This is a genomic window from Wolbachia endosymbiont of Brugia pahangi (assembly GCF_012030695.1).
Lineage (GTDB): Bacteria > Pseudomonadota > Alphaproteobacteria > Rickettsiales > Anaplasmataceae > Wolbachia.
On sequence record NZ_CP050521.1, the window covers coordinates 865,072 to 980,414 of the forward strand.

Annotated in this window: 104 protein-coding genes, 3 tRNA genes and 5 pseudogenes (2 of these 112 only partly in view); 57 read left to right on the top strand and 55 right to left on the bottom strand. The window is 33.9% G+C overall.

Annotated features, from left to right (window positions below; all coding sequences use genetic code 11):
• Positions 1-579: the 3' end of a DNA polymerase I gene (gene polA, locus WBP_RS04285; RefSeq protein ID WP_167896163.1), read on the top strand. 1,971 nt of this gene lie to the left of the window's left edge; only the last 579 of its 2,550 coding nucleotides appear in the window; the start codon falls outside the window, past its left edge; it ends in the stop codon at positions 577-579.
• A 599-nt stretch (positions 580-1,178) separates the two neighbouring features.
• Entirely contained in the window at positions 1,179-2,258 is a 1,080-nt protein-coding gene (locus tag WBP_RS04290) for a V-type ATPase 116kDa subunit family protein (protein ID WP_167896164.1), read from the top strand.
• Here the strand turns inward: WBP_RS04290 and tldD are convergent.
• On the bottom strand, positions 2,253-3,680 hold the full coding sequence (gene tldD / locus WBP_RS04295; RefSeq protein WP_167896165.1) for a metalloprotease TldD: 1,428 nt from the start codon (positions 3,678-3,680) through the stop codon (positions 2,253-2,255). The two genes, WBP_RS04290 and tldD, sit on opposite strands and share 6 nt — an antisense overlap.
• Before the next feature lie 62 nt (positions 3,681-3,742).
• On the opposite strand from tldD, the gene WBP_RS04300 reads away from it, so the two are divergent.
• From WBP_RS04300 to WBP_RS05275, 3 genes are all read left to right on the top strand, one after another.
• Positions 3,743-3,827 (top strand) — tRNA-Leu (locus WBP_RS04300).
• Between the two features lie 70 nt (positions 3,828-3,897).
• Positions 3,898-4,155, top strand: a complete 258-nt coding sequence (locus tag WBP_RS06335; RefSeq protein WP_369799964.1) for a hypothetical protein — start codon at positions 3,898-3,900, stop codon at positions 4,153-4,155.
• 585 nt (positions 4,156-4,740) lie between these two features.
• On the top strand, positions 4,741-4,917 hold the full coding sequence (locus WBP_RS05275; protein ID WP_218938832.1) for a hypothetical protein: 177 nt from the start codon (positions 4,741-4,743) through the stop codon (positions 4,915-4,917).
• Positions 4,918-5,136: 219 nt separating this feature from the next.
• Here the strand turns inward: WBP_RS05275 and WBP_RS04310 are convergent, their stop codons facing one another.
• Positions 5,137-5,328, bottom strand: coding sequence for a hypothetical protein (locus WBP_RS04310; protein ID WP_218938833.1), 192 nt, complete (start codon positions 5,326-5,328; stop codon positions 5,137-5,139).
• Between the two features lie 35 nt (positions 5,329-5,363).
• Entirely contained in the window at positions 5,364-5,621 is a 258-nt protein-coding gene (locus tag WBP_RS04315; protein ID WP_167896167.1) for a cation:dicarboxylate symporter family transporter, read from the bottom strand.
• 888 nt (positions 5,622-6,509) lie between these two features.
• Here WBP_RS04315 and WBP_RS04320 point away from each other — a divergent pair.
• The 8 genes and pseudogenes from WBP_RS04320 (at position 6,510) to WBP_RS04355 (ending at position 14,219) form a co-directional block, all read left to right on the top strand.
• Positions 6,510-7,217, top strand: coding sequence for a uroporphyrinogen-III synthase (locus WBP_RS04320; RefSeq protein ID WP_011256925.1), 708 nt, complete (start codon positions 6,510-6,512; stop codon positions 7,215-7,217).
• On the top strand, positions 7,217-7,999 hold the full coding sequence (locus WBP_RS04325) for an exodeoxyribonuclease III (protein WP_167896168.1): 783 nt from the start codon (positions 7,217-7,219) through the stop codon (positions 7,997-7,999). Before WBP_RS04320 ends, WBP_RS04325 begins: the two co-directional genes overlap by 1 nt.
• Positions 8,000-8,602: 603 nt before the next feature.
• Positions 8,603-9,676, top strand: a complete 1,074-nt coding sequence (locus WBP_RS04330) for an AI-2E family transporter (protein ID WP_167896169.1) — start codon at positions 8,603-8,605, stop codon at positions 9,674-9,676.
• A gap of 122 nt (positions 9,677-9,798) precedes the next feature.
• The gene (locus WBP_RS04335; protein WP_011256928.1) at positions 9,799-10,434 is read left to right on the top strand and encodes a DnaA ATPase domain-containing protein; all 636 of its coding nucleotides are present in this window, start codon (positions 9,799-9,801) and stop codon (positions 10,432-10,434) included.
• Positions 10,435-10,805: 371 nt separating this feature from the next.
• On the top strand, positions 10,806-11,792 hold the full coding sequence (locus WBP_RS04340; RefSeq protein ID WP_167896170.1) for a tyrosine-type recombinase/integrase: 987 nt from the start codon (positions 10,806-10,808) through the stop codon (positions 11,790-11,792).
• Between the two features lie 64 nt (positions 11,793-11,856).
• Positions 11,857-12,586 (top strand): annotated as a pseudogene (locus WBP_RS04345) (lysophospholipid acyltransferase family protein).
• A gap of 47 nt (positions 12,587-12,633) precedes the next feature.
• Entirely contained in the window at positions 12,634-12,903 is a 270-nt protein-coding gene (gene rpsT, locus WBP_RS04350; RefSeq protein WP_167896172.1) for a 30S ribosomal protein S20, read from the top strand.
• Positions 12,904-12,968: 65 nt separating this feature from the next.
• Positions 12,969-14,219: a citrate synthase gene (locus WBP_RS04355; RefSeq protein ID WP_167896173.1), complete on the top strand. Its 1,251-nt coding sequence runs from the start codon at positions 12,969-12,971 to the stop codon at positions 14,217-14,219.
• Between the two features lie 810 nt (positions 14,220-15,029).
• Here the strand turns inward: WBP_RS04355 and WBP_RS04360 are convergent.
• Both WBP_RS04360 and WBP_RS04365 read right to left on the bottom strand, forming a co-directional pair.
• Positions 15,030-15,968 carry an FKBP-type peptidyl-prolyl cis-trans isomerase gene (locus WBP_RS04360; protein WP_167896174.1) on the bottom strand — a complete coding sequence of 313 codons (939 nt, stop codon included), beginning with the start codon at positions 15,966-15,968 and terminating at the stop codon, positions 15,030-15,032.
• Positions 15,961-16,878 (bottom strand): polyprenyl synthetase family protein, encoded by a 918-nt coding sequence (locus WBP_RS04365; protein WP_167896175.1) that lies wholly within the window; start codon positions 16,876-16,878, stop codon positions 15,961-15,963. Before WBP_RS04365 ends, WBP_RS04360 begins: the two co-directional genes overlap by 8 nt.
• Positions 16,879-17,028: 150 nt before the next feature.
• Here WBP_RS04365 and acpP point away from each other — a divergent pair, with 150 nt between their 5' ends.
• The 4 genes from acpP to thyX all read left to right on the top strand — a co-directional run bounded on the left by acpP (position 17,029) and on the right by thyX (position 20,824).
• On the top strand, positions 17,029-17,295 hold the full coding sequence (acpP, locus tag WBP_RS04370) for an acyl carrier protein (RefSeq protein WP_011256935.1): 267 nt from the start codon (positions 17,029-17,031) through the stop codon (positions 17,293-17,295).
• 6 nt (positions 17,296-17,301) lie between these two features.
• Positions 17,302-18,570 carry a beta-ketoacyl-ACP synthase II gene (fabF, locus tag WBP_RS04375; RefSeq protein ID WP_011256936.1) on the top strand — a complete coding sequence of 423 codons (1,269 nt, stop codon included), beginning with the start codon at positions 17,302-17,304 and terminating at the stop codon, positions 18,568-18,570.
• A 97-nt stretch (positions 18,571-18,667) separates the two neighbouring features.
• Positions 18,668-19,945, top strand: coding sequence for a UDP-N-acetylglucosamine 1-carboxyvinyltransferase (gene murA, locus WBP_RS04380; protein ID WP_167896176.1), 1,278 nt, complete (start codon positions 18,668-18,670; stop codon positions 19,943-19,945).
• A 9-nt stretch (positions 19,946-19,954) separates the two neighbouring features.
• The gene (gene thyX, locus WBP_RS04385) at positions 19,955-20,824 is read left to right on the top strand and encodes an FAD-dependent thymidylate synthase (RefSeq protein WP_167896177.1); all 870 of its coding nucleotides are present in this window, start codon (positions 19,955-19,957) and stop codon (positions 20,822-20,824) included.
• A 66-nt stretch (positions 20,825-20,890) separates the two neighbouring features.
• Here the strand turns inward: thyX and WBP_RS04390 are convergent, their stop codons facing one another.
• Together WBP_RS04390 and WBP_RS06065 are read right to left on the bottom strand one after the other, a co-directional pair.
• The gene (locus tag WBP_RS04390; RefSeq protein WP_167896178.1) at positions 20,891-22,981 is read right to left on the bottom strand and encodes a collagenase; all 2,091 of its coding nucleotides are present in this window, start codon (positions 22,979-22,981) and stop codon (positions 20,891-20,893) included.
• Between the two features lie 489 nt (positions 22,982-23,470).
• Positions 23,471-23,605 carry a hypothetical protein gene (locus WBP_RS06065; RefSeq protein WP_256366187.1) on the bottom strand — a complete coding sequence of 45 codons (135 nt, stop codon included), beginning with the start codon at positions 23,603-23,605 and terminating at the stop codon, positions 23,471-23,473.
• Between the two features lie 5 nt (positions 23,606-23,610).
• On the opposite strand from WBP_RS06065, the gene WBP_RS04395 reads away from it, so the two are divergent.
• Both WBP_RS04395 and WBP_RS04400 read left to right on the top strand, forming a co-directional pair.
• A complete protein-coding gene (locus WBP_RS04395) occupies positions 23,611-23,814 on the top strand; it encodes a hypothetical protein (RefSeq protein WP_167896179.1) in 204 nt (67 codons plus the stop codon).
• A 498-nt stretch (positions 23,815-24,312) separates the two neighbouring features.
• On the top strand, positions 24,313-24,597 hold the full coding sequence (locus WBP_RS04400) for a hypothetical protein (protein WP_167896180.1): 285 nt from the start codon (positions 24,313-24,315) through the stop codon (positions 24,595-24,597).
• Between the two features lie 493 nt (positions 24,598-25,090).
• On the opposite strand, the gene WBP_RS04405 is transcribed toward WBP_RS04400, so the two are convergent.
• Positions 25,091-25,252, bottom strand: coding sequence for a hypothetical protein (locus WBP_RS04405; protein ID WP_167896181.1), 162 nt, complete (start codon positions 25,250-25,252; stop codon positions 25,091-25,093).
• Between the two features lie 242 nt (positions 25,253-25,494).
• Positions 25,495-25,659, bottom strand: a complete 165-nt coding sequence (locus tag WBP_RS04410; RefSeq protein ID WP_158676309.1) for a hypothetical protein — start codon at positions 25,657-25,659, stop codon at positions 25,495-25,497.
• A gap of 183 nt (positions 25,660-25,842) precedes the next feature.
• On the opposite strand from WBP_RS04410, the gene priA reads away from it, so the two are divergent.
• Both priA and recR read left to right on the top strand, forming a co-directional pair.
• On the top strand, positions 25,843-28,221 hold the full coding sequence (priA, locus tag WBP_RS04415; RefSeq protein WP_167896182.1) for a replication restart helicase PriA: 2,379 nt from the start codon (positions 25,843-25,845) through the stop codon (positions 28,219-28,221).
• Positions 28,222-28,797: 576 nt separating this feature from the next.
• Positions 28,798-29,397 (top strand): recombination mediator RecR, encoded by a 600-nt coding sequence (gene recR / locus WBP_RS04420; protein WP_179958991.1) that lies wholly within the window; start codon positions 28,798-28,800, stop codon positions 29,395-29,397.
• 1,298 nt (positions 29,398-30,695) lie between these two features.
• Here recR and WBP_RS04430 read toward each other — a convergent pair.
• Positions 30,696-30,860, bottom strand: a complete 165-nt coding sequence (locus tag WBP_RS04430) for a hypothetical protein (protein WP_158676310.1) — start codon at positions 30,858-30,860, stop codon at positions 30,696-30,698.
• Positions 30,861-31,364: 504 nt separating this feature from the next.
• Positions 31,365-32,636, bottom strand: a complete 1,272-nt coding sequence (locus WBP_RS04440; RefSeq protein ID WP_167896184.1) for a pyruvate dehydrogenase complex dihydrolipoamide acetyltransferase — start codon at positions 32,634-32,636, stop codon at positions 31,365-31,367.
• Positions 32,637-32,856: 220 nt separating this feature from the next.
• On the opposite strand from WBP_RS04440, the gene WBP_RS06340 reads away from it, so the two are divergent.
• Positions 32,857-32,976, top strand: a complete 120-nt coding sequence (locus WBP_RS06340) for an SH3 domain-containing protein (RefSeq protein ID WP_369799965.1) — start codon at positions 32,857-32,859, stop codon at positions 32,974-32,976.
• Here WBP_RS06340 and WBP_RS04450 read toward each other — a convergent pair.
• The 7 genes from WBP_RS04450 to WBP_RS04480 all read right to left on the bottom strand — a co-directional run bounded on the left by WBP_RS04450 (position 32,926) and on the right by WBP_RS04480 (position 42,193).
• On the bottom strand, positions 32,926-33,474 hold the full coding sequence (locus WBP_RS04450) for a WBM0748 family T4SS-associated protein (protein WP_246165929.1): 549 nt from the start codon (positions 33,472-33,474) through the stop codon (positions 32,926-32,928). The two genes, WBP_RS06340 and WBP_RS04450, sit on opposite strands and share 51 nt — an antisense overlap.
• Before the next feature lie 154 nt (positions 33,475-33,628).
• Positions 33,629-36,424 (bottom strand): hypothetical protein, encoded by a 2,796-nt coding sequence (locus WBP_RS04455; RefSeq protein WP_167896185.1) that lies wholly within the window; start codon positions 36,422-36,424, stop codon positions 33,629-33,631.
• Entirely contained in the window at positions 36,405-38,759 is a 2,355-nt protein-coding gene (locus WBP_RS04460) for a VirB4 family type IV secretion/conjugal transfer ATPase (protein WP_167896186.1), read from the bottom strand. The genes WBP_RS04455 and WBP_RS04460 overlap by 20 nt, the downstream gene beginning before the upstream one ends.
• Before the next feature lie 31 nt (positions 38,760-38,790).
• Complete coding sequence (locus tag WBP_RS04465) at positions 38,791-39,168, bottom strand: hypothetical protein (protein WP_167896187.1); 378 nt, start codon at positions 39,166-39,168, stop codon at positions 38,791-38,793.
• A gap of 110 nt (positions 39,169-39,278) precedes the next feature.
• The gene (locus WBP_RS04470; protein ID WP_167896188.1) at positions 39,279-40,514 is read right to left on the bottom strand and encodes a hypothetical protein; all 1,236 of its coding nucleotides are present in this window, start codon (positions 40,512-40,514) and stop codon (positions 39,279-39,281) included.
• 111 nt (positions 40,515-40,625) lie between these two features.
• Positions 40,626-41,666, bottom strand: coding sequence for an NAD(P)H-dependent flavin oxidoreductase (locus tag WBP_RS04475; RefSeq protein WP_167896189.1), 1,041 nt, complete (start codon positions 41,664-41,666; stop codon positions 40,626-40,628).
• Positions 41,667-41,671: 5 nt separating this feature from the next.
• Positions 41,672-42,193: a cytochrome b gene (locus WBP_RS04480; RefSeq protein WP_167896190.1), complete on the bottom strand. Its 522-nt coding sequence runs from the start codon at positions 42,191-42,193 to the stop codon at positions 41,672-41,674.
• A 1,349-nt stretch (positions 42,194-43,542) separates the two neighbouring features.
• Between WBP_RS04480 and WBP_RS05880 the strand changes: the two genes are divergently transcribed.
• Positions 43,543-43,755 (top strand): hypothetical protein, encoded by a 213-nt coding sequence (locus tag WBP_RS05880; protein WP_225416120.1) that lies wholly within the window; start codon positions 43,543-43,545, stop codon positions 43,753-43,755.
• Between the two features lie 180 nt (positions 43,756-43,935).
• Positions 43,936-44,106, top strand: a complete 171-nt coding sequence (locus WBP_RS05885) for a hypothetical protein (protein ID WP_246165931.1) — start codon at positions 43,936-43,938, stop codon at positions 44,104-44,106.
• A gap of 77 nt (positions 44,107-44,183) precedes the next feature.
• Here the strand turns inward: WBP_RS05885 and ftsY are convergent, their stop codons facing one another.
• A complete protein-coding gene (ftsY, locus tag WBP_RS04490; protein WP_041571510.1) occupies positions 44,184-45,095 on the bottom strand; it encodes a signal recognition particle-docking protein FtsY in 912 nt (303 codons plus the stop codon).
• Positions 45,096-45,273: 178 nt separating this feature from the next.
• On the opposite strand from ftsY, the gene iscU reads away from it, so the two are divergent.
• The 4 genes from iscU to hscA are packed head-to-tail and all read left to right on the top strand — an operon-like array spanning position 45,274 to position 48,260.
• On the top strand, positions 45,274-45,666 hold the full coding sequence (gene iscU, locus WBP_RS04495) for a Fe-S cluster assembly scaffold IscU (RefSeq protein WP_011256953.1): 393 nt from the start codon (positions 45,274-45,276) through the stop codon (positions 45,664-45,666).
• A gap of 6 nt (positions 45,667-45,672) precedes the next feature.
• The gene (locus WBP_RS04500) at positions 45,673-46,077 is read left to right on the top strand and encodes a HesB/IscA family protein (RefSeq protein WP_011256954.1); all 405 of its coding nucleotides are present in this window, start codon (positions 45,673-45,675) and stop codon (positions 46,075-46,077) included.
• Positions 46,070-46,525: an iron-sulfur cluster co-chaperone HscB C-terminal domain-containing protein gene (locus WBP_RS04505; RefSeq protein WP_011256955.1), complete on the top strand. Its 456-nt coding sequence runs from the start codon at positions 46,070-46,072 to the stop codon at positions 46,523-46,525. Before WBP_RS04500 ends, WBP_RS04505 begins: the two co-directional genes overlap by 8 nt.
• A complete protein-coding gene (gene hscA, locus WBP_RS04510; protein WP_167896191.1) occupies positions 46,503-48,260 on the top strand; it encodes a Fe-S protein assembly chaperone HscA in 1,758 nt (585 codons plus the stop codon). Before WBP_RS04505 ends, hscA begins: the two co-directional genes overlap by 23 nt.
• Positions 48,261-48,262: 2 nt before the next feature.
• Here the strand turns inward: hscA and lepB are convergent, their stop codons facing one another.
• Positions 48,263-49,009 carry a signal peptidase I gene (gene lepB / locus WBP_RS04515; RefSeq protein WP_167896192.1) on the bottom strand — a complete coding sequence of 249 codons (747 nt, stop codon included), beginning with the start codon at positions 49,007-49,009 and terminating at the stop codon, positions 48,263-48,265.
• A 446-nt stretch (positions 49,010-49,455) separates the two neighbouring features.
• Between lepB and WBP_RS04520 the strand changes: the two genes are divergently transcribed.
• Positions 49,456-50,385 carry an AEC family transporter gene (locus tag WBP_RS04520; RefSeq protein WP_011256959.1) on the top strand — a complete coding sequence of 310 codons (930 nt, stop codon included), beginning with the start codon at positions 49,456-49,458 and terminating at the stop codon, positions 50,383-50,385.
• A gap of 64 nt (positions 50,386-50,449) precedes the next feature.
• Here WBP_RS04520 and gatA read toward each other — a convergent pair whose 3' ends face one another.
• The gene (gene gatA / locus WBP_RS04525; protein ID WP_167896193.1) at positions 50,450-51,919 is read right to left on the bottom strand and encodes an Asp-tRNA(Asn)/Glu-tRNA(Gln) amidotransferase subunit GatA; all 1,470 of its coding nucleotides are present in this window, start codon (positions 51,917-51,919) and stop codon (positions 50,450-50,452) included.
• A 651-nt stretch (positions 51,920-52,570) separates the two neighbouring features.
• The gene (gyrB, locus tag WBP_RS04530) at positions 52,571-54,949 is read right to left on the bottom strand and encodes a DNA topoisomerase (ATP-hydrolyzing) subunit B (protein WP_167896194.1); all 2,379 of its coding nucleotides are present in this window, start codon (positions 54,947-54,949) and stop codon (positions 52,571-52,573) included.
• A gap of 788 nt (positions 54,950-55,737) precedes the next feature.
• Here gyrB and WBP_RS04535 point away from each other — a divergent pair.
• Positions 55,738-55,810: transfer RNA gene (locus tag WBP_RS04535), tRNA-Ala, on the top strand.
• A gap of 260 nt (positions 55,811-56,070) precedes the next feature.
• Positions 56,071-56,292: a hypothetical protein gene (locus tag WBP_RS04540; protein ID WP_167896195.1), complete on the top strand. Its 222-nt coding sequence runs from the start codon at positions 56,071-56,073 to the stop codon at positions 56,290-56,292.
• A 200-nt stretch (positions 56,293-56,492) separates the two neighbouring features.
• Here the strand turns inward: WBP_RS04540 and WBP_RS04545 are convergent, their stop codons facing one another.
• A complete protein-coding gene (locus WBP_RS04545; protein ID WP_167896196.1) occupies positions 56,493-56,723 on the bottom strand; it encodes a hypothetical protein in 231 nt (76 codons plus the stop codon).
• Positions 56,724-57,038: 315 nt separating this feature from the next.
• On the opposite strand from WBP_RS04545, the gene WBP_RS04550 reads away from it, so the two are divergent.
• From WBP_RS04550 to WBP_RS04560, 3 genes are all read left to right on the top strand, one after another.
• The gene (locus WBP_RS04550; RefSeq protein WP_011256261.1) at positions 57,039-58,691 is read left to right on the top strand and encodes a 30S ribosomal protein S1; all 1,653 of its coding nucleotides are present in this window, start codon (positions 57,039-57,041) and stop codon (positions 58,689-58,691) included.
• Between the two features lie 23 nt (positions 58,692-58,714).
• Positions 58,715-58,993, top strand: coding sequence for an HU family DNA-binding protein (locus WBP_RS04555; protein WP_011256260.1), 279 nt, complete (start codon positions 58,715-58,717; stop codon positions 58,991-58,993).
• Positions 58,994-59,065: 72 nt separating this feature from the next.
• On the top strand, positions 59,066-59,383 hold the full coding sequence (locus WBP_RS04560; protein ID WP_167896197.1) for a cell division protein ZapA: 318 nt from the start codon (positions 59,066-59,068) through the stop codon (positions 59,381-59,383).
• Here the strand turns inward: WBP_RS04560 and WBP_RS04565 are convergent.
• A complete protein-coding gene (locus WBP_RS04565) occupies positions 59,361-59,636 on the bottom strand; it encodes an FAD assembly factor SdhE (protein WP_167896198.1) in 276 nt (91 codons plus the stop codon). The two genes, WBP_RS04560 and WBP_RS04565, sit on opposite strands and share 23 nt — an antisense overlap.
• Before the next feature lie 102 nt (positions 59,637-59,738).
• Between WBP_RS04565 and rseP the strand changes: the two genes are divergently transcribed.
• The 6 genes from rseP to WBP_RS06070 all read left to right on the top strand — a co-directional run bounded on the left by rseP (position 59,739) and on the right by WBP_RS06070 (position 67,860).
• On the top strand, positions 59,739-60,863 hold the full coding sequence (gene rseP, locus WBP_RS04570) for an RIP metalloprotease RseP (RefSeq protein ID WP_011256257.1): 1,125 nt from the start codon (positions 59,739-59,741) through the stop codon (positions 60,861-60,863).
• A 7-nt stretch (positions 60,864-60,870) separates the two neighbouring features.
• A complete protein-coding gene (gene bamA / locus WBP_RS04575; RefSeq protein ID WP_167896199.1) occupies positions 60,871-63,207 on the top strand; it encodes an outer membrane protein assembly factor BamA in 2,337 nt (778 codons plus the stop codon).
• Positions 63,208-63,768: an OmpH family outer membrane protein gene (locus WBP_RS04580; protein ID WP_011256255.1), complete on the top strand. Its 561-nt coding sequence runs from the start codon at positions 63,208-63,210 to the stop codon at positions 63,766-63,768. It begins immediately after the preceding gene.
• A gap of 17 nt (positions 63,769-63,785) precedes the next feature.
• Complete coding sequence (gene fabZ / locus WBP_RS04585) at positions 63,786-64,226, top strand: 3-hydroxyacyl-ACP dehydratase FabZ (protein WP_167896200.1); 441 nt, start codon at positions 63,786-63,788, stop codon at positions 64,224-64,226.
• Between the two features lie 45 nt (positions 64,227-64,271).
• A complete protein-coding gene (locus tag WBP_RS04590; protein WP_167896201.1) occupies positions 64,272-67,589 on the top strand; it encodes an FAD-dependent oxidoreductase in 3,318 nt (1,105 codons plus the stop codon).
• 145 nt (positions 67,590-67,734) lie between these two features.
• The gene (locus tag WBP_RS06070; RefSeq protein ID WP_255324092.1) at positions 67,735-67,860 is read left to right on the top strand and encodes a hypothetical protein; all 126 of its coding nucleotides are present in this window, start codon (positions 67,735-67,737) and stop codon (positions 67,858-67,860) included.
• A gap of 1,971 nt (positions 67,861-69,831) precedes the next feature.
• Here WBP_RS06070 and odhB read toward each other — a convergent pair.
• On the bottom strand, positions 69,832-70,992 hold the full coding sequence (gene odhB, locus WBP_RS04600; RefSeq protein ID WP_167896202.1) for a 2-oxoglutarate dehydrogenase complex dihydrolipoyllysine-residue succinyltransferase: 1,161 nt from the start codon (positions 70,990-70,992) through the stop codon (positions 69,832-69,834).
• 94 nt (positions 70,993-71,086) lie between these two features.
• Positions 71,087-71,793, bottom strand: a pseudogene (locus WBP_RS06350) (class II aldolase/adducin family protein).
• Positions 71,794-72,069: 276 nt separating this feature from the next.
• Between WBP_RS06350 and WBP_RS04610 the strand changes: the two are divergent.
• Positions 72,070-72,690 carry an AAA family ATPase gene (locus tag WBP_RS04610; protein WP_041571534.1) on the top strand — a complete coding sequence of 207 codons (621 nt, stop codon included), beginning with the start codon at positions 72,070-72,072 and terminating at the stop codon, positions 72,688-72,690.
• Position 72,691: 1 nt separating this feature from the next.
• Here WBP_RS04610 and tsaB read toward each other — a convergent pair whose 3' ends face one another.
• The 5 genes and pseudogenes from tsaB to ftsA all read right to left on the bottom strand — a co-directional run bounded on the left by tsaB (position 72,692) and on the right by ftsA (position 78,071).
• Complete coding sequence (tsaB, locus tag WBP_RS04615; RefSeq protein WP_167896203.1) at positions 72,692-73,306, bottom strand: tRNA (adenosine(37)-N6)-threonylcarbamoyltransferase complex dimerization subunit type 1 TsaB; 615 nt, start codon at positions 73,304-73,306, stop codon at positions 72,692-72,694.
• A gap of 575 nt (positions 73,307-73,881) precedes the next feature.
• Positions 73,882-74,214, bottom strand: coding sequence for a hypothetical protein (locus tag WBP_RS05905; protein ID WP_246165939.1), 333 nt, complete (start codon positions 74,212-74,214; stop codon positions 73,882-73,884).
• 285 nt (positions 74,215-74,499) lie between these two features.
• A pseudogene (locus WBP_RS06355) lies at positions 74,500-75,036 on the bottom strand (phage terminase large subunit); the annotation flags it as partial.
• A 648-nt stretch (positions 75,037-75,684) separates the two neighbouring features.
• Positions 75,685-76,457: pseudogene (gene map, locus WBP_RS04630) on the bottom strand (type I methionyl aminopeptidase).
• 375 nt (positions 76,458-76,832) lie between these two features.
• Positions 76,833-78,071, bottom strand: coding sequence for a cell division protein FtsA (gene ftsA, locus WBP_RS04635; RefSeq protein ID WP_167896204.1), 1,239 nt, complete (start codon positions 78,069-78,071; stop codon positions 76,833-76,835).
• 135 nt (positions 78,072-78,206) lie between these two features.
• On the opposite strand from ftsA, the gene def reads away from it, so the two are divergent.
• Both def and WBP_RS04645 read left to right on the top strand, forming a co-directional pair.
• A complete protein-coding gene (def, locus tag WBP_RS04640; RefSeq protein WP_011256315.1) occupies positions 78,207-78,746 on the top strand; it encodes a peptide deformylase in 540 nt (179 codons plus the stop codon).
• Positions 78,736-79,536 (top strand): uracil-DNA glycosylase, encoded by an 801-nt coding sequence (locus WBP_RS04645; protein ID WP_167896205.1) that lies wholly within the window; start codon positions 78,736-78,738, stop codon positions 79,534-79,536. Before def ends, WBP_RS04645 begins: the two co-directional genes overlap by 11 nt.
• A 1,345-nt stretch (positions 79,537-80,881) precedes the next feature.
• Here the strand turns inward: WBP_RS04645 and WBP_RS05910 are convergent.
• Together WBP_RS05910 and WBP_RS04655 are read right to left on the bottom strand one after the other, a co-directional pair.
• Positions 80,882-81,079 carry a hypothetical protein gene (locus WBP_RS05910; protein ID WP_246165941.1) on the bottom strand — a complete coding sequence of 66 codons (198 nt, stop codon included), beginning with the start codon at positions 81,077-81,079 and terminating at the stop codon, positions 80,882-80,884.
• Between the two features lie 673 nt (positions 81,080-81,752).
• The gene (locus tag WBP_RS04655; RefSeq protein ID WP_167896206.1) at positions 81,753-82,460 is read right to left on the bottom strand and encodes a septal ring lytic transglycosylase RlpA family protein; all 708 of its coding nucleotides are present in this window, start codon (positions 82,458-82,460) and stop codon (positions 81,753-81,755) included.
• A gap of 26 nt (positions 82,461-82,486) precedes the next feature.
• On the opposite strand from WBP_RS04655, the gene murC reads away from it, so the two are divergent.
• From murC to obgE, 3 genes are read left to right on the top strand one after another with little or no spacing between them, the layout of a single operon-like run.
• Positions 82,487-84,079: a UDP-N-acetylmuramate--L-alanine ligase gene (murC, locus tag WBP_RS04660; RefSeq protein WP_167896335.1), complete on the top strand. Its 1,593-nt coding sequence runs from the start codon at positions 82,487-82,489 to the stop codon at positions 84,077-84,079.
• A gap of 1 nt (position 84,080) precedes the next feature.
• Positions 84,081-85,358 (top strand): phosphopyruvate hydratase, encoded by a 1,278-nt coding sequence (eno, locus tag WBP_RS04665; RefSeq protein WP_167896207.1) that lies wholly within the window; start codon positions 84,081-84,083, stop codon positions 85,356-85,358.
• Complete coding sequence (gene obgE, locus WBP_RS04670; RefSeq protein WP_167896208.1) at positions 85,346-86,368, top strand: GTPase ObgE; 1,023 nt, start codon at positions 85,346-85,348, stop codon at positions 86,366-86,368. Before eno ends, obgE begins: the two co-directional genes overlap by 13 nt.
• A 94-nt stretch (positions 86,369-86,462) precedes the next feature.
• Here obgE and WBP_RS04675 read toward each other — a convergent pair whose 3' ends face one another.
• Together WBP_RS04675 and murJ are read right to left on the bottom strand one after the other, a co-directional pair.
• On the bottom strand, positions 86,463-89,033 hold the full coding sequence (locus tag WBP_RS04675; RefSeq protein WP_167896209.1) for an AsmA-like C-terminal region-containing protein: 2,571 nt from the start codon (positions 89,031-89,033) through the stop codon (positions 86,463-86,465).
• Positions 89,030-90,523 (bottom strand): murein biosynthesis integral membrane protein MurJ, encoded by a 1,494-nt coding sequence (gene murJ / locus WBP_RS04680; RefSeq protein WP_167896210.1) that lies wholly within the window; start codon positions 90,521-90,523, stop codon positions 89,030-89,032. Before murJ ends, WBP_RS04675 begins: the two co-directional genes overlap by 4 nt.
• Positions 90,524-91,393: 870 nt before the next feature.
• Between murJ and WBP_RS04685 the strand changes: the two genes are divergently transcribed.
• A tRNA-His gene (locus tag WBP_RS04685) sits at positions 91,394-91,466 on the top strand.
• A gap of 183 nt (positions 91,467-91,649) precedes the next feature.
• Here the strand turns inward: WBP_RS04685 and WBP_RS05915 are convergent.
• The 3 genes from WBP_RS05915 to WBP_RS06075 all read right to left on the bottom strand — a co-directional run bounded on the left by WBP_RS05915 (position 91,650) and on the right by WBP_RS06075 (position 93,456).
• Positions 91,650-91,964, bottom strand: coding sequence for a hypothetical protein (locus tag WBP_RS05915; protein WP_246165947.1), 315 nt, complete (start codon positions 91,962-91,964; stop codon positions 91,650-91,652).
• Positions 91,965-92,268: 304 nt separating this feature from the next.
• Positions 92,269-92,796 (bottom strand): c-type cytochrome, encoded by a 528-nt coding sequence (locus tag WBP_RS04695; RefSeq protein WP_167896211.1) that lies wholly within the window; start codon positions 92,794-92,796, stop codon positions 92,269-92,271.
• A gap of 534 nt (positions 92,797-93,330) precedes the next feature.
• Entirely contained in the window at positions 93,331-93,456 is a 126-nt protein-coding gene (locus WBP_RS06075; RefSeq protein ID WP_255324094.1) for a hypothetical protein, read from the bottom strand.
• A 160-nt stretch (positions 93,457-93,616) separates the two neighbouring features.
• On the opposite strand from WBP_RS06075, the gene recJ reads away from it, so the two are divergent.
• Positions 93,617-95,356 (top strand): single-stranded-DNA-specific exonuclease RecJ, encoded by a 1,740-nt coding sequence (gene recJ, locus WBP_RS04700; protein WP_167896336.1) that lies wholly within the window; start codon positions 93,617-93,619, stop codon positions 95,354-95,356.
• Positions 95,357-95,366: 10 nt separating this feature from the next.
• Here the strand turns inward: recJ and WBP_RS04705 are convergent, their stop codons facing one another.
• The 9 genes from WBP_RS04705 to WBP_RS04730 form a co-directional block, all read right to left on the bottom strand.
• Positions 95,367-96,539, bottom strand: coding sequence for an NADH-quinone oxidoreductase subunit D (locus WBP_RS04705; protein WP_011256326.1), 1,173 nt, complete (start codon positions 96,537-96,539; stop codon positions 95,367-95,369).
• Between the two features lie 1,138 nt (positions 96,540-97,677).
• A complete protein-coding gene (locus WBP_RS05920) occupies positions 97,678-97,827 on the bottom strand; it encodes a hypothetical protein (RefSeq protein WP_225416138.1) in 150 nt (49 codons plus the stop codon).
• Positions 97,828-97,910: 83 nt separating this feature from the next.
• Positions 97,911-98,390 carry a hypothetical protein gene (locus WBP_RS05925; RefSeq protein ID WP_246165949.1) on the bottom strand — a complete coding sequence of 160 codons (480 nt, stop codon included), beginning with the start codon at positions 98,388-98,390 and terminating at the stop codon, positions 97,911-97,913.
• A 342-nt stretch (positions 98,391-98,732) separates the two neighbouring features.
• Positions 98,733-98,957, bottom strand: a complete 225-nt coding sequence (locus tag WBP_RS04715; protein WP_167896212.1) for a hypothetical protein — start codon at positions 98,955-98,957, stop codon at positions 98,733-98,735.
• Positions 98,958-99,032: 75 nt separating this feature from the next.
• On the bottom strand, positions 99,033-99,179 hold the full coding sequence (locus tag WBP_RS05930) for a hypothetical protein (protein ID WP_246165952.1): 147 nt from the start codon (positions 99,177-99,179) through the stop codon (positions 99,033-99,035).
• 284 nt (positions 99,180-99,463) lie between these two features.
• Positions 99,464-99,568 carry a hypothetical protein gene (locus tag WBP_RS05935; RefSeq protein WP_369799991.1) on the bottom strand — a complete coding sequence of 35 codons (105 nt, stop codon included), beginning with the start codon at positions 99,566-99,568 and terminating at the stop codon, positions 99,464-99,466.
• Between the two features lie 18 nt (positions 99,569-99,586).
• Positions 99,587-99,841, bottom strand: a complete 255-nt coding sequence (locus WBP_RS05940; RefSeq protein WP_246165954.1) for an ankyrin repeat domain-containing protein — start codon at positions 99,839-99,841, stop codon at positions 99,587-99,589.
• Positions 99,842-100,247: 406 nt separating this feature from the next.
• On the bottom strand, positions 100,248-100,796 hold the full coding sequence (gene pth, locus WBP_RS04725; protein WP_167896213.1) for an aminoacyl-tRNA hydrolase: 549 nt from the start codon (positions 100,794-100,796) through the stop codon (positions 100,248-100,250).
• The gene (locus WBP_RS04730; RefSeq protein WP_167896214.1) at positions 100,796-101,410 is read right to left on the bottom strand and encodes a 50S ribosomal protein L25/general stress protein Ctc; all 615 of its coding nucleotides are present in this window, start codon (positions 101,408-101,410) and stop codon (positions 100,796-100,798) included. Before WBP_RS04730 ends, pth begins: the two co-directional genes overlap by 1 nt.
• 140 nt (positions 101,411-101,550) lie before the next feature.
• Here WBP_RS04730 and WBP_RS04735 point away from each other — a divergent pair, with 140 nt between their 5' ends.
• The 3 genes from WBP_RS04735 to WBP_RS04745 all read left to right on the top strand — a co-directional run bounded on the left by WBP_RS04735 (position 101,551) and on the right by WBP_RS04745 (position 103,173).
• A complete protein-coding gene (locus WBP_RS04735; protein ID WP_167896215.1) occupies positions 101,551-101,796 on the top strand; it encodes a hypothetical protein in 246 nt (81 codons plus the stop codon).
• A gap of 228 nt (positions 101,797-102,024) precedes the next feature.
• The gene (locus WBP_RS04740) at positions 102,025-102,222 is read left to right on the top strand and encodes a hypothetical protein (protein WP_011256292.1); all 198 of its coding nucleotides are present in this window, start codon (positions 102,025-102,027) and stop codon (positions 102,220-102,222) included.
• A gap of 489 nt (positions 102,223-102,711) precedes the next feature.
• The gene (locus WBP_RS04745; RefSeq protein WP_167896216.1) at positions 102,712-103,173 is read left to right on the top strand and encodes a hypothetical protein; all 462 of its coding nucleotides are present in this window, start codon (positions 102,712-102,714) and stop codon (positions 103,171-103,173) included.
• Between the two features lie 767 nt (positions 103,174-103,940).
• Here WBP_RS04745 and WBP_RS04750 read toward each other — a convergent pair.
• The 3 genes and pseudogenes from WBP_RS04750 to pheS form a co-directional block, all read right to left on the bottom strand.
• Positions 103,941-105,169: pseudogene (locus tag WBP_RS04750) on the bottom strand (IS256 family transposase).
• An 82-nt stretch (positions 105,170-105,251) separates the two neighbouring features.
• Entirely contained in the window at positions 105,252-106,472 is a 1,221-nt protein-coding gene (locus WBP_RS04755) for an NTP transferase domain-containing protein (protein ID WP_246165957.1), read from the bottom strand.
• An 18-nt stretch (positions 106,473-106,490) separates the two neighbouring features.
• Complete coding sequence (pheS, locus tag WBP_RS04760) at positions 106,491-107,534, bottom strand: phenylalanine--tRNA ligase subunit alpha (RefSeq protein ID WP_167896218.1); 1,044 nt, start codon at positions 107,532-107,534, stop codon at positions 106,491-106,493.
• 144 nt (positions 107,535-107,678) lie between these two features.
• Between pheS and WBP_RS05945 the strand changes: the two genes are divergently transcribed.
• From WBP_RS05945 to WBP_RS04775, 4 genes are all read left to right on the top strand, one after another.
• Positions 107,679-107,852, top strand: coding sequence for a hypothetical protein (locus WBP_RS05945; protein WP_246165960.1), 174 nt, complete (start codon positions 107,679-107,681; stop codon positions 107,850-107,852).
• Between the two features lie 1,058 nt (positions 107,853-108,910).
• Entirely contained in the window at positions 108,911-109,342 is a 432-nt protein-coding gene (locus WBP_RS05950) for a hypothetical protein (protein ID WP_246165963.1), read from the top strand.
• A 15-nt stretch (positions 109,343-109,357) separates the two neighbouring features.
• Positions 109,358-109,954, top strand: coding sequence for a riboflavin synthase (locus WBP_RS04770; protein WP_167896219.1), 597 nt, complete (start codon positions 109,358-109,360; stop codon positions 109,952-109,954).
• 56 nt (positions 109,955-110,010) lie between these two features.
• On the top strand, positions 110,011-110,601 hold the full coding sequence (locus tag WBP_RS04775; RefSeq protein ID WP_167896220.1) for a CvpA family protein: 591 nt from the start codon (positions 110,011-110,013) through the stop codon (positions 110,599-110,601).
• A gap of 244 nt (positions 110,602-110,845) precedes the next feature.
• Here WBP_RS04775 and WBP_RS04780 read toward each other — a convergent pair whose 3' ends face one another.
• Complete coding sequence (locus WBP_RS04780) at positions 110,846-110,995, bottom strand: hypothetical protein (protein ID WP_167896221.1); 150 nt, start codon at positions 110,993-110,995, stop codon at positions 110,846-110,848.
• A gap of 562 nt (positions 110,996-111,557) precedes the next feature.
• A complete protein-coding gene (locus WBP_RS04785; RefSeq protein ID WP_167896222.1) occupies positions 111,558-111,758 on the bottom strand; it encodes a hypothetical protein in 201 nt (66 codons plus the stop codon).
• A gap of 529 nt (positions 111,759-112,287) precedes the next feature.
• Between WBP_RS04785 and smpB the strand changes: the two genes are divergently transcribed.
• Both smpB and lgt read left to right on the top strand, forming a co-directional pair.
• Positions 112,288-112,737 (top strand): SsrA-binding protein SmpB, encoded by a 450-nt coding sequence (smpB, locus tag WBP_RS04790; protein ID WP_167896223.1) that lies wholly within the window; start codon positions 112,288-112,290, stop codon positions 112,735-112,737.
• Positions 112,738-112,743: 6 nt separating this feature from the next.
• Positions 112,744-113,535, top strand: coding sequence for a prolipoprotein diacylglyceryl transferase (gene lgt / locus WBP_RS04795; RefSeq protein ID WP_167896224.1), 792 nt, complete (start codon positions 112,744-112,746; stop codon positions 113,533-113,535).
• Between the two features lie 22 nt (positions 113,536-113,557).
• Here the strand turns inward: lgt and WBP_RS04800 are convergent, their stop codons facing one another.
• From WBP_RS04800 to WBP_RS04810, 3 genes are all read right to left on the bottom strand, one after another.
• Entirely contained in the window at positions 113,558-113,935 is a 378-nt protein-coding gene (locus tag WBP_RS04800; protein ID WP_011256280.1) for a holo-[acyl-carrier-protein] synthase, read from the bottom strand.
• Positions 113,932-115,209, bottom strand: a complete 1,278-nt coding sequence (gene proS / locus WBP_RS04805) for a proline--tRNA ligase (RefSeq protein ID WP_167896225.1) — start codon at positions 115,207-115,209, stop codon at positions 113,932-113,934. The genes WBP_RS04800 and proS overlap by 4 nt, the downstream gene beginning before the upstream one ends.
• A 98-nt stretch (positions 115,210-115,307) precedes the next feature.
• Positions 115,308-115,343, bottom strand: the 3' end of a protein-coding gene (locus tag WBP_RS04810; RefSeq protein ID WP_167896226.1) for a WH2 domain-containing protein. Its footprint extends 1,143 nt past the window's final position; the window shows 36 of its 1,179 coding nt (coding positions 1,144-1,179); the start codon falls outside the window, past its right edge — the gene reads right to left on this strand; its stop codon occupies positions 115,308-115,310.

Genomic DNA, 115,343 nt, shown 5'->3' on the forward strand with positions numbered 1-115,343 from the left:
ACTGCAGGGCAAGTCTTTGGAGTGCAAAAAGATATGGAGGTCGATGAACAATTAAGGCGCAAAGCAAAATCTATTAACTTTGGAATCATGTACGGAATTAGCCAGTTTGGCCTTGCAAAACGGCTTGGAATTACCATTGAGGAAGCTGCTGAATACATTAATTACTACTTTTCCTGTTATCCAGAAATAAAGGTCTATATGGAAAAAGTAGTGTCTACCGCGAGACAGCATGGTTATGTAGAAACTTTGTTTGGCAGAAGATGCTTTGTAAAAGACATAAATAACACAATTCCTTATCTAAGACAATTTGCGGAAAGAGCGGCAATAAATGCACCACTACAAGGAACTGCCGCTGATATAATAAAACGTGCGATGATTCAGCTTTTCGATCAGTTAAAAGCGGGCAAAATAATCCTCCAAGTTCATGATGAGCTACTAGTTGAAGTAGAGAACGAAAAAGTACAAGAAACGGCAAAACTTATGAAGGATGTAATGGAAAATATAGTGAAAATTTCTATACCACTTGAAGTAGAGGTAAAAATTAGTGATAACTGGGGAACAACTACACAAACATTGTGATTTGAGAGATCGGTAGGTGTTATTCAAGCAGCTCATTATATAGAAATGCAAAAAATTACTTGACACACTTTATCAGCTTTCTTATCCCGGTAGTGGAGCTATTTTATATAACTTCCCAATCTGTGCAGATTAAAATGACAAGAAGGTCTTGTATTTGGCGTACTACTGTTTAATTTTTCACACTATGTGCACCATATGTCTTTATAAAATTTCTGGTTCTTACTTATACAAGCCGAAACGCACTTATGAAGCATCTAAGGCATTATCCAACGTCAAATTTTTAAAATTAAAGAGTTAGCAACTAGCTACTCCGTTTTTTTGCCTTTCTATTTAGTAAATTCATTAATATTTATAGCTACCGTCATCCTGCCGCTTGCTAGCTGGATCTAGAGATACCGCAAATGAATCGTGGTATTATAAACTGCACCTAGCGTCACACACTGGAATGACACCATCTTGGTGAACTAAAATTTATAACGTTCGTACAGTTGTGCAACTGGGCTTAAATTTTCCTAATTATGATTTAAACACTACAAGCTTCTAGAGTACAAACCACTTGAAATAATATAAAAAATATACTACAATTAAGTATAGTAAATGTGAGTAAGTCAGTTATGACAAAAATATCAACTCCACAAATAAAGAATCTGGAATCTTCAAAGCCATCTACTCATGAGGCTAACAAAGATGAGAAAATCTTTGAAAAAGAGAAGCATCAGTTAATCTATCGTGCTTTCCTAGATACTTTAGAGAATCCGGAGAAGCAAACACAACAGGAGATAAATAAAATACAAGAGAAGCTGCAAGAAAAACTCTCAGAACAGGAAATACAAAAATTACGGTGTGAGCAGCAGTCACTAGAGGAACTGTTAAACCAACTAAAGAATGGAGATGAAAAGAAGATTTTTACTTTTGTACTTAAGAATAGTGGAAAGATATTCAACGATGTTAGTCCAAAAATAAAACCACTCAGTGAAGAGGATTTTTCCCAGTTTTTACTTTCTGTATTTAAAGAAATTAGAGGAAAAAAATTAGCTAGTGAAGAGAATTTAAAGAACGGTGAAATAGAAAAAGTCGTAGCTAAGTGTGTCAGTAAAGAAGCTTGGCATCAGTTTACTGACTTTACTAAACACCAGATACCTGGTAGAAGATTGTTAAAAAAAATACCAGGCTTTGGAAAAGTTTTAAGTGTTGAAAAAAAAGAAGATGAACCAATGCTTAGTGATAAAGAAATGGTGATAACATTCTTACGTAAATCTTTACTACCTATTATTGCTTTAACAGCTACAATATTATTTATCGGCTCAACTTCATTATTCAGTATTCCCTCTTTTGTAACAATAGGGCTTGCTGTTTTTTGTTTTGCTACTGCTGAATATAGTGCGATAAAAAGCCTCTTTTCAAATAATAAACCAGGTACTTTATACAACCCTCATCCACAAGAAGAAGAAAAGAAAAAAGAACAATGGAATAAGAAATTTCTTGATGGCATTAATAAAATTTTAGAACCCCAAGGTAAGGGAGCTGAAAAGAGTGAGCAATCTGCTGTAACAACTGAAGAGCAATCTATTCAAGAAAAAGTGAAAGAAAATGCACCATTTACTAAACTGAAAGGAACTACTATAAATCAACAAAGTAAAGACCAAAGTTCTCAGAATGTGAATGTTCCTAGCTTATAACTCAGTTCCACCTATTGTGATCGAATCAACTTTGAGTGTTGGTTGACCAACACCAACAGGTACATTCTGCCCACCCTTGGAGCATGTGCCAACACCTGGATCCAACTTTAAGTCATTTCCAATCATGGACACTTTTTTCAGCACTGTAGGACCGTCACCAATGAGCGTTGCTCCTTTAACTGGCTGCGCAATTTTGCCATTTTCTATTAAATAAGCTTCTGAAGATGAGAAAACAAACTTCCCTGACGTTATATCAACCTGCCCACCACCAAAATTTACTGCATACAGACCTTTCTTCACGCTAGATATTATTTCTTCTGGCGTATACTTTCCTGGCAACATATAGGTATTTGTCATGCGTGGCATAGTAACTTCTTTATAATTCTCCCTTCTACCATTACCAGTTGGATTTACACCCATGAGTTTAGCATTCATATGATCATGTATATATCCTTTGAGGATCCCACCCTCTATTAATACATTATAACCAGGCAGAGTACCTTCATCATCTATGCTAATAGAACCACGTAAATTAGGTAAGGTTCCATCATCAACTATAGTGACACCACTAGCTGCCACTTGTTTGCCTATAGAATGCGAAAATGCTGAGACTCCTTTGCGATTAAAATCGCCTTCAAGGCCATGACCTACAGCTTCATGTAACAATATTCCTGGCCAGCCTGGACCGAGAACAACCGTCATCTCTCCAGCTGGAGTTGGAATTGCCTCAAGATTTATTAACGCTTGTTCTAACGCTTGGTTTGCAACTCTTTTCCACCCTTTCTCGGAAATAAACTTACTATAAGAATCTCGTCCTCCGTGCCCTGCAGAACCCCTCTCAATTCGGCCATTTTTCTCTACAATGACTAGCACATTAAAATGCACTAGAGGCCTGACGTCGCTTAATCTGTGATCACCCTTTATTATTTGTATAACCTGCCATTCTCCACTTAGGGTTATTTTTACTTGCTTCACGCAGTTATCTTTGGATCTTACATACTCATTAACCTCATTAAGCAGCTTAATCTTTAAATTCAGATCTATTTCATTTATGGGGTTAATTCTCAAGTATAGTTTTTTTGTCCCTTCGTTTAAGTTTATTGAATTTGTTTTATTTAAAGACACCGAACTTTTAACAATAGAAGCAGCATTACTAATTTCTTTTTCACTAATCTCAGAAGAACAAACAAAAGACGTACTATCCTTACAAAAGGATCTTAAACCAAACCCTCTTCTGGTATTCAAATCCATGTGTTTTAATATGTTATTATCAAAAACCAAAGACTCTGACTGGCAAAATTCTAAAAATAGCTCACCACCATCACTATTGTTCAAAGCGTTATTGACTATTTTATATATATTATTAATATTAACATTATTCTGAGCAAAAAATATTTGATCTAGGTTTATATTATCTAGCATTACCTTTGAACTAAAAATTATTTAAGTATATTATTTAATTTTAATATAGCAAACTACAAAAAGCCCGGGTGGCGGAATTGGTAGACGCGCTAGCTTCAGGTGCTAGTAACTTTTCAAGTTGTGGAAGTTCAAGTCTTCTCTCGGGCACCCTTAGTCTCCATATTATTTTTTGAATGAATTAATGTTATAATATAACATATTAATTACGCTTAAATTTATGAGTGGTGAGGAAGAGAAGCTTGCTTACAGAAAGAAAATACGAACTTATTCAAAACGCTTAGTTATTATACTATCCACTACCTTTTTCATTGGATATATAGCGGCACCAGTCTTTAGTATTCCTATCTTAAGTTTATATTTTAGTATTGCTAACACTATATCAAGTGCACTCTCATTTGCCTTAAATATATGGTCATTAAACGACCATTTTCAAAAGCAGGACCTTAATAAGCAATCTGGTGTAAAAAATATTTAGGAACAAAAGAAACTAACAAAGATCCGCCTTGATATTACATCTAATATTTTATTTCTAATAGGGAAAATTATACATATACTGCCTCTCAAATCTTCTATTATCCCTTTTGTTTCCACTACCTTTTTCATTTTAGAATATGTTATTATGCAGCCAAATAGTTCTGGCTATAGTTAGTGAGCCACAAGTAGAAAAGGGGCCTGAAAAACAATATTTAGTAGGTAATGCTGCACAGCAGCCTAAATGCTAACAAATTAACCTATTTGATTTATATAGGAATATTAGTTGTTATATTAATAATTTAACAATAAAGGAAGTTAATACCATGGTAGATTTTATAAGTTTTTCCAACTACTATTCAGATTTTTCTGGCGAAAATACTAGTTATACAGTACATGAGCTTAACGAGAAAATCAAGAGCTTACAGACTATAGTACACATATAGTTAAACACAACGAACCAAGTTTTCCTGGCAATTATTCAAATTTTTTTGAGAAAAGCACCAGTTATATAGTGTCTAAGCCCAATGAAAATAATTAAGGACCTACAAGTGATTTATATACGGTAGTTAAGCACAGTGAAAATGATTTGATACTGAAGAATACATCAGAAACACAATTTGGCACTATGGACAGAGACATAATGCTCAACTTAAAATCCTCACTAATGAAAGAGTGGATGGAAGTAAGTAACATAGACGGGTTGTATATAAGTAGCTGTTATGAGATTGAAAAGGTAAATTTGCCTCGGATGAAAAATAATTAGCATTTGTATTCAAGACACTTTTACCTGAATATAGTTCACAAGAATACAAAGTAATTAAAATTAAAAATTTTTAAGCTTACTGGTAAATAGGAGTATTTAGTACTCCTATTTCAATAAGCAAATTTGCAACATACTTTGTTTATTCAATTAATAACAAGTTGGTATAAAGCATATTTTTAAGGCGGTCGACAATGAAAGTAGCATTCAGACAAATAATATTTACTTTAAAGCTACTTGTTTCCCTTTTACAAAAAATTTCTTGTGAAATTTAGCGAATATAATCACCAATGCACTATCTGCAGTAACGTTTGCACTAGCAATAACTGGATTAAGAATCACGCAAATTGCAGTTATTAATGACAACATAATCGGAAAAAACCTCAAATATCCCTCAATAATTCCTAGAATCACAATTATATCACTTCCTGGTCCCACAGTAGTAAATTTCAGTAAAAGAAAATATAACTAAGAAATATACAATGTTCCAATATTGTTAACGATTGAGTACCAAATGACTCTATAATTACCAAAGCTAGAATAATAACACAGAAACAATTGCCAACGGAATTGGTACTTGTAATTATAGGAACCATGGAATCCACTATATTACGTTTTTTTACATTTTTTCTACCTCCCTCTAAAGTAACAGGTATTGTAGCACCACTAGACAATGTTGCAATTGCTGTTACTAGTGCAGTTAGCATATTTTCATGCTACCTAGCTAATCCCTTATTCTAAAGAAATTTACAACTCTATATAACAATACAACACAAATATAGATAATAATTATCATAATAATAAAGATTGCAATACAACTCTTAAAAAGAGTTAATAATATTTCATCATGCTGCAATTTTAAGAAAAACCTAATATTAATATAGATAAAATAGGAATTAATGCTCTCTTGAGAAGAAAGAATTCATATCTACTAATTCTTTAGTGATAATATCACTCTTTTATGGAATAATTTTATGTACAGTTATCTCAGCAATAAACTCAAGTAAATAGAGCCTAAAAATTTGAGATTAATGTTGGCAATTTAGATTTCCATGAACTGCTTAGCACATTTTGCGGCAGTTCTACACTACAATTAATATGAAATTTTGTATAATAATATAGCCTGTAAGGTAACCAATAAGGCTTGAAAACAAATTTGATAAGAAAATTGCTGCCAATAGTAATATCACGAGCTTAATTGCTGCGTTTTTAGGTTATTAACGCTATTGAATATAAAAGAAAAGATAATAAAAGACATTTTAAAGCTTAAAATTTCTTTAATATTTAAGCTCACCAAGTATAAAAAAAATCTTTACATTAACAGGAACTAAATTTCCAAATAAAAGTGAAGAAATAAAAACAATGAGCAGCAGTAGCAACATATCTAGCGTAACAAATCGATAAAGGCTAGCCTACTTTAAATCTTCATAAATAAGAATGAACATCTGTCTTCTTGCAAAATTTCTGTAAGGCTTAATTACAAAACTTTAATGAAGTCCAGCATTAGTAACAGGAAATATAATCTGTTTAAAAATTTTTATTCAGTAATTTATTTATCAAAGGTATTATTTTTACCTATAGTAAAGTAGATTAGAATGAAGTCTATCTTATTAACAAGGCCTTTATCAGATTCACTAAATACAAGAAGCACGCTAAAGAAATATGGGTATAAAGTATATATAGAACCAGCATTCACAATAAAGCATCTGCAGCCTGACATATCTGCATATAAATTTGATGTGGTAATATCCACAAGCAAGAACAGCGTGAAAGCATTTAGCCAAATATGCAGGGTAGATGATCTTCCAATCATTACAGTTGGTAATTCGACTATGCAAACTGCAAAGGATTCAGGGTTTTCTGATATTATATCAGCAGACAGCAATGTTGAAGGGCTGATATCGTTCGTAAAAAATTACTACTCAAGAGCAGTAAAGTTCTTATATATAAGGGGACAAGAAGTATCATGTGACTTGAAAAAGAGATTATCTGAAGAAGGTTTTAACGTAAGAGAAGTTATACTCTATAAGACAATTATTAAAAGGGGACTAACTAATAGGTGTAAAAATTTACTGTTAGGTGGTAGAATTAATAGTGTTGCTTTTTTCTCCTCACAGACAGCAAGAATATTCTGTTCTTTAGTTCTAAAAAGTGGTTTATCTAATGTAATGGATAATATAACTGCATATGCTATGAGTAAAAATATTGTTGACAGCTTAAAGCCAATCAAATGGAAAAAAATTATAACATCGAGACTGCCTACTCAAGAGAATTTAATTGACATAATTAATAAGGATTGCTGATGCTAAAAATTGCAACTTGGAATGTAAATTCTATACGCAAGAGGGTTGACCAGCTCTGTAGTTTTATAGTCGATGATCAGATAGATATAATTTTACTGCAAGAGATAAAATGTACGGAAGAGCAATTTCCTTATGTAGAAATAGAGAAGTTGGGATATGAATGCATTGTTTATGGGCAAGTCGCAAGAAACGGCGTTTGCGTTCTATCTAAGCATCCGATACTAGAGAAATTTAAAATTGACATTGTAGAAGGTTATCAGGAAGCTCGCTACATAGAGTGCTTAATAAAACACAATAATCAAAAGATGAGAGTAGTTAGCATATACGTTCCAAATGGTCAAAGCCTGGGCTCTCATGTATTTGAATATAAACTCAAGTTTCTTGATAACCTATATGAAAGAATGGATAATTTGCTAAAGAATGAGGAGTTAATTGTTATAGCTGGCGATTATAACGTTGCACCAGATGAAATTGACGTCTTTGATCCAACTTTATTGAATGGCCAAGTGTGTTTTCATATAAAAGAACGTGAGAAGTTAAAAGCAATCTTGAACCTTGGATTTAAAGATGCATTTAGAATGTCTCATCCAAACTTACAACAGTTTAGCTGGTGGCACTATCAAGGTAATTCATTAAGAAATAATCAAGGAATGCGAATAGATCATATGCTGTTATCACCACAAGCAGTTGATAAGTTGGGAATATGCTACATAGACGACAGGCTGCGCAAGCTGGAAAATCCATCTGATCATACACCTATTGTGTCCATTATGGAGTGGTAATTTCCCTTGAAGAGTAAAAGGCAAGACTTAATCTGACAGACAAGGTATAGCAGAATATAATCTCAGAATACATTATTTCCGGTACTCTTATAAGTTTTTTGCCATTAGACAACAGATTCTAGTGCCACATGCTACCATTTATTGTGTGAATTATCTTACAAAGTAAATGCTCGTACAGTTGTGTGCTAACTACTTGGCTTAATGGACTTTAAACTGCAACTAATCTTTAGCCTTAAATATTTAAAAATTTATTAATGAGAAAAAAGGCAAAAGAAATCCCATGTTAGATAGCCTTCACTCTCTAATCCTGCGATATACTGTCTTAAACGCTTTATAAGCGAACTTCAGCTTATATAGGTAAAAACCTAGAAATGTTGTAAAGACATAAAGTACATATAGTGTAAAAAATAAAACATAAGACACCAACTACGTGATACTTCGTCATTTAATCTGCACAGATTGAAGATAACTGAATACCTTCAGTGCTACGGAGGCTTGAAAAAGCTTGTCAAGTGATTTTTCCGTTTCTATGCACTACTATGCCTCTATAATACAAGCAAAATAAACTGTGTATTTTTTCAATAAATTGACTATGCTAAAGGCATGCAAAAACGTCATATAACCATTTATCTTATACCACTTCTCATAATGAGCATATTATTCTTAGTACGCCCTATGGTTTTTCCGTGTTTAACGTCTATCGTCGTTGCGTATCTATTTAATCCGCTAGTAATAAAGTTTGAAAAGTATGGAATACCAAGGCTTTATTCTGTAATTTTCATAATATTTCTCCTGCTGATGGTTCTTATACTAGCTGTCACATTTGTTTTACCTATTATATATGTTGAAATTATCTCAATATTAAATTTTTTAATAAGTAAAGTATCCTCATTAAATCCTAAAGTTATCCAACCCGTACTAGAACTTCTTAATATAAAGATTGACAATGATTTGTTTGACCACCTATCTAAAAATTTAGCAGAAAATTACAGTGATTATGTATCTTATTTCATAAATGCTTTTAATATTGCCAGTAACTTTATAACCCAGATGCTAAGTTCGAGCTTCAGCTTAATCCACATAGTATCACTAGTAGTGATCACTCCGGTAATGTTCTTCTATATATTGCGCGATTGGCCTCTCATTGTAGAAAAAGTTAATAAATTAATTCCTATTCCTTATAGAAAAAAAGCTGTAGATTACTTTTCAAAAGTGGATTTTATTATGTCTAATTACTTGAAAGGGCAGGCAAATGTGTGCATTGTTATGACAACTTTTTATTCTATAGGCCTTAGTATAATTGGATTGAAACATTCTATTGCTATTGGAATTTTATCAGGGACACTAACATTTATACCTTATATAGGACCATCATTATATACTATTATTGGATTTTTGAGCGCCGCTACTCAATTTAGTGGGTGGTTTGAAAGTATTGCTATACTACTATTATTTGGTATCGGGCAGTTAATAGATACAAATATACTAGCTCCTTTATTAGTAGGAAAAAAGGTTCATATACATCCAGCTATAATCATTATCGGAATTACCATATGTGCTTCATATTTGGGACTTATAGGAATATTACTTTTTGTTCCAATAATAGCAATATTTAATGTATCAGTAGGATGTGCAATCGACCAATATCTTAAAAGTGAGTTTTATAAAAGCGGCTAACAGATTTTTCATACAACCAACTCATGATAAGGAGAAATGAACCATAGAATATCTGGGGTACCTGAAAAAGGCGAGCAAATTTTGACACAAAGGTTACTAATCAGAGACACAAGATATTTAACATGCAACTGAATCTATTTAACAATAATCAGGTTGATTATAGTCGGCAAAATTACATCATTTTAGATGAGAATAAGCATATATATAATGCAGTAATTAATGATTTATCCTGGAAGTACCTGTTTCTCTTTGGACCTAAAGGCTCTGGTAAAACTCACCTTGCTCACATTTGGCAGTCAATAAACAATGCAATTTTTATCAATGTGAACAACTTTATAAGTGAGATTAGATATAGCAACGCTTTTATTTTAGAAGATGTACAAGATATTCAAGATGAAGCAACGCTATTACACTGTTACAACTATATGAAAGAAAATAACAAGAGGTTGCTAATTACTTCCTCAACTTCACCAAAAAGACTTAATTTTAAATTGAAAGATTTAAGCTCCCGCATATTATCAACTATTAGCGCAAAAATTCCATCTGCAAGCGAGGAATTATTACGAATTATGTTAATAAAACGATTTTCAGACAAACAGTTGAAAGTTGATCTGAAAGTGATTAATTATATTTTAGCAAGAATAGAGCGTTCTTTTTGTAGCATTAATAGAATTATAGAGAAAATAGATAATGGATCTATGGGATCAAATGTTACCATTCCTTTTGTCAGCACCTTATTAAAAAGGGATACTACATAATTCCTTTTTTTTGCAAAGCATTCTTTGCATATACCAAAAATTTATTAACATCTGTGACACTGACATCATTAAAATCTCCGCTTATTTATGCCAAGAGTATAAGAATATTATATTATAATAAGTATGGACAGATATGATTAGGAGGCAGCATATTATAGTAGGACTCACTTTGTTAAGATGTTTTCTGCAGATTTGATGTTATAATTTAATCATGGTAAGAGCAAGATCGAATCTAAAAAAAAGGCTAAGACGAAGGTTTATTATGCTTATCCTATTGGCAAATACTTTATTTATTTCGTATTTTTTAATAAGGAATGCGGGCAACATTTCCAATCAAATAATAGTAAAAGAAATAAATATAGGAGCTGACAATGAAAGATAAGCAGTTACATAATAAAAAAGAAAATCTTTACATCACATATTACATAGATGCTTTAGTGTCAGAAAGGTCCGCTACACAAAATACTTTAGAAAGTTATCGTTCAGATTTACATCAACTTGAAGATTTTCTGCTGAAAAGTGGTACTACTTTGGTTGGTGCAAGCAAAACTAATATTAAAGATTATGTGAAGTCTCTATGCACACAAAAAAAATACAAAAATAGTTCTATATCAAGAAAAATATCTGCCATGAAAAATTTTTATAAGTGCCTATTTAACGATGGAATAATAGATTCTAACCCAGCTCCAGCTAACGATGACGAATTAAAAAATCCAAAGGTTTTTCGTCCTTTGCCTAAGTATCTAAGCGTTAAAGAAATGCTTTTGCTGATAGATACAGTTAGAAAATCAGCAAACGAACCGAACAAAGAGATAAATAGTAGAAGGTTATGCGCTATTTTAGACATCCTCTACTCTTCTGGCATGCGTATCTCTGAATTAATTAGCATGAAATTATGCGAAGTGTCACATTTATTAAACAGTAGTGACAAAGAATGTTATATAATAATAAAAGGAAAAAGCAGTAAAGAAAGGCAAATCCTCTTTAATGAGCAAGCATTGCAGAGCCTTAGAAATTACTTGTTAGCCCGCGATAATCTGATTTCCGATAGAAAGGAATCTGATTGGTTGTTTCCAGGTAACAAACCTAATAAGCCAATTACAAGACAGAGAATCGGTCAGTTGGTTAAGGAATTAGCGAAAAAATGCAATATTGATGAAAATAAAATCTCCCCACATGTGATTAGACACTCCTTTGCCACTCATCTACTAGATAGTGGAGCAAGCATTATGCTGATACAGAAAATTCTTGGACATACTAACCTTTCTACAACACAAATATACACTCATATTGCTAATAAAAAATTAAAGGATAAATTAGCTAATTCACATCCTATCACTCAGATAATCAATAGTTAAACTTGTTGTTTTTAATTTATAGTAAAGTTAAATTCAAATAAAGTTCATTTGGGAACAGGCTTTTGTGATTTCAAGTTTATTGTTTAACTTCTTTCTTATACTATGGGAAATGCTCTATACTTTGATTGCTCTTCCTGTAATTCTCTTTCCTACACGGGTGATAACTATTTTTCTTGCCTGCTCAGTAAGGGTTGTATTGCTTATGCTTCGTTTACTATGTGAAATTGAATACGAAGTTAGGGGAATGGAAAATATTCCAAAATATCCCTTTGTAATTGCCTCTAAACACCAATCTCCACTTGAAACATTTATCTTTATACTTTTATTTAGAAATGCAGTTTTTATTTTAAAACGCGAACTGAAGTGGATTCCTTTCATTGGCTTGCATCTCATAGCGCTTAGAATGATTTTTATTAACCGTTCAAATGGCATCAATGCCATGCGCCATATTATCAAGCTAGCAAGAATGCGTATAGCAGAAAACAGAAGTATAATAATATTTCCTGAAGGTACCAGAACAGCTGCAAAGCAAAAAACAAAATATCAACCAGGTATTGCTGCTTTGTATAGTGTATTATCTGTTCCTGTATTACCAGTCGCTTTAAATACAGGTTTGTTTTGGCCAAAGAGCATACTTTCTATGAGAAGGAATCCCGGAAAGGCAGTAATAGAGATATTGCCTCCAATATATCATGGGTTAAACAAAAATGAGTTCTTGAAAAATTTAGAAAAAACTATTGAAGAGAGAAGTAACAAACTAACTGCAGAGAAAAACTAGTATTGCAAACCAGTAAGAAGATTTTATAATGAAAGAAGAGTATAGTGTTTTAGGTATTGGTATATGGTAAATCATAAGAATGCTAAGAAAATGATAAAGGCAATAGCAAAGCGCACTTTAATAAATAAAATGCGCAAAAGTAAAACTCGCACTGCTATTAGAAAATTGGTTGATATAATTAAGTCTGGCAATAAAGAAAATGTCACTCCAGCGTTTCGAAGCGCTGAGTCTAATTTACACAAGTGTGTTAGTAAAGGTGTTATCCATAAAAATACTGCTGCACGTAAAATAAGTCGCTTGAATGCAAAAGTAAAAGCATTGATGACTGCTTAATGTGATTAATGCAAAGTTAACCGTTTAATTTGTATGCTTCACACAAAACTCAAGTAGCTTAAACGATGAATAAAAAAGCGTTATTGGAACTAAGCAATGGATTAAAAATTGAGTTACCCGTATTAAGCGGAACAATGGGTTATGATGTATTAAATATTAAAGATTTATATAAGGTCACAGGGTTACTCACCTACGACCCAGGGTTTGTTTCCACGGCTTCATGTTCTTCCGCAATTACATTCATTGATGGAGATGAAGGAGTTCTTAGATATAGAGGACATGATATAGCTGATTTAGCACAAAGCAATGATTTTACTGCTGTAATTTATTTACTACTCTATGGTAAATTACCTAATCTAGAGCAACACAAAAAATTTTTCCTAAAAATACAAGAATTATCTAAAGTACCAGAGCAGGTTGTAAATGTAATAAAAGCATTTCCAAAGACTGCTCACCCTATGTCAATTTTGATTGCGTGTTTTGCAACTTTGTCAGCACTTTACCATGAGAGATATGGTAACAATGTCAGTAATGAAAACCTAGATTTTGGAATCTCTGCAATAGCGCAGGTTCCTGCAATTATTGCAATGGTTTATAGACATACCAATGACCAGGAATTCATAGATACTGACAATGAATTGAACTATAGTAAAAGCTTCTTAAGGATGATGTTTGGTAATGCTCTTGATAACGATAAAAGCACCCTTTTTGCAAAGGCCTTGGACAAAATATTTACTCTTCATGCTGACCATGAGCAGAATGCGTCAACAGCAGCTGTCAGGGTGGTAGGATCGGCTGGTTCTAATTTATTTGCATGCCTTTCTGCAGGGGTTGCTACACTCTGGGGACCTGTGCATGGCGGAGCTAACGAGTCAGTTATAAATATGTTAAAGGAGATAGAACAAAGCGGAAATGTAGACAAATTTATTGAAAAAGCTAAAGATGATAAAGACCCGTTTAAACTGATGGGATTTGGACATCGTGTTTATAAAAATTACGATCCACGCGCACGCATATTAAAAGATGCTTGTGATGAGATTTTAAACAAACTAGAACAAAATAGTAAACTGCTCAAAATTGCAAAAGAACTTGAAAAAATAGCTTTAAAAGACGAGTATTTTGTTGTGCGTAAGTTATACCCAAATGTTGATTTCTATTCAGGTATAATAATGAATGCTATCAATATTCCTCCAAGTATGTTTACACCTATTTTTGCGCTTGCAAGGACTACTGGTTGGGTTACTCAGTGGTATGAAATGATAAATGATAAAGAAACTAAGATTTGCAGACCAAGGCAGCTTTATGTTGGTAAATAGAGCCTTTATTTGCAGTAGTGGTATAGCAGAAAAAACTTTAAGTAAGCACAATTATAAAATTAAAGTAGATTAAACGTAGCTATAGAATGACAGAAACGGTGTTTGTAAATAAACATAAAGCCCATTTTACAGGCCTTAAGAACCCTTATATGGGGATGTTTTAGACCTAAAATTTATCCTTAATCTTTATTTAAGTGACAAAAGCACATTATTAAACTAGGTGTGTTATGTTTAATTTTTCTTATATAGACACTCCATGTCTTTATAAATTTTTATCTACGTTAGCTGAATCTCGCTTATTAGGTAATGTAATAAGCGCCAAGTTTTTGAGAGAACAGTAAACAACTCACATTGCATTGTTCTTTATTTAAGAATTAGTTCAAAAATCAACTAACCTTCTTTTTTTTATAAAGAAATTATTTGAAAAACTTCTGCATTACCCTTATCGTGACGTTATGGATATTTATAATTCCAAGGTTGACTACTTACCAAGCATATAAGACATTAATGTCAAGTTCCTACAAGAGATATCACTAAGGTTTCTTTTGCTTTTTTTCCTGCTTGATGAGTTCCTTAAACATTTACAGCTAAAGCGATTTAAGAGAGAGATCACTCAAATCTGAGATCCAGAAAAAAGTAGGGTTCACTTCAGTGCGTAACGCTGGAGTCTAAAAAAACCTGGATCACAGTGTCACAAACTTGGATGACAGAAGAAGGAAGTATTGGCATGAAAGCCACCTGGTAGACTCAAACCACAACACTTGTGTAGCCGTATTAGTAAATTTAAAATTTTAGCTATATCCTTAACTATTACTCAACAGTAGAGTAATGTGCTGCTATTTCTTGCTTGTCATCCAAGCTTAAGCTAATTATCGAAACACTTTCTTCGTCAAAATCTATATTTTCAATTAACATATCATCAGTAACGTTCAAAAGTTCCGGCGGAGAAATAATAGTTCTATTATTACCCTCTTTCATTCCTATAACCCCAAGCTCCATAGCAAGAGGTACTTTTTTATTGCCAACCTTAAATTGCACTGTTTGATTCTTGATTATATATTCACCATCATGCCCCATTAAGCTATATTTAACTGATACCCTGTCACCGCACTTTACTTGTTTTCCAGTCTTGTTAATTAATTCGTTAAAAATCATCATACTATTCACTGAGTCAGGATATTTATCTTTTACTTCGATTAATTTAATATAATAAGAATTAAAATTCACTTCATTCTTATTAGCAATATTATTTATCGTAACTACACGCTCTCCACCTTCTTTCATACCTATTACCCCTAAACCTACCTCTCTTTGGTTATCTTGACCTATTACCAAAGTAACATCAGAAGTTTGTTTTGGAAGTGGCAGCGGTGTTGCTAAATTATCAGATATTTTATACATTTGTAATACGACTTCCTGACCGCAGAAAGCTCTACTGCCACTGCCTTCTATAATTTCATAAAAATTTATTGAACCTTTTTCTACTTTTTGTTGTATTATTTCTTTCAAATACTCTATCAGCCCATGCTTTTCAATATAGCGATCAAGCGCTGATTCAAGTATTGGCTTCACCAGATAATATGCTATCGTCTGTACCCAACTACTATGCGCAGCATTTATCTCATAAAGCTTGTCCTTCCTCTCTGGTTTACCTTTATTTATACAAACAACAACAAACACAAATACAGAAGCTAAAGTGAAAATTATCACTATAGAAATAAGCAATTGTAGTATAATTTTTCTAGCCATCTCTTTTTACTTGATTCAATAAATTATATAAATAATTAGTATCTCCTGAAAGCTCACCCAGATTATCCAAAGCTTGTTTAAAGAGATTATCTATATAGTTTTCTATTTCACTTTTACTAAGCATAGACATCAAATTATTCACTTCATCTTGTTTGTAGTCTCTAATATCATCCTTAGCCTGAAAGATAAGCCCTAGATTCACTCCATAGTTATATAACGCTCTACGTTGCTTGTCTGTAGCACTCCCTATTATAGCACCTATTTCACATGAAGCCGCAAATAGTTTTGCGGTTTTCATCAAGTGAATTTCTTTTATTTTACTATCTGGAGTTATCTTAGCACATGACCCCAGAGTCCTGTTCTTATTACATAGCTGTCTGGTGTGCTCATTTATAACTGAACTTTCTGGATCTAAGTAGTCATGGTGCTGGATGACATGGAGCACCGTTTTAATATCTAAAATCTGTCCCCCTACCATTCCCTTGGCTCCTATTGCTTGAGAGAGCGCTTTTATAATTTCACAGCGCTTATTGCTACCCTCATTTAATGAGGATAGTATTTCAAAAGCTAAAGTAAGCAGTGCATCTCCTGCAAGTACTGCTGTTGCTTTGTCAAATCTTTTATGACAGCTTAGCTGGCCTCTGCGAGTATCGCTATTGTCCATACATGGCAAATCATCATGAATCAAAGAATAGGTATGAATACATTCAACTGCCATAGCAATCGATATTACCCTCTCAATCTCAACATTAAATACTTGTGACGAAGCTACAACTAAAAATGGACGTATGTGTTTTGCAGGAGCAAGAAGTACATAACGCACAGCTGATATAAGCCTATTTTGACTATCTTCAGGTAAAATTTTATTTATTTCTGTAATAAGCAAATTTTTTGTTGTTTTATCTAGCATCTTTGAGCTTGTTAATTGCTCAGCGTATGATATTAAAGCATACCTCAGCTGAAGCGGTAAGAAACTGTCATAGCTTATCAGTCATATAAAGATATTGCAAACATAAAAATTTTCTATAATATCAAAGAATAAATTATCTTTTGGTAAAAAATGAATAGTGAACTAGCAAAGAGTACTAGAGAAGATATAGAAGCAAAGATAAAAAAGATTGTATTAGAGCATATTAGCAAGGATGTAGAGAAGTTTAACAACTCCTCAAAGCTTTCAGAACATGGCGCAGATAGTTTAGATGCAGTTGAAATAATTATGGCAGCAGAAGAAGAGTTTGGAATAGAAATCCCTGATGAGGATGCACAAAAAATGGAAACTATGGAACAAATAGTTGAGTATGTCAGTAACAAAAAAAACAATAGTTGATATTAAATGAGCAGAAGAGTAGTAGTTACTGGTATTGGCTTAATTACTCCACTGGCAGCAGATGTTGAAAATACTTGGCTTAAGTTAATAAATGGTAAGTCTGGTATAAAGAAAATCAGCAGATTCGATGCTTCTGACCTTAGCTGCAAAGTTGCAGGGCAAGTCCCTTTACAACATGACAACATTGAGCATTGTTTTAACCCATTGAATTACATCTCTGAGAAAGATCTAAAAAGAACAGATCGCTTTATTCATTACGGTATTGCAGCTGCCATTCAGGCAGTAGATGATTCACTAATTTTGGAAAATCAAAGCATTAACCGAGAACGTATTGGTGTGGCCATTGGCTCTGGCATAGGTGGTCTTCCATCAATTCAGGAAAATGTAATTATCATGCAGGAAAAGGGACCCAGACGTGTTAGTCCATTTTTTGTTCCTGCAAGCTTAATAAATTTAATATCTGGCCATGTTTCTATCAAATATGAATTCACAGGTCCAAATGATTCAGCAGTAACTGCATGTGCAACAGGTGCACACGCAATCATAAACTCAGCAAGAGCTATAAAACTTGGTGAAGCAGACGTGATGATTGCAGGTGGATCAGAAAGTGCATTGTGTAGAGTTGGAATTGCAGGTTTTGCATCTATGAAGGCATTATCAACTAAATTTAACGATAAACCTAAAGAAGCTTCAAGACCGTGGAATGAAGGACGCGATGGATTTGTCATGGGGGAAGGAGCAGGTATATTAGTGCTAGAAGAATATGAACATGCAAAAAAAAGAGGTGCAAAAATATATGCAGAACTCACTGGATATGGGCTAACAGGAGATGCATATCATATTACAGCACCACATTTAGAAGGGAGAGGTGCATTAAAAGCAATGCAACTCGCCTTAAAAAGTGCACAAATAAATCCAAATCAAATCGGGTATATCAATGCACATGGAACTTCAACACCTCTTGGAGATAAAATTGAAGTAATAGCGATAAAACAATTATTCGATGACTATGCCTATAAAATACCAATTTCTTCAACTAAATCTTCTATAGGACATTTACTTGGTGCTGCAGGAAGTGTTGAAGCAATATTTAGCATTCTTGTGTTAAACAATGGAATTGTTCCGCCAACTTTAAATTTACATAAACCTTCAGAAGGATGTGATTTAAATTTTATACCGCTTAAAGCTCAAGAGCATGAAATTCAATATGCGCTTTCCAATTCGTTTGGTTTTGGTGGTACTAATGCATCACTTGTTTTTGGAAAGTGTAGTTGATTTCATATCTTGTAGAGCATAAGTTATTTTACTATTACGTGATTTGTCTTTTACTGTCGATTTACTATACTTATTCAGCAAGATCCAGTTTTATTGAATGCATAAAATATTAGTAAGGAGTAACTATAAACCCTTGGTTGGACAAATCAAGATTAATGGTTCGAAGAATGCTATTTTGCCAATAATGGCAGCTAGCCTCTTGAGTAGTTCTTCAGTAGTTCTACATAATGTACCTGATCTAATTGATGTGCACCTGATGTCTGAATTGCTTGAAGGTCTTGGAGCAAAAGTAAACTTTATGCACAACAAAGATCACAAAGCAAATCATACTTTGGAAACTGATTGCAGTAACATCAACAATTACGCGATACAGTATGAAACTGCAAGCAAACTACGAGCTTCTTTTCTAATGTTGGGCCCAATGCTTAGTAGATTTGGCAAAGCGAGAACAGCTTTTCCTGGTGGATGCAATATCGGAAAGCGTCCCGTTGATATGCATATCAAAGCGTTAGAAGAAATGGGAGCTAAAATTGAAATTGATGGCTATAATATAATTGCAACAGTGAAAGGAAAGCTACAAGGAAGAAAAATCACACTTGAGAAAATAAGCGTCGGTGCAACAGAAAATATAATAATGGCAGCAACACTTGCAGAAGGAGTAACAACAATAAATAATGCTGCAACTGAGCCAGAAATTCTTGATTTAATAGAGTTTCTAAAGAAAATAGGTGCTGATATTAAAATCAATAATACGAAGGTTATAATAACAGGAGTTAAAAAATTAAATGGGTGTATCCACAAAATAATATCAGATCGAATAGAAGCCGGTACGTATGCATTAGCTGCTATCATAACTAACGGTAAGCTGGTGTTGGAAGGAATCAATCTATCTGACATCAGATGTATTGCAAATGAGTTGGAAGCTATAGGAGCTATGGTTGAACTGTACGACGGAAGCATTGTCATTTCCAGAAAAAATGGTTCTATTAAGTCTACTAATGTTGCAACAGATCCATACCCCAACTTCCCCAGTGATATGCAACCACAACTAATGTCCGCAATGTGCATCGCTGATGGGATATCAGTAATTGAAGAAAACATTTTTGAAAATAGGTTTTCACATGTAGATGAATTAAGAAAGTTAGGTGCTAATATTAGCATTAAGAAAAATAAAGCTGCTATAAATGGAATAAAAAGCTTATCTGGAGCTAATCTATATGCTACTGACTTAAGATCAACTGCAGCTTTAGTGCTTGCTTCTTTAGTAGCCAGTGGAGAAACCACAATAAATAACTCACATCATTTATGGAGAGGGTATGAAGCAATGCACGAAAAACTTAATTCATGCGGGGCCGATATCTCTATTTCACCTTGAGGATATTTTATGAATGAAGAACGTTATTCAACCAAGAGAATCACAGTAAAAGAGATAGATGAAATTCTATATGAGGAACACAGGGTACTAGATCATGGGTTTATTCGAGTAGTGGATTATATGGGCTCTGATAGCGCCATAGTACAAGCTGCTCGTGTTTCTTATGGCAAAGGAACAAAACAGATAAATCAAGACGAAGTACTTATAAAGTATTTAATGAGATATCATCATACAACTCCATTTGAAATGTGTGAAATTAAGTTTCATGTGAAACTTCCAATTTTTGTTGCAAGACAATGGATAAGGCATAGAACTGCAAACGTAAATGAATATTCTGCAAGGTATTCAATCCTTGATCATGAATTCTATATACCAGAACCAGAGCAAGTTGCAAAACAATCCGATAATAATAAACAAGGTAGTGGTGAAGCCTTTGACTTGGATATCTCAAAGGAAATAATAGATTCTCTAATAAATGACTCTAATTTGGTGTATTCTCATTACAACAAATTTATTGAACAAGGGCTTACAAGAGAAATTGCTAGGACTAACTTAACACTTAATTATTACACGCAATTTTATTGGAAGGTAGATCTACATAACCTTCTTCATTTTTTAAAGCTTAGAGCTGATAAGCGTGCCCAACATGAAATTAGAGTCTATGCAGAAGTTATGTTGGATATAGTAAAGAAGTGGGTACCACTAGTCCACAGCGCCTTTGTTGAATACTGTTTAGAATCAGCCTGCATTTCAAGAACTGGCCTTGGGATAATTCGCAAATTAATTAGAGGAGAAAATGTTACTAGAGAAGAAAGCAATATTGGTAAAAGAGAATGGGAAGAGCTGATGTTTATACTTGATAAACAACCTGAAAGATAAAAGCATGTGCACTAATTTTTTCTGTTAGTTAATTTTCGTCCACCAGATCACATCTTACCCTTTACATCACATTAACTCATCACTTTTGTAGAACATTTCATTGAAATCACTTATAGTTCCAAAATCCTGATCTTTGATAAACAGATGATTATTTGCGACATAAGCTTCAGAAAGAGTAATTGGCTTTCCATCAAGCTTAGAATCTTGTATATAAATTTTATTATACAGAGCTATCATTTGATCATAATTGTATTTTCCAGTAGTATACTGACTACTTAAGTTTTGATAAAAATTATCTATATCTTGATCTTGAACCTGTAGCACCGCCTTATATTTACCAGTTCCAATAAATTCACCTGTCTTTATTTTCAAGGGGTGTTGTAGATAATCTACTTCATTATCCTCCATACTGTCTATAACGCTTGCTATGACGGCTTCTTCTTGTTTATTTTTATCATCTTCTTCTAGCGATCTTTTATCCCTATTTCTTTCCTCATTAGCAGGTTGTTCAGTCTGACTCGCTTGCATATCTGATTCATTTTCATGCCTTAAATGCCCTTCGCCGTTTAACTGAATCTTGATCCAATCTTTAAACTCCTGATTATAGCCCTTCAGCTTAGTTAGAAAATCCTCAAATAATTTATTATCTTGAGGTCTATTTGTACTGTGCATAGAAAGGCTTTTCAAAAAACTATCAAGGAGATCTGGATGTTTATGCTCAAGAAATTTTATTACCTGCTCTGCTTTTGAATAGTAATAATCTCCTTGGTTATTATTACGTAATATCTCGTCAGGTTTTAGAAACTTGCGTTGTATCGTAGAAAGAGCTTCGATATCCTCACGATCATTGACGTGCTTACCGTTTTCCACGCTTGCCATATAGTTAGCAACTCCTTCATGCATAGCTTTAGACAAAACATCGCCCGTACCATAATAAGAATTAATAATAGTCAAAGCGTGCCCCAACTCGTGCTTTAAAGTTTTACATGAGTAATCAAATTGATCCTGTAAGTAAAAATAAACATGAATTTCCGAACCGCGACCTTGGAGTGTTAAACCAGAGTGATCTTTAGCATCAATGTTCAACTCCTTAAGGTAATCTTCATAGTTGCTCCTTGTATTAAATACGAAAATGTTGACCTTACTTGGTATATTGTGCCAAGGCTGAGAATTATTAATGCCAAATGCTGAGTCAAAATCTCTTATGGCACCCTTGATAGTGTCTTTTATATTACTCAGCTTGTCCTGATTTAATTCTTTATTATCATACTTTATGTTTATTTGAAGCTTATGTTCACTGAGGGTAATAACTTCACTGTCTGGTACAAGATCTGCGGCAACTTTATTACCACTTCCTACATCCATCCACTGCTTAAATTCTCTCTCAATTCCTGAATTATTTAAAAGCTGCTTGAACCTCAACACTGCTTGTTCTTTACCAGAAGATATTTCAGTAAGCAGTTGTTTTATGAATTGAGGATGTTTTTCTTGCAAGAACGTTACTAAGCAATCTGCCATTCTATAATCATTAGCCATATTAGCTATTTTATAAGGTGTGTTGTATCCCGATTCTTGCATCTCATCGTATGTCTCTTTTATATAGTGCATATCATGAGTACTCTTCTTCTTAGCTGCATCATAACTCCACATAAAAAGCTTCACACCAGTACGTAAGACTTCAGGTACTTCATTCAAATTGCCAGTAGCGTACTCAAGAAATGCATCACTCATCTTTTCCATTAAAATTTTAGACTTCGCACAAAATAAACCATTTACATCTCCAATAATGAAAGTCTTTGCTATTGTACCGTCAGCTTCATGTACCCTTACCGTTCCACCACCCCATAGTTCATTATGGTCTTTGCCACCTGAAAGCTCCTTTATGTAAGCTTTATAATCGTCATAACTTTTCAGCACATAAAGTTGCAATTTCACTGGGCCGCTATTATAGTTTTTCTGTGAATAGAAATTCTCAGACCAAGCCTCATAAGTATCTTTTACAATTTGCTTTATATAATCAGGCGTATAGCTTATTAGTCCACCATATCTCACTTCTACTATAAGCTCATTGCTTATCACTACATCCTCTTTATTTGGAAACAGTTTTTCAATCAGCATTTGTGATTTATCATGCCCAAAATTTGTTTTGAATGCCATATTTACCTCTTAAAAACTTTTACTATAAATAAGCTTTAAAAAAGATCTATTAATTATGGGTTCAATTCTTGATTGACTCACTTATTACCATTTCCTTTTGCACAATTAGATAACTCTATAGACAATTGATCAACACTAAAAAGCTGATTCTTAGTGTTAAAATATTTAGCATAACTGTCAGAATTAAATTCAGATATTGGTAGAAACCAATTTTAAGTTCAGGGTAAGAACTCTTGTTAAGCACAAAAAACAAGTTTTCAAATCAACCAGCATATTACTACCAGGACTAACGAAATTAAAATATTTATCGCCTTCCAATCTTTCATGTGTTGATATTCCACTATATAGTATTTACTCGAATCAAGAATGACTTCCCTCCGCCACGTTGTAAAATTACTGCTGAACGTCCATCAACTATATCATAACTTTTTACCACTTTAAATAAGGTAATACACCTCTTTCTATAAACCCTTTTACTTCCTCATTCTTTCAATCTAACTCTTCTTCCGCTTGTTTTTCTCTCTTACCAAATTCACCTTCTTTCTTAGCATTTTCATTTTGTATCTGCAAAAATATATCTTGTATGGTTAAGCCATTTGCATTGCTTAGAAAGTTATCTAGCACACTTGATGCAATGGGTGACAATTCGCCCTGATCATTACATGCTTTTTCCTTTGTCTTATATTGATGATTGGGATTGTAGATTACAGCCAGAGGGTAAAATCCATAATCTACAATTGGCGTTCCATCAGATGATAGTTCTATTGAAAATCCGTTATGATCGAGTGGAAGATTGGAAACTAAATATCTATCATATCACCTCTGATGCATAGCTCACTTCCACCACTGTGTCCACTATATCTACTATAGTAGATATAAAAATTTTCATAATTAAGATCTAAGTAGTCATCTAGATTATCAAATTGAACTGTATTGCCAAGCTTTTCACGTAAAAGATTTTTATTCTCATTTGTAAGCTTTACACGCACAGAAAAATAATACCGGTCTTAAGTTCGCCTTTTTCTACTTGAAAGTTCAAAGTAATTGTACCGTTAATCATCAGTAATCTTCACAAATCGTATAAATTTATCAACTACCTTATTTATCAATTATAAGGTGTGTACTACAAAAAATATGTTAAACATTAAGATTTTTTCTATATCCAGACAAGGCAACTACAATTTGTGATTTCAGCGCATAACACTAAAATCCAGAAAAAACATGTTTAGGTTGCTATGTGAACGATATTAACGGTCGTTATACAACTTGTACAGCAGCTCCACTACAATATTTGTTTACTGCTTGTTTGTAGGTATCCTACACACCACCTAATGTTACCTGCAACTCCTGATAACAGCACAGCAGTTGCAATCATTCCGATAGCGGCAATTTTAGGCATAATCCCTATTGCAACTAGCGTAGCTCCTATAGCACCAAACAATAATGCTAAGCCTATTGTCCATCCCCCCGAAAAAGTTCCAGAAGGTTGTTGTTTTTGTGAAGAAATTATGCTTGTGTACTATAAGACAGTTGCTAGGTGCTTTATTTTCTGTGCAAATTATTATTACTTTCATCACTTGCAGACGTTTTTTGAAATGGAGTTGTACTACCTGTGAACATTTGTGAATCACTATCTATTGATTATTCCTGTTATATAGGAGTCTTACTTGTAATCGATTGTTCCAAAATTTGTTCATCATTATTTACATTTTTATCTATTTTTGATTGAAATGACTCTTAAACACTACACTATAACCTACATTATCAATTGTTGTTTCCAAAGTTGGATCTGGATCTTGATAGTAAGTTATAGTAGCAGTAGATACTTCAGGTTTACCTTTTATCGTTCTTTTTACCAGCTCTTTCTTTTCTATTTTATAAATATTAAACTGATCAGAAAAACTGAAGGCTAATCTATCTTTAAATACCTACTCAAAAAATCGTTCACAAAGCTGTTTTTATACATACAATGTGCTGTTCTACTACCTGGACTATACATATCCACAATTCTTATTGTAGTTTTTTGTTTTCTCGAAACTATTAACCTTTTCATTAGTGAGATACATTATACTTTTAGCTATCGCGGGATCGGTACTGCTAACTAAACTTCTAATATACTCTTTCATCTACTACTATGACTCTAATATTAAATCTCTCACGTCCGTATTCATTATCTATAACAGAACCTATTGTTGTTCTTCCAATTCTATTGCCTAGGATAACTATGGAACAGTAGATAACCTTTATATGCTTCTCGCACATCCTTATCATTTAAAAGTACTGTTGCCCTTTCTACATGTTATCTAAGCTTCTTTTCTGATACTTATTGAGATACCTTTTACTAAAGTTACCGTGATTACAATTATAACATTTTGTCACCATTTCCACATATCGAGATGCATCAAGCAAATATGAACTCCTACTATGCAGTTCAACAGCCGATACTGCATTTTGACTTACTGTATTTGGGCAAAAGGCATGTTCATAAGCTTTGTTTCTAGCTTTCTCAAATGTTAACCACCTTCAACAACAGGTATTCCCCTTATTTTCATTTCATTTTTCGGTAACAATTGGTCATTTGTAAAAGCAAGTGCTGAAAAAAGCGTCCAAGCATTGGTACCATGAGCAGCAAAAGTTCTCTTATCAATAAGGTATTTTCTTTTAAAATTCTCATTCATTTTAAACAACTGCTTTCCAATTAGATTGGTCTTCTGTTCTTCATAAAGTTCTTATGAAGTTCAGAAAATCCTATTAGTTTCTGTACATGAGACCCTTGCATATTTACCATCTTAGCTAAATAAACTTATATATACTAGTTTAACAAACCAATCCACAAAAATCAACTCAAAACTCTTAAAACAATGCTAAACTCAATTGCTATGGCAAGAACAGTTAATGTACTACTACCACTCCCAATTGACCAATTGTTTTCATATGCAGTTAAGGAAAACACTGACGTTTCAGTTGGAGATTATGTGGTGGTGCCATTTGGCAAAAAACGCTTGATCGGAATAGTTTGGAAGTATAGTAACAAGAACGATCAAGAATTAAAATTCATTGAGCAAAAGATCAATCTACCAAATATTAGACTAAAATTAATTGCATTTGCAGAGTGGGTTGCACAGTACAATGTAATACCTATTGGTATGCTTGCAAAAGTAATAATGGGAGGAGTGTTAAAAGTAAATCACCTAGATAAGCTAGTTCATGTTGAACAAGAGCAGGAAGTAAGTGAGATAAATTACCAACTAAACCCCGAACAGCAGATAGCCAGCAATAAAATAATAAGCAATTTGAATGAGTATTCAGTGACTTTGCTTGACGGTGAGACAGGATCTGGAAAAACGGAAGTTTATCTCTCTGTAATTGCACAATTGATTAAGAACTATAGCAGTACACCTGCCGCTCCAAATGCTGCTCGGACTTTATCATTTCAGTGCCCAGATACACAACTGTACAAACATTGCAATTTGGGTCCACCAGTAGGGTATCATCCCAGTACTCTAATATTGGGATCCAGCTTTCCACGCAATCTCATCAAAAACGTTCATTTTAACGTAAGAGCAGCCACTCCCATACCTAGTTTACAAACAAAATTTCTGGATTCCAGTGTTAGCTACTTACATGACATCTTTATGTTTAAGGCAAAACCCACTATAATATTCAACACATTGTCTTCGCCAAGTGCTGGAATGACACCAAAATATGTCGAAACGGCATCAAACAAAGGTAGTATACAAGTTTTAATCCTCCTACCTGAAATTGTTTTAACTTCACAATTGGTAAATCGTATTCGTAGTCAAACATCAAGAAACTTAGCTGAATGGCACTCAGGACTCACTTTAAAAACTCGCAGAAACAATTGGCTCAATACAGCAAATGGAAATGCGCAGATAATTATTGGTGCACGATCAGCACTTTTTTTGCCCTATAAAAACCTAAAATTGATCATCGTTGATGAAGAGCATGATTCATCTTTCAAACAAGAGCAGGGAACTATATATAATGCCCGGGATATGGCAATAATCTTGGCCAAAATCGAAAACATTCCAATAATTTTATCTTCAGCAACTCCATTACTTGAAACTATTTATCATGTTAAAAATGGAAATTACAACTATGTAAAGCTAGCTAAGCGATTCGGTGGCGCAGAATTGCCACTCATTAAAGTAGTGGATACAAGAAACAATAAGCAATGGATTTCCAATGAGCTTTTTGAAGGAATAAAACAGACCATAGAGAAAAAACAGCAGGTTATGCTTTTTTTAAACCGCAGAGGGTATGCACAACTTGCAGTTTGTAAAAAGTGTGGATATAAAATTCCCTGCTCGAACTGCGCTGTTTGGCTCGTATACCACAAGAAAAAAAATGCTCTTTTGTGTCATCATTGTTCTTACCAATTAAAACTTCCAGAGAAATGTTCTAATTGCCAAAGTAAACAGTCATTGTTTCTTTATGGCATAGGAATTGAAAGGTTACTTGAAGAAACAGTCAAGTTAATACCAAACGCAAAAACTGCGATTATAAGTAGCGATCAGAAGTCGGTTAGTAACGTTATTGACTTAGTGTTGAAGGAAGAGTTAAACATTATAATTGGCACGCAGATAATTGCTAAAGGGCACAACTTCCCTAAATTAACTTTGGTTGGTGTGATAAATGCAGATTTGAGTCTTGAAAATGCTGATCTAAGAGCAGCAGAAAAGACGTATCAGTTATTACATCAAGTTGCAGGAAGGTCTGGAAGGTTTAATGAAAAAGGAATGGTAATAGTGCAAACCAATCATCCTGAAAGTTCAGTAATAAAAGCATTGCAGCATCAAAAAAGGGACTCATTTTACGAAATCGAACTTGAGTCAAGGTACAAAGCTAAAATGCCTCCATTTAGTAGACTAATCGCACTTATAATTTGCGGTAAGAATCAGATTGCAACACAAAAAGCAGCAAATGAGATAGCGAGCTTCTTGCATAATCAATGTTTAAGCAAAAAGCTCCCGTCCTCTTCTTCTTTGTCATTCCAGTGCTTGACCCTAAAATCTAGAAAAAAAGAATTTGAAATTCTTGGTCCATCACCGGCAGCAATAAGTTTCTTAAATAATAAGTATCGGTATAGGGTATTGCTAAAAATATATAATAAACATAGTCTATCCGTACAAAAAAAGCTGAAATATTGGATTAAAAATTGTAACTTAAGTCCGAATATTATAGTAACAATAGATGTTGATCCTATAAGTTTTTTTTAATGATCACTTAAAACTAGATTACCTATAGCTAACCCAAGCAAGGTCTTCCTACATCATACTGCGGTTCATTCACGGTATTGTAAGTTAAAAGACTGAACAGCATCTCGGCCGCTAATGTGTAGCAGAACGGTGGTTGTCAGTAAACACTTCAGTTACAAATATTAAGAAATTTACCAAAAGGCAAAAAAACCACGTGGTGCTGGTTTTGACCCTGTAATAATTTAAATTGGCGCTGTAATAATTTGCTGACGCTTAGTCTAAGCGCAATTCGGCTGAATGCAGAAAAAATTCAAAAGACATGCAGACACTATAACTTGATATAATTCGCCAAAAAATACCTTAAGTCTTTTACTGAACTTCGTCACTGAACTCACGCAGATCAAAAATAAGTTGTGAGTCAGAAATACCCTTATTATCATTATAATGAGGCTTTAAATATGCAGAAGTAATTTTCTCCGTTGGAGTAAAAAATTTTTTTTATAGTTAACCAAAGTAAGATCAAGAGAGATTTACTACTTTCTCTATAAAGGGTTTGATGTTACCATTTACGAACTATACTAAACTTATTGAATGAACATTAACATAAAGAATTTAGTTCATGCTTTTTCCAAATTGCCAAGTCTAGGGCCATCATCATCAAGAAGGTTAGTTATACACTTACTCCAAAACAAGGAGAAAGTCATGCTACCTCTTGCATCTTCGATTAAAGAGCTGGCAGATCTTATAATAGAGTGTAAGGTTTGCGGAAATCTAGATACTCAATCACCTTGTTCTATTTGTACCAACCCAAAGCGTGACACTAAGCTAATGTGCGTAGTAGAAGAATTAGGCGACTTATGGGCATTTGAAAAAGGAAGTATATATTCAGGTATGTACCATGTTTTGGGCGGTAGATTATCAGCAATAAATGGCATAGGTCCAGAAAAACTCAACCTTGATAATATTTCTAAAAGAGTCACAGAGTTTAAAATTGAAGAGGTCATTATTGCAATTAATCCAACATTGGAGGGCCAAGTTACCGTACAGTATATAATTGAATCGCTAAAAAATTTAGATGTGAAAGTATCACGCCTTGCTTGTGGTATACCAATGGGTGGCGAAATTGATTACCTAGATGAAGGAACGTTAAAAGCAGCACTTACTTCAAGACAAGAATATGAGTCGAATATAAAATAGGACATGTACTTAAAAAACTTATATCGCTAATAACCTTCAGAAGAAAAGAAACAGGCCTACCACTCAAGGTGGTGGATTGGGAAAATGACCACCTAAACTATAAGCACTTTTCAGGTAAATTCAACACTATAATAAAAACAACTGGCCAGTTTTTTACAATAATATCTTTAGAAGGATATGCAGATGGGGCAAGACATTTTTTTGAAAGAGTGGGTAAAAGAGTTAAAGCAACAAAATGAAATTGCAGCTTATTGTAGCGCATGGAACACCAATGCATTGGACTAATCACTGCCTTCTTTTTTAAATCTTCTATTCGAAGACTTATTCGCGCCATATGAAGTAAAAAGAAGTGTTATATAACATTTCAAGAACATAAAACAAGGGCTATTTTCTTTAAACACACTAGAAAAGCTAATCAGTAAATCTCCACTTGCTATGCTTTCCATATTGCTTGACCCTACAAAAGGGGCCGATAGAAAAGACATTAGCTCTATACTGAGAGAGTTGAGTTCTCTTCAGAGAGAAGAGAAGAAACATTAAGGATTTAAAACACAATTAGTAAGAGTAGTTAATAGAATTAGGAAAGACAAAAACATCTACATAATGGTGGACAACCTTGATATATTCCATCATAAAGGTATTGCTGATTTTCTGGAATCTATAAAGTACATGCTTAACACAGAGAAGGACTTGTTCTCATTATTTCTGTCAGTAGAGATAAGAGTAATGTATATAAGGCTATTAACACAATACTTGGTAGAATTTTGATCTGAGATCTTTTATTGATCTCTTTTTACACTTATCAAAACAACCGATAAAAATTTTACATAAGAACTATTTTAAAATATAAAGTTACCGAAAAATTAAAAAGTTTAATTATAAACAATTTTATATTTTATATAGAAAGTCTACCGCTATTGTTAGAAACAATAAAACACTGCGTAAAAAAAATAAAACTATGTCTTTTAAACTATATAAAGGAAGAATTGCCCGCCCCAAATTTGTTTTCGTTTCTGATAACACTATAATCAATAGGTATCAACGTATATGAGGGACTGGATTACTCATATCAGAAGGCATTAGAAAAAATTGAAAATGAATATAGACCTGCAGTGTTGAACTACATAAATAGCCAGGAAGAATGGGAAAAGCTTAAAACCTTTTTTAAGGCTGCTTTTAAAGAGAAAGGCTCAGAGGCCACAAGCTCATGAAGCAAATATAAGGAACATTCTGTTTTGAAAGTACCCCTGCCTTTGTGCATCAAAAACAGGGGTAACATTTAGTAACCACGGTCACCTTCATTTAGAAACTTCTGACAAAAGCTCTTGTTTATGTGTAGTACTAGATTGCTCTTTATTCATATTGTTAAACAAATTAATCTTCTCTTTTACAGGTATTAAATTTGCACTTGAAGAATTTTTTGATTTCTGAGCAGTATTAGTATTTTTAATAACCTGCTGCATTGTTGGACTAAACCCTCTAACATTGTGCTATCCACTATTTTACCGCTGTCACTAAAAGCGGTTGTCGATACTCTACTTCCCTGTAGTTTCAAAGTATGGAGTAGAGCCATTCACCCCTTCAATAACATGCCACAAACAATATTTAACGACACATTTATATGTTTAAATTGTTTACTAAAACTCTTATTCTGAGCATCCTGCTCAAAAATTGCTTTTATTCCAGCAAATCTAGCTTGATAAGATTTTGGGAGAACAGGTGGAGCAATCTTTCCGAGTTTTATTACTTTTTCTAACTCATTCTACGACTATAACTCAGTTTCTGGCGCTCTTGCGCGGTACCTGCGGAGCAATCATACCTTATTGAGTTAACCTTTCCTTTGTTTTTAGGAAAAACTTTTAGATTATTTTTTTCTACTGTAGTAGTCATTTTTTTACCTCTAAGCCTATCAACCAATAGAATTATAAACTTAAAGATATTAATTTTATAATAACAATGCCGATAGACTAAATATTTACTCTAGCTTCAATAAGCATTGCCAGAGGATTCTCTATATAATGTTTAAAGGCGTTTAAAAATTTTGCTCCTAACACCCCGTCAACTGCTCTGTGGTCAACAGAAAGCGTTACTGTTATTATCTCTACTATCTCTATTTTTTCATCGATAACAATAGGCTGCTTTTTAGATGTACCAATAGCCATAATACAAGACTGTGGTGGATTGATTATAGCACTAAAAGTTTTTATACTGAACATTCCTAAGTTGGAGATAGTAAATCCGCCTCCTTGAAATTCTTCTGGTCCCAATTTTCCAGACCTCGCTCTGATTACTAGATCTTTCACTTCTTTTGATATAGACAAAATACCTTTTTCATCAGCATTTTTCACTATAGGAGTAATGAGTCCATCTTCAAGTGCTACAGCGATTGAAATATCTATATTTGCATACCTCAGTATTTTATTATCTATCCACGAAGAATTTATATCAGGAAATTTTTTCATGCTGAAAGCCACAGCTTTTATAATTAAGTCATTAATTGTTACTTTATTGTTTTTATCTGCTGAGTTAATCTCATTTTTGAGCGATATTAGCTTATCAACTTGGCACTCCACAGTTAAGTAAAAATGTGGAATATTCTGTTTAGCCTCAATGAGGCGTTGCGCTATCACTTGGCGCATGTTGCTTACTTCAAGTATAGTATCTTCATCCGATCTTTCACGATTTTTAATTTGTACACCACTATCTAAAAACCCCAGTACATCAGCTTTAATAATACGGCCATATGGCCCAGTACCCTTTAACCGTCTAACATTGATCCCTTCATTCTGAGCTATTTTTTTAGCTAATGGGCTTACTTTTATCCTACTTTCTATTGTCTTAGTACCCTCTTCCTTCTTAGATTCCTGTGTCAAGCACTGAGATGACATCGAAGGGTTGAATGATACTGAAGAGGTGGTTACAACTTTCTCCTTAACCTCAATATTGACAGCAGGAACTGAAACATAGTTATCAATCGCACTTTTGTCTTCCCCTTCTTCCAGCATTAGAGCTATCAGCTGATTAACAGGCACGCCGCTTGTTCCTTCCGACACTAAAATTTTCGCTAAAACCCCTCTATCTACAGATTCAAACTCCATTATGGCTTTATCAGTCTCTATTTCAGCAATTACATCACCTACTTCAACTCTATCTTGCTCTTTCTTACACCACTTCACAATCTTTCCCCCAGTTTTACTCATCGTTGGAGAAAGAGCAGGCATTAATATTTCTATAGGCATTTATTATAAGTTTAAAATCTATTCAATTTTTAATTTACTCTTTATCTTGTGTTTGTGTCAATCTAATCGTAAATTATGATGAACAAATTTACCATAAGGTCTGTGACATCAATGAAGACTGTGAGTGGACAAAAATTAGTCTACTTAGCGATAAGCGCTATGCGATGACAAAAGAAAATATTCATGAATATCAAAACAGAGTACAGGCAGTAAGATTACTATGAAAACAGATGAGTCTGTTATAATGAGAATAAAAAAGTACAGTAAAGAATGGTGCCTGCTATCCTCTTCAAAAAGTAAAGCTTGGGTACAAAAAAAGCATATATATGGGATTGATTAGGTTAAAAAGGATCTTGACTGGCAGTAGTTCCTGAATCTTCTGTAGCATGCTCCTTGTATGAAGTAGAAGGTTCTTCACACTCCGGAAAGTTACTCTCCTGTACAGAGTATTACATTGCCCACAGAAACTTCTTAACGTCTCTTCAGCAGATGAATTTAAAATTTGTATAATAGACCTTTCACTTTGTCCTTTTGGTGATTGATCAATCCTAGAAATCAGCCCAGAAACCCTGCTATCTTCTTTTTCAGCTTCACTTTTTATTTTACTTTTTATACTTGCAATGTTACCTTGGTCGATTTCCTTTTTTGTTATATTGAATGAACTTGCAATACCTTGATACTTGATCTTGCAATCGCCACTACCAACTATACAAAGAGTAATAGAGTCAGATAGCTCACTTGCAGCCTGCTTATGTATGGCGTAAGCCAAATAATTATCATGGTATTCAACGTTAAGTTGTTGTTCTATTAACTTAGAAATTTTACTTTTTAGAGACATAAAGTACCCCTCCTTATAGCCGCACCTCTCCGTTAAAAAACAGCAATTAAACCTAAACAACAAGCTTATACATGCTTTATTTTAACTAATTATTAAAGCAAGAGGTAGAATCTATACCTTTCAGGTATTTTAGCTATAATTCAGAATCTTTTGGCTATAGCCCTAATAATTTCTTTTTGATTTCTTCCTCTATCTCCCTAGTTATACCGGGATAAAGTTTTTCAATTAAACTGCTAACACTAACATTACTATTCTGGTCCACAAGAGCATTAATTATTTCTTCCACTTTTTTACCATCAATCTGTACAGATTTAATAATAACATAACCAGGAGAGCCTCTGCCATAGGTTTGATTAATGTCATCAATACAGCCACCTGCACCAGGATTACTGCTCTTAAAACCACTGCTACATTTTACCTTTTCATACTTGATTTTACTATCTTTTATATATGCTACTTGATTGTCTTCAGTAAAATTTTTATCTGTTACTATTGTTGGATTTCCTAATATCTTTAAATTACCTAAATTATTATGGATCTTCGTCTTCTTATACTCCTTTCCACCGTACATCCTATATTTGCCACCACCTGCAACAGTAATTAAATCTTTACAGTTTGCTTCTGAAGAGTCTTTGCACATTTTTATGAAAGTTGGTCCACCATCCTTATTGGATATATGACTTGTGAGTCCACCACCCCCCTCTGTAGCTTGAGCTCTAATTATAGGATATTCAGGATCAACTTTTAATTGAATTTTGATATAATCTCCTGGCATTCCTGGTCTACTTTCCATAGAGTGAGCTGCATTTTTTACATGACCTGCTTCACCACCTCCCCATGCTTCTATTTCAATATAACCGTATTTTGATAAATCACCTGTATAATTATTATCACCTAAAAAGGTATAAGGTTGCGGCAAATTTTTATTTTTCAGCCGTTTGTTTATTGTATCCAGCACCTTTTTCTTCACACTCTCCAAGTCAAGCTTACATAATTTATCAGCGTAAAAGACCTCTGTTCTGTTTACCTTAATTGGTCGATCTTTTAATTGTGTGCACTTCTGTACTTCATTTTTTTCATTTCTCAATGTTCTGCCATTTTTGTCTTTACAATCCACTTCCTCATATCTTAAGTAAAATGGACTACCATCTTTTTTATTTAAATATTGTTCTAAATCTGTCAATCTATATACTACTTTCAGTCCTTTATTAGATGCAAATGCTTTATCTATTTCATCATTTCTTTCTACACAGTAACTGCACTTTTCTTTCTCCTGTTTATTTTCGTCAGGGAAGAAAACATACCCTTGCTTGTTGAATATCATTTCGTCTAACTGTTTTTGAGGTCTTTTTAACAGGTCAATTATCTCCTTTTCCTTGCTTGGAAGATAATAGAACTGATTTGATTCCTTTGAATAAACAGCATTGTATTTAATATACCTCGCTCCTATTGATTTTAGCGATATTATCTCACCATCTCTCTCAAGAACAAACTCTTCTGGCTCTGGTTTCCAGCCAGAAAGGCAAAGCATTTTACCATTAGAATTTTCTTGATCTTTTACTCTCATATATCTCACTTCTATCTTTGGTCGTCCCATATTATCCAATTCCCACTTAGTAGATCCAATTTCACTGTTTTCCTTGGAATTTGTTATACTGTAGCTCTTACCATCAGGAAACTGGATCCCAATATTAGGAGTAAGCCCATATTTTTCTAAAACTTCAAACTGAGGGTTCTTTCTTAATATACCTTCTATAACATCAGTGATATTACCTTCATTATTATTACTATTAGTTGTTTTCTTTACTATCCTCGGTTTGACTACTTTCAAAGATAGAGGGCCAATGTTTGTTGAAGAACCAGTATTAACATAGAAAGCATTTGCACCCATCTTCATTTTTACCTCCAGTGTATTTTCATCTACTATCTCTACCCTTTCAGGTTCTGGAGCAGGTGGGGCCGGAAAACAGCTGACAGACTGGAGATTTTCTTTATCCATATTTTGAGTTCCATAGTATTCAGCACAGAGCTGATCCTTTTTTCTATAGGTCTTGAAGTAATAAGTAGTACCCTTACCATCTTCAACCTCGTGTGAAGTTCTTTGGAAATCCAATTCTTTTTTTTCTAATTTACCAATGATTACCCTAACTCTTGGGTTAAAGTAATCATTGTCCTTATTTGTTATAGGGACAATTTTAACCTGTGGAAGTAACATTCCAAGTTGTTCACAGAATGGAGGTGGACCAGGTGCAAGTGGTATAGGAGCACACTTTATCTTTTGCTTTCCTTCATTCCATGATGAACAAGTATCACAAGCTTTTCCCATATTCCCTAGATGGAAAATGTTTTCTCCTGAAAACACTCTAGCACCCCATGAAGAAATTCCTGACATACAAGACCCTTTTTGACTGCAAGCGCATATTTTAGGAGAATTAGAAAATTTTACTTTCTCTTCATCAGTAACATTATCTGCCCATTCCCACTTAAGGCCCTTCGCAATTCCTTCTTTGATCTTTTCACTGTTATCTGTCCTAATCGTCCCATCAGCTAATATTTTATCTCCTTCCCAATCGATAAAAACCGCAGCAGAAACTCCAGCACCTGTACTTTGTGTTCCATATATCTGGCGGCAGGATGTTCCACTAGGTAATATATAACAATTATTTTTTCCTTCGTAATCACAGACCTGAATCTTTGGGTCAAAATAACCATCAGTTCCTTGGTCTTTTACCTGCCTTACTGTAATGTATTGGTATAATCTTTCATCAACCTGAAAACTTCCAGCAGTACCAAAACTAAAAATTTTTATAAAACCCTCTAAAGCTTTTTTACCCCCAGCTTCAAATTTAGTATTATTCTCTACAAAAGGCGGGCAATCAGCATATCCTTGACATGAGAGATAAAATGTCAAAAAGAATATTAATAAAAAATTAAGTCTTACACTTTCCATAGAACACTGGTAACCACTTATTCACTTCTTCTCCTTTTTCTTTTATTGCTTCATACATATATTTTATAGTCTCTTTGTTAGCTGAGAGCACATGTATTTCTTGTATATTCTTCAAATCTAAATTTAAAGTTACTAATCCTTTATACTGCTTTATCAAAAATAAACCTTCTTGAGTTGGTGTTTGCAAAATTATATTCAGCTCCTCTTTTGATAGGGAAAATGCTTTCATATACAACCTATTTGCATTGAAGTTCGGCATTAAAATTCTTGTATCAACATGCTTATCCAAATATTGAGTAAATTCGCTAGCAAATGCTAGGTTTAAGTTCTCAGTACTCAAAATTACCACAACGTTTAATTCTGTCATCCTTTGCATCCAATTATCGAACCCTTCCTCTGTAGGAAAAATACTACTTATCTCCCATGCTTCATCCAAAACAAGTATTGCAGGTGAGCCATCACATTGTGCCTCAAAAGAGTATAAAAAATAGTAAAGTATCACGGACATACATTCTTTGTGCTTTGTGAGGTTTGCAGTGTTGAGAGATATAGTCTTTATTTTCCAGTCAATATCTGATTCATCACTATCCTGGAATAAGTAAGCAAACTCACCATCACCACACCATTTACTTATCTTACCTTTCAAGAGCAAGAGCATCTCAGAAATTCGCGAAATAGAACGCGATTCTCTAGGTATAGCAAATATAGAATCTACAACTTTTTTTATCTTTTCTTTTATACCTAACGAGCTAGTATCGGCCACCATTCTTTTGATCAGTTCAACCAGCATACTACGGTTGGAAGCACTATCTTCAATGTTTAATGGGTTAAATTTTAGGCTTTTATTTTTATATTTCGGATCGATTATATAATACTTACCACTCACTGCTTTGGTAAAAATTATTGATTTTCCGGTGTTATCTAATATGATAATTCTAGGATTAAATTTTCTTGACTCTGATAATAGAAAATTAATCAATGAGGTCCTACCCGAATTTGGAGCTCCAAGTATCGTAGTGTGACCATTGTTTTTCTTTCCATGAAAATTAAAGAAGTAAGGACTCCCCTTTTTTGAAAAAAAGACTGTTACTGCTTCTTTCCACCTTCCACCTTTTAATGTACCTGAAGTAAAATCATGTAGCATAGCAAAACTGCAAGCATATTTTGCTAATATATTTTTCGGTTGTGTAACAAAAGCAAAATTACCTGGAAGTTGTGCCCAAAAATGATTTTCCATATGAAGGTCAGTTCTGAACATCATCAAACCAATTAACGACATCACGGAGGACAAACTACTAATATTCTCGGCCAATCTATTTCTATCATCTGCAAAAATCGTAAAAATAATTTTCTGTTGGCAAAAGTCTATAGTAGAAGTTCCTTCAAGTTCTATTATTTCTTTTATTTCTGAATTCCTAAGCAAGGTATTATCTTCACTGACTTGCAGCATATTAATTTGTTTTTTAAATTCTTTCATCGCTTTGTTATTACTAGTAAATATTATTATTTCTGTAATAATGAGCTCAGAGTCAAGTTGCAAGCACCTGTCTATATTCCCCAGGGGAATTTCCCGATATTCCTTTATACAAAAAACAGAACCAAACTTCTGCTGATTTTCAAATATTGTTTGAAACGTGTTAAAACCAAAGGCTATCTTTAAATTTTTAATATATTGCGATAGATCCCTTTCACATATTGGATGATCTTTGTGTGTTAATGTAACAATATAATGGAGAAACTCTATCATTTCAGAATATACTTTATCTCCATTAAACCTCAGAGCCAGCTTTTTGGCCCCAAAAGGTTCTAAGTCACTTTGAATTAAGTCAGTTACCCTCTGTAATTCCTGATGGTTTTCTTGTAAAGATAGCTTATGCTTATTTCTTATCCCACCAAAAAAAAATGAATTATTACTATGCTTATTAAAATCGCTAACCAATATTACAATGTATAACTCGTTTATATATCGTAATTTACTATTAGTGAGTTTATCAAGCCACGTTGAATGTAGCTTATCAGAAAAGTCTCCAGTTTTATTCCATTTCAAGCTCAGTTTATTGCGCTTCCTAACAGTATGAATCCAAACGGTAAAATACAGGCTATCAATATTTTTTGATATGCTTTTTCTAATCTCAGTTCTAAGGTCACTGTAGTTATCAGCAGAGGAGTAATCTTCTAATTTTATTATCTTTAACAACTCCCCCTGTTTTGTCAGTATAGTTTCTTCATCGTAATGACAAGCATAAGGAATAAAATCTAAATCAATACTCTCTATTAATGCTAAGTTGTTCTTTTTTTCAAATTTAGGATTAATTGTTGGTGTTTTTACCTGCATACAATATCATGCGTATTTAATAAAGATAATTCTACAAGTGATACTTAATTTTTATCTTTTTTTTACTATCAGGTTGCATTTTTACAAAGTTAAACTTTTCTTTCAAGTAATCCGTTGTCTTTTCTATGCTACCTAACATCATAACCAGTACACCAAACATTATCATAAAAAAGATCAGGCCCCTAAACACTACTGCAAGTACCACTGCAGCTATACATAGCCCTATGATTATTGAAGGACTCATATTTTCTACAGTACCTTTTACTGAAAATGAAGAAACAAAATTTTTTACCGTTTCTTGTATATCCTTTAACTCATCGCCCACCGAACCTGCTTCGCTAGAATATGATGAAAAAATAAAGCTTAACAGGGCTATAAAAATCAAAACTTTATTCAATTGAATGTGCATCAACTAAATACCTTCCAAACATCTTCTGATTATAATAACCTTCATATCAATAGGCAAGGGATGAATTTACTTATTCACTATAAGTAAACACATGTTTAATTTTTACCACCTTAAACATGCAGTAGGCTTCTTTCATTATTAATAACAGGACTCGAATTGGTGTACATTAATTTACTTGAAGGAGGGAGAGTTAAATACCATACAGCTACTGCTGCTGTAGCAAACACTACAGCTATAACAGACAATCCTAGAAACAATGCTCTCGATTTTATTACTACTGCCCCAACAAAACACCCAATTGCTAAAAGAGCACAACCTGTTGTAAATGTACCGTAAAATTCTCTGTTACTGAGTTGTTCTTTAGGTAGAATATTTTCACCTTTTTTTTCATTCATAGGAAGTTTCTGCATGGTAATATCTTCTACGTTCTTTTTCTTCTTAGGAGGTTGTACTGGACTTACCTTGCTGACCTGGTTTTTGTTTTCTTGCACCTGCAGCTCTTCTCTTGCAGTCTGGTCTAGTTTCATTTGGTTCTCATTTTCTTCTTTTTGTAGATTGTTATCTTCTTCAGCAGAGCTTAATATTGAGCTTACATTACTCCTTTCACTACCTAATGGTGACTCTAAACCGTCTTCACTTAATCCAGGCAAACTTACTCCACTATCTGCACCACTACCACTATTGAGTTCAGAAGCATTTGTTTCTGGTTCTAAAGTATCCATTTTTGTAGGTAATTTTTCTCCAAAATTAAATTGACTATTATCTCTTAGATTGGGTAAGCTTCTCCAACATTTTAGACTTGTTTCTTCACATGTATTACCTGATTCTGAATTTTCAGCAGTGCAACTAAGGGTATTGTCTGCCCCATTTGCAGATTGTTCATTTGTTTCTGCATTAGAATGACTTTCATTACTGTTCTTGCTAACAGCATCTGAAGTTATTAATTTCATAATTATTTGTTCTATTTTTATTTTTTCTATTAGGTTTAGTTCTTTTGATTTTATTATTTCTCTTTTCAACGCTGGAAGAAAGTGTTGGATATAATTATTATAATATTTCTCTTGTTCTATCAGTAATTCTCCTAATTTAGTTAATACCTCAGGACTAGCTCCTTTCTTGAACAACTTTTTGCATTTCCTGGGAGTCTTATCTTGTTCACTCTCTTGATTTTCTCGATAGTCTTTTTTTGTCACCCTTTTTTTTATAACTTTGCACAATTCTTCTGTTTTTGATGCTGAATAACACTTTACCCCTTCCAAGGCCCGTGAATTTTTAGTAGAATTGTCAAAAGAGTTGTAAGGATTACTCCCTGTTAAATTAAAAACTATCGCTACATTATCATCCACAGTATTCCTTCATATATAACAAAATGTATAGATACTTTTTCAGCGTTAATTTTACATTAAAATCGGATAACTATTCCCTACCGTAGGAAATTATGGCAACTTGTCTACTGGTTAACTACTTGCCTTGCTAATGATTAGGTCTCCTACTTTTACAGATTTACTTTCAATATAATTGCTTGCCTGTTGAATTAAAATATCTATCACTTCTTTTACAGGCTTTTCCTTATCAACCATACCGACACTTTGACCAGCCATTAAAGATCCCGTTTCGATGTCTCCTTCAATCACCGCTCCTCTTAAGGCTCCAGCCCAGAATTTCTCTATCTCAAGCTGTCCATCTTCTTTTGAGATCTGTCCCTTGTGATATTTATCAATAATTTCTTTTTGGTATTGCATAAAATCATCACTTGCTTTATTGGCTATGGCTCTTACTGGAATAACAGGAAAATCAGCACTTATCTGTACAGAAGATATTGCATCACGTGCAGCTGATTTAATAAATACTTCCTTAAAATTCTTGTGGGCAATCGATTCATTAGTGCAAACAAATAATGTGCCTATTTGACAGCCACTTGCTCCCATCTCTAGGTAATTTACTATCATTTCTCCCCTTCCTATTCCACCTGCAACAAACACTGGTACTCGCTCATCTTTAAAATAAGGTAATATCTCCTGCGAAAGAACAGAAGTGCTGACTGGACCTATGTGCCCACCTGCTTCCATTCCCTCTATTATTAACGCATCTACCCCCATTTTTACTAACCTCTTTGCAAGGCTCAATGATGGTGCAAAACACATAACTTCAATGCCCACATTTTTGATTTTTTCTATATTAGGCTTTACCGGTAGTCCGCCAGCAAGAACTATATGGCTCACTTTTGCTTCAATACATACATCTATCAGCTCACTCAAGTTTGGGTGCATAGTAATTAGATTTACACCAAATGGCTTGTTGGTTAACTTCTGTGTCTCTATAATTTCTTTTTCCAGTAAGTCTGAAGACATCGCACCACATGCAATTACACCAAAGCCACCAGCGTTTGAGATTGCTGAAACCAAATTTCTCTCTGAAACCCAGCTCATAGCACCACCCATTATTGCAAACTCACTACCAAGAAAATCTGTTCCTTTTTTCCAGAGGTTACTCAACATACAACCTATATAATGCGTTTAAGAATGTTTTGTTTATCTATAAATATGTGCTTTAAAGCACCAAGTATATGTAAGATTATAAAAAACACCGTAAAGTATGCAAGTATCGAGTGTAGCAAATTAGCTGCATTCGCTAGATCTTTGTCTTCATTAATCAACAAAGGAACATGAAAAAGATACTTGATCTTTATGCTAGAGGCAGAAGATATGACATAACCAGATAATGGCATCAATATCATTAAAGAATACAAAATAAAGTGTACTGTTCTACTTACATTAATTACAAATCGAGAAAAACTTGCTGGAAATGTTGGATCACAAGCAAAAATACGAAAAAACATGCGTAATATAATTAGTCCAAGAACATTAATCCCACAAGCCTTATGAACAGTGTATATGCTGAATTTAATTTCATTACTAACCGGCAAGCTTTTCATGTAAAACCCAGAGCAAAGCATACCAACAATAAAAACAGCCATTAACCAATGAATAATCCTTAACCCTAAGTTATATTTACTATTTCGCATTTGATTGATCTAAAATAGAACCCATATATAGAACTTATATAGTAGAAAAACTATTTTTCAATCAAAACTATTTGTACAAAATCTTGCTGCATTAATTAACATTTGTGCAACTGTTGTACATGACGCATAACTATACAAACATTGCAATTTAAAAGACCATATAGCCCATAGAAATGTAAAAACTACTTGACAAACTTCGCTAGCTTCCTTTGTTATAGCACTGAAGGTATTCAGTTATCTTCAATCTGTACAGATTAAATGACGAAGTATCACGTAGCTGGTATCTTATGTTTAATTTTTGCACTATATGTACCTTATGTCCTCACAACATTTCCAGGTTTTTACCTATATAAGCTGAAACTCGCTTATAAAGCGTTTAAGACAGTATAGTATGCCAATTTGCAGAATTAGAGAGTAAAGGCTACCTAATATGGGGTTTCTTTTGCCTTTTTTCTCATTGGTAAATTTCTTAAGATTTTATAACTGAGAGTTAGTTGTAATTCATGAAACCAATTTGTTGTGTGAATTATCTTATTAAAGTAAATATTCATGCAATTGTTGTGGGTGATATTTGGATGGCACAACCATGAAAGTTATCTTAATACTATAAGGTTCGTAAGTCGGTATTTAAATTTACCTCTCCTATTTAGCCAATTCCTATTAAAATTAGGAAAAATAATTCTGGCTTTTATAAAAACTACATATGTATATCAATTCTGCGATCACAGTACTGGTAGGTGAGTAGAAAGGTGTGTTGCATGTGACAATTTGTTAAAGAAATAGTGATAAAAACAGATACAAGAAATATATTTGTACCAACTTCAATAAAGGCGTTATCGGATAGTGAAACTATTACCTCGGACCATTTTTTAACAGGAATAGAATAATTAGATAGAGTTTTTGGTGAGAGTATTGTTCAAGATGCAAGCATTTTTGATTGGTAGTGAACCTGGCATTGGGAAATCTACCCTTTTGCTTAGAACTGCAGCCAATGTTGCACAATTTTAATCCTTCGAATGTCTTTATATATACCTGGTAAGGAATCTCTAGAGCAAGTGAGCCTAGAACAAAGCATCTTAGAATAAAATGAACGAAAATCAAGTTCTCATCTACAGTATCTTTAGCTAATGTAGTAGTGACAATAGAAAGAAAACAAAAGCATTAGATTTTTAATAATTGATTCCATCAAACAATGTATGATAGTAAAATTACATCAGCACTAGGCACTGTAAATCAGGTACGTACTTGTGTTCATGAATTAACCGTTCTTGTAAAACAATACGGTATTTACTTTAGTTGGCCATATAACCAAGGACAGACAAATAGCAGGACCAAAAACTTTGGAACATATGGTGGATATAGTACTATATTTTGAGGGTGAAAACAGCAATCAATATCATATTTTGCATGTTATAAAAATAGATTTGGCCCTACAAATGAAGTGGTATTTTGAAATGTCTGAAGCTGGATTATTATCTATTGAAAATCCATCATCATTATTTCTAGCAGGTAATACTGACGATAGAGAAGTTGTTGACAGTGCTGTTATTTGTAGGAATTGAGGATTCCAGACCGATTTTGATGGAAGTTCAAGTGTTAACAGCGGAATAGACACGGAAAACTCAAGAAGAGCAGTAATTGGATGAAATATCAACCGATTGGCTATTATCATTGCAGTGCTAAATGCTCGTTGCAAAATGTCCCTGCATGAAAAAGAAGTGTATCTGAACATTGTATGAGGATTGAAAATACAAGAACCATCGGTTGATCTTGCCGTTGCTGACTCTCTTATTTCAAGCATAGTAAGTTTACTGCTGCCAACTTCTTCAATAATTTGCAGTAAAGTTGCACTTTTAGGTAAGATTAGACATATCTCATATGCTGATCTGAGGCTAAAGAAGCAAAAAAATTAGGATTTCAAAAAGCAATTATGCTTCTCACAATATCAAAATAATTAAGCTTGGCCACATAAAGGAATTAAATGAGATCTTTAATCACAGCCAAATAGCGCTTTAGCAAATTCTTTACTAGTGAATTCCCTCAAGTCCTCTATACTCTCACCAATTCCTATAGCGTGTAACTTTACTCTATAAGTTTCTGCAAGCCCAATCACTACTCCTCCCTTAGCAGTACCATCTAGTTTTGTTATAATTAATCCTGTAACACTAACCATTTTACTAAATGCCTCTAATTGGCTATAAGCATTTTGACCGGTAGTCGCATCAAGAACCAAAATAACATCATGAGGAGCAGTGCCATCCAATTTCTTTATCGTTCTATATATCTTTGATAACTCCTCCATAAGATTAACATTATTTTGTAGCCTGCCTGCTGTATCAATCAGAACAACATCTACGCTACCTTTTATAGCTTGACTTACAGCTCTATATGCCACACTTGCAGAATCATTGCCATACTCTCCAGTAACAATAAAGCAATCAGAACGTTCTGCCCAGATGTTTAACTGTTCACTAGCAGCAGCTCTAAACGTGTCACACGCAACGAGCATGACGGATTTTCCCATATTCTTATATTTATACGCAAGCTTACCTATAGTTGTGGTTTTACCATTACCATTTACTCCGCACACCATTATTATATGTGGGTTTTTGTCTAAAATTAGTGGTTGCACAACAGGGTTTAATATCGCTTCTATTTCGCTCATTAGCTGCTGTGTGATAATATTATGCTCAACTTCTTTATCAAATTTGATGCTCGCGAGCCTATCAATAATCAACTTGGAAGTTTTATGACCAATATCCATGCTAATGAGCAGTTCCTCTAATTCATCCAAAAGCGATTGATCTAACTTTTTTTTGGCAGAAAAAATACTTTTCACTCCATCACTGAAGCGAGAAGAAGTTTTTAACAAGCCTCTATAAAGGTTACTAAACAAACTCAAGGGAATACTCCTTTTAAAATTACAATATAAAGAATGACATGCACTACGTGTACTTGTAAAGTTAAATACAACGTTTTACGTGCATTCTTAAAGTAAAATGCACGCGAAACTAGTGTTTTCACTTTAATTTTTAACCTAAATATGTTATAATACAGGATGGTAATTTACAGGTAATCTTATGAGTTATAATGAGAAAATTTTGGACCATTATGAAAATCCAAGGAATGTTGGTTCTTTGGACAAAAATGATCCGAGTGTTGGCACTGGTTTAGTTGGTGCACCATCATGCGGTGATGTGATGAAATTGCAAATAAAGGTCAATGACAAAGGTGTTATTGAAGATGCGAAATTTAAAACTTTTGGTTGTGGTTCTGCTATTGCCTCAAGCTCTTTACTAACAGAAATGATCAAAGGTAAAACTATTGAAGATGTAACAAAGATAAAGAACACCCAAATAGTGGAAGAGTTATCTTTGCCCCCAGTGAAGGTACACTGCTCGGTACTTGCTGAAGACGCTATAAAAGCCGCTATTCATGATTATCAAAGTAAACATAGTAAAAATGAAAGCTAAAAAGTTATGAGTGAATATCAAGGAGTAAATACTGTAAAGAAAGATAGAAAACCTATCACCATAACTGCAAATGCAGTGGAGAGGATAAGATATTTATTGGATCAAAAACAGTATACTAACCTTGAGAGATCAGAAGAAGCAATAGGAATAAGAGTCTTAATTAAACAAAAAGGATGTTCTGGTTTAAAATACGATATTGAATATGCGTATGATATACACCCTTTAGAGTCAGTAATTGAAGAAAGCTGTAGTGATGGTCAAAAAGTTAAAGTGTTGATCGATCCAAAATCTGTCATGTTTATTCTCGGCTCTGAAATGGATTATGTAGAAGAAAAATTCTCATCTGGTTTTGTTTTCAAAAACCCTAATGAGAAAGGAAAATGTGGTTGTGGGGAGAGTTTTCATGTCTAGCAATTATTTTGCATTGTTTAAAATTGAACCAGCTTTTAACATCAGCCTTGATGAGCTAGAGAAAAAATATATTGAGCTAAGCAAAACTGATATAAATGAAAGACAGTCCCAAAACATGGAAAATATCAACAAAGCTTATCAGGTGCTAAAGTCACCTCTAAAACGTGCGGAGCATTTGCTGAACCTTTTCGGTGTAAGAAGCCAAGAGGATCAACATAACTTTGAGATATTAAATGAATCAATGGAAATAAGAGAATACTTACTGGATTGCAACAATCTGCAACTTGCAAGTGGTATGATTGATGAAAAAATAAAAGATTGTATTAAAAATCTAACTAATAATTTTGCCGTAAAAAATTTTGATGAAGCGGCAATGCAAGTTTTGAGATTGAAATACTTATATAAGTCATTTGAAGAGATAAAAAATGAGACCAATTCAAATTTCTGAACCAAATTCAAATGAAGTAGTTTTTGGTATAGACCTTGGTACTACCAACTCTTTAATTGCTGTGGTAAATAAAGCTGGCAACGTGGAGATATTTACAGATGAGCAGGGAAGAGAGCTACTGCCTTCTGTTATTTCATATGAAAATAACACATTAAAAACCGGCTATGATGTTGGCCAAAACGCTATCTATCCCATAAAACGCCTGATGGGTAAAAGTGTTGAAGACTTAAATAAAGAAGGTATCAATCTCGAAATAGATAATGAAAGTGAGAAAATTATCAGGGTAAAATGCTCGGAGGATAAGTATCTCACTCCTATTGAGATTTCTGCTGAGATATTAAAAGCTTTGTGTGAAAGAGTAAAAAAGTCCACAGGAATGGAAGTAAGAAAAGCGGTGATTACTGTTCCAGCTTACTTTGATGATTCAGCACGTAATGCAACAAAATATGCAGCAAAATTAGCTGGCATAGAGGTTCTTCGCCTCATTAATGAGCCAACCGCAGCAGCACTTTCTTATTCTATTGCAAAGAACAATAACAGTGGAATATATGCAGTTTACGACCTTGGCGGTGGAACATTTGATATTTCGATATTGAAATTACACCAAGGAGTGTTTCAAGTTCTTGCGGTTGGTGGTGACACCAAACTTGGTGGTGATGACTTTGATCACCTTCTAAGTATGATTATATTGGATAAATACAGAAAGAAAGTAGGTAAAGATCTCAATTCTCTTAAGCATTTATCTACAAAATCACGATCTATAAAGGAGCACTTAAGCAAAAACATTTCTAGCACTTTTGAATTCAATATTAATGGTGAATTGTTTAAATGCAAAATTACAAAAGAAGAATTCGAACAGACAATCAGTTCCTTAGTTAATAAGACTATTAATATAGTCACTCATACTATAAGTAACATAGATCTTAAAATTGACGATATAAAAGGAGTAATTTTAGTCGGTGGTGCAACTAGAGTACCACTAGTTCAAAGTTCACTAGTCAAACTTTTTGGCAATAAAGTGCTAAACGATGTAGATCCGGATAAAGCAGTTGCTACTGGAGCAGCTTTGCAGGCTCATTATTTAACTTCAAACTCAAAAAATAGAAATGTTCTTCTGGATGTTTTACCTTTATCACTTGGCATAGAAACTATGGGAGGAATAGTTGAAAAAATCATACCAAGAAATACACCACTACCAGTTTCAGAAACAAGAGAGTTTACAACCTACATTGATGGACAGACAGCAATAAAAATTCACGTTTGTCAGGGAGAACGTGAAATTATAGAGGATAACAAATCTCTAGCGCAGTTTGAATTAAAAGGTATACCGCAACTGCCTGCAGGTTCTGCAAGAGTTGAAATAGAATTTATAGTTAATGTTGACGGAATATTAACTGTTACTGCAAGAGAAAAAACTACTGGAATCGAGCAGACAGTTGAAATAAATTCAAGCTTTGGCTTAAGTGAAGCCGACATTCAAGACATGGTTAACCAGTCAATAAACAACTTTGATAAAGATATGAAAGCTCGTTCCCTTGCAGAAGCTAAAATTAATGGGAATAAGCTCATACATTTGGTTGAAAGCAATGATAATCTTTCCACTGATAAAAATCTGAAAAATCTGTTACAAAACACAAAAAACGCCTTACAAGGAAATGACTTGAATGAAATTAATAATGCTATCACTGAGCTGGAAAGCTTCTCTTTAGAGTTATGTGAATCAACAAATAAGTAGAGTTATGCAACCTTGTGCAATATCCTGTCTAATCTGAGGGCAATAGGTATTCTGAAGTTAAAAGGCAACCAATCGACCTTCCCTAATTTAAACGATAAACCAACTATGCTTACACGCCCAATTATGTTTTCCATTGGTACAAAACCAACTTCAGGAAACCTACTATCCAAAGAATTATTTCTATTGTCCCCCATAACAAAAAATTGATTATTAGGTACATAATAAACCGGAGTACCATATGACAGCTTATTAGAAACGTTATCTATCAAAATCTCATGTTCCTTGCCATTAGGAAGCGCTTCTATATACCTTGGTATGCTATGGCTTGACTCATAATCAAAAAAACTTTCAATTTGCTTTCGTTCCACTTTTTGATCATTTAGATATAATTCTCCCTTTATCATTTGCACTTTGTCTCCTGGTGTTCCTATTACTCGCTTAACAAATCTGATATTATCGTTTCGTGTAGGCTTAAAAACTATTATATCACCACGTTTTGGAGGAGTATAAAAAATCCTGCCGTTAAAGATATTTGGAGAAAACGGAAAGGAGTATTTACTGTAGCCGTACGAATATTTACTAGTAAAAATGTAATCCCCTTCGAGCAGAGTGCTCTTCATTGAACCAGAAGGTATATGAAATGGCTCAAATAAAAAACTACGTATTGACAATGCAGTCAGTAGTAAGAAAAACAATGAAGATAAAAATTTTCCTGTTCTTACTACCTGGTTTTTTCTCGGTTCTTTCAATTCTTCTAACTTTGTTTTTCTGATGAATTGAGTTTATTATAATACATAAATTAATAAAGTAGTAATGTGAAATTTCATTTGTAAATGTTACCTCGCTTCCAAAACTGCTTTGCAAAATATTAACTGCTGGAACCATTTTAGTACCAGCCACTTGGATGGCAATGCAAAAGTTCAACGTGTAAATCTGCTACAAAACTTTGATTTCTAGCAAATCTATCACTATTAAAAAATATACAAGAAGCTTTATAAAAACCAACGTAATTTCGCCATAAAAATATCATTCTTAAGTCCTGTATAAAAGCAAATTTTAGCACTGAGCGAATCTTTTTTAATTAATTATGAATTGGGTAACTTAGAAGATAAATTTTATTTACTTTTACAATATCTTAAGATCTAATGTCACTTTATCGGTCAGAAGTATCAGAAGGATTGCAACTTAGATTAATATGTTCTTTACTCTTTTTCTTAAAATACTACCTGTTTATATTACAATACTTATTGGTTATTTTGCAGGAAAATATCTCAAGATTGACAGAAATACTATATCTCAAATACTCTTTTATATAGCCAATCCAATAGTGATCTTATATGGGGTCTCTCATATAGAGGTCAACTTTCAGATAATCTCTCTACCGATTTTAACATGGTTCATAGGTAGTACTATGTCCTTATCAGTGTATTACTTTTCTTCTTTTTTATTTAAGGACAATACGAGGAACATATTGGCATTTAGCTCAGGCAGCACAAGTATGGGTTATTTTGGTCTACCAATTGCCATGGCTTTATTTGATGAGGATTCAGTATCTGTATATGTTGTCTGTTATATAGGAATGGCACTGTTTGAAAATAGTTTAGGATTCTACATAGCTGCGAATGGCATTTATACTGCAAAAGAGTGCATGCTAAAATTGTTTAGAATTCCTTCATCTTATGCGATGATCCTAGGCTTTCTTTTAAGTATATCCGGTATGCAAATACCTAACTTTTTAATGGATATTATGGTAAATATCAGAGGTACATTTGCTACGCTGGGAATGATGCTACTTGGAGTGAGCATTGCAAAAATTGCAAGCTTTAAAGTAGATTGGAAACTTGCTTTAATCACTATTACAGCAAAATACGTACTCTGGCCATTGTTTGTCTTAGGAATTGTCCTTTTAGATAAACATTTTACAGGTATATACGATGAAAATATATATAAAGCATTAATGTTGCTGGCCGTTATTCCAGTTTCTGGATCAAGCATAATGCTTGCTAATATTCTAAACTTTCAACCAGATAAAGCTACTTTATTACTGCTAATTAGTATTACGGTAGGATTATTTTATGTTCCACTAATAATATCACTATTTTTCGCTAAACTTGTTCCTCTTTAAGATTAGAAATTTAAGCGGCGCAGTATTAGAATACTTGCTACTTGTTGAGAGATCTTATACTAAACTAGCTATTCAACTTGATTATCCTACTGCAATTTTGCTCTATTACACTTGCCACATTTAACATTCCAGCTTCATCATAATAGTTTCCGATTACTTGTAAAGCAAGCGGTAAACCCTCATTGGAAAGTCCAACAGGAACAGAGATAGCAGGTAGACCAGCTAAACTTGCCGGCACAGTAAAGACATCATTAATGCACATAATTAGTGGGTCTGGCTTTTCATTCAAGCCAAAAGCTTCTGTTGGAGCAGATGGAACAAGTATATAATCTATTCTTTCAAACGCTTTTATAAAATCATTTCTAATTAACGCCCTAATACATTGCGCTTTTTCATAGTATTCATTGTAGTGACCCGAAGAGAGTGCGTAAGCGCCAATTAAGATTCTTCTTTTTACCTCTTTTCCAAAACCTTCCGCTCTCGTTAGTGAATACATTTCTTCAAGGATATCAGCATTAACCCTGAGTCCATAGCGTACACCATCATAACGAGCAAGATTAGACGAAGCTTCAGCAGAACAAATTAAATAATAGACTGGTATTGCATATTTAGTATGAGGTAAGGTAATATCAACAACTTCAGCACCATTTTCTTTTAAATCAGAAGAAACTTTTTCCCAATGATAGATGATTTCTTCTGAAATTCCATCCATTCTATATTCTTTTGGTATACCAATGCGCCTACCTTTGATATCACCATTTATAAAATTAGAAAATCTAGGTACTGGTCTTTCACTCGACGTTGAATCTTTGTTATCATAACCACAAATCGTTTCCAACATTAGTGCTGAATCAGAAACAGAACGAGTAATGACCCCTGCTTGGTCTAAAGAACTTGCAAATGCGATCATGCCAAAACGCGAGCATCTTCCATAAGTTGGTTTTGCTCCAACTACCCCACAATAAGCTGCTGGTTGACGCACAGATCCACCAGTATCACTTCCAAGTGCTCCAGCACATAAGAATCCAGCGACTGATGCTGCAGATCCACCAGATGATCCACCAGGTACAACCTTTTCCCCATCACTTTTTCTAACCCATACATTTTCAACAGGACCAAAATAGCTATTTATGTTTGCAGAGCCCATAGCAAATTCATCCATGTTAAGTTTACCCAGCATGGCTGCTCCACTTTTTAAAAGTAAGTCAGATACCGTAGATTCGTAAGTTGGAATGAAATTTTCTAGCATTTTTGAACATGCTGTCGTTTTTACTCCTTTCGTACAGAACAAATCTTTAACACCAACTGGTATACCCATGAGCGGTGAGATCGTACTATCCTTTTGTTGGGAAAAACGCTCATCCGCAGTTTTTGCAGCTTTTATTGCTATTTCCGGAGTTTTCGTTATGAATGCATTTAGTTTCTCATTTTCTACTGCATTGATATGCACTTCAATAAGTTCAACAGCAGAAAAACTTCTCTGTTTAAGTCCATTATGCATCTGGGCAATACTTAGCTTCCTCAATTCATTCATTAATATTCAATTTTTAGCAAGATATTAATTATAACAACAATAAGATAAAAGATCTATACATTTATAGTAAGAAATGATTAGCATATCTGGAACATTTAGGTTTATTGAAATAGGTTTATGATTAATACACCTTAAATTATCATTCCAGTACACATCTGTACGAATATTGTATCCGCAGGTGATAGGTATATCATGTGAGTAGTTAGCACTGCTTCCTACTTAGTCCACGTGTTGCTTTAGTTATAAGATATTTAAGAAAGTTACCAAATGAGAAAAAAGGTAAAAACCCCCTGGAGCAGTTAGTTACTAATTCTTTATTTTAAAAACTTGACTTTAGTAACGTCTTAAACGCTTTTTAAGCACATTTCAGCTTGTACAGGTAAGAACCTAGATTTTATAAAAACATATGGTGCACATAATACACCAAAATATAAGATCTTCTTGTCACTTTAATCTGCAAAAGATTGAGAAGTTATATAAAACAGCTCCAGCTATCGGAGTAAGAGAGCTGGCAAAGTGTGTCAAGTAATTTTTTGCATTTCTATAAGCTACTTGAACCCTGATTTACCAAATCAAAACGTTCGTACAGTTACACATAGCGCTGGAACCTAAACGTTAAGCTATAGGCTGCTTGCTTTTATAATCTTAAACTTAAATATCAACATCATATACGTTGAGTGCATTGTTATTGATAAAATTACGGCGTGGTTCAACTATATCACCCATCAGCACTGAGAATATAGAATCAGCTTCTTCGCAGTCTTTTATTTCAACTTTTAGCAAAGTCCTGGTTTCGGGGTTGAGTGTAGTATCCCACAGCTGATCTGCGTTCATTTCACCAAGACCTTTAAATCTCTGCAAAGTTAAACCTTTTTTACCATAGTCCATCACTATTTTTGCAAGTGCACTAGGAGACCTTATTTTTATTTCAGTTTCTTGCGACTTCAAAAACGAATCACCATTAAATAAGTCAATTACATCATCAAGAGAGCTCAATATATTTCGTATTTCTTTGCTGTCAAGCATACTAAGTGGAAATACATATTTATCTGCTAATCCTTGAAACAATTTAGAAATGTGGACTTCTCTTTCTTCATCTTTTATTTCTACTTCCCAATTATATTCACTATACATTAACTTTAAATATTTTAATATCTCATTAGCAGATGATAGGGCATTCTTTTTGCTTAAAATTAGTAGCGACTCCAATAGATTTTGCGGTATTCCCCTGGAATAATTTTTGCTAATATTTGAAATACTAAGACATTTGCTCAAGATAAAGCGCAAACCTCTGCCTGTACTGTTTAATGTTAACTTTTTAACCGCCAAATTTACTATATACTTCTCAAAAGTCTCGTCATCTTTAATATAAGTATCTTCAGCATTTTTTGTAACCTTATAAAGAGGTGGCTGCGCTATGTATAAATAGCCCCTTTCAATCACCTCACGCATATACCGGAAAAAGAAAGTTAGAATCAAAGTTCTTATATGTGAACCATCAACGTCTGCATCTGTCATAATGATGATTTTGTGATATCTAGTTTTTTCAATGTCAAAGTGTTCACTTCCTATTCCCGCACCAATTGCAGTGATTAAAGAACCTATTTCTGCAGATGAAAAAATACGATCTAAACTTACACGTTCCACGTTTAGAATTTTCCCCCTTAAGGCAAGTACTGCTTGTGTTTTACGATTACGCCCCTGCTTCGCAGTACCACCTGCAGAATTACCCTCTACTATAAATAATTCCGATAACTCAGGAACTTTTTCCTGACAATCAGCAAGCTTTCCAGGTAGAGTAGAAATATCAATACTGTTTTTATTTTTAACTAACTCCCTTGCTTTTCTTGCAGCTTCTCTTCCTTTAGCTGACCTAATTACTCTTTCCACTATACTTGCTGCCAACTTTGGATCAGTTTCAAGTATTGTACTCAATTTATCAAAAACTATGCTCTCCACAACTGTGCGCGCTTCAGAACTGACTAACTTGTCTTTTGTCTGTGAAGAGAACTTAGGATCAGGCATTTTGAGAGATAAAACACAAGTTAACCCTTCTCTAACATCTTCTCCAGTCAAGCTCACTTTTGCTTTCTTTAAAAACCCCTCATCAGTTGCATAGTTATTGATACATCTTGTTAATGCGGACCTAAAGCCTGCCAAATGTGTACCACCATCCCGTTGTCTTATATTATTTGTAAAGCATAACATATGCTCGTAGTAGGAGTCATTCCACTCCATTGATATTTCTATGCTGATACCAAGATCTTTTGCATCACCCTTCATGCTGGTAATTTTGGTAATATGCGTTTTATTCTTGTCTAAGTACCGCACGAAATTTGCTGTGCCAAAATTATCTTTAGATTGTTTACTGTCGTTAAAGTGAGACTCTGTATAAGGTTTATTACGCAAGTCACGCAAAGTGATGTTGATACTTGAATTTAAAAAAGCTAATTCTCTGATACGATTTTCAAGAGTGGAGTAACTAAAATCAATACTACTAAAAGTCTCTGTTGACGGCATAAATGTTACTCTAGTCCCTCTTTTGTTTGTGTTCTTATTTACTATCTTCAAAGGTTCAATAGACTCACCATCTTCAAAGCGCATAAAGTGTTCCTTCTTATTGCGCCAAATAGTTAATTCCAGCCAGCTTGACAATGCATTTACAACTGAGATTCCAACACCATGTAATCCGCCAGAAACCTTGTAGGTATTGCTGTCAAATTTACCACCTGCGTGCAGTTGGGTCATTATTACCTCTGCTGCTGATATTCCTTCTTCTTTGTGAATATCAGTTGGAATGCCACGACCATTATCGGTTACAGATACTGAGCCATCTTCATTTATGCTAACCTCAATTTTGTCACAATATCCAGCTAACGACTCATCTATCGCATTATCAACAACCTCATATACCATATGATGCAAACCAGACCCATCATCAGTATCCCCAATGTACATACCTGGACGCTTCCTTACAGCATCAAGACCTCTTAAGATTTTTATTGCATCAGCGTTATAGTTACTTTCCATAAAACCGTTTTATTTATAAATATTAATTAGTATTATATTAATATATGCTGATTAGCAACATCTTTAAACATGAGGAAAGCTTTGGTTATGATACACAATTGTACGGACATTGCAATTTGATAAATCAAGGTTCAAATAGCTCATAAAAATGTAAAGCCCATTTTACAGGCCTTAAGAACCCTTATATGGGGATGTTTTAGACCTAAAATTTATCCTTAATCTTTATTTAAGTGACAAAAGCACATTATTAAACTAGGTGTGTTATGTTTAATTTTTCTTATATAGACACTCCATGTCTTTATAAATTTTTATCTACGTTAGCTGAATCTCGCTTATTAGGTAATGTAATAAGCGCCAAGTTTTTGAGAGAACAGTAAACAACTCACATTGCATTGTTCTTTATTTAAGAATTAGTTCAAAAATCAACTAACCTTCTTTTTTTTATAAAGAAATTATTTGAAAAACTTCTGCATTACCCTTATCGTGACGTTATGGATATTTATAATTCCAAGGTTGACTACTTACCAAGCATATAAGACATTAATGTCAAGTTCCTACAAGAGATATCACTAAGGTTTCTTTTGCTTTTTTTCCTGCTTGATGAGTTCCTTAAGCATTTTAGCTAAGGCAATTTAAAAGTATCCAGCGTTTAAAACTTTTAAAGTACTAATTTGCCCTGTTCTCATTTGGTTTAGGTTATATAAAAAATTTAATACACTGCGTTTCGTAAGGAGCCTATAGATAAATACTTCTTGTACTTTAGCTCTGGTTAGTTTATTCTTTAAGTGGGGGGTATAGCTCAGCTGGTAGAGCATCTGTTTTGCACGCAGAAGGTCAGCGGTTCGATCCCGCTTGCCTCCACTCCCTTGCTTGTTCAAATCTTTCTCTATAGTAATTCAGCATAACGCAAAACCTGATGCAATAACCTACTTTAACCACTTACTATAATATAGCCCTAATATAGCCCTTTGCCTCTAATGATTTGTTCAAAATTTCCTATTTTCTTTTTATAATTTGTTAATTTTTAATATTCTTCTTAAAGAAGGTAAGTACTTTTTTGCAATTTTGAGAAAAGTAAATAAACGAATTTGTTGTGACGCTAAAGAGGACCTGTTTTCTACATGAACATAGTTGATCTAACTAAGATTTTTATTCAATATTTAATGCAAGAAAAAATGAATTCTAGTGACTTTTACTTGTTTAATTCCAGAAAATTATGTGATTTACAGCTGACCAAGAAAGAGCCTGTCTTCATAGAACGCTTGAGTTATCCAAGAGCGCAGAGTAGCATACCTGCAGCGCACTACCTTACGTTTTTACTTTTTCATATCCAGTCTGCATAACAATTGGCTGTTCAACAAAGCCTGCCAGAAACTAATTTATGAACTGCTACTATCGTCAAAACGTGAAGAGCCCAGTGACCAGTAACGTGATATTGGCTGTACTTTACAACTTTCTACCTAGGTACATTTTTTCCAACTCTCTTTCTATATTTTACTTTGTCTTTCTTCTTTTCTACTTTGTCCTAGACTTACTTCTAATCCTACGTTAATCCCATTAATAACTTCCTTGTACCATCTTCGAATGTTTCTGGCTCACGGTCTCTTCTTTCAATTTCACTCTTAAGTTCAAATTGTCTAAGACCTTCCGTTACTTCTTTCATCATCATTTTACCTGTATTTCTTCTATTTTGTCTTAGCCTTAATTCCCTTGCACTATTTTCAGGTCTTATTCTACCTCTTCTGCTTTCCATAGTAGCTTTTCTAAAGTCCACTTTACCCCACCAATTAATATATTATAGGAACACCATAGCTAGGCATTTTAGTAACTGTCAACTGCTTAATATGATATTAACAAGCTGCACAAGAATTTACAAGCAAACCTCTATGAATTATGTACTTCCCTGCCTCTACAGATATTGGTTCTGACATGCCACAAAACCTACTGTAGCAACCTATTTTAATCAGCCATACTCTATATAGTTTAAACAAGCCTTGAGAAGGCCTTAATAAAAAAACTGCTTGTAAATAGTTGTTAATATTATATAATATATGATTTCTAATAAAGCTTAAATTAAAGGTCACATTGTATGAATAATAATGATCCAACTGTAAATCTACCTATCAGTATCAGGAAACTATCATCAAACAAGTTTATAGAGGAGATATGTCAAGACCAATTTGAAGATCAAGATAATGCTTTATTTGAAGATTCTTTCATTAATAAAATCAAGGAAGGAGATGTAGTAGAAGGTATAATTACGAGAGTGAATCCTAACGATATCGTAGTTCATATTGGGCTAAAGTCTGATGGAAGGATTCCAATCAAGGAACTTGGTTGTAATGATAAAATTGTTGTTGGTTCTAAAATCAGAGTTTATGTAGAAAGAATTGAAGATTATCATGGCAATGTAGTTCTTAGCCGTGAAAAAGCAATTAGGGATGAAAAATGGAATAAGCTAGAAGAAGATGCAGTTACAAAAGCTGAAGTAAGTGGAGTGATTAAACGTTCAATTAAATGTGGCTTTATTGTTGATCTTGGTGATGGAATAAGTGCCTTTTTACCGCTAAGCCATGTAGATTTGAAGCAAGTAAAAGATGCTAGGCACCTTATTGAAACTGAACAAAAGTTTATTGTGCTTAAAATGGATAAGAAACAGGGTAACATTGTAGTATCGAGAAAGCTAGTATTAGAGAAATTGCATGCTGGTGAAAAAACTAAGTTCTTAGAATTTTTAAATGAGGGCGATATAATAGAAGGGAAAATAAAGAGTATTACTCACTACGGTGTATTTGTCGGTATTCATGAATCAGATGCAGTAGGAGTGATAGATGGACTGCTACATATCACAGACATCTCTTGGAGCAGAGTAAGTCATCCATCCGCAGCCTTTGCTTGTGGTCAGATCATAAAAGTTAAAATTATAAAAATAGATAAGGAAAACGCAAAAGTTTCTCTGGGTATAAAACAGCTAGAGGATAATCCTTGGCAAGACGTAGAGTCAAAATACCAGGTTGATAGCATACATAAAGGTCATATAACAAGTATAGAAGATTATGGATTGTTTGTTGAACTTAAACCTGGAATTGAAGGTTTAGTGCACTCATCGGAAATAACTTGGGTTAAAAGTAATCTGCCAGTTAACAGTCTTGTAACTAGGGGACAAGAGGTATCTGTCAAAATTCTCAATGTTGACATCACTAAGAACAGGATGAGCTTGAGCATGAAAAGATGTGTAGATAATCCTTGGCAAGTATTTGTCAATAAATATCCTCCTGGTTCTATTGTTTCTGGTAAAGTTAAAAATAATACCATCTCATACATGTCTATTACTTTTAACGATGACGAAATAGATGAAAACGTAGAAGGGACAATTTATGCACAAGATCTAAGCTGGTCTAAAAATGGTTCAGATGAGATAAAAAAGTACAATGTGGGTGATACAATAGAAGCAAAAGTAATAAGGGCTAACGTGAATCGAACAAGAATTTATCTTGGCATAAAACAAATAGAGTATGATCCACTTATAGAGCTGATAAAGAAAGTTAAGGTAGGCGATAAAATGCAGGTTACTGTAGGTAAAAGAGAAGATAGCGGGCTAGTTGTTGAAGTTGAAAATGATGTAGCTCTCTTAATAGATCAAGAACATCTACCGGAAAGTAAAAAGTTTTCTATATCAGACAAAATAGAAGTTGAAGTATTAGGTGTTGAAGAATATAATGTGATACTATCCGCTAAATAATGTATAATTTTAGCTTTGTATAAATGGCAACGAAATCTAATATAATAATGAAAGTGGCAAAAAGGCATCCTCTTTTGGATAGGATAGTTATAGCAGCCATAGTTAACAGATTTTTTGAGATACTTTCAAGTACATTGGAGCATCATAACAGAGTTGAAATTAGGGGGTTTGGTTCCTTTTCAATTAGGAGTTATAACCTAAAAGAAACGAGTCATTTGATGTTACAGAAGTTTGCAAAAAATCAATACTTTAAAACATATTTTCGTAGCAGTAAAAAATTATCCGATTTAATAAACGAATAAAAGTTTATACTGCAAACAAGATAAAAGCAGAGGTTTAAGTTAACACTGTACAATAAAAACTTTCAGCATTATATGCAAGTAGTAGAAATAGTTATACGTAATAGTACATATAAAATATCTTGTGAAAGTGGAAAGAAGGATCATTTACTACATCTTGCTAATAGTTTTAACAAACTAGTTAGTTCTATATCTCACAAAACTGGAGGTAAGGGCTCGGATACATTAAATTTCCTGCTTGCAGCATTGATTCTTGAAGATAAAGTTTTAGAGCTAACAAAAAAGTTGGATGAAATAAATCAAAAACGTGAAAACTATAAAAAAGAAAAAAGAACAGAATATACTGAAGTATTAGATAGGGTAAATAAGATCATTGAGTGCATAAAGGATTAGCTTTAATAAAATGAGTAATCAAATTGACTATATCACTACTTAAGTTAGAAGGAAGATTTGTCTTGCAAGTTATATAGCAATATAACTCATAGTCATCAAGATCAACTATTTTTTCATACTCAATTAGTTCGTTCAGGGAAAATTTATCAAGATACTTCAGCGCAAAGTATCCTAAAAGGATATCGGTTTCTTTGCAGCCTCTATGCCAGCTTCTATATATCAATTTTCTTTTTAATAAAGAGATATCTGTCATTGTCATTGAATTTTTTTTAATTAAAAGATTAAATTAAGCATTTGTCAAGCGAGGCATGTTTTAATATACTTAACACTTGGTTAAGATCTAAAAAAAACATAGGTGGAACTAATTTCTAATCTTATCCATCAACTTGGCGGTGGAATATATAATTTTTTGTCATTTTCCTTAATTATCTCTGTCATAGTATTTGTGCACGAATATGGACATTACATTATTGCCAAAGCATACAAAGTTAAAGTTGAGTCTTTTTCTATAGGCTTCGGTCCAGGAATTTTTGGTTTTTACGATAAGTCTGGAACCAGATGGAAATTAAGTGCTATTCCACTTGGCGGCTATGTTAAAATGCTAGGAGACAACAATGCAGCGAACACCCCAATTGATCAACAAGAATTAACCGAAGAGGAAAAGTCATATTCACTCCATACAAAACCTCGATATCAAAAAGCAGCAATAGTTTTTGCAGGACCATTTGCAAATATGATATTTGCCATTATAGCCCTGACGGTATTTTTTAGTGTAGTAGGTTATTATCACACTCCACCAGTAATTGGAAAGGTGATTGAAGGCAGTGCAGCAAAGCAGGCTGGCCTATTACCAGGTGACACTATTACACAGATTAATGAGTATAAAATAAAATACTTTGAAGATATTTCACGTGTAATGATGTCAAACCCTGAAACGAAAATAGAAATTAAATATAGTAGGAATAATGAGGAGTATAGCACTAGTCTTACCCCATTGACAATTGAAGATAAGGATATTTTTGGCAACATAATAGAAAGAAAAACCATAGGAATTACTTCAGTTAATATAAAGGAGTTAAGGCAGTCATCTTTTTTTGGAGCTGTGAGCTTGTCAGTAAGCGAAACTTATCATACTATGTGCTTAACAATCAAAGCTCTCTTTCAAATTATCGTTGGTAAGAGGAGTGTAAATGAAATAGGTGGACCGATAAAAATCGCAAAATATTCAGGGCAATCAGCTAAAAAAGGATTTATTATGGTTTTATACTTTATGGCAATTATCTCAGCTAATTTAGCTGCGATTAACTTGCTGCCAATTCCATTACTCGATGGTGGACATTTATTTCACTACATTATAGAAGCAGTTATACGTAGAGATTTGAGTTTGAAGTATCAAAAATATGCAGCTACTTTTGGTGCTTCCGTTTTGTTCTTGCTAATGGCAATCGCAATCTCAAATGATATAAGGCATCTTTTTTAAGATAAATATGAGAAAACTATCTTATATACTAATAGTAATTTTTATCTCTTTTCCTATCCTACTTGCCGCTTCAGAAAATAATGAAAAAACGCAAATAAAGGATATCAAATACATTGGCAATGAGCGGGTTGGCGATCAAACAATAAAGTTTTATATCAAATTAGAGCCCGATAGTTATGTAAATGACGACGACATAGATTCGATTATAAAAAGCTTATATAAAACAAAGTTATTTGCTAGCGTTCATGCCTATATCGATAATGAAAAAAAATTGGTAATAAAAGTCCAAGAAAATCCGTTGATTAACAAGGTAATATTAAAAGGTAATAAGCAATTTAAAAGCAAAGAACTACTAAATAATGTTATCCAATCAAAACCTTTAACTATTTTCACTGAGACAAAATTGCAGAGTGATTTAGTGAATTTAGTCACTCTCTACAGACATAATGGTAAGATTGGTGTTAAAGTTGAATATGAGCTGGACAAGCTTGATGGTAATAGGGTTAATTTAATCTTTAAAGTAAAGGAAGGTAAAACCTCTAGAGTTAAGAGTGTAAGATTTATAGGTAATAAAAACTTTTCTGAAAATGAGCTAGAGCGAGCTATAAAAGTGCAAAGTAATGATATATTTAATAAGTTGTTTAGAGCCATTTTTAAAGGTGGAAATCATTATTCGCCACAGTATTTGTTAATTAATGAAGAATTACTCGATCGCTTTTATTCATCCAAGGGGTATATTAATAATAGTATTCAGCCAATTGCCGAAATTGATAATAATAATCAAATAGAGTTAACTTTTTTAATCGATGAAGGACAACAATATTTATTTGGAAGTAACGAAGTTAATGTTGAAGCTGAAATTCAAGATCCAGACTTAAAAGAGAGAGTATTGGAACTGATAACTAAAGAAGACAATAAAGTATTCGATAGGGTTAAAGTGAGCAATGCAGTAGAAAAAATAAACAAGTATTTAAACGAGATAGGATATATATTTGCAAAAGTTAATCCAGAATACACACAGCACGGTAATGTTGTAGATGTAACTTATAGAGTGTTACCAGGTAAAAAAATTTATATAAATCAGATTACAATCGACGGTAATGATCGTACTTTAGATAAAGTAATTAGAAGCAAGCTCAGTGTAGCAGAAGGTGACGCGTACAATACATCTGAGGTTCAAAAGTCACGTAGAAGACTAATTGGTAGTGATTTTTTTGAAACAGTAAAAATAAATAGTTATGCAATTAATGATAATGCAGTAAATCTTGACTTAAATGTTAAAGAAAAAAATACTACTTCGTTGTATTTAGGAGGAGGTGTGTCTTTTCCTGGTGGAGCATTTATAAAAACTGATTTCAAAGACCGTAATCTATTTGGTACTGGAAAAGAGCTCTCCTTCGCCCTTGAGAAAAGTCAATATGTATTTTCTACCAATGTAGAAGTTGTTGAAAATAATTTTAATGATTCTGATACATCACTAGGTGTAGATGTATTTTATGAAAGACAAGATAAACCAAACACTACTTTTGATAGCTGTGACTGGGGAGGGATAGCACAATTATTACATAAAATTATAGAAAACTTAACTAATTCTATTCGTTATTCTTATAAGTATAACCATATACACATGGACAATAAGGGTGGAAAAGATGAAGATATCTCTGAGATAATACGGAGTCAACAAGGTGAATACCAAATTTCATCAGTAGGATATACATTAGCATATAATAAACTGGACAATCTTTATGCTCCAAGAGAGGGGTATTTGTTGCGTTTAAGTCAGGATATCTCTGGGCTTGGAGGAAATATGAATTTCCTAAAATCTGAATTCTTATCTTTTTATACGCATCCTATATTAAGTAAAATTGATGATGATATAATACTGCGTTTTAAAATGGCAGCAGGTTATATTTTTTCCTATACTGATAAAGAGCTAAACATTGGCCAGCGCTTTTTTAAAGGCGGTAATGAAATTAGGGGGTTTGACCTTTCTGGTATTGGGCCAAGAGCAAAAGATAAAAATAAAAGTTCGTTAGGAGGCAAAACTTATTTTAATCTAACACAACAAGTGGATTTTCCACTACCAAAATTATACGATTACGTTGGTATCAAAGGCTCATTATTTGTTGACTATGCAACACTTTTTGGCTTAGATATTAAAAAGGAGTATGAGGGGAAATATCACGATAGTAAGCTCGTGAGAGTTTCACCAGGCTTTGGTTTTTCAATGCCTTCTCCTTTTGGTGGTAGATTTAGGTTAGATTTTGGATTTCCTTTAGCTAAGGAGCCCTATGATATAATACCATCATCAAATATTAAATTTTCTATTGAAGTGGGGATTTAAATGAAATATACACAATTATTTATATCAGTTATTGCCTTAGTTATTTCCTTATTTGCAGGTTACAAGGTTGTAAAACACCAACCTCAGAGTGTGCTTAACATAAAAGTTGCAATTATTGATAGTGACAAAGTTATCAATGAATCTCTTGCTTTGCACAATATACAACAGCAAATAAAAGAGCAAAACTCTAAGCTGCAGCAGGAATTCGAAAATGAGCTAGACAAACTTAAGCCTTCCAAAGAAGAACTTGAACTTTTGTCAGAAGAAGCAAAAAAAGAAAGGGCTGAGCAATTTAACAAGCTAGCTTTAAATGCTAGAGATAATTACACTAAAAAAATGTCATACCTGGAAGAAAGCTATAGGGACGCAGTAGATAGTGTTTTTAACAAGATAAAAGAAGTTGCTAAAAAAACAGCAGAAAAAAACAATATAGACTTAGTATTATTTATTTCAAAGAAAAATCAAGTTTTATACTCCATGAATGAAATTGATTTATCAGATGTAGTATTAAAAAATATAAATAAGGAAATACCAGAATTTACTTTGAAAGGAGTTAACTAGGCTTACTCTAAGGTATCATGCAGTTTAATATCAGTGATATTATAAGAATATTACCACACTCTTATCCATTTCTCTTAGTAGATAGAGTGATAGAATGCGATCCAAGTAAAAGTATAAAAGCAATTAAAAATGTGACTTTCAATGAGCCGTTTTTTATTGGCCACTTTCCCAATCATCCAATAATGCCAGGAGTTTTAATAGTTGAATCCTTGGCCCAGGCATCTGCAATATGTATTCTTGGCAAAGGCAGTAAAAGTACGATGGAAAATAAAGTTGTTTACCTTATGTCCATTGAAAATGCAAAATTCAGGAAGCCAGTTACCCCAGGAGATACATTGATTCTCCAAGCTGACTTTAAAAATGCACGCTTAAGCGTTTGTAAATTTGAGTGTTTCGCATATGTTGGCGAGGAAAAAGTTGCAGAAGCAACAATTTTAGCTATGCTGCAAAACATATAAAATTTTTATCTGTGAAAAACAGTATATGCGCTGTATAATATAGCAATGCTGCTGAATTTTAATGCCTCATTTTCGAATTTATACACTCGCAATGGATTAATAAAATTAGACGAGACATTTTTAGATTATATCAAATCATGCGATGAAGATTTATTTTGCTCATTGATTGAAGCGAGAGAAGAAACAACCCCTTCTTCAGCATCATTTCAGTACTGGACATCAGAATCTAGAAAAAAAGAACCAGTGTCAAGCAAAAAAACAGCTTCTTCTTCGGTGTCATTCCAGTGCGCGACACTAGAATCAAGGAAACACCCAATGTCAGCTAGTCAAATGACAGATAGCCAGTTGATTATAGATCTTGCGTATTTACTCGATGGGTTTATTGCAAAACTTTTCAATGTTGAAAAAGAAATAGAAGAGTTAAAGAAAAAGCACAACGACTTTGCTGTAATATACAAATGCAAAAGGTTATTTGTTCAGCGCTACGCATTGAAGAAATATGCCGATACAGAGAATATAGATATTGATTATGTTACCAGTGAACTAAATTGTTTTCTTACTTTACCAACAACAGAAAAAATTTTTGCCGAGCAGGTGATGCACTGGTTTGAAGACAGAGAAAACCATAAAGATGAAATAGAACTTGCAGCACAATATGCAGCGTGGAGAGTGAAAAATAAACGAAGTATACTCTTTAACATTCACAGAAAAATTGACCACGAAAATCTGATATCATTTTCTAAAAAAGAAGTGGATAAAGTTGAAGTGCTGTATTCAAACAAAATAAAAAGACGATATGGCTTTGACCTAACAAGTGAAAAGGTAAGTTTAGATAAAGCATTAGATAATGCTCACTATTGCATATTCTGTCATAAACAAAATAAGGATAGCTGTTCAAAAGGGTTATTGGAAACTTCGTTGTCATTCCAGCATATGACACTGAAATCCAAAAAAAAAGAAGAGTGGATCCCGGTATCAAGCACCGGGATGACAGGGAAATGCACTCAGATGTCAGAGGGATGCATAAAAAGTCTATTGAATAACTACAATACCTTTAAAAGATCATCACTCAAGGTTGAACTGCACGGCTGCCCACTGGAACAGAAAATATCAGAAATGAATCTGGTGAAAAGTGAAGGGTACAACATAGCAAGCCTTGCAATTGCGATGATAGATAATCCGCTATGTGCAGCTACCGGATATAAAATATGCAATGACTGCATGAATTCATGCATATATCAAAAACAAGAACCCGTGAATGTGCCAATGGTTGAAACAAGAATTTTGGATGATGTGCTCAGTTTGCCGTATGGATTTGAAATATATTCTCTACTTAGCCGCTGGAACCCTTTAAACTTTCAGCAGCCATTGCCAAAAGAAAATACTGGAAAAAACGTCTTAGTTGTTGGGCTCGGTCCTGCAGGCTTTAACTTAGCTCATCATTTATTAAACGATGGACACAATGTTATCGCCATTGATGGATTAAAAATAGAGCCTTTGAACGATGATCTTCAGCCAATTAAAGATTTTAAACATGAAAAATTGAGTGAACGTATAGCTGACGGGTTTGGTGGAGTAGCAGAATACGGCATTACCTCTCGGTGGGATAAAAATTACTTAAAGATCATTAGATTATTACTGGAAAGACGTGAGAATTTTGCAATCTATGGAGGTATTCGCTTCTGTGGCACAGTAACCGTTGATGATGCGTTCAATTTGGGTTTTAATCACATAGCCCTAGCACTTGGTTCTGGCAAACCAAGAATGATAAAAATAAAGAATATACTAGCTCGTGGAGTGCGTATGGCTTCCGATTTTCTGATGTCATTACAACTCACTGGTGCTCTCAAACTTGATTCCTTAGCAAACCTGCAAGTCCGTATGCCGATAGTTATCATAGGTGCGGGACTCACCGCAATTGACACTGCAACCGAAGCTTTAGCGTACTATCCAATTCAAGCAGAAAAATTTCTTCTTCGTTACGAAGTATTGGTTGATAAATATGGAAAAGACTATGTTGAAAAAGACTGGACAGAAGAAGAACGCGAAATTGCGGACGAGTTTATATCACACGCACAGCTGATCTGCAAAGAGAAAGAATTAGCGAAAAAAGAGAATAGAGAAGCAAAAATATTGGAGCTAATGCAGAGCTTAGGGGGAGTGAAAGTTGTATACAGAAAAGAGCTAAAAGATTCGCCAAGTTATCGATTAAATAGCGAAGAGGTGCAAAATGCATTGTCAGAAGGAATCTACTTCATCGAAAACTCAGAGCCAGTTGAAATTATGACGGATAAATATAGCCATATTGAGTCAATAAAACTGATCGACACAAAATCTCATGAAATTAAGTATATAAAAGCACGCTCTATCCTCATAGCAGCAGGCACTGAGCCAAACACGGTTATTGCAACAGAAGATAAAAAGCACTTTAAATTAAGCAATGGATATTTCACCCACCTAAACTCACTAGGAGAGGAAATAGATCCAATACTCTCTCCTAAAATGCAAAACAAAGATAGAATATTAGTGTATAAACAAGGTGGTAGAACAATTAGTTTTTTTGGCGACCTTCACCCTTCGTATAGTGGCAGCGTCGTGAAAGCTATGGCAAGCGCCAAGAACGGTTACCCTATTATTTCCCAGCTTTTGAGTGGAGCTAACACCGCTACTGTCATTCCAATATCTTCTCCTATTACCCCAGTACTTAATACCGGAATCTCAGCGTCACATACGCAACTATATGAATGTTATAATATAAGGGTAACTTTCATCACAAAGGATGTCATCTCAGTGCCCAGACACACAGCCATACAAACATTATGGCTTAAAAGCAACCTCCACCAGAAAGGGTATCATTCCAGTTCTTCTTTCTTGTCACCCCAGTGCGTGACACTGGGGTTCAGCAAAATCGGTTATAAACAAGCGCAATATGCAACATTTTCGGCGAAATTAACAAAGAATTGGACCACAGTGTTACGTACTGGAATGACACTAAGTCACCGAACTAATGAAGAATTCTTTAACAGGATCAAAGAACAATTTACTGCGAAAGTAGTAAAAGTCCAATATTTAACAGATAAAGTTGTGGAAGTAGTAATTAAAGCACCACTTGCTGCAAAAAACTTTCAACCTGGACAATTCTTTAGGTTACAAAATTTCGAAACCAATAGTAGAAAAATCAATAATACAACTTTTGCTATGGAAGGTATAGCTGTAACCGGCACTGAAGTAGACAAAAAAAAAGGACTTATTTCCACTATTGTGCTGGAAACCGGAGGCTCTACTAGTTTATGCAGATACTTAAGAGAAGGTGAGCAAATCATTCTTATGGGTCCAACTGGTAGGCCTACTGAGGTTTATTAAGTTTATTCTAGATTAATTATACTATAATATATATTATTTATAATAAATCTACACTATAATAGCTCTTTTTATTAAGGTAGTATTATTACATATCATTTAACATTTACATTTCCAAAGGAACAATATTCTATAAATAAGAGCAGTAATGAGTTTTCAGCAAAAGATAAAGAAGGCAATAGATTTATCATTACCACAGATAGTGATTAAAAAAGAAAATTCTCTTTTTGTAAAGACGACAGCAGTGAATGCAAGTTTACACAACACTATGTAGTTAAAGATTCAAAAATATGTAACAAGCTTTCTGATATTGACAGTGCTGACTACGTAAATATCATAGTGGAAGATTATGGTGAAAAATATTTCCACAATGAATATTAAGTAGACTAAATAAGTTTAATATTAATTACACACTAGTGGATGATTATAAAAATAAAACACAGGAAGCATTGATATACAGTACAGTTCCTTACAGGGTCTACAATTTAATCTTCATTATACAACTATCTGTTACTTAAGAGCTTACTGATTTCAGCACCTGTTACTCAAATGTACTACTCTCCTGTCACTACACACTTGATACTGGAGTCTATAACTAATGTGGGCTAAGTTCATAATTGTACGAACATTGTAATTTTGCTCCACCGAGAGGGTATCAAGGCTGGCATAATACCATTTGTTGTGCGGATTACCTTAACAAAAGCAAATTTGGGTTCATAGTTATAACTAGCCTTTAGTTAAAAATGTTTAAGAAATTTATAACCGTTCACGGAGATAAGGGATTTACAAAGTGATTGTAAAAGTGTAAAGACATGAGAAGCTAAGTATGGAGTGGGTATGATAACAGGGCTGCAGAAAAGATTGTGGCGTACAAATCAAAAAACGCTAATCTCAAAGAAGAAATAAAGGCTCTGATTATAGAAAATGATGGCTTAAAAGCAAAAATAATTGAGCTAGAAGATAAACTGGGCTGAACTCAAAAAGTTCATCTCTACCACCATCGCAAGATATATATCGCAAAAAAACAAAAAAGAAAAGTGATAAAAAACCAGGAGGTCAGCCAGGGCATAAGGTATATAAGTGAGATTTGATGGTAGCAAATATAGTAGTAGACTATACAATTTTATCAGGTTTGTGTGTGTGGAAATAAGGTTGTTTTAGAAGATGAAATTGTCCATTAAAAGGTAAGAATTACCAGAAATCAAACTAATCGTAACTGAGTACAGGTTGCAAAGAAACTATTACAGAGCTTGTGATAGGAAGGGTTCAGCTAGTTTAACCATGGGGGTTTCAAGATGTCTTCTAGGGTTCAATGCTAAAACAACAATTAGCAGCCTAAGTGGCTTTTTTATTAACTCGAAAAGAAAAGTACAACAAATTTTAAGCAGTATATTTAACCTCAATATAAGTCTTAGTTTAGTATCAAAGACTGAGCACAGAGTATCAAAAGATGCGCATCTGAATATGAGAAAATGAAGGAAGAATTGAAAGAAACCTGCATATAGATGAAACATAGCACAGAAATCAAGGAGAAAGAGGCTGGGTTGGGTAATAACAACAAAGCGCTCTGACACTTCTAAAGATGACCGAGTCTCGTGGCAAGAAGGTGTTGCAAAGTTTACTGCCAGAATACAATGGCATAGTTGTAAGTAACAATACGCTGTGTACAATTATTTTAGTCTTGAAAATAGATAGATATGTTGGACACATTTGACAAGAGATTTTGAAAGATTTGCGTATAGTAAAAATATTGAAGTGAGCAAAATTGGCCAGGCGCTCAAGTCACTCAACAACAGAGTATTTGTGGTACAAAAGCAAAAAAATAAAATTTGGTAGATGATTTAAGATTTTATCAACTAATGTAAAAATTTTGAAAAAGGGTAGAACATCTTTTGTGTAAAATGACTAGGGTTATAAATGGTACTCAAACTTTGAGGATGGCTGCCAAGATGTTAAGATCTGAGGATATGGAAGTTTTTACGAAAACTTGAAGTGATAGATACAACCAATAACCTTGCAGAACGGTAAATGAGGCGCTATGTAATCTATTGTAAGAACAGCTTTTTCACTTGGTCAGAACGTGGAGAAAGATTCATAAAAGATGTTGTCGATATTTTAACTTCGCGTCTAAATGGCCAAAATTCCTTTCAAAAGTTACAGAATCTAGTAACTGTTACTGCTTAATTCTTTATTCATTTCCACAATTTGTAAACGGTTACTACTAGATTAGTAACTACTACTTGAGCTATACCTCCAAAACTAACCTGTTTGGATCTTCTATATAATTTTTTATTTTGACGAGAAAAGTTACTGCTCCTTTGCCGTCAATTATTCTATGGTCGTAGGAGAGGGCAATGTACATCATAGGTCTAATTTCAATTGAGTTGCCCACAGCAAATGGCCTATTTTGTATTGAATGCATTCCAAGTATTCCAGATTGTGGAGGGTTTATTATCGGAGTGGAAAGGAGCGAACCGTATACTCCACCGTTTGAAATAGTAAATGTTGCATCTTCCATTTCTGATACTTGTAGCTTACCTTCTCGTGCTTTTTTACCGAGAGCAGCCAAAGTTAGCTCAATTTCAGCAAATGACATCTGATCAGCATTTCGAATAGCTGGCACAACAAGACCTTTGTTAGTGCCAACGGCAACACCTATGTCATAGTAACGTTTGTATATGATTTCATCACCTGAAATTTCAGCGTTAATTTCAGGAATTTCTCTCAGTGCTTGCACCGCTGCCTTTATAAAGAACGACATGAAGCCAAGCTTTATTCCATATTTCTTTTCAAAGGTTTCTTTATATTTTGCCCTGAGATCTATAACATTTTTCATGTCAATTTCATTAAATGTGGTCAGTATCGCAGCTGTATTTTGTGAAGCTTTTAAACGAGCAGCAATTACTTGCCTTATTTTGCTCATTTTTACTCGCTCTTCTCTCCGTTCCCCACTTGCTGCACTTTTTGGCAATTCATATTGTTTTATAGTAGGTTGTTCAGCTTTTCTCATATGATCTATCACATCTGCTTTGGTTATCCTGCTTCCCATACCAGTCCCTTTAACACTTTCTGTACTGATTGCATTTTCCCCCATAATTTTACGAGCTGATGGAGCGTCTCTTTTAGCAAGATTCTCACTTTTATCTTCTTTCTTCACCTCTCCTACGGAAAGTTTTGCCAACAATTGATCAGGGCTTATCACATCGCCTTCACTTACAAGAAATTCAGTTATTTGTCCTGAAGCTTCTGCAGTTAGTTCGAGTGCTGTTTTATCAGTTTCAATTTCAAAGATTAAGTCATCTACTTCTATTGCTTCGCCAATACTTTTCTTTATTTTGATTACACCTTCTGTGATCGATTCACCACCAAGAGTCTTTGGTGCTCTAATTTCTATAATCTTGTTCATAAAACAACCTTTCGTACAAACTTGCTATAAATTTATACATGAAAAGAAACATATAATAAACTAATAAATTTATTTAGGATTAAAAAGGGGTTTACTATAACTCACTTTTAATTAGCCTAGCCCACACGCGCCAATCTCTCTCACCAAGATTGTTTTCGAAAGACAAAAGATCCTTTACAGCTTTTGAGCAAACTTCTTCACTTAGAATTGATAATTTCCTATTCACTTCTAACGCTAAACATTGAGTTTTGCACGCTTGCTCTAAGCGATACGTACAAAACATTGCTTCTTGCATAGTCCAACCACACGTTATAGATCCATAATTACGCATTAACATTACAAAATTTTCTTCAGGTCAGTTATTAATCTCTTTCCCTCTGCATCATCAAGCGCAAGGGAGTTATAATCATGGTAAGGCATCTTGTTATAAAAGTGTATTGCCCACTGACTTATAGGAAGTATTCCATCTTTAAAAGAGGAAACTGCTACAATAGAAGATGTATGCAAGCGAAAAATTGCTTAAATGTCCTTCCTTGCTTGATAAATAAAACCATGGATTACATAACCAGTTCTATTGTATTGATACTCTTTGCTCTCAATTGTACTTCCATCAAATGATACTTTCATTAATGAATTCTCATTCATTTCATTAAAGTGAATACCAAATTGATAGATATAAAATGACTTTTGATCCTCAGAACACACTGAAAGGTAAGTATGTATGGCCATCTAGTTCCAGGTAAGAGGCAAAATCTGATAGATATATACTAAGTCTCTTTTTACCTTGCTCTTTGTTAACAATGCAATTCTTAGTCAAAGCCTTCTGAAGGTTTATACAAGAAAAGAGGTTCATAGTAAACTTATACTTTTAGTTTGAAATTAAGTATATCAAGAAATAAACTGTTAATTCTTAGTAAATAATCAGTTGCTACATAATCTATGAAGCCTATATAGAATTTATGCTCTCAAATTGCATAATATCTTAACCATAAAAATAATTTTCTATATAATATTTTAAATGTTTTAAAGCTTAAGTTTCATGTTATTATGAATATAGATTTTAATATTATAAATAATATGATAAACATTAATACAAAGAGACAGATAACAGGATTTTTCGTATATATTATTGGCTTTTCAGGAAGTGGTAAGCTCTCTACAGCAATAGAATTATCCAATATGATAGATGCATTGATTGTAAACAGCAACTTTTCCAACAATACTCAAGTTTGCTCCATATATGATAATGTTTTTGAGCATAATCATATCCCTGAAGAAGTACAAGATAGAATATATAACATTGCACAAATTATGCTCCAGGCAATAGAAGCTTACCTAATTCACTCAAAAAACTATATATTTATCGATGAGCTAATGAAAAATAACGACCACAACACAAAGATGTATAACTCAGTAGTAGAGCTTAGTAAAAGGATGAACACACAAATTCTCCCTATAGTGCTGAGGTGTGACTTACTTACATTACAAAAGCGCATTAAATTAAAAAGGCAAAGGGAAAACAAGAAAGCCACTAATATAAGCAGCATTATAGAGAACTTTAGGACTCACGATTCATTTATACCACCAAATGCCATAGAAATAGAAAATTCGAATATGAGTATAAAAGAAGTAGCCGAAAAAATAACAAGTCAGATGCATAAACTTAGCCAGATTAATAGCATTTATACAAAAGGATGATCTATAACAATTTCATATACTGAAGCTCATTTAAATATAGAGCTTCAACTTCATTTAATTTTTGTTTATTCTTTAGTCTATAATGGACTAATAGCCCTGCATGGCTAGCATCTAATTTTGGTAGATTGCAGTCCATATATGTAATGTAGTTATTGCCTGATGTCCTAGTGCCTAGACACTGGGCGTCATGCGTTGTAGTTGGATCTGATAATGGCAATAAATTGCAATCAAACAACTGCATATAAAATCCCTGAGAACTTTTAATCATAGCTCTAATATTTTTTTTGTTATTTGCACAAAGCAAAGACATTGCGTATGCTTGAACTTCTAATGCATTAACTCCATACAATGGCTTATTCGTAACGAGATTTATACCTTTCGCAGCTGATATACCAACTCTAATTCCATTGAAACTTCCTGGTCCAACTACTACCGCTAAATGGTCTAACTTACTGTAGTTATAGTTGTGCTTATTGAACAGAGTGTTCAAAATTTGAAAAAACGATTCCGCATGACTATTGCTGATGGAATTGTGTTCTACAAAACAATTACCATCGTGATCAATGATCGCTATTGAACTACCAGTACCTACAGTATCAATTGCTAGAATAGACATTATCTGAGTTTATCATAGAGTTTTGTAAACCTTATAGTAAGGCACCACTACTCATAATATTTGCTGAAGTTATTATTGAGTCAAACACTAAATATAATGCTGTGACTAACGAGAGCATTTTCGGAAAGAACTTAAGGTACTTTTTAAGCACAGGCAGCATTACCATGATTCCTCCTGCCGAACTGCAACAATAGCAAATTTAAATAACAAAAAATAGAGAAGAAAAGTTATATAGTACATTATATACATAACCGGAAGTAATTATCATTGATAATATTATAATAAAAACAATTCCCATTAAGTAAAAGCCAGCAGTTATTTGGTACAACAGATAATACAAGATCAGGTTGCTTTACATTTTTTTGCTCTCTTCAAGAGTAAAGGGCATAGTTGCATTACTAAACATTGCACTTATTGCGATAATAAATGCCGGTATCATATTGCTTATGCTAATTATCCAGCTCGTGACCTTGAACGAATTTGCAGCTCCATATAAGAGAAAAATATAAAAGGTAAGTTGCGAATGTAATAACCACAAAAATTATTGAGCAACCTTTAAATACTGCAGATATAATCTAATCATGCTGCATTTTTAAAGTAAGCCCAAGTGCAAATATCGGAATAACCGGCGTCAAGAGTACTTTCAGAATAAACAGAGCTAAACCTGACATTTTGTGCGAGAGCTCTTTGCTCTTTTTGGGTAGCAAAACAGACACCACTATGCCGGATACAAGTTCACAAATGAGAGCATAAAAGTTAGAAAGCAGTGCAGGTAGTGTAAGCAACCATAAGGGAATAATTGTTTCTTCATACGTTATATCTTGTATTGAATAAGTGTTTTGCAGTATAAAATACCCAATTAAATAAGCTATTAAACTTGAAGCCAGGTTTGATAAGAAAATTGTCATAATAAGTAACAATATAAACTTTTAAAGATTAACATAAAAATAATAAGAGGCATTATAAACAGCAAAGTTTCTTTGATGCTTAAGCTCATTGAGTACAAAAAGGCTTTCGTTTCTACTGGAACCAAATGACCAAAAAATACAACTGAAGTGATAATAATAAGTAAGGTTAGTAGTTGTAACAAGCCCTAATACAGCGATATTCTACAAATAGAATGCGGCAAGTTATTTTTCAAGTAAAGCAAAACTATCTGAACTGCTGCAGAATATTATATCTATCTTCATCTTGCTCAAATCTTCCTGATGTAGCCTATGCATCACAAGTACAATTATTCCTTTTTTCTATTGTTGAGCCAGTTACTAAAGTCTGATCAAACTAGCTTGTGGCACGCTTTCTAAGCGTTTCGCTCAAAGCTTGAGCGGAACTCAGTGGGTCGTTGACAATAATAAAATCACCTTCTTGCTAGTTAATGTTCCCCCAACAGACGTTGCAATTTTGTATTCTCTCCGCACTGTTTGAAATTTATACTTAGTATTTTGTTCTATGGATAGTTCTACTTCTAGAAATAGCTTTTTATACCAATCAGACTGCATTATGCACCTAGTATCGAGCGAGTGCTTTTCGCTGGGAATAGCTCACAATTATTACTCTTACGCATATGGGCTTCGTCGAGCGTGAAGGCATACTAAATATTATTCGTCTCACTGCACCAGTGCCTGCCGCTTTAAGTTGTTCGCTATGACTTTTATATATTAATAATCATTATACTCACATCCCGTACTACCGTTTTGAAAGCATAACTCAATGAGTTTGAGAAAGTTTATATTTTCTATGTTAGTGAGCGTCCTTGCTGTTTATTCCACTCCCCTCTTTTTGTCATTCCAGTGCTCCGACATTGGGATTCAACACACTGGAATGGCAATTCCTCATCATACTCCACAGTATCTTTAGATCTCGCTAAGGAACGACGGTAGTTACAAATATTTAGGAAATTTATTAAATAGAAAAAAAGGCAAAAAACCCGTTGGTGGCGAGTTATTTATATTAACTTTATAGTTAGCATTTTTTTATTCTAAACGTCCAATCTAGCTCCTTTTAAGTCATAGCTGATCTAAATTTAAACGTTAGAAAAATTACTAAGCAGAAAAAAGGTAAAAAACCCTGTTAGCTAATTATTCACTACCTATCTTTTTAAATTGGCATTTTTTACTGTGTCAAATGCTTTAACAAGTGCATTTCAATTATATTAAGTAAAAGCCTGAAAGGTTATAAAGATATACGGTGCATATAGTGCAAAAAATTAAATATGAGGCATCAAGTACATTGAGTCTTTTGTCGTTTAAATCTGTATAGAGAAGATAAATAATTAGCTTCAATGTTACAATAAGGAAGCTGGTGAAGTTTGTTGAGTAGTTTTTTGTAGTTCCATTCCCTGTTTTCAAATCATAATATTTATATAGTTGTGAAAGAATCTAGTTATAAGGCGGAAAATGCCAATTTTTAGGTGATAATGTGAATATTTCAACACCATCCTCTGTTACTCCAAGCGTATGTTCAAATTGTGCAGAGAGCGAAAGATCGCGTGTTGTTACTGTCCAATTATCAAGTCTACTAAGCAGAGTTTCATGTTTTCCAGCGTTGATCATTGGTTCTATTGTAAAAAACATCCCCTCCTTTAATACAAGGCTTTCACCTTGATCATAGAAATGTACTACATTAGGCGGCGCATGGAAGACTTTTCCTATACCATGTCCGCAATAGCTACGTACTATAGAATAGCCAAAATCTCTAATATACTTTTCTACAGCAAGCCCTATCTCGTTCAATTTATTACCAGGCTTAACTTGTTTTATTGCTTCCATCAATGCAACATAAGTAGCATCACATAAGCGTTTTGCTTTTATTGATGGTTTGCCAGCCCAAAACATGCGGCTTGTATCACCATACCAACCATTTAAAAGTCGATATTTAAAATGTCCCCATCTTTAAGTGGTTTATCATCAGGAATACCATGACATACAACAGCATTTTTCGAAGTGCAAATCGACTTGGGGTATCCTTTATAGTTTAATGGTGCCGGAATTGCACCTGCTTTGACTATAAAATCATGACATAGATCATTTAATTTATTAGTTGTTACTCCTACCTTTACATATGGTGCAATGAAATCAAGAGTTTCAGCTGCTAATCTTCCAGCTTTACGCATAAATTCAAAATCTTTTTGTGAATGTAAAGTTATGCTCATATTTTCTGTATATTATTGTAGTTACCATACACATTCTTGTGCAAAATTAACAGCCTTGCTTATAGCTCGTCAGTTATCAAAGTAAGTCCCATAGGCTCCAGTGTCAAGCGTGTAACCGCACGAGCATTGCAATATGCTTCCACTAGACCAGAAAATCAGTGCATAACGCATAACCATACGTATCAAATTAATGGCAAATACTCGAAATTGTAAGTTAAAAATCAGATTGAATATTTTGTGTAATTCATAAACTTCTATGAATTACACATCTTAGGCGTATCTTTACAGATTTGATAAAACTACTGAGGTTTTTATGGGACTCTCAAATCCTGTGAGGGCTCTTATGTTGCTTCTATAAAATCTTGTCCATAGGGCCTAGACTGTGACTTTTGATTTCACCCAGTGGTACAATTTACTTATTTTACCATCCTGACCCAGCATATCAGGATTATTTTTATAAAAAGTGTCAACTATTAACTTTATAGAGCCTATGGCAGCAGAAAACACAGGATTCTTATTATATTCACCATCAAGACCACCGTACGACTCAGGGCACCCAATACGGACTTGTTTATTGAATATATAGCTTGCAATCTCCTTCATACTTGCCAGCCGACTGGTGCCACCTGTGATAACCACTTTATTAATTGGATCTTTCTGCTTCCTAAATTGCTCTTTCACCAACTCAAGTATTTCTTCAATCCTTGGTCTTATGATGTCAACAAGTTCAGATTTGGGTATTCGAGCCTGTTCATCATTCTCATTACTTTGCACTGTAATGTATTCATTCTCATCTATTGAAGTTACAACAGTGCTACCGTACAGTATTTTTATACGCTCTGCATGTTCTATGCTTGTACATAGTCCATAAGCTATATCTCGAGTAATATGAACACCACCGATTGGGATGCTGTTTGCATATATAAGTTTGCTTCTTTTGAAAATTCCAATTGCAGTACACCCACCTCCTATATCAACAATAGCAGTTCCAAGCTCTTTTTCATCTTCACTAAGACAAGCAAAACCTGCAGAATACGCGGAAGCAATGCAACCTGCCATACTTATACCGCTATTATTGGTTATGCAATTTTCAATGTTGGTAAGTGCCGGACGCGAAGCAGTGACAACATTAACATCAGCAGATAATCTCTTTCCATACAATCCACTAACTTCCCTTATATCAGTCATATCATCCAAGTGGTATCTCAGCGGTATATTGTGAATAATAACATTTTCTTCAATATATTTCTCAAACGTTTGAAAAATTACACGTTTTATATCCCGGTCAGAAATTTCATGATTAGCTGCAATAATCTCATTGTGCACATTGAAAGATAAGATTCCACATCCGGCAATATTAACATATATTTGGTCTATAGTTTCCTCTGACACTTGCTCAGCTAAACCTATAGTAGATGAAATAGAGTAACTTGCATACTTTATGTCAGTTATTGATCCACCATTTATACCTTCTGCAATCTTATAACCTGTGCCTGTTATTTTATAGTTGAAGTTGCCACTTACCTTAACAATTAGACAGATAATTTTCGTTGTACCTATATCTAAAACAGCAAAAACATTTCTCTTGGGTTTTACTATTACTGCAGAGTACATTAGTTGACCTTATTATATAATTTCATTTAGGCAGCTTCTTTTAATAATTTATATTTCCATTACAAAAATACAGCAACATTTTAATATATCCAAATACTGGACAAAGGAAAAAATAAAACATAGAATTATAATTTTATGCCTAAATTATCAATTGTAGTTGCTCCCGATGAAAGGTTAACTACACGTGCCAGTGAAGTAACAGGTATAAACGATAAAATTAAAGAACTAGTAAATGATATGTTCGAAACTATGTACAATGCAGAAGGTCTTGGTCTTGCTGCGGTGCAAATTGGAGTGCTAAAGAGAATTTTCGTCATGGATATCCAGCTAGAGGATATTAAAGGTGAACCAGTAGGATATGAATCCACTGGTAAATTTTGCATGATTAATCCTGAAATTACAGAATTATCAGATGAACAAGTCATTCTCAAAGAAGGATGCCTTTCAATTCCAGAGCAAAGTCATGAAATTAGACGCCCAAAATATTTAACTGTGAAATATAAGGACTTAAATAACAAAGAACAGACACTAAAAGCTAGTGGTTGGCTTGCAAGGTGTATCCAGCATGAGCTAGATCACCTAAACGGCATATTATATATTAGACATTTATCTAAATTGAAGTATGATATGGCCATGAAAAAAGCAGAAAAGTTTAAGAGACACTATGAGAGATGAAGATTTAGAATTACTAAAATTTTACTATGAAGTGGGTATTGATTGTACACTAACAGAAGGTAACGAGGAAAAAAAAGTGGAAAAAGAGAAAAATAGCAAAGCTATCCAATCTCCTACCATTCAAGCTGAAGTCCAAAAAAAAGAACAGCAATCCATGTTTCCAAGTGACTGGATAATTGAAGCAAGGAAACTCGCAAGTAAATGTAACAGCATGGATGAACTAAGAAGTGCAGTTAAGTCATTTGAAGGTTGTGAGATAAAAAAAACTTCAACCAATACTGTTTTTTCCGATGGTAATCAAAGTGCAAAAATTATGCTTGTTGGCGAAGCTCCAGGAGCAAATGAAGACCTTAAAGGCATACCATTTTGTGGTGCAAGCGGAATGTTGCTAGATAAGATGCTTAGTGCAATCAATCTTGATCGCACTAAAGTATACATAAGCAATGCTGTATTTTGGCGTCCACCAGGCAATAGAAAGCCAACTGATCTAGAACTCGACATGTGCAGACCATTCGTTGAGAAACATATCGCACTAATTTCACCACACATCCTCATTTTAGTTGGAGGTATCTCATGTTATAGCCTTCTTGATAACACAAAAACTATATCAACTTTGCGTGGCAGATTCCATACGTATACTAATCAATACTTATCCTATTCGATTACCACAGCTGTTATATTTCATCCAGCTTACTTACTTCGTCAACCAGCGCAAAAACGTTTAGCTTGGGAGGATTTAAAAAAGATTAGGGAGTACCTTAATAGTACCAATAACTGTACAGGCGTCTAGCAAACTGATAAGATAACGGACTCTTATATTATTCACTCCTCAAGCACAGCTATTATAGTAGTCATTCAAATAGTTCACAGAAACGCAAAAAATTACTTGACACACTTTGTCAGCTCTCTTAACCCTAGCAATAGGGCTATTTTATATAACCTCCTAATCTGTGCAAATTAAAATGACAAGAAGGTTTTGTATTTGATGTACTATTGTTTAATTCCTTGTACTACGTACGCTGTATGTCTTTATAAAATTTCTATAGAGTTCTTACCTAATACAAGCTGAAACATACTTATAAAGCGTTTAAGACATCACCTAACATCAAAATTTTTAAACAAAGAACTAGTAACTAACTACTCTGTTTTTTTTGCCTTTTTCCCTGCTTGGCAAATTTTTAAAATATTCATGACCCCAATTAAGTTGCATTGAAAAGCAGCTAGACTGCAGCATTTAAGACTTAAAAAATGCCAATACTGAAAATAGATACTAACCAGAGCTTTTTTATCTTTTTTTTATTTAGTAAATTTCTTAAATATCTATAACTAAAGGCTAGTTGCAAAAAAGCAGCTAGCGTTTAGAATAAGGAAACGCTGAAAAAAACATAAATACTATAGAGTTTCCTCTGCCTTTTAGGCTAAGTCATACAAAAAGTCTACTAGTTATATAAGAGTTCAAGAAAGATATCATGAAAGTACTGGAATTTTGCTCCAATGTTAAACAACACAAAGTTGAAAAAGCAGAGCAAAAAACGTTACTTACAATTTAGTAGTTCTCCAAAGTCAATTATGTTTAAAAATTAATCTCTGTCTATAACATTATCACTTGTACCATTAATGTGAATAAGGACTGGATGGCATGAAAAGCCTTTAGGATGCTTTAGTGTATCTATTTTTTTTTGTACTTCTTACATTATTGAATGACCAATTCTATTTTTTGAAAACTTGATTTCGCAAATGTAAAGAGTGTTAAATTTAGTTCGAATTATATAATCAATTTGACAAATAGCACTATTACCTGTCCTCCTCTGAAAAAATAGATTTTCGCTTATTATTTCATCAATTCCTAAGATATTAGGTTCTATTGTTAAGCATCAAATTTTCAAGTTGAAGTCCGATGATTGTATGCCCCTCTGGTAGAGATGCAAGTAGTCCCATAGAGTAGTGCTAAGATTAATTTTCCTAGATTTTTTTAATATATTTCAGATAAAACCTTAAATAATTATCTTGAAGTCTGCACCTCCTTAATCGTGAATCAGTACCTGCTTGCATATTCCAAGTGTGATCCTTTGCAATAAAAAACAGGCAAGCTCAAGCTCATGTAGATACTTAGAAATGCGTCCATGTTGCGATATCTAAACTAAAAAGACACCTTTTGTAAAACAAAGCTTTTTGATATTTTCTTTAGCACAGTGTTTAAAATTTACCTCTTCTAAATACTTCATAATTCCACCAATTACTGCAAGTACCTTAAATTTTTCATATGCTGAAATATTTTTTGGCAAAAACCTATTGCAATCAGAAAGTAATAACTCCTTAAGCGTTATAGTCAATAATATCCTTCCTACAAAACTAGCACTATTAAGTATATTTTTTTCGATCCAGGATGAAGCCGATCCACAAATAACAAAAATTAGCTTGGTATTATTTTTTAGCTGTGTATCCTAAAAATTCTTTATTTATCCTAAAAAAGTTGGATCTTTTAAGCCCATCCAAGAAATTTCATCAAAAAGTAATAACATTTTTCCAGATAGTAGATATTTACCAACTGTTCACAGTAAATCACTCCAATCACCATATCTAGCAAAAGACGTGCTAAATTGTCTAGCAACTTGTCTAGAAAATTCATTAATTTTGTGGGATACTATAGTATACTTTTCTGTAGCAAACCTATAAATGAGTAATACTACTCAAAATGCTTACCAAACTCTTGAATTAAATGACTTTTTCCCATACGACGTCTTCCTTTAACTACTATAAAAGACGCAGCATTTTTTTTCTGCAAGCTCCAGCAGTTGCTTTAACTCAGCTTGCCTATCAATGAATAATGGAGAGATAGAACGTAAAATACAAATCTTTATTTCCATTATGCATGATAAAATCGGAGGTGTAAATAAATAAATTTTGATCTTTGTCTCTATAATGCTAAACCGACTGTTAATATCTTTTTTATATCACATTTTTAATTTACAATAGTTAGCCAGCGTTTCTTATTAAACAAACCTTTCAATCGACCATTGCTAAATTCTGTAATCCAACTCTCACCACACTCACTTTCACGCAATATTGGTTGTCTTTAAAAAGCAATCTAACGTTTTTTATTCCTTGGTTACGAAGCTTTGATGCAGCTGATTTAGCGGCCTGAGCATTTTCAAAAAATGCAATATATCCCTTACTTTCCGCATTGTCTTGTTTCGGGTGACGTTTCTGCATTTCTTTTTCATGCTGCTTTCTATAATGAGGAGTTCTTTGTATTAATTGCTCTGATATTTTCCTTAAATATTGCACTTTTACTTTTGCAAGCCCAGCTTTATGAAGACCTAAAATTTTTGCCGCCTTTTCCGATAAGTCTATTATTCTACCTTCAACAAATGGCCCTCTGTCGTTAACTCTTACAACAAGCTTTTTCCCATTTTCCAAGTTGGTAACGAGAACAAAGCAGGGTAGAGGCAAAGTCTTATGCGCCGCAGAAATCAAGTGACGGTTAAACACTTCACCATTTGCTGTAAGTGTACCATGATCTTCTATTCCATACCATGATGCTACTCCTATCTCTTCGTAATGGTTACAGTGTTTGGGATGATAGGTTATACCATTTATTGCATAGCTATTGCCAATTTTATAATGACCTGCAGTATCATTACACCTGCTGCAAAAATTGCAACTACTTATCAAAATAAATGTTAGGCATAGAAGGGCTAGATTTTTTATCATTGTATTTAGTGAAAGGGCTCGATACCATGAGGATTTTAAATTATACTATAATAAATTTAGTAATAAGTAAAAGTCTACTGCTAAATATGAATGGTATTAAGAAAGGCATAATACATATAATTGGTATAGGTGGAATTGGAATGAGCGCGATTGCTGAGATTCTCCATAATTCTAATTATAAAGTGCAAGGTAGTGATGCTCAATCAAACAACAATGTAGATAGATTACAAAAGCTAGGTATAGAGATCTATATTGGTCACAATGCCAATAATATTAAGCAAGCTCAAGTAGTTGTATATTCTTCCGCCATAAAATCTGATAATGTGGAGTTAGTTGCAGCGAGGAATAACAATAAGACTATTTTGCATAGATCAGGCATACTTGCTGAAATTATGAAAGATAAGTATGTGATAGCAGTTTCAGGTTCAAGCGGAAAGACGACAACAACGGCCATGATTGCTTCTATTTTTGATCATTCTAATACTGACGCAACTGTAATTGTGGGAGGGATATTAAACTCCTATCAAAATAACTCAAAACTTGGCAAGAGTGACATTCTTTTAATCGAAGCTGATGAATCTGATGAAACTATGCTAAAAATCCCTGCAAATATTGCTGTTATAACAAGTATTAATAATGACCATATAGACCATTATGGAACATTTGATAATATCAAAAATGCATTTTCTCAATTTATAAACAGTGCAGATTTTGCAATTTTGCCTGATTCTGTAGGAATTAATGATAGCAAAAGTGTTTCCATAAAGTTTGGGTTTGAAGGTGTTTATCCCTTTGTCATCCCAGTGCATGACATTGGAATCAAGAAAAAAAAATCGGCGTCATGTTCTATAAAAGCGAGTAATGTCAAAGCAAATAACATCAGGCAACATAATAACAGCATAGAATTTGATGTGTTAATTGATGGTTGTAGTATAGACAGAAGTCACTGGATCCCAGCATCATGCACTGAGACGACAGCAGTTCTTCCTTTATCGTCCACTCAAATAACATCACTGAGATCCAGAATTATAAAAAATGTAGTACTATCAAACGCAATAGGAATGCATAAAGTTAGTAATGCTCTAGCTGCAATATCGGTTGCAATAAAGTTGGGAATCAATGATGTGGACATTAAAAAAGGCCTTTTGGAATTTAAAGGAGTTGCAAGAAGATTTTCCTTAGTGGCCGATATTAAAGACGTTAAGTTAATTGAAGACTATGCCCATCATCCAAGTGAAATACAGGCAACTTTAACAGCAGCACGTTCAATTACTAAAGGAAAAATAATAGGCATTATCGAGCCGTTTCGTTTTGCTCGTATTCGTAATTTTTTTGATGAATTCATACGGATTTTCATGATGTTTGACTATGTAATCCTTGTTCCTGTTCATCCCCCAGAAGATAAGCCCATTCTTGGTTGTAGGATTGATGATATACAAGAAGCTTTAATCAGTAACGGGTTTAATAATGTAAAGATTATGAACGATGCTTTGCTCATTTCAAATTTTATCAGTGATTCGACAAATTCAGGCGATATTGTACTATTTATTGGTGCTGGTATTAATGTAGCTAGACTAGCAAGAGAAACTGTAGTGTTTATGTCAGGAGTGGAGGTTTAATATGACAAAAAGAATAATTAATAATGTATTTGCAAGAGAAATTTTAGATAGCAGGGGGTACCCCACTGTTGAGGTAGAAATTGAACTCTGTGATGGAGCAACGGGTAGAGCATCTGTACCCTCTGGAGCTTCAACCGGCAAACTAGAAGCCTTGGAATTGAGAGATCAAGACGAAAAAAGGTATTGTGGTAAGGGAGTGCTGAAGGCTGTTAAAGCAGTCAATGGAGTGATAGCGAACGCAATCATTGGAATGGATGCAGCAGACCAAAGTGCAATCGATAAAGCGTTAATCGAGTTGGATGGAACAAGAAACAAATCTAAGCTCGGGGCAAACGCAACTTTAGGGGTGTCTCTTGCATCTGCAAAAGCAGCAGCAAACAGTTTCAAAATGCCGTTGTATAGGTATTTGGGGGGAGAGCAGGCAAATGTTATGCCGTTTCCACTAATTAATATAATTAATGGTGGAGTCCATGCAGACAATAAACTCGACTTTCAAGAATTTATGATTCTCCCTATTGGAGCTGAGGCTTTCAGTGAAGCGATCAGAATGTCTGCAGAGGTGTTTCACAACTTACGTAGTATTCTTAGGAAAAGAGGTTATAGCACAAATGTAGGAGATGAAGGTGGTTTTGCACCAAATATTGAGAGTACTGAAGAAGCACTTGACTTGATTATGCATGCTATAGAATCTGCCAGTTATTCAACACAGAATCATTTTGCACTAGGCCTTGATGTTGCTTCATCTACTTTTTATAAAAATAAAATTTACAAATTTGCAAATAAGGAGCTTACTTCAGAAGAACTGGTTGAATACTATTATAACCTCGTAGAAAAATACCCGATAACCTCCATGGAAGATGCGATGAGTGAGGACGATTATGAGGGTTGGAAGTTGCTTACTGCAAAACTAGGAAGTAAAGTTCAATTGGTTGGAGATGATTTGTTCGTTACAAATTGTGAGCTAATACGTAAAGGGATAGAGGAAAAAATGGCAAATGCTGTACTAATCAAACCAAATCAGATAGGGACGTTAACAGAAACTTTTACTGCTATTGGAATGACAAAATCAGGTGGCTATAAAGCTGTTATTTCTCACCGCTCAGGTGAAACAGAAGATACAACGATATCTCATATAGCAATTGCGTCAAATTGTGGGCAAATAAAGACTGGTTCGCTATCGCGTTCTGATAGGCTTGCAAAGTATAATGAGCTAATAAGAATAGAAGGCACATTAGAAAGAAATGCCAAATATTATTATGGGTTAACATGGACTTCATAGACGAGGTTAAATTATATTTAAAAGCAGGTGATGGCGGCGATGGTTGTGTAAGTTTTCGTCGAGAAAAATTTATTGAATTTGGTGGTCCAAATGGTGGTAATGGAGGAAAGGGTGGGAACATAGTTTTTGTTAGCGATGCAAATCTCAACACTTTGCTTAATTTTCGTTATAGGAGACACGTTAAAGCAGGCAGTGGAAAAAGTGGTGCGAGTAGAGATAGATCTGGTACAGCAGGAAAAAACATTGTACTTAAAGTACCAGTCGGCACACAAATAATTGATGAAGAAAGTGAGAAGATAATATTAGACTTTAATGAGCCTGATATGGAGTTTTTAATAGCGCAAGGTGGAAAAGGTGGACTTGGAAATACTAATTTTAAATCTTCTATTAACAGGGCACCAAGGCATTTTACTTGTGGCCAGTTTGGTGAAGAAAAATATGTAGTATTAAAGCTCAAAGTTTTATCTGATGTTGGTATTATTGGTATGCCAAATGCAGGTAAATCGAAGTTTTTAACTCGCTGTTCAAATGCAGATACAAAGGTAGGAGATTATCCGTTCACTACCATAAAGCCTCATTTAGGTGTGGCAAAAGTGGATAATAGCGAAGTTGTAATAGTAGACATTCCTGGAATAATCACTGATGCTCACCTTGGAATTGGACTCGGGCATAAATTTTTAAAACACGTAGAAAGATGTAAAATTTTATTGCATTTAATTGATGTAACTCACGATAATGTCGTTTCAGCTTATAATTGTATGCGCAATGAGCTGGAACTTTACAATAGTGATCTTGTTAAAAAAGAAGAAATTATAGTATTAAACAAATGCGACTTATTGAGAAAAGTAGAAATTTTTGAAAAAAAGAATCACCTAGCCAATTATCTTAATAAAGAGGTGCTGTGCTTATCGATTGGTGAAGATTTACAGCCCATTCTAAGGTTATTAAACGAAAAATTGAAAAAGGGTAGCTCTAGGAAAATGGATGTATACGATCCTTTTAAGAGATGAATTCCATCTAAATAATTGATATTTTTCATTTATTTTATCATATAACTGGAATACATGAATATGACTGCTTTAGCCATACTATATTTGCCTTTTTTCACTTAGCAAAAATGAATTTAATACTTCTAATCCTTTTCAGAGTACTAAATATTTGATCTACATCAAAATTCATCTTAGGGTGCCAAATAGGGCCATCTAAATGCATGTCAATATAGATCGGACTACTATAACCTGGTAGAATGAAAAAGAATCTGACTAAAGAAATTAAAGCAAAGTTGGGTAAAGTTAAATTAGAAGAGATAGACCCCGATGCTTGATCAATTCTAAATTGTAAACTGGTTGAACATACGCCATTTTTAATATTTGCTTTTCCTATAACATTTTCAAAAAGCGTACTGCCATTGTATATATCATCATGAGCAAGTGTGGAAATTTCAGATTTATTCTTACCATTTAATAAATTAGTGATAAATGAATTAAAATCCACATTAGTAAATTCTATTTCTTGTGCTTGCAAGTTGATTTCTCCTGACAAATTATTAGCCCAACCATGAAAACTTTTTCCTTGAGCTTTAATTTCACCGTTTAAGCTTATCCGACCATCTACATTGTCAATTCCTATAGCTTTACCAATTCCTTTAGCATCCAAATTTGTAATAAGAAATTTTGTATACATTGAGTCTGATCTTAGATAACCCTGAAAAAATACTTGTCCATGTTCTAGTGCATAACTTACTTGTCTCATAGTGACAGTGTTATTTCTCACCACTGCATCCAAGTTAAAGTCCTTCAAAACATTCTGCCCAACCCTAAATTCTATAGCATTGATTTGCACATTTGCATCAAAGCTTTCTTTATCGTCCAAAAAATCAAACTGCTTTGTTGACCATTGAATTTGATTTATCTTATTTCTTGAATCCCTTTTCACCTCTATAAAACTCGGTAATTTAAAGATATCTCCATTAAATTTACTTCCTGTAAGGTTTACCTCTAGCAAAGGTTTAGTATATCTCTGATCTACTAATATCTTTGTGCTACCGTTAATATCGCAATCTTCTCCAGATAGATTAATTTTATCTACAACTAGCTTACCCTTCTCCATTTTCAGTAAGAAATCCAGATCTTTAATTTTCGTATCATTCAATTTAAAATCATTAGCATTAATCTTTATACTTACATCATACCTCAGATTTTTTAGCCATCCCATTTTGGACAAACTACTAAATAATGAATAATCGTACTTATCTGCATCAAGATTATGTACACTAAATCTACCACCAACCACATTGTGTTTTTTTGTGTGACTTACCTTGATTGACCCTTGTAAAAACTCTTTATCATTTAGAAATCTGATATTGGAAATAGATAATATCCTGGGTGCAAAATGTAATTCAGAACTTAGTGTAAATTGATTTTTCTGGTTTCCCTTTATTTTTATAGAAGGAAAGAAGCATGAAATGAACGACTTAAAATTATCCCCTTTTACCAGTAAATTACCATTAAATTCAGATAGAGTACCGCTATTTGAAACTTTTCCTGATAAGTGAGATACATTATTGGTTCCAGGAAATTTAAGTAACATATCAACTTTTATTTCACCATCAGCAAATTTTAATATAGCGTGAGATTTATCTAATATTTTATTTTGGTATTGAATATTTGAGGCTTCTATATTAAAATCTAAGCTCAAGTTCCTTGGCACAACTTTTCTAAAACATTCCAGAAGATCCTTTATATCTATTATTCTTCGTGAGCTATTTCGTATAGAATCTAAATTAACCTTGCTGAAGCTGATATTGATATTAGTGTGATTACTTTTTCTATCGTTTTGTATTATACCACTAGCCTGCATGCTTTTGGATTTTATTTTCAAGTCAGTTGCTGTGAAATCATTTCCATTGAAGTCAATATTAGATGATATCTCGATGTTTTCACCAGGGATGGCATAAGCAAGAAAACTAAGATTAGTAATTTTTGCCAAGTCGTTTATAAAATCAGAACTATTATTAATTGTTAGCGTTAACTTACCCTGTAGCCCTGCTTGATTCTTTTTACCTGTAAATAGCAGATTTATAAAATTTGATTCTACACTGATATGTACATTTTTTTTTGTAATATTAACTTTTCCTGAAAAATCATAATTATTACTATCTACCCTTATTTCACCAGAGAATTGCTTACTTTTTCCTATAGCAACTTTCTCTATGTTAACGATATTGTCATAGTCAGTGAAATTATTGTTTAAACTCACTTGGCTGCCTTTTATTACTATATCAACTGCGTTACTACTGGTTTTTGTATTTATAATGTTAATAAAATTTTCTCTGTTGCTTTTCATACCAAGCAACGTAATTGACTTTGGTTGTAGCGAAAATAAGAACAACGATAAAATAGATGGCCTTACTTCAATTTTATTTACGCCAATCAAGGTTGATAATTTTTGCTCTTTATTGTTGTTGCATTGCATGTATACGTTATGAACAGTGAGCTTTGGAGTGATTAATGAAACTTCAACTTTCCCTCCAATGTGTACTTTAGCGTTATATGTCTTTTCCAATCCTTGCACAATGTACTCCTTGTAACTATCCCAGTCCTTAAAAGTTACAGTAACTTGCAAGAGGATTAGCATCAAAGAAATTGATAGTGTAACATATATAGAGAGTTTCATAATTTTGTACACTTAAAATCACCCATAAACATTAAGTAAAGAGTACCAAAATAAATAACAGCACTTAAGACTACTAAAGCTGCCAGATAAATAACACGAGCAAATATTCTATCGAAGAATAATCCTGCTGATAAGGAACTAGAAACATAAAGAGCTACTGACATAACTACTGTTGCTACAAGAATTTTTGCAATATTTAATAATAATACTTGGTTAACTTTGTACATTTTGTTTATTGTTAAGTAATTAATCAATAGAATAGAATTTATCCAAGTGGAAATGGAGGTAGCGATAGCAATTCCCGTATGCTGATACTTGTTCATTAATAGGAGATTTAGTACCACATTAATCCCAAGGCACGCTAGTGAAAATATAGTTGGTATTTTTAGATTACTTTTAGCAAAAAACGTGGGTAGCAATACTTTATTTATAATGAATGCAGGTAAAGAAAGAGAAAGTGCTATCAACGTTGGAGCGGTCTGTTGTACTGCATAGTGATCAAACTTACCGTAAGAAAAAAGTGTCAGTAAAATTGTGTTTGGAATAATAATAAAGGCAGCAGTTGTTGGCATAATTAACATTAATCCTATGTTAAGAGCCCTGTTCTGTATTTTGACTGTATTTTCAGTATCATTTGCCTGTTTTGAGATTAAAGGAAGAAGCACTGTACCAATCGCAGTACCAACTACTCCTTGCGGTAATTGATTTAGTCTATCAGCATAATATATATAGGACACTGCATTTGGTATAAAACTTGCCATAATTGTATCAATCCATAGGCTTATCTGAATTACGCAACTGTTGATAATTGCTGGTATCACACGCTTAAAAAACAACTTTACTTCATTACTCAATTTCATGCTAAAAAAAAAGAAGGCCTTTAATTTGTATGCACCAAACAGCATCAATAATAACTGCAACATTCCTCCGATTAGAACAGCTATAGAAAGATTATGAGCCGGTGTTTTTATGTAAGGTACAAGCAAGCTAGCGATTAAACAGAGGTTTAAAATAATCGGCGCAATAGCTGTTGAAGCAAAATGTTGCTTAACTTGTAACATCCCTCCAATGAGGGAAGCAATTGAAGCAAAAATTATGTAAGGCATCATAATTCTTGACAAAGTTACAGCAAGAGCAAGCTTGCTTTGGTCGAATCCAGGAGTAAATATTTGAACTATATAAGAAAAGAAAGTTTGCATTATGAGGCAAAAATTTAATACGATAATAAACGTAATGGATATTACACTACTTGCAAAATTAAATGCTCTTTTACTATCACGTGATTCTGCCGAATACAATGGTACAAAAGAGGTAGCGAATGCTCTCTCTGCAAAAAACGCTCGAAATAGGCTGGCGAAGCGAAACGAAGAAAAAAATACATCTGCAAGAGAGGTTGCGCCTACAACCATAGCAATTAATATGTCTCTTATTAATCCTGAGATTCTTGAAACAGCCGTAAAAAAACTAAATGTGAAAATACTTTTGAACATTGCTATTTACCACTACTCTAGATTGTGCTTAGTGTCAATATAATTGACTGTAATAGCTTAAGTAGAAATAACGGGCCTGATAGGTGACTTTATACCGTTGTTAAAAACCCATATGCTAAATGCAAAGCCTAAAAGCCCAGTTAGTGCAGGTACTGTTAACTTTTTTACTGGCGCCCAAAAAGGATACAGAGAAAAGTGGAAAATGCTTCAATGCTGCTATCCATTCACTAGGGTTTAGGAAAAGTTTAAGTGTGTTAGGAAAAAATGATATAATTGAGTATAGAAGTGAAACGCTAAAACCAAGAATAAGAAAATGCTAACAGAAATAAGTATTGATGACTCAGTAAGAGCAAAACCCATGGCAGGCAAAAAAAACTGTTGTCAGCTTTATCTGAACGAGAAAATATAAGAGAAATGTCAAACAAGCCACAGAAACATAAGTTTATTGCAAATGTTATATTAGCAATACCAGTATACAAACAGGAGATTGCATATTAAAATCCCAGCCCGCTGCATAACCTATATCATGCAATGTCAATAGCGTTAAGTATAATATCAACATGCTAGTCAATGCTCCAGGATGTAGGTTATTACATTTAATTTCAGCTTAAATGAGTCGCTAGGACCATTAATTATTGCTGCTACTTTTAGAGAAAGAACAGGAAAAACATAAGGCATAAAGTTAAGTATCACACCACCAATAAACGCGAACGCTGAATTTATTAAAAACCCCACACTTTACATATAATGAGAACTACAACACAGTCTGAAGTAAAAGAATCTACTTAAATAGTCAATTGACTTTTTTTGCTGATATGTTAGATATTTTATATTTCTTGCACTTATGTATTAGAAGTTCCATACTTTTCGGCGGGCGTAGCTCAGTTGGTAGAGCGTCAGTTTGTGGTACTGAATGTCGCCAGTTCGATTCTGGTCGCTCGCCTCAATAAATTTTTTTTGCTTTACGAAGGTATGAATACTAAATCAGTGTGCAATTACACAGTCGGCAAAAATTCTCTAATCGTCTGAAATAAAAATTCCAACGAACGGTTGTCAGACGTGTTATGTTCTACTGATTTTACCAGATATACCTCAACATTGGTTGACTTGACCTTTTTGGCTAAATTTAACGAAGTTTGGCAAGGAATATCTTTATCATCAATGCTGTGCAATAAACGCACAGGAAGTTTATATCTATTGTCTCTTTATTTAAAAGAAGGTTTTTCCTGCCATCTTCTATCAAGCTTTTAGTTATTTTGTATATACAATGCTCTAAAGTAAAATCTATTACACCTTTAGAATCTAGTTCTTCTTTTTGCTTATCGGATAGTTGATAGAATATTAAATCCTCAGTAAAGTCAGGAGCAGACGATATACCAATTAGTGCTGCAATTCCTTCTGAAAGTTGAAGAGCAGTGAGCAACATCAGCCACCCTCCCATGCTTGAACCTATAATTATTTACTTGCCGCTAGTTAGTTTACGGATTACTCTAGCATAATTCTTTTGCCAATCATTCATCGTGTAATCAGTAAAATCACCACTTGAATAACTATGACCAAAGTAATCAAATAACACAAGTGCTATATCATTTTCTTTGACAAAATTTGTAAACAGCAGTTGCTTTAATTCCTTTCATACTGGATACAAATTCACCGAAAAAGACTATGGAAAAATTTTCCCTTCGTAGCTTGTGCAATATGCTATGTATTTACCGTTTTCATCAAGCAAACTGCTGTAATTCATGTTATTTTGGTAAAGCAACCTGATTATCGCTTAATTGACGCAAGTAACTGACTAGATCTGCAATTTCCTGCAGATTGGAAATACCTGCAAATGCCATACGCGTACCTTTTATATAGTCTTTTGGACTCTTTAAGAAGGCAAATAACTCCTCATATCCCCACTTTCCGCCCTTTTCAAGCATTGCTTTTGAGTAATTGAATGAGTCACCGAGATGTGCTTTTTTATTTCCAACTATGCTCCATAAGTTTGGTCCTACTTTATTGGGTCCACCTTTGTCAAAACTGTGGCAAGCTATACATTTTTTCGCTATTGACTTGCCTTTCTTAAGGCTAGCACTCTGCATGAGCGCTCCAATATCAAGCGCCACTTGTTCAATTTTTTTCTGAGGTTCATTACTACCAGTAGCTACCATTGTTTGGTGCTCAATTTTATACTTCTCTGGATTGTAAAGCATATCAACTACGTTACTGACTATCATAATGATTAGCCCAGAAAGTAAAATCGATGCTGCAATCTTATTAAGCTCCATAGTTAATCTTTATCAGTTAATGTTGCTTAAATTATGCGAATATTTTTACAGACGGCAAGCAATTACCTTAGCCCACCAAGGATAAAAATTTCTAATGGTTAGGTCACTGTTTCCATTCAGCCAAAGTAACTCGTGATCCAATCACATACTTATCTGGAATAACAGCTCCAATATACCTTCTGCAAACATTGCTGTAACAATCGTTCCAGTAATAATCACCTGACGGCAGCACAATAGCTACTATTTCTGTACCCGCTGCTATTTCTCACCAAGTTGCAAATACACCAAGAAGAGCAGCATTTACGGTTGCAGCAAGGTAAACTCCAGTTGCTACACTTGAGGCTGACATAGAGATAAAGAACGGCATCAGTGCTGCTATTACAAGTTTTTCTATAATAATTTCCTTCCCTTTTTCTTTGTAATCTCATTGCGATAGTAACAGGGCAATCCTATAGCTACAAACACTAGCAAAGCTGGAACCCGCAATTTCACCTATTACTAAAAGTGACAGGGCTATAAAATTGAGCCCTAACCCTACAATAGCTCTATTACATTGTCCACTCCTACAATAACTCCTATAACTACCCTTGCATCCCACTGAAATTCATAAGATTGATCTATTTGCTCATTAAGATCACACTTATAATTTCTTTTTCTCATACAACCTCTCTAATGCTTTGCAAAAAATTTTATCATAGCACTTTTATGTTTAATTTGCAAGTTATTTACTGGAATTACGCCGTGCTTCAAAAAATGGTAAATTGCAATTGTAGAACAAACTTAAAAATTCTGGTAAAATAGTTTTGTTTATTTGCAAAATATGCTACTTGGTATTGAAAAACGCGGCATAACAAATGCACTATGGAAGTTACAAGAAGCAGATCAAAGGCAAGTTTTAACCCTCACTCAGAGATTTGAATTACCAGAAATACTAGCCAGAACATTGGCTATTCGTGGTGTCAATATAGAAAATGCGGGCAATTTTTTATACCCACTAATCAGATCGCTATTACCAGATCCCTTTCATCTTCTTGATATGGATAAAGCTGTTTTTCGCATAATACAGGCAATAAACAATGATGAAAATATAGCAATATTTGGTGACTATGATGTTGACGGTGCAACGTCATCAGCACTGATTAGTAGGTACCTAAGAGCAATTGGTATACACTCCATAATCTACATTCCAGATCGTGTTGATGAGGGATATGGATTAAACTCAAATGCTTTATTACAGCTCAAAAAGAAAGGAATTGACTTATGTATTTCCGTTGATTGTGGTACGCTTGCATATCAGCCAATAGAAGATGCAAAAGGTTTTGGTCTTGATGTTATAGTTATTGACCATCACCTTGGCACAGAGAAATTGCCAAGTGCTATAGCAGTTGTGAACCCAAATCGTCTTGATGAGAGTTCCCCTTACAATAGCCTTGCAGCAGTTGGAGTATCATTTCTGCTAACTGTTGCTCTTAATAAAAGCTTACGTGAGCAAGATTTTTTTGCCGGCAAAAAAGAACCAGATTTATTTGATTTACTAGACTTAGTTGCTCTTGGAACTGTTTGCGATGTTATGCAGATTACTGGCTTGAATAGAGCATTCGTCTCACAAGGATTAAAAGTTATGTCAGCAAGAAAAAATGTTGGCTTGCGTGTCTTGTTTGATGCTTTAGGAATTCTTGAAAGACCTAATGTTTCTCGGCTGAGTTTTAATATTGGGCCGTGCATAAATGCTGGAGGGAGAATCGGAGAAGCATTGTTAGGTGCAAGGTTACTCTCTACAGATGATAAAAAGGAGGCAGATTCTATAGCATTAAAACTGATAGATTTGAATAATGCAAGAAAGATGATGGAAAATGAGGCCCTTTTAGAGGCTACAATACAAGTGGAAAAGTCTACGCAGTCAGGTGCAAATTTTATAATGGTAAGCGGCAATTGGCACCAGGGAGTAATTGGTATAATTGCATCAAGACTGAAGGAAAAATTTCACTTGCCGACAATAGTAATATCCTTAAACAATAGAATAGGGAAAGCAAGTTGCAGGTCAATTCCTGGAGTCGATATCGGTGCTGCAGTTCTTTCTGCAAAGTGCATGAATTTAATCATTGAAGGTGGCGGTCATAGTATGGCGGCAGGATTTTTGATTAATGAAGATAAAATGAGCGATCTACATGACTTTCTTACTGAAAGGTTTGCATACTCTACAAATGATAAAGCTTTAAAAGTTGACGGTATAGTAACTGCTAAGGCAATAAACTTATCCCTGTGGAACCAATTGCAACGCCTCGAGCCATTTGGTGTTGGCAACCCTGAACCTAGGTTTATCATTCAAGGAGCAAAGATCAGAAAGCCAGAAATTGTAGGAGTTGACCATATAAAATGTTTCATCGTCGATGATGACGTTATGGTCAGAGCTATTGCATTTCGTTCTGCAAATACCCATCTTGGTTCTGCCATTATGGAGGGCAATATTGAAGCTATTTTAGGTAAAATCTCTATGAGTTATTGGAACGGCAATGAGTTTGTGCAGTTTTTAATAGAAGATGTGTTGACCATCAGTTGAGTTACTGTAGCTACCTGTCAATCTCTCCGAAAACTATATCGAGTGAACCAATAATTGCTGCAACATCAGCAAGCATATGTCCTTTTGCCATAAAATCTAGAGCTTGCAAATGTGCAAAGCCAGGTGCTCTTATTCGGCATCTATATGGTCTATTAGTGCCATCTGAAACTATGTATACTCCAAACTCGCCTTTTGGTGCCTCAACAGCTGCATAAGCCTCACCTTCTGGTACATGATACCCTTCTGAATAAAGTTTAAAATGGTGGATCAGAGCTTCCATAGATCTTTTCATCTCGGTCCTTGGTGGTGGAGAAATTTTTCTATCTTCAGTTTTTACTGGCCCTTCAGGTATTTTCTCTATGCACTGCTTTACCAAACTAACAGACTGTCTAATCTCTTCCATCCTCACTAGATAACGGTCATAACAATCACCATTTTGACCAACAGGTATATCAAAATCCAATTGATCATATATTTCATATGGTTGACTTTTTCGTAAATCCCAAGCAAGCCCAGCAGCACGTAGCATTGGTCCACTAAAGCCCCAGTCAAGTGCCTGTTTGATTGATATTTCACTGATTCCTACAGTGCGTTGCTTCCATATTCTATTTTCTGTTAAAAGCTCATCGACGTCATCTATATACTGGGGAAATTGTTCTATAAACTTTGCAATATCCTCAATCAAACCTTCTGGGACATCTGCTGCAACTCCACCTGGTCTGATGTAAGCTGCATGAAACCTTGCACCTGAAGCTCTTTCATAAAATTCCAATATCTTTTCCCTCTCTTCAAAGAGCCATAAAAGAGGAGTCATTGCGCCGACATCAAGTGCTTGGGAGGAGATATTGAGTAGATGATTTAGTATCCTTGTCAGCTCACAAAACAAAACACGCAAATACTTTGCTCTAATTGGAACTTCACACTGCAGTAATTTCTCCACGCATAGTGAATACGCATGCTCTTGCGACATTGGTGATACGTAGTCAAGGCGATCAAAATAAGGCAGAGCTTGGAGATAAGTTTTATGTTCTATTAGTTTTTCAGTACCACGGTGCAAAAGCCCAATGTGAGGATCAGCCCTTTCAATTATTTCACCATCCATCTCCAAAACAAGACGCAACACCCCATGCGCAGCTGGATGTTGAGGCCCAAAATTTAACATCATTGTCTTTAGATCTGACATGTCGATAGTTTAAGGTATTAGAGTTGTATAGATTAAAGTGCGGAAAGTCAATAGGCTTCTCGCATAACAAGCTAATTTTTGGTAGAGCACGGGCATTGAACTGCCGTTCAATAGAAACTAAAAACTACTTGACAAACCTTGCTAGCCCCCTTATCCCGATACTGGGGGTGTTAAGTTACCTTCAATCTGTGCAGATTAAAATAATAAAGTGTTATATAGTTAGCATCTTATGTTTAATTTTTTGCACTATATGTACCTTATGTCTTCACAATATTTCTAATTTTTTACCTATATAAGTTGAAACTCGCTTATAAAGCGTTTAGGACAGTATAATATGCTAACTTGCAGGATTAGAGAGTAAATACTATCTACCACAATATATCTTTTGCCTTTTTTTTGCCTAGTAAATTTCTAAAACATTTATGACTAAAGGTTAGTTGCAATAAAAAACAACTAAGTCGCGATTATTAAGTATTTAAAACATAAAAAAACGCTAGTGTTTTTAAATAGATATTAACTAGGGCTTCTTTTGTCTTTTTCTTACTTGGTGGATTTCTTAAATATTTGTAGCTGAAGATTTACTGACAACAGCTGCTTGTTAGCGTAATCTAGAGATACCGCAAATGAATCGTGATATGAAGAACTGTACCAGCTTCACGTGCTGGAATGACGCCTTTGTTGCGTGAGTTATCTCACAAAATAAATGTTCATACAGCTGTGGTTGTGACGTGTAAGTATAGAAGCATATTAACTTACCTACATACTGCGATTTCGCACGTTATTTTAATACATAGGCCCAAATTAAAATAATTATGCAAAACCCTATTTTATGCTTCAAGATGAATAACTTGAATGAAATATAATTTATCTAGTCATTTCATTTGAAGGATTACCTAGTGGAATATAGGGCAAATTACCCACACATGTTTCTAATATCTCCTTTCTTGTATCACTATCCAGCTTGTTGTTAAACCTCTGACACTTTTCCTTAAGAGCTAAGCATGTGGCTATAATATGCCTTATTATTTCAGGCGATAATTTAGGTAATTCATACTAATCTTTTCTTGCTCTTCTTTAGAAAAATTACTAAGATTTTCCCTAGCCATTTCAGAAGATCCCAGAGTAATTGCCTCTTTTGTCATTTACTGACCTCCTGTCGATCTAGTGTGATAACTACTAATGGATGTAAACCAGACAAAGACTTAAACAGTTTATTGTATGTCCCACCGGCACAACCTTGACCTTGATCACCATAAGTTGTTGCTGCATCTATCAAACCTCTTAACAAACATATTCTTCCTATCTTTTACATTTTCATCACTTAAAGGAACTCCTTGTTCTGCTATTTGTGTCTCTATCGTTGTAGGCTTTTCAATACAAAATATCTGCTTGCTTTAGCGTTAACTTACTACAATTGTCTTGAAATTTATCTTCTATTCTATTGATAAATCTCAAGCATTTTAGTGCATGAGACTTTTCTTCTGCTTTAAATTCATTTGACTGTTTAATGTATCCTTCAATGTTAGTTGTATTTTCTCTATTTAACTGTGTATAGAATCCATCCTTGCTTAGATTTTCTCCATACTTCTCTATTAGTTTATTAACACTTAAATTTACACTAGCAACTGCACTTAGATCATAGGTAGTTTGTGTAATAAAAGGAAGGGTATCAACTAACCTGTATATGATAAGCTGCCTTTCTTCTTCTGGAGCTTCTTGCATTAAGTCGTTAAATCGCCATATTTCTTTAACGAGAGTCCAGTTTAGCAACCACAAGAACAATGCAGGCAATGCTAAAAACACATAGAAAGGAATAATGCATATGATTAAAACAGTTTTTAATATTACCATAACGACATTTTTTGACCAGGCTGATAATTTTGCTTCATTTTCTTCCTGTTTTAAAAAAAAATTTTCTAACCTTAATATAAAAAGAACTATATAAGAAGAAAAAGTAGAGGAATTATACTTACTAGCAAAATTATATTGATAGATTTTTTGATTTCACCAGTATTGTTATAAGCGTTTCATATTCTTCCATTATGGTATTTGCTTTATTTATCCTATTTTGCTGCTGATCATTATTTTCGCCTATTAACATATTACACATCTATTTTGATATTAGTATATCATACTACAAAAGCATGGCAATAAGAAATCTATAAATCACTATGGCTTTCCGCGATTTACTGATTATTTTATAAAAAACCTTATACTTTTTGCCTTGGAGATAGTACTTTTTTGACTCTCTACTTCACTGAGAATGTTATCTGTTTTTTTTGCAGCAACTTTTTGAACGCCTTTTATAACAGAATATACCACTAGTGCCAAACTGAGGGTTATAATAGCTAGCGTAATTACTGTACTATCTATTTCTAAACTTCTCTTTGCTCTATTTTCTTTTAGAAATTGAGCCATACTTTGACCGTTTTTCTGTATTGTAAGACCTAAAAAAGTAAGCCCTTTTTCATTTTTTATATTAATGTTTGCCCTCTAGCTTAAAAGGAGCTCCATTTTTTCTATATTACCTTCTTTCAATGCACGAAGTAAGCGGCTCTCGCCGTCTACCCTATTCTCAATGTCTGCTCCATATGATTTCAATACTTCAATAGCTTTCTTGTTCCCACTATCTGAGTGCAATGTCCAAAGCACCTATTCCAATTTTATTTTTATAGTTGATAAAATTCTCCAATTGATCCCTACCAAAACTTTCTATAATGTTGCTCGATGACAAGCCTTATTACTTTCCCAGGACAATTATTAGCAGCAAGAAAAAGTGCTGTATTGTTGTTATTATCTTTACTTTGCCATATCTGCTTTGAGTTCGTTTATCAGATACTCGATAACTTCTATTCTGCTGTCATTTTCTACTTCAGTATATTGCCTAACAGTTAAAGTATAGAGTTATGCACCCATTATTTTATTTACATTCCCTTATCAACTAAGGCTTGTATTATTCCTCTATTCCCGTATAAAACAGCAAGGTGAAGAGGGGTATGTCCTTCAGTACTTTCTTTCTCACTAATTATTGCACCACTGTTGCTTAGTCATTCTATAAACTCCAGCGTATTTACAAAGATTGCAAGGTGTATTGGTGTTAAATCATCTTTACCATGATTTTTAGTTTTTGCATTAACGTTTGCTCCATTTTCTATCAGCAACTTCACTATCTCTAGCTGTTTACGCCCGATTCCAATATGAAGTAGCGTACAATTACGTTCATCCTTACTATTAACGTTTATACTGTACTTTACCAGTAGTTTTGTAACTTTGACATTGCCCTCCCAAATTGCAACATACAAAGGGGTATTCCATCTTGATCATGGGCATTAAGGGTTACTTCTAAATCAACTAATTTCTTAATTAATTCTCCAGTTACCTATAATTGCATAGTTTTACCTAGTTTTGCCATTCCTTCTCTATCAGAAAGTAAACCTGACATATAGTTAGAATCTCTAAGTTACTCTAAACTTAGCTCTATTTCTTTGCACTCCTATTCTAAGAAAATACTCTTCTGTTTCCTCTATAATATAAAATTGTGAACATGTTAATTCTTATTAATTCTTATATTATTAAAAATTACTATTAAGTTTTTATTAATATAATATTAATAATAATTAAGATTTTAATTAGATGAAAGTATCTATATTTGAAACGAGCCTGATACAATAAAGTGTTGTTTAAATTACACAAAACAACCTTGTCATATCATACAATTGAGTTGGTAAAAGCTATATTATTTCCTTGCAGCATTAAGTGTATGTTTTGAGCTATTCTTTCTACTAAGGGAATAACATCATCAAGATTGGAAAATTTTGATAATACGTAATCTGCTAGACTTCTTTGACTGTCAGATCTGCCTATCCCAAATCTCAAGCGCCAATAATCGTTACCAATAGAACTATCTATAGATTTAAGTCCATTATGTCCAGCAGAACCACCACCCTTCTTTATTTTTATTCTACCAAGTTCTAGATCAGCATCATCATGTATAACAATGACGTTATCTAGCGAAAATTTGTAAAAGTTTCGTATTCTTGCAACAGAAATGCCTGAATTATTCATAAACGAATAAGGCTTCATTAACATAATTTTATTATCATTAATTACGCTAGAGGTTATCAGGCAATCTGCTTTCTTAGAGAAAGACTGAAAATTCCAATGCTTGCAAATTGCATCAACAATGATAAAACCAATGTTGTGGTAAGTCAGCTCATATTGACTACCGGGGTTACCAAGCCCAACTATCAGATGCACTATTCCTCTGTTGTTTCCACCTGAGACTCCTCAACGCCACTATCAGCAGCAGAAATTGTGACAATGGTAAAGTTTTCTTCTTCGTGCGCTGCAAGTTTAACACCCCCTGGCAATTTTACATCACTTATATGTACAGACTGGCCAATCATTTTACCCGATAAATCTACTTCTATAGCCTGAGGTATTTTGTCAGGAGAACATTTAACAGTGATAGAGCGACATAAAACGTTGAGTACTCCGCCCAGTTTGATTCCTGGAGATTTGCTTTCATTCACAAATGATAGAGGTATGTCTATTTTAATTTTACTACCTTTATCAACAAATTGAAAATCAACATGCTGTATAGTATCTTTTACTACATGCCATTGAATATCACGAACGAGGGCATATTCCTTTTTGCCTGAAATATCAAGTTCTATCACATGTGCAGAAAGGAAACCTAACTTATATTGCTTCGTGAATTCCTTTGCAGACAATGTTAAATTCACATTATTATGCCCTTTACCATATACAACTGCAGGTATGTTCCCTTTCTTTCTTAGAGAACGTATTGCTTTTGTTTTTGTTACATCACGCAATTCTGCGTTAATTGTTATCATTTCTTGTTGCGTCATTGATTACTCCTATTCAGCCAATCCTTTTAGGATGATTTAGTAATAATATAACACAAAAATATTTATTTCAAACTTCATTCTTTTGTATTGAGCAAGAAAACAAACTAGAATTCTCTCAAAACTTGCTTCTGAAAGCAAGTATGGGAGCATACAATACTGCTCCCAAAGACTTACGCCTTATTGTTTTTCTTGGGCATCTAATAATTATTAATAATTTTATTATATTATATAGTATAGTAAGTATTATTAGAAATTTTATGAGCACAGATAAAAAATTAAAAATTTTACCTAACAAAGTGCTAATTATTGTAACGTGGGTTCCAAAAGACACCGGAAAAATGTTGCAGGATGACAAGAATAGCAAATTCATTATGTTAATATATTAATTAAACATAAATAAGGAACTAGCAAAGATAGAGATATTTTTTCGGTTATAAACGGACCAGGGTTTAAATCAGGCCAAATTAAGGAATTGATGGATAAATTTAAAGGTGTAGATGAGAATAAATGTCATTGATCTATATGCCCTTGAATATGACTCTTATTGGAAAGAAATTGATTAAGGGTGAAAGATAGGTGGAAAGGATATAAGCATTCAAGATTATTTTCATGATATGCACAGTAAGAAGTCTGAGGGAAGGATATATTTTGCAATTGAGGTTGACATCTTTAGGTATATTGCAACTTATTATATGCTATGTGAGCAAAAAGGATCTCAAACGGAAGAAGGAGTAGTTCATAATGATAAATATAAAGAACAGAGAAAAAAACTTTATGGAAAAGATGAGGAACAAAAAGGCAATAGGAAGTGATATAACACTACTTAATGGGGTTTTAGCTAATAAAAATGGCAATGATATAATTGCTATTATAGACTCGCTTATATTAAAAAGATCTGTGATAAGTATAAGCAGAATATACTTAATCAGAACGAAATAAAAGCAAGATTTGAAGAAGCTAGGGAAAGAAAAGATCGAAGACTAATCCAAGCTAGACCTGATAAAGACACAATGTGTATAGTATTCTATTTTAAGCCTGATAAACCTTATCTCTTCGAACAGAACATCACTTAACTTACTTTTAACTGTGAATTAAGAGATATGTTTCAATCATGTGATGTTAATTTTATTAAAAATGGAAGTGAGTACCTTATCCAGGGACAGAAAATCGATAATCAAAGAGTTGGTCATAATGACGTTTCTTGATATAAAGGTCTTTATATTTTGTAAATAGTCAATTTTAATAATAATTTAAACATTTGAAATGTAAAATTATAGTATATTAATTAGCTAGGGGGTGAAATGGTAAAAGGAATTTTATGCGATTGGTTAGGTGTAACAGAATTGCAGGAAAGTCAAAAAATCGATGCTGAACAGTTTCAAAGGGTATTTAGTGCATTAAAAAAATGGCAAGAAGCTCAAAAGGTTAACACTGAGCAGTTTGAAAAGGTATTTAGTGCATTAGAGGAAAAGATCGGCACTGAGCAGTTTCAAAGTATGCAGGAGTACTTAAATGGCTTGCAGAAGAAATTTACAGGTTTGGAAGAAAAAGTGGGAACACTCATAGAAACAGTAGGAGAACAAGAAAAAATAATGTTGACTTGTTGTATCATAGCAAGTGTTATTACATTAGCGGCGATTAGTTTTATTACATTTTGTATCTATCAGGGAGTTAAAAGTGGAAGGGAGAGACAAAGGAGCTTGTCAGATATATCAGCACAAAACTTGATGAATCAAACACACCAGGCACAAAACTTTATGTAGATGTTAGCTAGTACTGCAAAACCACTGAACGGGACGTTAATGACAGTAAACTAAATAATACTCTTCTTGAGAAGGTGTTGCATAATTGTAACACCTTCTTACAGGTTAAATCTTTATTCCAAATTCGACTACGTGAGAGAATTTTTGAAATCCTTATAATCTGCAACCAGCAAAGAGGCTTGTTCTTGAAGAAAGCGGAAGATCAATACCAAAACTCATCTGACAAGAGAAAGAGAAACCAAAATACTCAATTTCTCTTCTCTCAAGCGGTAGATAAACACTTGTATAATCGTTATATGATTACAAAGTTCAATTTCTTCCATGCCAGGATATTTGATAGACGCAGTATCAGAAACACCCATATTATAAGTGATAGAGAGTGATATCTATGTACTCAATTCTGTGATGGTAATGGAGTTCTATAAGAAGTCCACTTTTTTTCCTTCTGTAAAAGAGTACCAAGGAAGTGGTAACATCATATACGCAGCTAAAATTTTAATGTTGTCTGTATAGTGATAGCCGGTGCGATGGCCTACGTATTTTTCACTGCCAGAGTAATAAGACAATAAAGTGTAGTAAGATCCATCTTTAATCCAATTAACTCCAAAACACGGTTATACTGAAGAAAAGTTAGACAATACAACTAAAATAAATAATCTTCTCACCTTGAACTTAAGGTATCAATCTATATTAAATAACATATAAAAGTTAAAAGATAATTAAAAAACAAGAGGTAATGTTCAAAGAAGTATGTTAAACCACATTTTTTAATTCAACTCGATTTTTAATCCACCAAAGAAAAAGATATCAAGTTGAAATATAGTTAAACTCAATTAGGTATAGCTATAGTCCAATCTTGCTCTGCCTTCTTTATAGCATAATATACCTGTTTGTACAAGGCATTTGTGCCGTAAATGAATCCTTGACTTTAGTAAATTTTTTGATCTGTCTGTGCAATCTCTCAATAGGATTTATGGTATAAATCAACTTCCTTACTAGACCGGAATACTTGAAATAATTGGATAAATTTTCTCAATTATTTTGCCAAGACTTCACAACTAACGGGTACTTTTCTCCCCATTTCTCTTCTAGCTTAAGCAAATAATTCTCGCGATTTCTCCACCTGAAGCCTGATATACTTTTTTAGATCATTCATGGAAATTTTCACATCTTTGCTCGATACATATTTCAGCGAATTTCTTATCCGATGTACTGCACATAACTGTACTTCTGCGTTAGGAAATACGCTACTCATGGCTGTAGAAAAGCTTTTTAGACCATCAAAACACAAGCTATTAGAATATCCTCTACACCTCTCTCTTTATTAGGGTCATTTAGTACTCCCAACCGGAAGCTAGCTTCTTGCTTTCAGCCAAATAAAAGCCCAAAACTTCTTTTCTGCCATTTTGGTCTATTCTTAATATGTTGTACACACATTTACTCACGCAATGTTCATCCTCCTTGACCTCAAAAAATAGGCCATCTATAAACACTATTGGATATATAGATTGTAGTGGACAACTACGCTATTCATTGATTATAGGTAATAATTTGTCAGTAATACTGATACCTCCGCTGCAGATATTTTGCGATCATACCAATTTCCTCTACATGCAATGCTATATCTCTGTACCTCATGCTACTGGCGTATGTACTTAAGACCTTTGCTTCAAGTTCTGGATACAGGCTTGTTTGACTTTTTGAGGTTCAAAGCTTTTCTCTCTATCTATTGGTGTTAACAGCTCAAATGAACCTGCACTTGTCCGTAAAGTCTTTGAATTTTCCCATTCTTTCGATTGTTCTCTTCACTTTCAGAGAATAAGTGATTTTTTATTTCACCTTCCAGGCTTGCTTCCAGCAACTTTTTTTCAATGATGTTAATACCCTATCTCTTCCAGTCAATGGCCTGCCTTCTCTTAATAGATGACAGGATATTTGTTTCTAGTCCTTTATAATCTACCAGTCCAGTAGTTCTGTTCCCTATTTTTTGATTCATTTATCAAACTTCCATTTTCTACTTCGTTATATTTTTACTTCTCGTTTGACACACTTTTTTAAACATTCCGAGCAAGATTAAATTACTTTATTTTCTTAACCATTTGTTTTCTTCTTGTTATTACAAGTCTTTTCTTTGGTACATCCTTCACTATAATACTACCAGCCGCAATGACAGATTCATCGTGAACATTAAGTGGTGCAATCAATGAGCTGTTGGCACCAACAAAGCAATTACTTCCTATATTCGTTCTATGTTTCTTTTTCCCATCGTAATTACAAACAACAGTACCTGCACCTATGTTACTTCCCCGCCCTACTTCGGTATTTCCTATGTAACTTAAGTGCTTTATTTTAGTATTTGTACCTATATCACTTGCTTTTGCTTCGACAAAGTTTCCCACGATTGCACCATCGCCAATTGTTGTGTCCTCGCATTTGGTAAATGGACCGATTTTAGCACCAGGTCCTATTCTTACTCCAGGGCCGAAAAAAACATATGGGTAAATAATCGAATCCATGCCAATTTGTGTATCAAGAGAAAAGAAAACAGTTTCTGGAGCAACAAGTGTCACTCCAGAATCGGTGAAAAATTTTCTCCTGTTTTCTTGAAAGTAAAACTCGGCTTTTGCAAGGTCATTTCTACTATTTATGCCAGTTGCCTCCTCTTCATCAGTGGTAACGTAGCCGACATTTAAATCACTCTTTACTGCAATGGAAACTATATCGGTTAAGTAATACTCATAAGTTGAGCCGTTACACTCTATTTTTTCCACTAATTCACGCAGATTCTTTGCATATGCAACCATTATTCCAGCGTTAGCAAGAAACTCTTCATCACTATTTTCATCATCTTGCGTCTCTACAATTTCTCTCAAGGAACCATTTTCAATAATTAACCTACCATATTCTTTGTTGCTGGTTTTAAAACCAAGACAGACCAGAGCCTTACCTTCTAAACAACTAACCATTTGGGTTATTGTGCTGTTTTTTATAAGTGGAGTATCTCCATACTGCACAACAATTATGTTCGAATCTGATAATTCTTTCATATTTCTCACCGCAGTCTTGACCGCATCTCCTGTGCCGAGCGTTGATTCTTGTGTAATTAATTGTATATCCTCAAGGCACTTCAATCTCTCAATTAAAGGCAAATTGGCTACAACAGATATATTTTCAGGATTTAACTGTCTCGCATTATAAATGATATGTTGAAGCATGGAAAAATTACCTATTTTATGCAGAACTTTAGGCAAACCAGAATTCATTCTCTTGCCATGTCCGGCAGCAAGTATAATGAACATGCAAGCTTTATTTATCACTTATCTTAAAGATGAAAAATGAAAGCCATAGTGGCTAAGCCAGCTGATTTTATTATCGTAAAAGTTCCTTAAGTCACTAATTTGATATTTCAACATTGCAAGCCTTTCTATGCCAATACCAAACGCAAAACCGCTGTATTTAGTATGGTCTATCCCAACATTTTGAAAGACATTTGGGTGCACTATACCACATCCAAGTACTTCTATCCATTTACTCTCTTTGTAACTTATGTCCACTTCTGCAGAAGGCTCAGTAAAAGGGAAAAAACTATTACGAAAACGTATCTTTAGCTCTTTATCTCCAAAAAACTTATTGAGGAAGTGATGAATAGTAAATTTTAACTGGCCCATATTGACATTTTCATTGACATATAATCCTTCCATCTGATGGAACATAGGAGTATGAGTTGCATCAAAGTCGTTTCTGTATACCCTGCCGGCAGCTACTATTTTAATTGGGAAAGTTTTTGCTTTTTTCATGGCTCTAATCTGCATAGATGAGGTATGAGTGCGCAGCACCATTCTTTTATCGTTTATTTTGTTCTTTAAGTAGAAGGTATCTTGCTCCTCTCGCGCAGGATGATGACTCGGAGTATTCAGTGCATCAAATACATGAAACTCATCTTCAATGTCAGGACCATTAACTGCCCTGAAGCCCATATGCGCAAAAATGAGTTTCACTTCATTCATGACTTTACTCAATGGGTGAGCCCTACCAATTTTTTCTGGTCTAACAGGCAGCGTGATATCAATTGCTTCATTTTGCAATTTAAAATTAACTTCTTCTGCCTTTAGTATACTTTCCTTATTCATTATAAGTTGATCTAGCTTATTGCGCAAAACGTTGATAATTGCACCTAAATCACGCTTCTTTTCTGTGTCTTCCACCTTTCTTAAGTCATCAAAGTAAGCTTTAATTACGCCCTTTCTTCCCAAATATGACAGTCTAACTTTTTCCAAATCTTGCAAAGAAGAAGCACTCTCAATTTCGAAGACAGCCTTATCTTCAAGTAAAGGTATTTCATTCAGTAGCTCTTCATTCATCTTAGAAACGCTAGCTTAAACTTTAATTATAGTAAGATCTCAAATATTATCAACAATCCGAAAAACTACTCTATCTTAATTATTAACCTATTAACTAATTATTCTTTTTATTTGATTTTATATTAAAAAACTAATAAGTAAAATATGCACAGTAGTAATGATGAAACTAAGAAAAAGCATGAAATAGATGATTTACCTAAATTCTTTAAGGAGAAATCTAAAGAGATAGGTAAAGCTTTTTCTAATAAGGTAGTGGAGATCAGTACTATTCGCTCAATAAGTGTTAAAGTGACGAGCAAGAATTTTCGTTTAAACTAAGACTATTAACTATAGTGGATAAAGACACCCATAGTATATGGATTTTAAGGTAAGGCATCTAATTGATTTTTTTAAATCTGCCTTTCTCAAGAAAAGAATTTTACAGTTAACATAAAAATACCAAAAGAAAATAGTGAATTATGTGACAAACGCTGCGAAACTAATAATTATGAAACTGTAAAAGAATTTATAAGTAATGCTCTGCATTAATTTCTCCTACAGGGAATAACTCTACAAACAGAAGTTAAAAAACATTAACCAGAATAACTTGCACGAAATAGAGTAAAACTGAGTAAACTGTGGTAAGTAAAGGTTCTTCTGGTTAAGGTGTAGCAAGTCACAGAAAGCAAATTACACATGCACCAGTAGTTATCGCTGCAATGTGTGACACGTCTCTTGGTTTAGGCCTTTTCTTCACATACCTAATTTTTAAACACAATACAATTCTTCTTTCGGCAATCACTAAAACCTCTTACACGAAAGCAGAAGGCTTTGACTTACTGCCTAATACCTTAAGAGACAAAAAGGAATGAGATAATACAAAAAGACGAAATTAACAAACGAGAAACAGATGAAACTACAGAGCTTTCTGATATAGATCAAATTAGGTTACACACAGAATATTTTAAGGCTAATAGAAGAAGTCGAAAAAGCAGACCGAAGAACTATCAGAAGAGGCAAAACAATCTATCATAAAGCAAGCTCAAATTAATATCAGGTTAACTATGATAGATAACTTGACTGAGTGTAGGGAAAAAAACTTGATGAAATATTTGTTGAAGTGATAAGTGGGTATAAAAATCATGATCTAGAAACATTTGACGATATTTTCGACTCAGTGTTCAAGATTGTTTATTTTCAAGATAAAATTACATGAAATATGAGATTCTGGTGAGATATCAAAAGTATTAGAAATACTAGAAATACCACATCTGGTAAGTCCTTTTTTCTAAAAGAATACCTACAAAAGCAAGTATGTAGAAAAAAAGAGCAATTACTCAAAATAGTTTCAGGCATTTCTACACAACAATTTTTTCCACAACTTACAAACATTTCTCATGAAAATAAGAACTCTTTACCAAACAAAAACCATAAATCCTTTACCGGAAACAAACAAAGTTGAAACTCTATTAGTTACTAATACCGCTCTCAAATCACCACTAAAAATTGTCTTTTCCTCAAAAGAGACTTATTTTTGTTTGTTTTTGATAGCGCCTTCTATTTCAATGCTCTGCTTATCATGTCATTTATCATTAGGAAATGGTGTCAACTTAAAGGAATTAGTGCAACCAGAAAAAACAGAAAGTACTGGATTAGTGTTGAACATAGAATCACCAATATTAATCATATTATGTATCTTGAGTGTGGCTTACTTTATATATTCTGAATATTCAGTAGAATTTACTAAAAAGATAAGTAAAAACGATCCTTTTTCTCGCGCTTTAAAAAACAGAAATAAGCTGTTTAAAAGATTTTTCATGATAAGATGATTTTATTTTCACTATATGTTTAAAGGGATTATTACGAATATTGGGACTATAATTAATACTACCATCCGTTCTAATTCTGACCAAATCTTTCATATTAAAGTACAAAATTTATCCTCTATACATGAGGGAGATTCAATAGCTTGCTCTGGCGTGTGTTTAACTGTTGTTGACATAATTAATGATATATTTACAGTCCAAATTTCTCAAGAAACTATGAAGGTTTCTAACCTGGGTGCGTGGAAGGTAGGAAAAAAAATAAACCTAGAACAAGCAATGAGATTGAGTGATAAGATTGATGGCCACCTGGTTCATGGTCATGTGGATGAAACAGCGAAAATTTTAACAATTAATCAAAATTTGGGTTCTCATGAAATCAAGCTATCGTGCCCACAGGAATTAATTAAATTCGTTGCAAAAAAGGGATCTGTAACTCTAGATGGAGTCTCCCTCACAGTAAATTCAGTTATTGGTCGAGAGTTTACCGTAAACATTATTCCCTACACATGGCAAAATACAACCTTTCAATATAACAAAGTGAATGATTATCTGAATTTAGAGGTTGACATGATTGCTCGGTATTTAGACCAGCTGATACAGTATAAATACAATTAATTTTACAATTTTGTTGTTTGCAATTATTATATTTTGAAAATCATATAGTGTATAATATGCTTTTCGATTGTCTCATTATCTTCATTATCGTTGTATGCATAATAATCTCAATAACTAGAGGTTTTATAAAAGAACTATGCGCGCTAATGTTTTTATTTTTGTCGGCCTTTCTTACAGCTAATCATTATGATTTCTTCACTATAAATTATAGTAAGTATTTTAACTCTAAAGCTATGCAGAACATATTTTCTACAATTTCTGTATTTATCATATTCAACCTTATATTTATGATAGTAAATAACTGGCTAATGTACATATTAGCACCTATAAGGCTGGGATTAATTGATAGAGTTACTGGAACTTTTGTTGGAGCACTCAGAGGAGTACTGCTTTCCTATGTACTATTCTTTGCTATGCACTTATATTGCTACACAGTGCATGACAAAAAAGAAGAACAGTCCAAAATAGAAGCGGAAGATATACTGCCTAATTGGATAATAAATTCGTATTCTTATCAGGCTTTATTTGCAACAGTAGAAGACATAGTTGATGTGTATGTACCAGAGTCGTTGATACTAAAAATAAAAGAGATTGGCGAAGGAATGGCTAATCAAGAAAAGCTTAAAGGTGACAAGAAAGAAGAGTAATACCACGTTTTAGGGGTAATTGGCGACTTTTGGGGGATGTTCTATACCATCTACTCTCGAGTTTGGTACTAGATTTTATAACATTATACAATGCAAAATCCATACAAACTAATCCAATAATTTCCCCAATTACTGCTATTATAAGCATTTCTAGAATATAAGATACAACACCGCTGACTACATATAACAGTACTGCGCCAATACTACCAACCTGAGGCATCTGTCTTTACTGAGTCGCTTTTGTTTATGGTTCTTCATCTGTGGGATTCCCTTTGCTAGATCCACTATCAAAACATGGCTTTATTCCAGTAGAAGAGGAGACCTTGAAAATGTTTAGCTCTTGATCAGCAGTTTCTGTTGAAGTAAGTGATATTATCTTTTTTACTTTCTTCATTAGTAGCTCAAATATCACTAATATTTTCTATTGGAAGTACAGGATCAGCAGTACCTTTTGTTGCATTCAGGCTATTTTCATGTTCTTCAAGAACTTCTTTAATATTTTCACAAGCTGACGTATCAGTAGTTTCGGTATTATCAATTGCGAAGTAGTCGGAATGCAGTCATGTTTTACAGTTGCTGTATCAAGACTATCTTTATCGTTTTCGTGTGAAGCTGGGTTATTAGCTGGAATAGTTACAGTATTGGTAGCAGTTTTTTTGGTAATAGTGGAAACGGTTTGCTGCTCTATAGTTATTTTTATACTAAAAATATTAACAAAATATTTTCATCTTTATCTGCTATTAAAAATTTTATCTCGAGCATAACCATTCTCTCCTGGTACAATTAAGCGGAGTATAAGTTCCTATTGGTACCACCTGAAAATTTTACGGTCATTTTCTCGCTCAGCACCTCCTTTAAAAGCTCTTGTTTTTTAGCTTCTTCTAAAAGATCTTTAAAAGCCTGATATTTTTATGGCATATGACAGGGTACAGCAGAGAAAACCCCTACTTTTCTTCTTAATCATTGAAAGATACCGTAATTGTTAAAATTTTCTTTGCGTTGTTACCAGATTTCTTTAATATACTAGCAATATTTTCTTCTTTTTTTATTTTTTTCGCTAGCTCAAGAATTTTTTGTTTATTTTCATTTGTTAATTTACTCTCATTATTTACTAACTCATAAGCTATATTCTCTCTAGGATTTTCTATTTTTTCCATAACATATTTCCTTTTCTATAACATCCGCTTCTATAAATTGATTATGTTAATAACCTATGGATGTCGATTAGAGCACTGATCCCACAACTATATGAATATTGTAATTTCAGGAATCCAAGTAGCTCATAGAAATGCAAAAATTACTTGACACATTTTGCTAGTTCTCTTATCATGAAGATGGAGTTATTTTATATAATTTTCTAATCTTAGCAGATTAATAAGCTGAAACTCGCTTATAAAGCACTTAAGGCATTACCCAACGTCAAAATTTTTAAAGTAAAGAGTTGATAACTAGCTACTCTGGATTTTTTTTGCCTTTTTTTCTGCTTGGTAAGTTCCTTAAATATTTGCAGCTAAAAGTTATACTAAAGATCAACTATGTCTTGTACCTCAAAAAATATCGGATTACACTAGCCTATCCGATAGGCCTTGAACGTACGAGTTTTGAATTTTAGAATATTATTTTTTTAACATTGCTGCAAGAGCTAAAAATCCTGTATATATTAAAGTCTGAGGAATGTTTTTAAATATGGAAGTTATTGCAGAAAATAGAAAAGCAAGGTTTGAATACTTTATCCTAGAAGAGTTTGAAGCAGGTATGGTCCTTTTAAGTAGTGAAGTTAAATCTCTTAGAGAAAGAAAAGTAAATATTTCTGATGCTTATGTCACTGAAAAAAATGGTGAAATATGGCTGCACAATATGTACATTGCAGAATATAAAGCTGCAAACAAAAAAAAACATAAGCCGAAAAGGGAACGTAAATTGCTTCTGCATAAAAAAGAGATAAATAAATTAATCAGTCAGATCAAGACTGCTGGAGTTACTATTGTGCCACTTTCAATTTATTTTAATGACAAAGGATTAGTAAAAACTAGAATTGCTATTGTGAAAGGAAAAAAACTTTATGACAAAAGAGCAATCATAAAGCAGAGAGAGTGGAATCGTGAAAAAAGTAGATTGTCTAAAAACAACCTATAGTAAAATATGTCTTTAAGTCCAGCAATTTTTAGCATCGGTCCTGTCTCTATACATTGGTATTCTTTAGCATATGTTTTAGGTATAGTCTTTGCATATTGGTATTTACATAAGTTGGACGAGCAAAAAATATTTACTAAGAATTTTTATGATTCACTGTTAACAGCCACTATTATAGGTATTATTCTTGGAGGCAGACTTGGCTTTGTATTAATATACGATCCAATCTCCTACATAAACAACCCTATTGAGATATTGAAGACTTGGAAAGGAGGAATGTCATTTCACGGTGGCGCTATAGGAGTTTTGTGTGCGGTGATAATTTCGTGTAGAAGATATAATATTCCTATATTTTACACACTGGATCTAATTTCTTGTGGAGTTCCCATAGGTTTGTTTTTAGGCCGCATAGGCAATTTTGTAAACGGAGAGTTGTTTGGCAGGGTTACAACTATGCCATGGGGCATGGTATTTCCAGAGAGTGGTGATAATTTACTGCGCCATCCAAGTCAGCTTTACGAGGCGTTTTTTGAAGGATTGTTATTTTTCGCAATTGCAAATTCACTGTTTTTTTTGACTAGAATAAGACTATATCACGGCACATTAACTGGCATTGCAGTTATATGGTACGGAACAGTGCGTTTTGTGGTTGAGTTTTTTCGTGAACCAGATTATCAAGTTGGTTATTTGTGGCTTGATTTAACCATGGGACAGTTGCTTTCAATATTTATGATTCTGCTAGGAATAATCGTGTATTTGAGTGCATTAAATTCGAAATTTAATACTAAATCTGTCGCATAGGGAAAAGCAAATATTTGCGCAGTTACGGAAGTGAGCTGCAAATTATAACAAACGCAGTAGCGCAATCTCCATCGTCACTGAGAGAAAGATGAATCATGTGGTCTTTGAAGATGAAATTCTTGCTAACAGTAAGATGCGGCTTTCCTCTTACGTCATTGTATATTTCTATATCTTTCATTATAATGCCATGGCTGAATCCACCTAGTGCCTTAACAAAGGCTTCCTTTGCTGCAAAGCGTTTAGCAAGATACTTTGCTTGCATTTCTTGGCTGTTGTACTTTCTGCTTATCTCTATTTCCTGCTCGGTATAGATTTTATTGAGGAATTTTTTCCCATATTTTTGTAATATTCTTAGTATTCTTGGTATATATACTATGTCAGTACCTATACCACGTATCATTTTACGTTAAAGTAGTTTATTGCTTCTTCAATCTGCACTTCCTCTACCTTTCCAGTTGCTCTATTTTTTATTTCAATTATATTTTCACTTACTGCTTTCTTCCCAACAATTATTTGCCATGGCAAGCCTATGAGGTCCATCTTAGCAAATTTTACTCCTATACTTCCTTCTGTATCATCATAAAGCACTTCGTCACTTTTTAAAGTACTGTATATTTTATTTGCAATCTCTACATATTCAGCCGTTTTTGTCTGTAAGTTGATTAACCCAACCCTGAAAGGAGCCACTGCTTCTGGCCAGGTAATTCCTTTATCATCATGGAAAGCTTCTATTATTGCACCAACGAGCCTTGAAACCCCAATACCATACGAACCCATATGTATATTGACATTTTTTCCATCCTGCGCAGTAACCTTTGCATTCATTGGCTTTGAATATTTATCGCCGAAATAAAAAATGTGCCCTATTTCAATGCCCTTACTAACATTTAGCTGCTCTTGCGGTACAGGGCAAGTTTTAGGATCATGTATATCATCTGCAACTGCATATATACTCTTTAAACTTTTAACATCCTCACTTTCTAGTAATTCAAAAAATTTATTGTCATAATATAAAGTGCTTTCGCCAGTGCTTGCCAATATATGAAACTCGTGACTCAAATTTCCTCCGATTAGCCCTGTATCCGCTCTCACTCCAATTGGAATAAGCCCCATGCGTTTGAAGATTTTTATATAAGTTTTGTACATCAAATTATATGAATTCAGTGCGCTTTCATAATTTACGTTGAAACTATACGCATCCTTCATCAGAAATTCCCTACCTCTCATAACACCATAACGTGGCCTTACCTCATCACGAAATTTCCATTGAATTTGATATAAACAAAGTGGTAAATTCTTGTAACTCTTTACTATATCTCTAATTAAATCAGTTGCCACTTCCTCATGCGTTGGACCAAAAAGCATGTCTTCTTCATGCCTATCCCTTATACGCAACATTCCCTTACCGTAATCGTCATAACGTCCTGATTCCCGCCAAAGACTTGCCGGCTGTACGCAAGGCATTAACGCTTCAATTGCACCAGACTTATTCATCTCATCCCTGATGATGCCTTCAATATTCTTTAGCACACGCAGACCGAGCGGTAACCACGTATAGATGCCAGATGCTATCTGTTTTATTAAACCTGCACGTAAAGAATATTGATGGGAGATAATTCTAGCATGAGCAGGTTTCTCCTTTAAAGTTGGCACATAATATTGAGATAGACGCATTTAATAAATCTGATTGTATTAAGCAATCTTAATACAATCAGACTTATAGGTAAACTTATTTTGAAAAAGGAGGAAAGTTTGCGGTGCTTACCTTTTAGCTATTGTTTTATAAGAAAAGCTCTAGATTCTTTTTG

Bases quoted from the DNA above. Each gene is read 5' to 3' on its own strand.
- WBP_RS04400 (WP_167896180.1), top strand. From the start codon at position 24,313: ATGTTACCTGCAACTCCTGATAACAGCACAGCAGTTGCAATCATTCCG.
- WBP_RS04405 (WP_167896181.1), bottom strand. From the start codon at position 25,252: ATGATAAGGATGTGCGAGAAGCATATAAAGGTTATCTACTGTTCCATA.
- WBP_RS04365 (WP_167896175.1), bottom strand. From the start codon at position 16,878: ATGCTAGATAAAACAACAAAAAATTTGCTTATTACAGAAATAAATAAA.
- WBP_RS04565 (WP_167896198.1), bottom strand. From the start codon at position 59,636: ATGACAGATATCTCTTTATTAAAAAGAAAATTGATATATAGAAGCTGG.
- obgE (WP_167896208.1), top strand. From the start codon at position 85,346: ATGGACTTCATAGACGAGGTTAAATTATATTTAAAAGCAGGTGATGGC.
- fabF (WP_011256936.1), top strand. From the start codon at position 17,302: ATGAGCAGAAGAGTAGTAGTTACTGGTATTGGCTTAATTACTCCACTG.
- WBP_RS04785 (WP_167896222.1), bottom strand. From the start codon at position 111,758: ATGGAAAAAATAGAAAATCCTAGAGAGAATATAGCTTATGAGTTAGTA.
- hscA (WP_167896191.1), top strand. From the start codon at position 46,503: ATGAGACCAATTCAAATTTCTGAACCAAATTCAAATGAAGTAGTTTTT.
- WBP_RS04540 (WP_167896195.1), top strand. From the start codon at position 56,071: ATGAACATAGTTGATCTAACTAAGATTTTTATTCAATATTTAATGCAA.
- WBP_RS04745 (WP_167896216.1), top strand. From the start codon at position 102,712: ATGGTAAAAGGAATTTTATGCGATTGGTTAGGTGTAACAGAATTGCAG.
- fabZ (WP_167896200.1), top strand. From the start codon at position 63,786: ATGCAGTTTAATATCAGTGATATTATAAGAATATTACCACACTCTTAT.
- WBP_RS04780 (WP_167896221.1), bottom strand. From the start codon at position 110,995: ATGAAGAAAGTAAAAAAGATAATATCACTTACTTCAACAGAAACTGCT.
- priA (WP_167896182.1), top strand. From the start codon at position 25,843: ATGCTAAACTCAATTGCTATGGCAAGAACAGTTAATGTACTACTACCA.
- lgt (WP_167896224.1), top strand. From the start codon at position 112,744: ATGTCTTTAAGTCCAGCAATTTTTAGCATCGGTCCTGTCTCTATACAT.
- WBP_RS04520 (WP_011256959.1), top strand. From the start codon at position 49,456: ATGTTCTTTACTCTTTTTCTTAAAATACTACCTGTTTATATTACAATA.
- WBP_RS04610 (WP_041571534.1), top strand. From the start codon at position 72,070: ATGATAAACATTAATACAAAGAGACAGATAACAGGATTTTTCGTATAT.
- WBP_RS04410 (WP_158676309.1), bottom strand. From the start codon at position 25,659: ATGAATGAGAATTTTAAAAGAAAATACCTTATTGATAAGAGAACTTTT.
- smpB (WP_167896223.1), top strand. From the start codon at position 112,288: ATGGAAGTTATTGCAGAAAATAGAAAAGCAAGGTTTGAATACTTTATC.
- WBP_RS04730 (WP_167896214.1), bottom strand. From the start codon at position 101,410: ATGACGCAACAAGAAATGATAACAATTAACGCAGAATTGCGTGATGTA.
- WBP_RS04395 (WP_167896179.1), top strand. From the start codon at position 23,611: ATGCAATGGGTGACAATTCGCCCTGATCATTACATGCTTTTTCCTTTG.
- WBP_RS05945 (WP_246165960.1), top strand. From the start codon at position 107,679: ATGCACAGTAGTAATGATGAAACTAAGAAAAAGCATGAAATAGATGAT.
- WBP_RS04475 (WP_167896189.1), bottom strand. From the start codon at position 41,666: ATGTTGAGTAACCTCTGGAAAAAAGGAACAGATTTTCTTGGTAGTGAG.
- WBP_RS04705 (WP_011256326.1), bottom strand. From the start codon at position 96,539: ATGTCAGATCTAAAGACAATGATGTTAAATTTTGGGCCTCAACATCCA.
- def (WP_011256315.1), top strand. From the start codon at position 78,207: ATGCCTAAATTATCAATTGTAGTTGCTCCCGATGAAAGGTTAACTACA.
- WBP_RS04560 (WP_167896197.1), top strand. From the start codon at position 59,066: ATGCAAGTAGTAGAAATAGTTATACGTAATAGTACATATAAAATATCT.
- murJ (WP_167896210.1), bottom strand. From the start codon at position 90,523: ATGTTCAAAAGTATTTTCACATTTAGTTTTTTTACGGCTGTTTCAAGA.
- acpP (WP_011256935.1), top strand. From the start codon at position 17,029: ATGAATAGTGAACTAGCAAAGAGTACTAGAGAAGATATAGAAGCAAAG.
- WBP_RS05905 (WP_246165939.1), bottom strand. From the start codon at position 74,214: ATGACAATTTTCTTATCAAACCTGGCTTCAAGTTTAATAGCTTATTTA.
- odhB (WP_167896202.1), bottom strand. From the start codon at position 70,992: ATGAACAAGATTATAGAAATTAGAGCACCAAAGACTCTTGGTGGTGAA.
- WBP_RS04675 (WP_167896209.1), bottom strand. From the start codon at position 89,033: ATGAAACTCTCTATATATGTTACACTATCAATTTCTTTGATGCTAATC.
- WBP_RS04325 (WP_167896168.1), top strand. From the start codon at position 7,217: ATGCTAAAAATTGCAACTTGGAATGTAAATTCTATACGCAAGAGGGTT.
- WBP_RS04740 (WP_011256292.1), top strand. From the start codon at position 102,025: ATGCACAGTAAGAAGTCTGAGGGAAGGATATATTTTGCAATTGAGGTT.
- recJ (WP_167896336.1), top strand. From the start codon at position 93,617: ATGCTACTTGGTATTGAAAAACGCGGCATAACAAATGCACTATGGAAG.
- WBP_RS04695 (WP_167896211.1), bottom strand. From the start codon at position 92,796: ATGGAGCTTAATAAGATTGCAGCATCGATTTTACTTTCTGGGCTAATC.
- WBP_RS04430 (WP_158676310.1), bottom strand. From the start codon at position 30,860: ATGCAGCAGGTTATTAAAAATACTAATACTGCTCAGAAATCAAAAAAT.
- proS (WP_167896225.1), bottom strand. From the start codon at position 115,209: ATGCGTCTATCTCAATATTATGTGCCAACTTTAAAGGAGAAACCTGCT.
- WBP_RS04800 (WP_011256280.1), bottom strand. From the start codon at position 113,935: ATGATACGTGGTATAGGTACTGACATAGTATATATACCAAGAATACTA.
- tsaB (WP_167896203.1), bottom strand. From the start codon at position 73,306: ATGTCTATTCTAGCAATTGATACTGTAGGTACTGGTAGTTCAATAGCG.
- WBP_RS04355 (WP_167896173.1), top strand. From the start codon at position 12,969: ATGAATAAAAAAGCGTTATTGGAACTAAGCAATGGATTAAAAATTGAG.
- WBP_RS04450 (WP_246165929.1), bottom strand. From the start codon at position 33,474: ATGTCTCTAAAAAGTAAAATTTCTAAGTTAATAGAACAACAACTTAAC.
- WBP_RS04645 (WP_167896205.1), top strand. From the start codon at position 78,736: ATGAGAGATGAAGATTTAGAATTACTAAAATTTTACTATGAAGTGGGT.
- WBP_RS05915 (WP_246165947.1), bottom strand. From the start codon at position 91,964: ATGGGAGGGTGGCTGATGTTGCTCACTGCTCTTCAACTTTCAGAAGGA.
- WBP_RS06070 (WP_255324092.1), top strand. From the start codon at position 67,735: ATGAGTTTTCAGCAAAAGATAAAGAAGGCAATAGATTTATCATTACCA.
- WBP_RS06335 (WP_369799964.1), top strand. From the start codon at position 3,898: ATGAGTGGTGAGGAAGAGAAGCTTGCTTACAGAAAGAAAATACGAACT.
- WBP_RS04460 (WP_167896186.1), bottom strand. From the start codon at position 38,759: ATGCAGGTAAAAACACCAACAATTAATCCTAAATTTGAAAAAAAGAAC.
- WBP_RS04755 (WP_246165957.1), bottom strand. From the start codon at position 106,472: ATGTTCATTATACTTGCTGCCGGACATGGCAAGAGAATGAATTCTGGT.
- rpsT (WP_167896172.1), top strand. From the start codon at position 12,634: ATGGTAAATCATAAGAATGCTAAGAAAATGATAAAGGCAATAGCAAAG.
- WBP_RS04455 (WP_167896185.1), bottom strand. From the start codon at position 36,424: ATGGAAAGTGTAAGACTTAATTTTTTATTAATATTCTTTTTGACATTT.
- WBP_RS04500 (WP_011256954.1), top strand. From the start codon at position 45,673: ATGAGTGAATATCAAGGAGTAAATACTGTAAAGAAAGATAGAAAACCT.
- WBP_RS06075 (WP_255324094.1), bottom strand. From the start codon at position 93,456: ATGAGAAAAAGAAATTATAAGTGTGATCTTAATGAGCAAATAGATCAA.
- WBP_RS04590 (WP_167896201.1), top strand. From the start codon at position 64,272: ATGCTGCTGAATTTTAATGCCTCATTTTCGAATTTATACACTCGCAAT.
- WBP_RS04735 (WP_167896215.1), top strand. From the start codon at position 101,551: ATGGGAGCATACAATACTGCTCCCAAAGACTTACGCCTTATTGTTTTT.
- WBP_RS05880 (WP_225416120.1), top strand. From the start codon at position 43,543: ATGGTGGATATAGTACTATATTTTGAGGGTGAAAACAGCAATCAATAT.
- WBP_RS04580 (WP_011256255.1), top strand. From the start codon at position 63,208: ATGAAATATACACAATTATTTATATCAGTTATTGCCTTAGTTATTTCC.
- WBP_RS04465 (WP_167896187.1), bottom strand. From the start codon at position 39,168: ATGCACATTCAATTGAATAAAGTTTTGATTTTTATAGCCCTGTTAAGC.
- WBP_RS04330 (WP_167896169.1), top strand. From the start codon at position 8,603: ATGCAAAAACGTCATATAACCATTTATCTTATACCACTTCTCATAATG.
- WBP_RS04715 (WP_167896212.1), bottom strand. From the start codon at position 98,957: ATGGCTCAATTTCTAAAAGAAAATAGAGCAAAGAGAAGTTTAGAAATA.
- WBP_RS04480 (WP_167896190.1), bottom strand. From the start codon at position 42,193: ATGCGAAATAGTAAATATAACTTAGGGTTAAGGATTATTCATTGGTTA.
- WBP_RS04505 (WP_011256955.1), top strand. From the start codon at position 46,070: ATGTCTAGCAATTATTTTGCATTGTTTAAAATTGAACCAGCTTTTAAC.
- WBP_RS04340 (WP_167896170.1), top strand. From the start codon at position 10,806: ATGAAAGATAAGCAGTTACATAATAAAAAAGAAAATCTTTACATCACA.
- thyX (WP_167896177.1), top strand. From the start codon at position 19,955: ATGAATGAAGAACGTTATTCAACCAAGAGAATCACAGTAAAAGAGATA.
- gatA (WP_167896193.1), bottom strand. From the start codon at position 51,919: ATGAATGAATTGAGGAAGCTAAGTATTGCCCAGATGCATAATGGACTT.
- gyrB (WP_167896194.1), bottom strand. From the start codon at position 54,949: ATGGAAAGTAACTATAACGCTGATGCAATAAAAATCTTAAGAGGTCTT.
- WBP_RS05950 (WP_246165963.1), top strand. From the start codon at position 108,911: ATGAAAATAAGAACTCTTTACCAAACAAAAACCATAAATCCTTTACCG.
- eno (WP_167896207.1), top strand. From the start codon at position 84,081: ATGACAAAAAGAATAATTAATAATGTATTTGCAAGAGAAATTTTAGAT.
- WBP_RS04390 (WP_167896178.1), bottom strand. From the start codon at position 22,981: ATGGCATTCAAAACAAATTTTGGGCATGATAAATCACAAATGCTGATT.
- WBP_RS04555 (WP_011256260.1), top strand. From the start codon at position 58,715: ATGGCAACGAAATCTAATATAATAATGAAAGTGGCAAAAAGGCATCCT.
- bamA (WP_167896199.1), top strand. From the start codon at position 60,871: ATGAGAAAACTATCTTATATACTAATAGTAATTTTTATCTCTTTTCCT.
- pheS (WP_167896218.1), bottom strand. From the start codon at position 107,534: ATGAATGAAGAGCTACTGAATGAAATACCTTTACTTGAAGATAAGGCT.
- iscU (WP_011256953.1), top strand. From the start codon at position 45,274: ATGAGTTATAATGAGAAAATTTTGGACCATTATGAAAATCCAAGGAAT.
- WBP_RS04770 (WP_167896219.1), top strand. From the start codon at position 109,358: ATGTTTAAAGGGATTATTACGAATATTGGGACTATAATTAATACTACC.
- tldD (WP_167896165.1), bottom strand. From the start codon at position 3,680: ATGCTAGATAATATAAACCTAGATCAAATATTTTTTGCTCAGAATAAT.
- WBP_RS04550 (WP_011256261.1), top strand. From the start codon at position 57,039: ATGAATAATAATGATCCAACTGTAAATCTACCTATCAGTATCAGGAAA.
- WBP_RS04335 (WP_011256928.1), top strand. From the start codon at position 9,799: ATGCAACTGAATCTATTTAACAATAATCAGGTTGATTATAGTCGGCAA.
- WBP_RS05925 (WP_246165949.1), bottom strand. From the start codon at position 98,390: ATGGTAATATTAAAAACTGTTTTAATCATATGCATTATTCCTTTCTAT.
- WBP_RS04320 (WP_011256925.1), top strand. From the start codon at position 6,510: ATGAAGTCTATCTTATTAACAAGGCCTTTATCAGATTCACTAAATACA.
- WBP_RS04655 (WP_167896206.1), bottom strand. From the start codon at position 82,460: ATGATAAAAAATCTAGCCCTTCTATGCCTAACATTTATTTTGATAAGT.
- WBP_RS04440 (WP_167896184.1), bottom strand. From the start codon at position 32,636: ATGCCTATAGAAATATTAATGCCTGCTCTTTCTCCAACGATGAGTAAA.
- WBP_RS04315 (WP_167896167.1), bottom strand. From the start codon at position 5,621: ATGCTAACTGCACTAGTAACAGCAATTGCAACATTGTCTAGTGGTGCT.
- murA (WP_167896176.1), top strand. From the start codon at position 18,668: ATGCATAAAATATTAGTAAGGAGTAACTATAAACCCTTGGTTGGACAA.
- WBP_RS06340 (WP_369799965.1), top strand. From the start codon at position 32,857: ATGAAAACAGATGAGTCTGTTATAATGAGAATAAAAAAGTACAGTAAA.
- murC (WP_167896335.1), top strand. From the start codon at position 82,487: ATGAGGATTTTAAATTATACTATAATAAATTTAGTAATAAGTAAAAGT.
- WBP_RS04360 (WP_167896174.1), bottom strand. From the start codon at position 15,968: ATGGCTAGAAAAATTATACTACAATTGCTTATTTCTATAGTGATAATT.
- ftsA (WP_167896204.1), bottom strand. From the start codon at position 78,071: ATGTACTCTGCAGTAATAGTAAAACCCAAGAGAAATGTTTTTGCTGTT.
- WBP_RS04775 (WP_167896220.1), top strand. From the start codon at position 110,011: ATGCTTTTCGATTGTCTCATTATCTTCATTATCGTTGTATGCATAATA.